This is a genomic window from Allorhizobium ampelinum S4 (assembly GCF_000016285.1).
GTDB classification, from domain to species: Bacteria; Pseudomonadota; Alphaproteobacteria; order Rhizobiales; family Rhizobiaceae; genus Allorhizobium; species Allorhizobium ampelinum.
Map to the genome: position 1 here is coordinate 2,237,145 of NC_011989.1, position 115,343 is coordinate 2,352,487.

The following is a 115,343-nucleotide window of genomic DNA, read 5'->3' on the forward strand; positions in this document are numbered from 1 at the left end:
CTGGTGCGGATAGGCCCGCAGCCGGCTTGCGGCGCGGTCGATGCCGACGCGTTCCAGAAGTCGCATGGCCTCCATCCGAGCATCCTTGCCCTTGAGACCCTGATGGCGGTGAAGCGCCGTCTCCAGATAATACCCGATCGTATGAACAGGATTCAGGCTGCTGGTCGGGTCTTGAAAGATCATCGCGATCTTCGGGATAGCCGGCCTGGAGATACCGGATCCGCGGGGCTCGAAGTCCACGCTGCCGCCGCTGAGCACGATGCCGCGCGGCAGCGCATTGGCGATCGCATAACAGGTGATGCTCTTGCCGCAGCCGGATTCGCCGACAAGGCCGAGCGTCTGACCTGCCTCCAGAGAGAAACTGATGCCGTCCAGGATCGTTATGTTGCGCGCGGGAATCCGGACGACGAGGTCGCGAACGGTCAATAGGTCGGACATGGCGGATCTCCGTGTGCGGCGCGCATGCATGCGCACCGCCGGTTCGACAGGTTGCTCAGCCGAAAGCAAGGTTGTTGCGGAATTCCATCATCTCAAAGCTGATTGGCCTCCAGTGAACGTCCTTGCGTGCGGCATAGACATCGAAGGGCTGGTAGAGGATCACGGCCGGCGCTTCCTCTTCGAAGATGTCACGGAGGCGGTTGAAGGCGTCGAAACGCTCCTTGCTGTCAGGTATTTGCGATACCTTCGTGCACAAATCGTTGAACTCCGCAGGCGCCTTCCAGCCCCAACGCTTCTGAACCTGGCCCTTGGGTCCGAATTCGCAGATCATCGTCGCCCAGGCATCCGTCATCCACTGGCCGTTGGACCAGTTGCGCATATAGCTGTCCTGATCCTTCGGTGCGCCGCCCGGTGCATAGACCTTCGGCACCACGGTCACGCCGATCTGCTTCCACATCTCGATCATCATCATCAAGGCGGGAACGGCGTTTGCATAATAGTTGCCCATCGTATGGTAGGTGATCGGCGTACCGTCGTAACCGCTTTCCTTCACCAGGCGCTTGGCCTCCTCGATATTGTATTCCATGGCGCGACGGTTCGGATCGAAGGTCTTGCCGTAGTTCGGGAAGTTGAAGCCATTCGGAATCGTCGCCTTGTTCATCCAGAGTGACTGAACGATCAGTGGACGATTGACCGCAAGCGCCAAGGCGCGGCGAAGCGGTTTCGACTGGAAGACGGGCTGGTTCATGTTGAAGGTGAACATGTGGAAGTTTTCGACGATATTCCCACGCGTCTCCAAGTCGGGATAGCTGTTGATCAACGCCATATCGTCCGGCGTCAACGTCGTGACGATATCGTATTCGCCGCTGATCAGGCCGGCGACGCGCGTTGCGGGTTCGGCAACAAGTTGGTACGTGATTTTAGATGCTGTCGGCTTCAGACCCCAATAGGCGTCGTTGGCTTCGATGACAACGCGGTCATTGGCAACGAACTCGACGAACTTGTAAGGACCCGTTCCAACCGGTTTGTTACCAAAAGCGGCCGTTCCAAGCGTCTTGTAATATGCCTTGGGAACGATGCGACCCATCCAGGATGCCATGTAGGACTCGGTCAGGGGCGTCGGGGTCTTTGTGCGGATGACCACAGTGTACTTGTCCTCGACAACCGGTTCGTCGAAATCAAGCGCGTAAGAACCGCCGAGCGGGATCACCTTGATCGCGTCTGGCCCCCAGAGACGTTCCGAAGAGAAGGTGTAGGCGACGTCGTCTGCGGTCATTTCGACGCCATCGTGAAACATCACCTTCTGGCGCAGCTTGAAGCGCACCGATTTGTCGTCGATCCGTTCCCAGCTCTCGGCCAGCGAGGGCATCAGATTGATGCCGTTGCCCGGCGCGCCATTGCTGAAGAAATCGCGCACGACAAGCGTATCGAAAATCTGGTTGACGATGCGGGGACCGACATTGCTGATGGCGTTGATCGGCTCCAACGTAACCGGAATGCCGTTGACGCCGATCTTCAACGCGCGGCGCTCGGCAGAGAAGGCGAATCTGGCACTTGCGGTCGAGGCAAGCGCCGCGACGCTTGCGCCGATCATGAATTTTCTACGGTTGGCCTTAAGCATCTGTTGTCTCCTGGTTGGAAGATGCTGTTGATGGAAATGTCGATTTGCCTAGTTCGCGATGACGAACTTCTTCCGCAGCCTCTCAGGCGCGGCATCGATGATGGATTTCGTGCCGGAGTCGGTCACTATGACGCCGACGTCCTCGATCTTCGCGACGACCGAAAGGCTGAATTTTGTGAACTTTGAATGATCCGCCACAACGATCACCCGCCTCGACACCTCGATCATGGCGCGGGCCACGCTTGCGTTCAGTGGCGACCCCGTGCAGATCAGACCACGATCAATATCGATCGAGGCCGCATTGAGAATGAGTTTATCGGCATTGAACTGGCGGATGAATTGCTCCGCCAAGGGGCCACGGAAGGACCGATTTGTCTCCGTATACTCACCGCCGATGGAATAGATGTTCTGTCCATCGAAACGGGTCAGTTCAGCAATAATGTCGAGCCCGTTCGAGATGAACGTCAGGCTGCTTCGCCCGGTCAGCTTCTTGGCCACTTCCAGCGCGGTGGTACCCGCATCTAGCAACACGGTGTCGCCATCGGTCACCATGCGCGCGGCGACATCGGCGATGACGGCCTTTTCCGCCTGCTTCAAGACAAGCCGCGCAGCGTTCGTTGCATCCTGCGCGACCTGATTGACATTAACGGCACCGCCATGGGTGCGCCGAATGAGCCCCGCCTCCTCAAGCTCACCAAGGTCGCGGCGAACGGTCGCCACCGAAATATCAAAGCGGTCTGTCAGCGTACGGATGTCGACGAAATTCTGTTCGCGCAGCAACTCGACAATCTTCGCCTGACGATCTTCCGCTTGTGTCAACACCGGCCGCCCCTTGTCATCAATTTGATGCATATCGATCACTTATGAGCGATATCTATCGTGAATGGGTGACGCTCCTATGACAAATCTGGGTAAATAACCGTGTTTCTGCAGACCGATTTAATGCTAGGGAGAAAATGATCGAAAACGATCATTCATAAAGGCCTTTCGAGGAAAGCCGGTCGCTCAAAACCATGAAGATAAAGAGCTGTCCGCTGCAAGGTCCGAATTATTCAGCAAGGGAACAGCGTTCAATAACAGTAACCCTGGAGTGCGCCCCGTTTCGCCGGATATCTGCAATCTCGCGTAGCCCACTCAGCACTTCCTCAGACGTCTTGTAATAAGTCATTTGCCCTCAGCTTTTGTCGACGTGCCAGAGCGTCGCGCATGTTGCATGGATTTGACGGCAGTGGCCGAAAACCATTGAAAATCAAAGGGAGCGGGATGCAACAGGAGTGCAACATGAACGCATTGAAAGGCGACCTAAAAGGCGCCATAACTAGCTGATTCTATTGCTAGAAGAGAATGCAGGCATCGCCCGGAAGCGAACCTCGGCGCTAGGATTCATGTTCCGACACCATCCGAACGGCGCGGGCGTGGACTTCAGGAGAGAATTTGTTCGTCGTTTTGCTTGTCATAAACCCTATTTCTCAGGAGTTGGGATCTCCGGCAAACCCGGCGCGGTCCAAAACATTTGATGCGCTATGACCGAGCATTTCTTTGCCCCACCCCATAATTGCCCATGCCCCCTTAGCTATAACGCATGTCCGGACACATCAAATTTCATCAATGCATCTCGCGTAGCGTTAATAAATGAAGCTGTCAGCAACGATATTGGACGGTGGGCCGGAGACAGAACCCTATAGGTGTAAGTGATTTCAGGGAGAAACGGTCTCGCTTCAACTAAATTCAGACCCCGAAAACTACTTGCCGTTAGCGCTTCGATAATAGAAACGCCTGCTCCACTGGCCACCAGATTGGCAACAGCCATGGATAACTGGGTTTCAATCTGTATTTTCCGAGTAATATTGTTCGCCAAGAAAAGCGCATCGATCCTCTTGCGCATTGTGTAGTTTGAACCGAGTGCAATAAAATTTTCGTTGCTGAAGTCCTGCGGTGTAAGCGTCGCTTTGCGGCAAAGAGGGTGATGCTTTGGCAGGATGGCGACCATTGGTGATTCGAAGAAAGCCTGGGATTTTACGGCCGGGTGGAGGCTATCAATTTCGGCAAATCCGAGATCAAATTGCTGGGATGCCACACATTGTATAACCCGTTGGGAGCTATGAATTTGCATATCGACTGAGATGTCGGGCTTATCTTCGCAAAATTTTGAAATGACTTTCGGCAAGAAGCTAAGAGCCATAGCGGGTAGGCTGGCGATGCGCAATGCGCCGCGGCGGTTGGCACCAATATCGCGTGCAGCGTCGCCAATGAGGCCCAATCCAATATACGAACGATCAACCTCTTCGAAGAGAGCCATTGCCTCAGGGGTCGGCGTCAATCGCTTTTTTTCACGCAAAAACAATGCGTAACCTATCGCATATTCCAGATCGGAAATCAGGCGGCTTGCTGCCGGCTGGGTGACGCCAATCCGTTTCGATGCCTCCGTGACACTGCCGGTCTCAATCATGGCGCGAAAGGCTTCAAGCTGTCGATGGTTAAGCTTCATCAAAGTGGCCTCACGGAGAGATAGTTCATAACATTTCAGCATGAAAACCGCTGAAAAATGAATTTGATATATGATCAAACAAAGCGAATTCTGACACAACAAAAAAGGGGAAGTCATGAAAAACATACTTACAACCGCGATGATCGTTGCAATAACCGCGTCCTTTGCACACGCAGAGGAAAAAACACTCTATGTTGCAGGCTCCGGCGGCTCCACAGAGGCGTTGTTTAAAGAAAATATCATCCCGAAATGGGAACAGCAAAACAACACCAAGGTTGTTTACATATCAGGCAACTCAACGGATACATTGGCAAAATTACGTGCTCAGGCTGGTGCTCAGCAAATTGACGTTGCCATGATTGACGATGGGCCAATGACGCAAGCAATCCAGTTTGGCTATTGTGCTCCGGTCAAGTCTGAAACTTTCAAAGACCTATACGCATCAGCAAAATTGCCCGAAGACAAAGCTGTCGGGATCGGTTTCATTGCCACGGGCCTCGTTTACAATACAAAAATGTTTGCTGACAAAGGTTGGGCCGCGCCAACGTCATGGCGCGATCTTGCCGATCCGAAATACAAGGGTTTGATCTCGATACCACCGATTACCAATGGATACGGTTTGCATGCCCTGATCATGGAAGCCAAAATCAATGGCGGTGGTGAAAACAACATCGAGCCCGGCTTCAAAATGTTCGAAACCGAAATCAATCAAAACGTGTTGGCTTATGAGCCGTCACCGGGCAAAATGTCAGAACTGTTCCAGAATGGCGAAATCGCCCTGGCGGTTTGGGGCAGTGGTCGCGTCAAATCTCTGGCCGATACCGGTTTTCCCGTTAGTTTTGTGTACCCCAAGGAAGGTGCCGTTAGTTTGTTGACAGCAGCCTGTCCTGTGACCGGCTCAAAACTGCCAGATCTTGCTCAAAATTTTATTGGCTATATCACCTCACCGGATGTCCAAAACCTGCTCGTCAAGGCATTGGGATATGGTCCGGTCAATGAAAAGGTCGTGGTGCCTGACAATGAGATCGGTGCCTTGCCCGTTGGTGCACAGCGCGTGAACTCCATGGTCACAATCGATTACTCCGTCGTGAACAAAGCCCGTGGCGACTGGACGAAGGAATGGACCAGGCGCGTCGAGCGCTGAGCCATTTAAAACTGAGGCACGCGCGATCCGCCAGCGCCTCCCTGTTTTCAGCCTTCTGAGGTTCCAGCATGGCCTTTCTCTCTCTCAATAATCTTTCCAAAACGTTTGCCGGTCTCCCCGCTGTGCGCGACATAAGCCTGTCTGTCGAGCGCGGTGAGTTCATCTCCCTGCTTGGCCCCTCCGGCTGCGGCAAGACAACAACGCTGCAAATGATTGCGGGCCTTGTGGATCCATCTGCTGGAAGCATCATTCTTGACGGCAGCGACATCACAAAGACACCACCAAACCGCCGAGGGCTCGGCATCGTGTTTCAAACCTATGCCCTGTTTCCCCATATGACTGCGTTGGAAAATGTCGCATTCGGCCTGGAGATGCGTGGTGTTGCGAAGGTCGAGCGGATTGAACGCGCTCGTGCCGCCCTCAAGCAGGTCAAGTTGGAGCAGTTTGCCGCGCGATTTCCTAAAGACATGTCAGGCGGTCAGCGACAGCGCGTTGCCTTGGCACGGGCACTGGTGATTGAGCCTCCCCTGCTCTTGTTGGATGAACCTCTTTCCAACCTCGATGCGAAACTGCGCGAAGACATGCGGATCGAACTACGATTGCTGCAACAGGATCTCGGCGTCACAACCATTTTGGTAACCCATGATCAGGAAGAGGCCCTGTCGATGAGCGATAGGGTTGTGGTCATGCAGCAAGGTGATATCGCGCAGATTGCCACACCGTTGGAGCTTTATGAGCGCCCAACCAATGGCTTTGTGTCAGACTTCGTCGGAAAGACCAATCTGTTGAGTGCTATTGTTTCCGGTCCGCAGACCGTCGATGTGGGTGGTGAAACCGTGCTGGTAAGAAACCATGATCTGACGACTGGCACACCCGTGACGCTCTCCATTCGCCCTGAGAAATTCCGGATGACTGCGAATGCTCCGGGCCATCAGGTCCGCGTTGAGGCTGCAATTTTTCTGGGTGCAAGCTGGCTCTACCGTGTCTCCGGCAGCTTGGGCGATCTGTTTGTGACCCAGCCCAACACTGGCGAAGCGGGTTATGCCCAAGGTGACATCGCATGGCTTGATTGGCCCGCAACGGCCATGAGCATATTTGCGGAGACGGCGTGATGACAAACCAGTCCCGCACAAAAATGGCCTATCTGAAGGCAGCACCCGCTTTGATTTTCTATGCAGTCCTCTTGGGGGCACCAATGGTGTTGACCCTGCTACTCAGTTTTCATGCGTATGATTTTACCACCGGTATCCAACCTGGCTGGACCCTCACCAATTATGCCGATGTGCTTACAGATTCCTATTTTCATGAGATCTTTTCCCGCACCTTTGGTCTCGCACTGCTGGTCACGCTGATCTGTTTGCTGATTGGCGTACCGGAAGCCTATATCCTGTCGCGGCTCGGCAACCCTTGGCGGTCCATTTTTCTCCTTGTCGTTCTTGGCCCTTTGCTAATTTCTGTCGTGGTGCGCACTCTAGGCTGGGCATTGCTGTTTGGCGGTAATGGTATTCTCAGCATGGTGGCGCAAGGCCTCGGCTTCAGCGACCGACCGATGAGCCTGATGTTCACCTTTGCGGGCATGACAATTGCGCTCGTGCACGTGCTTGTCCCCTTCATGGTCATCTCGGTTTGGGCCTCCTTGCAAAAGATTGACCCGCAGAGCGAAAATGCAGGTTTGACGCTTGGCGCATCGAAACTCACCGTGTTTCGGCGCATTACCTTGCCGCAGGCAATGCCGGGTATTCTATCGGGCAGCATTATGGTCTTTGCCCTCACGGCCAGTGCATTTGCAACGCCTGCCATTATTGGCGGACGGCGTTTAAAAGTGGTCGCGACCGCTGCCTATGACCAATATCTCAACACATTGAATTGGCCGCTTGGTGCCACCATCGCCCTGCTTTTGCTCGTCGCAAACGTCGTCATCATCACCAGCTACAATAAGTTGGTTGAGCGGCGCTTTGCCAAAGTCTTTGAATAGGAGCCCGTGATGCAGCGTCTTGGTCCGATCGCTCTGATTTTTCATGCGATATTTGTGCTCTTCATTCTCGCGCCGCTTTTCATGGTCATAGCCGTCGCGTTTACGGACAAGGGGTATCTTTCCTTGCCAACAGATGGCCTGTCGCTCAGGTGGTTTCGCGCGATTTTTGATAATCCAGATTTCACCTCCGCTTTCTGGCTATCCATCTGGCTCGCGCTGATCTCAGCGTCTATTGCTGTCCTGCTTGCGGTGCCCGCAGCGCTGGCCATTGCCCGTCATCACTTCCTCGGGCGTGATACGATTGCCGCCTTCCTGATGTCGCCGCTGATGATCCCACACCTCGTTCTCGGCGTGGCTCTGTTGCAATTCTACGCCAAAATCGGTCTGGGAGGCACGTTTTCCGGTCTTGTTGCATCCCATGTCGTGCTGGTGACGCCTTACGCATTGCGGTTGACCCTAGCCTCGTTGACGGGACTTCCGAGTGATGCAGAACATGCGGCATCGACGCTTGGTGCCTCCAAATTCACCATCTTTCGCCGGATCACGCTTCCCCTCATTTTGCCGGGCGTCGCTGGCGGTTGGTTGCTGGCCTTCATCACCAGCTTCGACGAGCTGACAATGAGTATCTTTGTTGCGGCACCCGCCACGCAGACGCTTCCCGTTAAAATGTACAACCACATCACCAACACGATCGACCCTTTGGTCGCATCTGTCTCCACTGTGCTGATCGTGCTGACATTTGTCTTCATGCTCATCCTTGACCGGTTCTACGGGCTGGACAAAATTTTCGTTGGGAAGAACTGACTTATGAGCATTATCATTATTGGCGGCGGTGTCGTTGGCCTCTCCGTGGCCTACGGGTTGCTGGGCCAAGGCAAGCAAGTCATTGTGCTTGACGGCGACGATGGCGATTTCCGGGCATCACGCGGTAATTTTGGCTTGGTCTGGGTGCAAGGCAAAGGCAGCAAAGCCCCCGCCTATGCCCAATGGACGCGCCAATCCGCGAGCTTGTGGAAAGATTACGCGCAAGACCTGCTCCGCGACACTGGTTTGGATGTCGCGCTCAGTCAGATCGGTGGAATTGATTACTTCACCGATGAAGGCGCAATGGAACAGCAGCTTGTTGCTCTGGAAACGTTGCGCGGCGCGGTAGACGGTGACTATCCATTCGAGGCTTTGAACCATCAGCAGGTCAAGGAGCTTGTGCCCGAAATAGGGCCAAAGGTGGTCGGTGGTATCTACTCTCCAATGGACGGCCATGTGAACCCGCTTTTGTTGCTGCGCGCTTTATCAATGGCCGTGCGAACAGCGGGTGGGGTGATTAGAACCCGGGCAAAAGTGAAGGATATCACGGCGAAAGACCGCGATTTCACAGCCCACCTTGAAGACGGCAGCACGGTTGAAGGTGAAGGATTGGTTCTCGCAGCTGGATTGGGAGCCTTGTCGCTTGGTCACAAGCTCGGCTTTAAAGTCCCCATTCGCCCTCTACAGGGACAGGTGCTGATAACAGAGAAACTTCCCTTTTTCATGCGCTATCCTTCAGGGACTTTGCGGCAGGTCAACGAAGGCGGAGTCCAAATCGGCGCCACCAAAGCAGAGGTAGGTCTGGACGACGGGGAGGATCTGGAGACAACAGCGGGGCTTGCACAGCACGCCATTGATGTCTTTCCGCACCTCGCGAAGGTCAAACTTGTTCGCAGTTGGGCGGCTCTTCGCATCATGTCGCCAGATGGTCTTCCGATCTATCAGCGCTCGGCTCAATATTCCGGAGCGACATTCGTCACGTGCCATAGCGGGATAACCCTCTCGGCAGCCCATGCCCGGTTGCTGCCTGATTGGGTTTTGGGTCGCAACACCGCACCTGACCTGTCTCATTTCAGTGAAAGCAGATTTCATGTTTAGATCGTTCGAAGACGCGCCTGGCGAAACAGTCGTCACCTTTTTCTTCAATGGGTCGAACATGACTGCCCGGCCCGGCATGACCGTGGCAGCAGCGCTCCTCAGCGCAGGTCATACGGCTCTTCGCGAAACGCCCGTCAGCGGCGCGCCGCGCGGTCCATTTTGCATGATGGGTGCTTGTTACGATTGTCTCGTGTCCATTGATGGTGAAACCGTACAAGCCTGCATGACCGTCGTAGAGCCGGGCTTAAAGGTTGAGCGCGTGCCAGTCCACGCGGAAAGTGAATAATCATGCAACCTGACTTTGACATCATCATCATTGGAGCCGGTCCTGCGGGCATGGCTGCCGCTATCGAAGCCAAGGCACACGGGGCTTCGGTTTGTATTCTGGATGAGCAGCCTACGCCGGGTGGCCAGATATACCGCAATGTCATGAAGGCTAGCCCCCGACAAGATAAGATTTTAGGGACGGACTATCGCGCAGGCAGGTCTTTGGCCAAGGACTTTATGGCATCGGGTGCGATCATACACGCGCGCGTTACCGTTTGGAGTGTCACTGTCGCTGGCACTGTGACCTTCAGCGAAAATGGGCACACCCGACAGCTTCATGCTCGGCATATCATTTTGGCAACGGGTGCCATGGAGCGCCCAGTGCCGCTGCCAGGATGGACGCTTCCCGGAACAATGACGGCAGGTGCAGCCCAGATCCTGATGAAAAGCGGTGCTATGGTTGCGCAAGGTGCCGTTCTTGTTGGCTGCGGGCCGCTGCTCTATTTGGTCGCGGCACAAATGCTGAAGGCGGGCGCGCGCCCAAAAGCACTGGTCGAAACCCAGACACGCCACGACATGGTCGCGGCCTTGCGCCACATCAATGGTGCGGTGAGAGGCTGGCGGCAGCTTTTGAAGGGGCTGAGTTTGATCGCAAGGCTCAAAGTGGCGGGCGTGCGCCGGTTTAAGGCTGCGAGTACCATTGAGATTATCGGAAGCCACACGACACAAGCGGTCAGGTTTCGGGCTGGGGGTGAGACTCATCAGATCGAAACGGAAACCGTGTTGTTGCATCAAGGGGTCGTGCCGAATACGCAGATCACGCGATCCTTGCGGCTTGAGCACAGTTACGACCAAGCCCAGCATTGCTTCCATCCCGTGACGGATACTTACGGTCAATCGTCGCATCCTATGGTCTCGATTGCAGGAGATGGTGCGGGAATTGGTGGAGCGAAAGTGGCGGCCTTATCCGGTCGGATCACGGCGCTCAATGCTCTTCTGCGCCTCGATATATTGACTGAAGACCAGCGCAATATCCATGCTGCGCCATTCTTGATATCCCGACAGCGTGAGCTTGCAATCCGTCCGTTTCTCGACACGCTTTATCCACCATCAGAGACAGTTTTGCGGCCTGACAATGACACGATTATCTGCCGTTGCGAGGAAGTGACCGCAGGCGATATTCGCCGCTATGCGTCGCTTGGATGCACAGGACCAAACCAGACAAAGTCATTCGGCCGCTCAGGCATGGGGCCATGTCAGGGGCGATTTTGCGGCTTGACTGTAACGGAACTGCTGGCTGCCGAGACAGGTCAGACACAAGATCAGGTTGGTGCCTACCGCATTCGATCTCCCCTCAAGCCCGTGACATTGCAGGAACTGGCCGAACTGGCCAACATAAAGGACGAGAAAAGCTGATGACCATCGAAAGACAACACACATCCGCCCGCATGAGCAAAATCGTCAAGTGCAATAACACCGTCTACTTGTGCGGTCAGGTTGGCAATGCTGGCGACAGCGTGGCAGAGCAAACCCAGGAATGCTTACGCCGCATAGATGCACTCCTCATCGAAGCTGGCTCATCCAGATCACAGATGTTGCAAGCCATCATCTGGCTGGCAGATATGAGCGATTTTGCTGAGATGAATTCTGTGTGGGACACGTGGGTGCCTGAAAATCAAGCGCCAGCGCGCGCTTGCGCTCAAGCAAAACTGGCTAGACCCGATCTGAGGGTCGAAATTATTGTAACGGCTGAATGTAATTGATCGATTCTGTCGCCCAGGCTGCAAAGATCTTGTCACCTTCCATCAGATCCTCGCAACAAGGGCTATAAAGGGGTACGCGACATCGATCCTGCCATGGCCGAGATCGTCCGGCGGATCTTCAAGATGTACGCCGATCGCATTTCGCCACTTGATATCGCGAAAATCCTACAGAACGTGTCAAAAGTCTGCCTGCGACGGAAAATGGTACTGGATTTGAATCGCGGCGGGGATTTTTCAGTTTCGCGCTGATCCACGCTATGAGCCTGTTGTAGGCATTTCACCTCGTTTTTCAGGTTATTGTCTATGGTTTCGACATATAGACAGCACCTTTATGCCCTGACGGCACCGATTAGGCCAGCAACGCCGACGAGGGTGATGGCTCTTCGAATGTTATAGGCAAGCGCCGTCAAACTGAATTCGCCCTGGACGTTTTCCAGTCGCCGCATGAGAAACGAGCCCTGATACATCCACTGTTTGATTGTCCCGAACGGATGTTCAACGGTTTCGCGCCGCTGGTCGAGCACTTCGGGTCTGGCTGCAAGGCGTGCGGCCATCCGATCAAGAACCGCCTCGTTCTCGACACGGCCGACCCGTCGATACCCATGGGTGCAATGCGCCTTAAGATCGCATGATCGACAAGCTTCACGATTGCAGTATTCGACAAGCTTCAGGTCGCGCGTTTTCTTCTCATATCGCGGTGAGAGGTGCTCTCCCGCCGGGCAGACGTAGACATCCTTCTCGGCGTTATAGCGGAACTCGTCCTTGGAAAAGAACCCCTCGCGGACGGCGGCTCCTCGCAATGGCTTGGGGACATAGGCGGTGATGCCCGCCTTCTCGCATGCCTCGATATCCTCGACCTTGAAGTAGCCGCGATCGGCAACCACCTCGATCTGCTCAACGCCAAGATTGTCCATCGCCGCCTGCGTCGCCTGCGTCAGCAGTCCCATGTCGACCACCTGGTTGCTAACCTCTTGTTCAGCGATCAGCTTGTGCTTCACATCGACGGCAAGCTGGATGTTGTAGCCGACGCCGACCTTTGTCATGCGCGCCATGGCGCGGCTGTCCATATCAGTAAGTGATATTTGGTCCTCGCCGGTGCGATCAAGCTCGTCGAGTAACGCCTTGTGGCGGTCGCGCTTTCCTTTGATCGCCGTGATCTTCTCAGCGAGGTTTTTTGCTCGCGGTCCGCCGCCGCCGGTATTCTCTTCCTGTGCATCGCCGTTGTCGAGCCGCTTCATGTACTCGGTCAGCCGTTCGTCCGCCTCGCGGATAAACTTTGTCAGAGCTGCCCGCGTGAAGTTGCGCTCCTTGTTGTTGACGGCCTTGATGCGCGTGCCATCCACCGCCAGCAGCTCCCGGCCGAACAAATCGAGCTGCCGGCACAGGATGACGAATTCCCGGAACACCTGTCGAAAGGCGGCATGGTTCACCCGGCGAAAGTTGGCGATGGTCTTGTGATCCGGCGTCAACCGCCGCAGCAGCCAGATCACTTCAATGTTGCGATGCGTCTCGGCTTCAAGCCGACGGCTCGACCTAACCCGGTTCAAATAGCCATACAGGTAGAGCTTCAGCAAATCGGCCGGGTCATAACCGGGACGACTCGTCAGCTTGGGCTCGACACGTATAAAACCGGATGCCTGCAAATCCAGCCCATCGATGAAGGCTTCGATGAACCGGACCGGGTTGTCCGGGCCGACGTAATCGTCCACCACTTCAGGAAGAAGCAGCATTTGCGAGCGGTCTGTTCCTGATAAATGTGCCATATCAAAATATACCATGGCATCATGGAATCGGGAATCCTCGGGTAGGGTTCCGATGGATAAGAACATATGGAAGGTCACTATTAGTGCTCATTATTTTTGGCGGTTTGCCAGGCACTGGAAAAACGACGCTCGCTCGTGCCTTGGCGAAGGAGTTGGGGGCGGTTCATGTTCGCGTTGATACAGTCGAGCAAAACATACGAGCTTCTGCTATGTTAAAATCTGAGGTCGGCCCAGCGGGATATATGGTCGCCTATGGGATCGCGGAAGACAATCTGACGCTGGGCAACACAGTCATTGCCGATTCCGTCAATTGCTTGAAAGTGACGCGAGATGCTTGGCTATCGGTTGCAGCGCGCTCGGCAGTGCCATCAGTTGAAATAGAGGTTATCTGCTCCGATCAAAATGAACATCGTCGACGGGTTGAAACACGGGTGACCGATGTTCAGGGGTTGAAAAAGCCCAATTGGGAAGAAGTTGCCTCCCGGCATTACGACGATTGGGGACAAAGCCCCTTCGTTATCGACACTGCAACACAGGACGTGGGGCAATCAGTCGTCGAATTGGTGTCAAAGCTTGCGGTTATACGAAGTCAGCTGCCGCAGAACTTTTGACACGGTCTGCCTCAATAAGGAAAACGTGCCCAGACCTCGGGGCAAGAAGTGGCACGATACCTCAATCTGCGGCCATATGAGCCGCGGTACCTGCATTCTCAACAATGAGAGCTACATTGGCCGTATCGCCTGAAACCCACGCCGGTACAGCAAGAACCCAAACGGAAGTGAATTCATTTCTCGTGATCTCAATCTGTGGGCCTATCACAAGGGTGTAGTGCTCGAAGTCTCCCGGCCTGGCAAGCCGACGGACAACAGCTTCATCGAAAGCTTTATGTATAGACGGCCCCGCGGGCGCAAGAGGCTTCTTACAAGTTCAGGTCATCATTCGGGTGCGTTCATGTATACGGCCTTTGGATGCGACCGATATTATGGTCGCTGGCCCAGATGGAGTACGCGGATCGAGGCCTCATCAACGGGACGCGCTTGAATGGGCGCTTAAAGCTCTCCGGGCTTGCTCGATCCTCAGCTCCGCTGAGTGACCATCTGTTGCTTCTGCACCTTACGCCATCTGGATTTTGGGTTGCTGCGTTACACTATCTTTGCGTGTGCCTCTCTGAACATCTCTCCACTTGTCATCATCGCCCAGATGATCCGAGCGAGCTTGTTGGCCACGGCGACGGCCACGATCATGGGACGCCGTCGGTGCAGCAAAGCGTCGATCCAAGCTCCCCCGACTTTCGCTCGAGCCTTTGGATATCGAACGATGTTCCTGGCACCGATCACAAGCAGATGACGTAGGTACGCATCTCCCTGTTTGGTGATGGCACCTAGTCGAGTTGTGCCCCCGCTTGAGTTTTGACGTGGTGTTAGGCCCAGCCAAGCGGCAAACTCTCGGCCAGAGCGGAACATTCTCGCGTCCGGAACGGTTGCAGCGATGGCTGTAGATGTAATTGGACCAACACCTGGGATCGACGACAGAAGGCTTGAGACTGGATCTGAGCGACCGACTTCCGCCAGCTTCATCTCAATTCCCTCTATCTGTGTGTTCAACTCACCGACCATGCGGATCAGGCTGTTCAATGCGAACCGAGCTTGTTCTGGCAACGAGGCTGCGACGTCCTCTATCGACGGCATTATGGTCTCGATGCGTTGTCGACCTTGACCGAAGATGATTCCAAACTCAGCAAGGTGAGCGCGGATCGCGCAAACTGTCATGGTCCTTTGTCTTACAAGCAGACCTCGAGCTCGATGCAACATCAGGAAGCCCTGATTGGATTCAGACTTGATAGAGACGAAGCGCATATGAGGCCGTCGGACGGCCTCGCAAATGGCTGCAGCGTCTGCGGCATCATTCTTTGCGCCGCGCCGCACAAATGGCTTAACGTACGAAGGCGGGATCAATTTAACCTCGTGGCCGAGCTTCATCAGCTCGCGAGCCCAATAGTGCGCGGTGGCGCAAGCTTCCATACCAACGAGGCATGGCTTTGCATTCTGGAAGAACTTGATCATCTCGCCTCTCCGAAGCGCGGCGGTTCTAACCACCGAACCCGCGGCATCGACTGCGTGGACGTGAAAGTTATGCTTGGCCAGATCGAGGCCTATTGTGCTGATAGTCATGTCAATGGCTCCTGGTTGAATTGGCTCTTCACTATACGACGAACCGGTTCGGAGCGGGGCCGTCTTCCCCATCAACGGCAAGTTCAGGAGCGAGTGTCTGAACGCCCATTGGTTTATGAGCCTTGACGACGCACGGGTAAAAATGGAGGATTGTCGCAGAGATTATAACGAGTTCCGGCCACACAGCGCCATCGGCAACAAGGTGCCGATTTCGCTTATGAACGGCTCACCGGCACCACCGCCGACCTGAGCCATAACCCCGGGAAATTCCAGCTCCCGGTGGCTCAAAACCGGGGTGCACATCAGATGGGCCAGAGCTTACTTCAAAATGAATTATTTCAACGGGGCACGTCAATGCCCCTTTCCTTTTGAAATCACAGCATTAGGTTCCACCGCACGGCGCAATCAAGCGTCTTTAGGAGTGGGGCTTTGGGTACTTCAATTCTCATCAGCATCCTGATCACCTTCCTGGTGATTGTACTGATTCTCTATCTCATTGGCATGTTGCCGATTGATGGCCGGGCAAAACAGATAGCCCGTCTCGTCGTAATCATCATCGGTATCCTTTCGCTGCTGAAGTACATTGCGGTGTTCTAAATCACAAAAAACCCCGTCAGGATGCTGCCGGGGTTTTTGGCTGATCATCGCTCATAGGGTGGCAGAGGCGGAACGCCACGTTGCCCCGCCTCGATCCGCTGCAAGATTTCACGCATAACCCGCAGATCGCCGCTTTGCCCGCTGGCCGTGATCTGCAGCTCCTTGATCGCGGCCGAGATCGACGTTGCGGATCGCTCCGCGACATCGATGCGATAGGCAAGATTGTCAAGCTTGCGCAGTTCTACCTCGTTGACCTTGAAGCTTTCCTCGATCTTGCCGTCTGTATTGCCAAGCCGACCTTCTACGGCAACCCGCCAGCGCTTCAGTTCGTCAATGTCGCCATTGGTCTGCGCCCAGGCATATCGGCATCGGTGAAGGTCATGACGGGTTCGTCCGACACGCCGATAAACGGCTTATAGGTGCCGCCGATCTCGGCAAGCCGCCCATTGCAGGCGGTTAGCATCGCCTGTGCCGCATCTTGGATGACCACGTCCGAGAACCCCGACTGGCAGTATCGTAGAACTCTTGAGCTGTCTGTTGCGACTGCTGTTGAGCCTCTTGGATACGAAGAGGCTGGCCTGACGCACTGTTCAGCTCATGGGCTGAGAAAGGCAGGAGCAACGATCGCAGCGGAGAACGGCGCGACTGAGGAACAGTTGAAAGCGATATTCGGATGGGAGAACGCGAAGGAGGCAAATCTCTATACGCGGAAGGCTCGACAAAAGCTGATTGCCAGCGGGACTATGTCGCTCTTAAACTTCGGCGAGAGCGTGAATATCCACATAGGGAAAAGTACACCAAATTCCGGGTGTAATGATAAGAACCAAAATACCAAGTAAAATCAAAGGGAATGGAGGCCTCGCCCGGAATCGAACCGGGGTGCAAGGATTTGCAGTCCTCTGCGTAACCACTCCGCCACGAGGCCATTCCATAACTTAAAAGCGTGTGGTGACGGGCATTTAGAACGGATCGAAAAGAAGCGCAAGAGGAATTTCCGAAAAACCTCGTTCTAAAATTTCTGAAACTATATTCGAGCCGGGTTCCGCAGGAATAATGAGACAGAAAGTCTAAAATTGCCTCCAGTTCGGCATACCCTGTGCAGAAACGATGGAGCCACACATCATCCTTGACTCTTCATTGACAAGAACATAACAAGAACAATATAGCGTATCGATACGCTGACAGCCTGCTTTCACAGGAGATCTTCGATATGTGCTCAAAGTCTGGTTCCCCGGAAGCCGACCGGATTGCTCATCTTATTGAATGGCACGACGGCGATGCAAGAGCCGCCATCGCCACGCTCTTGGACGATGTGCATCATTTGCGTCAGCAATTGGCAATTGCGTCAAATGCAATCAGTCTTGGTTATACGAGAGGATGGGTACCAATCGATGAGGTGAACTGTATGAGGGATATCATCGGCGGCACCATACCACCCATCGCCATGGCAGATCATGACGCGACTGCATAATCCCTCAAACCGGTGACGGTTAAAAATTACGCAACAAATACAGAGCGTTACGGCGTATTTTGTGCGTTTGTCCTTTCGGGAAAGCAGGGACTCCACTTTCCCCAAGACAAATTCTAGGCCTTCAGCTTGTAGCCGGTGCGGAACATCCAGGTCAGCACAGCAAGGCAGAGGGTCAGGAACAGGCCGATCATCGCCAGACTGATCAGTGGATTGATATCCGCCTCCCCGAAGAAGCTCCAACGGAAACCACTCACCAGGTAGAAGACCGGGTTTAAGTGACTGATCATCTGCCAGACAGGTGGCAAAGCGTTGATCGAGTAGAATGTCCCACCCAGAAAGGTAAGCGGCGGGATGACCAGCATCGGCACCATGCTCAATTGTTCGAAATTCTTCGCCCATATGCCGATGATGAAACCCGCCATGCTGAAGGACATCGCCGTTAAAGCCATAAAGACCAGCATCAGCACCGGATGATCCACCCGGATATCGACGAACAGCGTCGATGTGGCCAGAATGATCAGGCCGACGATCATCCCCTTGGTGGTCGCCGCCCCGACATAGCCCAGCAGAACCTCACCCAACGAAATCGGCGCCGAGAGAATTTCATAGATGGTACCGGTGAATTTGGGAAAATAGATGCCATTGGCGCCATTGGATATGCATTGCGAAATCAGCGTCAGCATGATCAGTCCCGGCGTAATGAACCCGCCATATCCCACCGCAGTTCCGGTCTGCATTTTCGTGCCAATCGCCGCACCGAACACGATGAAATAAAGTGCGGTCGACACGACAGGAGAAATCAGGCTCTGCATCAGGGTGCGGCGCATCCGTTGCATTTCGGCCCGGTAGATGGCCCAGACTGCGGTATAATTCATGATTTCCCCCCGGTCAGCGAAACGAAAATATCCTCGAGCGAGGTTTGCCTGGTGGAGATGTCGACCACAGCGATGCTGGAGGTTTCCAACGCCGTCAAAAGCGCCATCAAGGCGCCGGGCGTTGCCTGCGGCTCATAATCGTAAACGATCTGGCGACCTTCGCCCGCGAGGCTGAGGCGCCATTCGTCCAGCCGCCCCGGCAGGCTTTTCAGCGGCTCGGCCAGGTCCAGGATCATCTGCTTGCGGCCAAGCTTGCGCATCAGCGCCACCTTGTCCTCCACCAGCAGCACCTCGCCCTGGTTGATGATGCCGATCCGGTCTGCAATCTCCTCGGCCTCCTCGATATAATGGGTGGTGAGAATGATGGTGACGCCCCGGCTGCGCAGATCACGCACCAGGTTCCACATATCGCGGCGGAGCGCGACATCGACCCCTGCCGTTGGTTCATCCAGAAACAGCACGCGCGGCTCATGGGACAGCGCCTTGGCGATCAGCACCCGGCGCTTCATGCCGCCGGAAAGCTCCCGAAGCACCGCATCGCGCTTTCCCCAGAGCGACAGGGATTTCAATATTCCCTCAAGATAGGCTGGATCGGCCTTGCGCCCATGCAACCCGCGCGAAAACGCCACGGTATTCCACACGGTCTCAAACTGATCCGTGGTCAGTTCCTGCGGCACGAGGCCAATCAGCGCCCGGGTCTGGCGAAAATCCTGAACGACATCGTAACCATCGACAACAACCGTTCCGGAAGTGGGATTGACGATGCCGCATATGATGGAAATCAGCGTGGTCTTACCCGCGCCATTGGGGCCGAGCAGAGCGAGGATCTCGCCCTCCTCGATCTCCAGCGACACATCCTTCAATGCCGAAAAACCGGTGGAATAGGTCTTGGTGAGGGACTTGATCGATACGATAGACGCCATGCTTGCAGACAATCCTGAACGTCCGCCTCCTGGACTGTCGAGACAATGCGACAACACGGACCTTGCCATGCGCCCCACCGGTCTCCACTCCCGGAAACGGACTATGTGCAACAGAGGCGCCTATATAGCACGGCTCCTTGAACCGGCCACCGCTATAGGAGAAATCTTTTGTAAAAGAACACATCCACACATATGCAAATGGTCGCAATAGACACGGTTTCGTCGGCCTGGCTTGGCCAGGTAGAGATATTGATCGGCCGCATGCAGGTCATAGTCGAAGACCACACGCCCACCCACTTCCGTCACCCCGATGGAAACCGTGACCGTCACATGACCACTGTTCAGCATCACCTGTCTGTATGAGAGATCGAGATGGAATCTGTCACAAGCTGTTTAGCGCTTAAATCCGTCATTCCTTAAATCCGAATAGATCTAAGGAATGACGCAGAATATAGAAAGCGTTGTAGCGCCGCCTATAAAAAACGCACTGGTCTGTAATATCAAGACGACGTTTCTGATGCACCTTCATCTTGATATTGGGCAGGAAGATCAGGCTGCGGCTTGGTTTCTCTTGCGCCCGGCGCGGATCTGCACCAGCGTATCGAGGTTCTGATTGACCCGGCAGTAGAATTCTTCGTCGATGAACGGGCGCAGCATGAAATCATTGCCGCCAACCTTTAGGAAACGCGCAGACAGCAAACGGTCAGACGAGGACGACACGCCGATGATCCGCAGTTCATGCGAACCGCGCACAGCCCGGATACGCCGCGTCAGTTCAAATCCATCGATATCAGGCATGTTATAGTCGGTCACGACCAGACCGATATCGGCATTGCTCTTCAGCAGTTGCAGGGCCGTGGCACCGTTATCCGCCGTGCTGACCCGGAAATTGTAGCGCTTCAAGCGGCTCGACAGCAAAGCGCGCGCCGTCGGGCTGTCATCAACGATCAGCACGTGGTGATTGTGATTGGTGAGAAAGCGGCAGACGGACTCAATCAGCATTTCAACCGCGAAAATATTGTCCTTGAGGATATAGTCGACAATATCCTTGGCCAAAAGCTTTTCACGGGTTTTCTCGTGGAACGTGCTGGTAAAGACAACAGTTGGAATGTTCAGATCGGTCAGATATTCCAAAGCCTCGCCATTTTCGGCGCCCGGCAGGTTGATATTGGAGATTGCCAATGTAACAGGCTCGTCGGAAAGCTCGTTTGCGGCCATCAAATCTTCATAGGTACGGCAGATTTCCGCATCAATATTGAAAATCTCTTTCAAACGTTGCGTGATCATGGATGTAAAGACATTGGAGTCTTCTGCGACGATAATACGTGCGTCCGGAAATTTTTCGCCGGAATATTGCATTCCTGAAACGCCAAGATAGGTCATGACACGCCTTTGAACAAGAGATCTTGCCGCAATATAGACATGACCGATTGCTGAAATATTAATCGAAACGGGGCGTTATACCTTCTATGCTTAATAAGAACAAAAAGGCGGCCCAGAGGTGGCCGCCTTTTTGGATAGATTCAGCGCGTCGTCTATCGACGGCAGGTTTCAAACATTGCCATCCGTCCTGTGTTCGGAAAACAGCAACTATTTCCAAACGCCACTTCAAGCAATATCTGGTTCCATTTTACCACTCTCAAGCCCTGAGAGCGGCATTATCAGGATCGAACGGGCTTTCGCCCACAACCACCGCGTCATAGAGATCGCCGAGGATCTTGATCTTCAGCTTGGTGCCTTCAGTTGCATAGCCGGGTTGCAGCATGGCGAGCGCGATGGATTTGCCGATGCGCCATCCATAGGTGCCATTGGTTGCACGCCCGACCAGATCGCCCGTTTCATTGTAGATCGCTTCCGAGCCGCGAGCATCGACATCCGCCACACCTTCGACAACCAGGGTGGCGAAATTCCATTTCAGACCCTTTTCCTTATAGGCAACCAGAGCCTCCTTGCCGATAAAGTCCTTATCGAGCTTGATGAAACGGTCGAGCGCCGATTCATAGGCGTTGTATTCGATCGACATTTCCCTCGGGATCAGGCGATAGGATTTCTCGACCGACATCGACAGCATGGCGCGGATTCCGAAAGGCTTGATGTCGAATTCGGCACCGGCCTCCATCAGCTTGTCAAAAATGTAGGCCTGCATCTCGATGGGGTGATGCAATTCCCAACCCAGTTCCCCGACAAAATTGACGCGCAATGCATGGGCACTCGCCACGCCAACCGAGATTTCCTTGCCGGTCAGCCAGGGGAAATCCTTGTTATCAAGGCTGGTACGGGTCAGTTTCTGCAAGACCTGCCGCGACTTTGGCCCGGCCAGAACCAGCACGCCGAGCTTCTGGGTGATCTGCTGAAGCTTGACCGACCCATCAGTTGGAGCCAGCTTGCGCAGATAATCATGGTCATGGGCCTCGTAAGCGCCAGCCGACACCAGATAGAACCGGTTCGGAGCCCATTCATAAACCGTGAATTCAGCACGGACACCGCCATGCTGGGTCAGCATGTGGCACAGCGCGATACGGCCACGCTTCTTCGGGATGGCATTGGCAAACAGGCTGTCCAGCCAGGCCCGTGCGCCGGGACCGGACACTTCCATCTTTGCGAAGGCCGACATGTCGAGCACGCCGACATGCTCGTTGACATGCTTCACCTCATTGCCAACATGCTCGAAATAGTTTGAGCGGCGGAACGACCATTTTTCCACCACCCGGCCATCTTCGGTCGGGGCTGCATAATTGTGATTGGTGATGACATCGACGCCAACACCAAGCTCGTTCTTTGGCACTTCATAGCCTTCGGGCGCAAACCAGTTGGCACGCTCCCAACCATAGACGGAGCCGAAGACGGCACCCATCTTCTTCAACCGGTCATAGACCGGCGTGGTTTTTAACGGACGGGCGGCAGCGCGCTCCTCATCCGGGTAATGCATGGTGAAGACATTGGCATAGGCTTCTTCGTTCTTGGCGATCAGATAGCCTTCTGTCGCATAAGGACCAAAGCGGCGCGGATCGGCACCCATCATGTCGAGGGTGGATTCGCCATCGACGATCCATTCCGCCAATTGCCAGCCTGCACCGCCAGCAGCGGTAATGCCAAAGGAATGGCCCTCGTTCAGCCAGAAATTCTTCAATCCCGGCGCCGGACCGACAATTGGATTTCCGTCCGGCGTATAGGCGATGGCGCCGTTATAGACTTTCTTGATGCCGACTTCGCCAAAGGCCGGCACCCGCACCATGGCCGTCTCGATATGCGGCATCAGCCGGTCGAGTTCTTCCTGGAACAGCTCGTATTCACTCTCATCGGACGGGCCATCGACATAACAGACCGGCGCGCCCACTTCGTAAGGCCCAAGCAACAGGCCACCATTTTCCTCGCGCATGTACCAGGCGCTGTCGGCCTCGCGCAGCACGCCCATTTCCGGCAGGCCCTTGGCCTTGCGTTCAACAATGGCCGGATGCGGCTCGGTGACGATATACTGGTGCTCAACCGGAATGACCGGAATATTGATGCCCACCATTTCGCCGGTCTTGCGGGCAAAATTGCCGGTGCAGGAGATTACGTGTTCGGCTGTGATCTCCCCCTTGTCGGTGGTGATCTTCCACAAGCCGTCCGGCTGTTGCTCGATCGCGGTTACGGTGGTGTTGCGGTAAATTGTGGCACCACGGTCGCGGGCACCCTTGGCCAGCGCCTGGGTCAGGTCGGCGGGCTGGATGTAACCGTCGTCGGGATGTTGGATGGCGCCGAGCAAGCCTTCCGTTTCACACAGCGGCCAGATCTCCTTGACCTGTTCAGGCGTCAGGATGTTGACCTTGACGCCGATGGTTTCGGCAATCCCGGCGTAATACATAAACTCGTCCCAGCGATCCTTGCTGCGGGCGAGACGAATATTGGAGACCTTGCTGAAACCGACATTCATGCCGGTTTCTTCCTGAAGCTCCTGATAGAACTTCACCGAGTATTTGTGGATCTGGCCGACCGAATAGCTCATGTTGAACAGCGGCAGCAGACCGGCGGCATGCCATGTCGAGCCTGAGGTCAGCTCCTTGCGCTCGATCAGCACGCTATCGCTCCAGCCCTTCCTGGCCAAGTGATAGAGCGTGGAAACGCCGACGACGCCACCACCGATCACCACGGCCCGTGCATGAGATTTGATCGACATGGAATTTCCCCTGTTCTGCTGCGAGCGCAAGGCGCAAACGACCGGATGACGCCGCAAGATTGATCCCGCGACTATGATAAAGACCCGCTTCCCTGTGCCGCCCGTTTGCGACATGGGCATGGGCTCGCGCGACCTGCGGATAAAAACTGCTGATGTAACGATCCTTGATCAATCGCAAATCACCAAACGCAGAGCAAGCCCTCGTCATAAGCCCTATCATAGGCATGCTTTATTGCGGTATCAGGAAGACCAGCTTGCAATCCGGACGGTCGCAGGGCCGGTAGTTGAACTGGCGAAATCGCAACCTGCCTCGATCCGGGGAAACCAGTTCACGTTCTCCGCCTTCGCGGTCCAGCACCGTCTGCTCCCGCCATCCTTGAGCAAAGAGCGGACTGTCGCGCTGTAGCTGTTCAATCAGCGCACGGACCGTCGCATCGCGCAATGCATGACTGTAATCGGCTCGAAATTCGGCCAGTACCCGTAATGCGCGCATTTCCCAATCGACAATGATCTCGCGGGCGCCAGGATTGAGAAATACATAACGCAGCAGGTTTTTATCCTTGCTGTGCTCCCCAAGCCAATCAGGAAACAGGGATGCGGCTGCGGAATTGAAACAGCAGGCATTCCAGTTGCGGTCAAGCGCATAGGCTGGATGCTGCACCATGCTGACAGCCGTCACCAGGGACGCTGGCACATCGTCAATGGCGTCTCCCTCTTCCTCGTCGGGATCGCGTCGGGATGCCAGTTCAAACAGATAGGCGCGTTCGGCCCGGGTCAATTCCAGGGCCCGCGCCAGCCTCGCCAAGGCCTGCGGCGAGGCCTGAACCTGGCGCCCCTGCTCTATCCAGGCACACCATGTGGCGCTGATGCCCGCTCGTTCGGCCAGTTCCTCGCGCCTCAGGCCCGGCGTGCGGCGGCGTCCGATCCGGTCCGGCACCAATTTTTCACGATGGGTGCGCACGAACTCACCCAGCAAACGTCTCTGTTCTACATCCAGCATGGCAGCATTTATAACAGGATAACTGCTCCTCTTGTAACAGCATATTGTTGGCGTCATGCTGTTTACACCAGGCGACATCACCATGCCCCTTGGCCTTCTTATTGTGACGATCTCAAGCCTTTGGCCTCTTCGAGACAGTCACAATTCCACTCACCGAGGATGCCTCCCCATCTTCGATGCCTTGATACGATACGGACAGTTCATGCAGCGGGACCTGAGCGGATTGCCAGGAACAAAAGAAGGATGCGCTACACTCCAGACATGGAGTTGCAACGCTGAATTTCAAGCGTTTCATGATCTGAACCGGGATAAACCAAGCTTAACAGGAACAGTTAGATGCCAACAGCAACCAGCGAGAAAAATACAGTGAACGAAAATCACGACCACCACGTGCAGCAGAATTTCGGCCCAAGGGCGAACGCCTATGTGGAAAGCGCCGTCCACGCTTCCGGCGCCGATCTTGTTCGCCTGGGCGACATCGCCCGCACTGCCAAGGCCAACCATGGCGTTGACCTGGGATGTGGCGGCGGCCATGTCGCCTATGCGATTGCACCGCATATGACAACCGTGACCGCCATCGATCTTTCCGCCGATATGCTGGCCGCAGTCTCGCAAACCGCAACCGAGCGCGGTTTAACGAATATTGCGACGATCAGGGCTTCAGCCGAACAATTGCCCTGTGAAAATGGTCAGTTCGATTTTCTCGCCTGCCGTTTCTCCGCCCACCACTGGCACGATGTCCATGCCGGCTTGCGACAGGCCCAGCGCGTGCTGAAACCGGGCGCCCCAGCAATCTTCATCGATGTGGTCTCGCCGCAATCGCCATTGCTGAACACACATCTGCAAGCAGTCGAACTGCTGCGCGACACCTCGCATGTCAGGAACTATATGCTGAGCGAATGGACGCAGATGCTGGGACAGGCTGGGTTTGCGATAAAAACCTGTCAGACCAGCCGGCTGCGGATGGATTTCAAGGTTTGGACGGACCGCATGAACACATCGGATGCCATGCGCACCGCCATCCGCCTGTTGCAACAGGATGCCGCTGCCGAGACAAAAGCGCATTTCGAAATCGAGCCTGATGGCTCCTTCATGCTCGATGTCGCGCTGTTTGAAACCCACAGGATATGAGGAGCCGCCTCGTCGCACGGTGGTTTGCCTGCGACGAGCAGTTGCCGATCAAGAAGCAGGCGATGGTGGCAGCGGTGCCGCTGCCGCCACGACATCTTCCGCATCAGCGGCTTCTTCCTTCATAATCACGCCTTCGGATTTGAACCTTTCGAAAATCCCAAGTCGCAACTCGTTGCGAACCGCAAGCCCGTTCAAGACATCGCCGACAAAAACCCGGACTTCAAATTCAAGATCCGCTCCATCGAATTTCTTGAAGACGACGACCGGCTCCGGGGTGCGCAACACACCGGGCACATCGCTTGCCACCTCTCTCAGCATGCCCATCACATGGCGTGGATCATTGACCGCCTTGGCGGCAATCTCCATGTCGATACGCCCCAGCTTGTTGCGATGGGTCCAGTTGCCGACCGAGGCGTTGATCAGCTGCGAATTCGGCACAATGATCGACTGACGCTGAAAGGTTTCGATTTCCGTGGCGCGCACCGAAATACGCCGCACAAAACCTTCGCTCGTACCCGTTGCCACCCAGTCGCCAACCTTGAAGGGCCGCTCGAAGAGCAGGATCAGGCCTGAGACGAAGTTGGAAATGATATTCTGCAAACCAAAACCGATACCGACTGACAAGGCACCGGCAACCAGCGCCAGGCTGGACAGGTTGATACCCGCCGCCGACAGGCCCATGAAACCGGCGACAATTGCGCCGAAATAGCCGACGGAGGTTTTGACAGAATTGCGCACGCCCGGATCGACCTGCGACCGCGCCATGACATTTCCGTCCAGCCATTTCTCGAACCAGCGGGTCAGCACGACACCAATCAGGAAAATGGCGATGCCGCTGAAGATGCCGACGATGGAAATGCTGATGCCGCCGACATTGATCTGGATGAACAGATTATAGAACCAGGTCTGGATATCCGGCGGCTGGAACCCCCAGGACATCATGATCAGGGGAACGCCGATCACGAAAACGAAGCCGTAGATCAACAATCCAGCGGCAATACCAAACTGGTCGAGCGCGACGGGCCCGAAATTGAAGCGGCGCTGCAGGAAGCGGCCAACGATCGTCTCGGCAAACCGGTCACGCTCGGACACAGCCCGGCCTGAACGAATGCCGATATACATGGTGGCCGCCACGCCCCCCGTCAGGATAAGCTGGCTGGCAACGAACCGGGCCAGGCCAATATAGCCGATCAGGCTGGTGAAGATCAGCCAGACGCCGCAGACCCGAAGAGCGATGGCAGTCCGCTTCGACCATGGACGGCCACCCGTGGCGGCTTCATCCTCGGATTTCGGCAGAAGCGGACGAATGAAGGAAACCCAGAGCAGGATGATACCGACCAGGCTTGACGACACCACCCCCTTCAACACCGAGAGTTCGACTGGCGATCCCAATGTCTGCGCAATACTGGACAGGCCATAATCGAGACCGTTGATCACCGTCATAGCCACGAAGGCCGCGACCAATTGGCGGCTGCCCCGGTCGGACACATGCACGAGCCGCCATTTCGGCGCCCATGGATTAAACACGGCGATTGCAAGCCGCGACGAGAAAAACACCAGCCAAAACACGCCGAAAAACGACGCGATGATCGGCTCGATGTCCGGCCGCATGACGCTGAAGGTGTCTAGAAAGAAGTAACTGGAAATCAGGAAGAAGCTGAAGGCAAAGGACGGAATGATCGTCGCCCAGAAGGCCACTGAAAACCGGCTCATATAGGAGGGGTTTTCCTCCAGCTTGCCCCGCTCGATGATTGGCCCGAGAATCCGCTGAAGAACGAGCCGTAATCCCAACGCCATGGCGAGCGACAGAACCATGGCCGAGACCAGCGAAATTTTCTTGAAGCGCCAGGCGAAACCCGCCCACCCCTCGAGCATATCGGTAAATCGGCTCGCTTCCGTGCCATAGGACAAGGCCGCATCCGTCATACTGTCAACGGAAATGTCCGTATGAGCCAGCAATTGCCGTGTGAACAATTCCCGCCGCACAGCAGTGACCTTGATGGACAAATCGCTCGCAGACTTGCTGACTTCGTCGATCCGGTTCAGGACCGAAGCAATCTGTGCTTTCTGGGCATTGAGTTTGTTGCGCTGCTGGGTCACGTCAGCCGCTTCAGCAGGCTGGCCGTCCTTCGGCGGATCGCCGAGTTCTTTCAAGCGAGCGGCAATATCATCCTGACGCGGCGAAATCAGCAGCTTCATGCCCTGCAATTGTCCGACAATGTCGTCCAGGCTGGATTTGGCTTCCATCAACTCGCGGTCGTTGTTTCCAGCCTTTTGCGGAATGCCGGCAAGCGAATCGATTTTCTTTTGTAACTGGTCAAGCGTCGCGGGTGCCTTGGCAACCGGATCGTCATCGGCAAAATTACTATCCTGCGCCAGTGCCGTCCCGACAAAACCATGAAGCCCGAAAGAACTCACCCCAACAGCAATCAGCAGGATGATCGGAAATAGCGCTAGAAACTTCTTCAGGCTGTGCAAATCACTGTCCCTTTGTCCGCATCGATTACAGCGCCGCGCATATGACATGCTGCACGAAACCTGCTGTAGCACCCTAAAACTGCTGCATAATCACTTAAACCGCATCCGGTATCAGAAATAATGCAGGACAGTCTGTCAGCTTTATATTGACCTAAACAGACCATCGTTTTTTTGTTTTTGTTTGTCTTTTCAGGAAAACCGGCTTCCGCTTATTTCCCTGACATACTCCAGACGACGTCATGCTGGCCTGCAGCATATTTCAGGCCAATCGATGACCAAACCGCCTTATGCACAAAACAGCACCACATCCAAGCAGGACGGCAGCCCTCAATTGGCGCCATGCATGCGTTCAATACTCGATTCCCCGCACTTTCAAAACAAACAGCAAAAGCAAAAAGCCGCCGGGAACGTTTCCGGCGGCTAAGCAAAGCTCTAGGAGTTTTAAGGTCACCAGATTGGCAATAGCCAGCCCTATCCCGACACCGAACCCCGGTACTGGGAGCGCAACTGCTCGAACAGAGCGACTTGCTCGGCCATCAAAGTCTTTTGTGCATCCCTGCGCACGAAGACCTTCAACATTGCAGCGCCCTCGCCATTCATGAACCACACCGACAGGGACCGTCGGCCATGAAACATCCGGTCAACAAAGGCGACGGAGCGGCAATGGTCGATACGGATATGGCCGCCGACCGGACTGTCGCCGTGAATGTTGAACCAGCCATGGCCAATGGACCCCGGCGGAAGAGCGCCGACCACTTCCAGAACGACATCTTTGGTGTGGACGATGGTCAGCACATCGCCCCAACCTGACAAATGCGTCCAGATCGGTTCGAAAGCCTCTGACGGCGCGATGGTCACGCAATCTGGCGGTAAAATGGCCAGAATCTCGGCGGGCGTTACCCCTGCCTCCGTTGCAATGGTTTCCACCACGCCGTCAGGTTTTTCGGCGAGAGCCGCTTTGGCAACCTCAAGCGGTGAAAGGCGGGCAGTATCGACAGCGGCCATGATCGTCTCAGGCCGCCTTGGAATTGCGCGTACCCGTGCTGTCTTCATGAAGGATCACTTCAAATCCTTCGAAATGCGGACCGCCAAGATATTGAACCTTGCTCTGCCCGGCATTGGCATGGGCCGCACGGAACTGCTCGGACTTCGTCCAGGCAACGAAGGTTTCATGGCTTTCCCAGACCGTATGAGACACATAAAGCGAATGGTCCTCGCCCTTGGGGCCTTTCAACATATGAAATTCGACATAGCCCGGCACTTCCGCCAACCGGCCCTGACGATCACGCCACTGAGCTTCAAACACGTCCTCGAAACCCGGAACGACGCGAAAACGGTTCATTGCAATATACATAGTCTGCTCCACACGTTGGCTGGAAATGCGATGCTGCATAATTCCTCAAACCGGAATTGGCTTGAGGAATTATGCAGCAGATAGAAAGCGTTACAGCGTCTTTTGTGTATTTGACAAAACACACGGCGCTGTCATGCACCTGTCCTGTTGCGTCATTATGAAAACTTGTGCATTATAGTCAAGTTAAAATCCAGCCCGCTGTTGTTCGTCGTCATTCGTCACGTGAAAACCGGACCCGACGCCCGCGAAGGGGCTCGATTACTATACACAATCCAGCTCTGAAAACGCATGAAATGGCGTTGCCTGGGCAACCTTCAGGACGATACCTTGATGAGACCTTCTTCTCTTCTGACCTCGCTTGCACTTTTCGGTCTTGTTACCCTTCCGCCTCCGCTCCCTTGGACCATGACGCCAGCCTTCGCGGCGGACAGCTTTCCCCAGGCCAGCCGCATCGTCTCGATTGGCGGGACGGTCACCGAAATTCTCTATGACCTGGGTGCCGGGGAGCGCATCGTTGCGGTTGATTCCACCAGCCTCTATCCTGCTGAAGTATCATCAAAGCCCAATGTCGGCTATATGCGCCGCCTGTCCGCCGAGGGCATACTGGCCCAGAAGCCCGATCTCATCCTGACCGAGGCGGGCTCCGGGCCACCCGATGCCCTGGCTGTGCTGGCGCAAAGCGGTGTCGCGCTGGTGAACATCCCTCAACAGCCTTCGGCGGAGACCGTCGCTTCCCGTATCCGTGCCGTCGGCGCGGCAATCGGCAAGGGGCCGCAGGCAGAGGCATTGGCAAGCCAGTTCGAGACACAATTGGATAAGTTAAAGACTGATCTCGCCCACCTTCCAGCCCAGAAAAAGCGGGTCCTGTTCGTTCTGTCCATCGCCAATGGTCGTATCATGGCCGCCGGCAAAGAGACGGCAGCCGATGCGATGATCCGGCTTGCCGGCGCCACCAATGCGGTGGGCGACAGCACAGGCTACAAACCACTCAGCGATGAAGCCGTGATTGCCGCAGCCCCCGACATTATTCTCACCATGGATCATGGTGCAGCCCCGCTATCCGCCAAGGAAATCTTCGCTTTACCAGCCCTTGCCACCAGTCCGGCAGCCCAGGCCCAGGCCTTTCTCAGCATGGATGGGCTTTACTTGCTCGGCTTTGGACCGCGCACCGCCGACGCAGCCCGAGAACTGGCGTCCAAGCTGTACCCAGAGGCGACCATTCAGTGACGATTGCTGTGACCTCATCATCAAGGCTACCGGCATCGACGGGTGACCGCTCGCGCCGTGGCATGACAGCCGTGCTTCTACTGGCGGCATTGCTTGTGGCAGCCTGCTTCGTCTCGCTGATCAGCGGGCCGACCGGGGTTGGCTTGAGCGATCTGATTACATATCTCTCCGGGCATGGGGCGCTGGCGCAGCAGGACCGTATTGTGCTGGAGGCCGTCCGCCTGCCCCGCACCTTGATGGGTGTCCTGGTGGGCGCGGGTCTCGGACTTTCCGGGGCGATGATGCAGGGACTGTTTCGCAACCCGTTGGCCGACCCTGGCATTGTCGGCATCACCTCCGGGGCCAGCCTTGCCGCAGTGGCGGCCATCGTGCTTGGACCCGGCCTGTTTTTACCGCTGCAAACGGCCCTTGGAGATGAATTCCTACCGATCATGGCGTTTTGCGGCGCGCTACTCAACACCGCCCTGCTCTATGCCATTGCCACCCGTGGCGGCCAAACCTCGACCATCGCACTAGTACTATCAGGCATTGCCATCGGCGCCCTCAGCATGGCCGCAACGGGCCTGCTAATCTTCATGGCCGACGACCGGGCCTTGCGCGACATCACCTTCTGGAACCTGGGATCTTTGGGCGGGGCGACTTATGCCAAGGCCGCGTCAATCGCCCCCTTCATTCTAGGTGCGCTTGCCAGCGTACCCTTCATTGCGCGTGGACTGGATGCTCTCGTGCTGGGCGATGCAGCGGCTTTTCACATGGGAATTCCAGTGGAGCGGCTGAAGCGTGCCAGCGTGCTGATTGTGGCCGCCGCCTGTGGAGCCGCTGTGGCCGTGGCTGGTTCGATTGCCTTTATCGGCATCGTCGTCCCGCATCTGCTGCGCATGGCCATTGGACCATCGCACCGCTTCCTCCTGCCAGCCTCCGCACTGGGTGGCGCAAGCCTGCTTCTGATAGCAGACAGCCTTGCCCGCACCATTGTTGCACCGGCGGAACTGCCGATCGGCATCGTCACAGCACTGATCGGCGCGCCGGTTTTTCTGCTCTTGCTGCTCGGTAAAAGTGGACGCGGCATGATGGAAAATTAGAGCATCCAAAAAGGCAAAGCGAGCACACCATGATAACCGCAGAAAATCTGACATTGCACCGGCACGGGCGTTTGTTGCTGGACAGGATCAGCCTGCGCCTTGCACCGGGTCGCTTCACCGTCATTATCGGTCCAAACGGCGCGGGCAAGTCAACCTTGCTGAAACTGCTCTGCGGCGACCTGAGGGCCGACAGCGGCAAAATTGCCTATGACGGTCAGGATATCACCCGCCTGAAACCTCAATATCTAGCACGCAGGCGTGGCGTCCTGCCGCAAAGCACCAGCCTTTCGTTCCCGTTTACTGCCCTGGAAGTGGTGCGGATGGGTGCCATGGCTTCAGGTGCCGCCCGACCGATGCAGGCTGCAAGACAGGCATTGGCGCGGGTGGGCCTCTCAACATTTGAAGCGCGCCCCTATCAGGCCTTGTCTGGCGGCGAACAACAAAGGGTGCAATTTGCCCGCGTCCTGGCGCAACTGCCAACAGCGGTCGATGAAACTGGCCCACGCGCGCTGTTTCTCGATGAGCCAACCTCAAGCCTGGACCTAACCCACCAAATTTCCGTCCTGGAAATCGCCCGCACCTTTGCCGCTGATGGAGGAATGGTGCTTGCGGTTCTGCACGACCTCAACCTCGCAGCAGAATTCGCCGACAGTCTGATTGTGCTTGATGGTGGTCAGTTGATTGCCGAGGGTCCGCCGCAAACAGTCATCCGCGACGACATCATCGCCTCCGTCTATGGACTGAGTGGAACGGTCAGCCGCGCGCCGACCCATCTTCCTTTCGTCCTGCCGCAATCCAGGCTGAACATCCCGGCTTAACCAGCCGGAATCAGACATTCCCGATAAAAGTTATCCACAGGAATCCACAGCCATTTTTGGATGAAACTTTGGAATAATCAAGAACGAACCATGAATATTACGACGATGGTAGAGAACAAAACAAGTTCAATGGTGAAGAAGCATTAGGCGCCGCCCAGCCACAAAAATGGCCAGGGTGCAGGCTTTGTCCGAAGCCATAGCACGACCGGCGCGCGATCATTGACGACGCATGATCTCACGTTTGAGAAACGGTGCATGGCAAAGCAACGCACTGATCGTGCTACGCATTGACGAAGGCCAGCCTTGCAGTCCCCCGGATGGTTGCTTTTCCAGAATGAACAAAAATTCGAAGCCATCCTTGGACAAAAGACCGTCCACATACCGCAATCCGACTGAAGACGCTTTCGCTGCAAGAGCCGCGACATCCTTTACCGTCTCTTCGTCATAGACGTGATAGTGCTGCCTGAGGTCTGCATCGATCCACTCTTGCGCCTGACGTCTTTGTTCGACGGGATCAGACAGCTGAAAGAGCGTTTGCATTATCTCCACATAGTGCTGGAAGTTACGGGCAACCCGACCTTCCGAATCCCTGTAGTCGAGGTCCAGGTGATCACGCCGCGCCGGCACGCGGTCGACATCGTAGCAGTTACAGCGAAAATTGGGCAAGGTAATGAAGAGCTTGCCTCCGTTTTTGACGGTCCTTATCCATTCGCAAAGCCCCCCGACCGGATCGTCGAAATGTTCAAGCACGTGATTGGCGATGATGAAATCCAGTTCCCCATCGGCGTAAACCGAAAGATCGTTTCCGTCGATGACATGCGTCAGCGGAACCAGGTCCTCCGCAGGCAGATGATGGAGCTCGACCAACGTCTTATTGGAAACGACATCGACATATTCGACGTGACAGTTTTCCGCAGTTTTTGTCGGAACCTGCTGCGCACCGAGTTCAATGCCCCGGCCAACGAGATACTTTCTTGCAAAGCGATTTCGAATATCCAGACGATTTTCCATCGAAGAAAACAAAATCATCCTGCTGAATAATGGGCGGGACAAAACATCATCGAGAAACCGACGCACCCAAGGCTTCATAGTATCGTCATCTACTGGCCATACCAGAGCACGTATATCAAACATCTTTCCTCACTACAGCATTAAACGGAAACGTGAGACCAGCTTTCAGGTCAACTCCGACGCGGAAACAAATCATTCCCGTTGAAACGATAGCAGAGAAAAGTTGGAAAATTCCAGCAGATCGAATGGCTTCGCACTGATAATCACAAGCGAACAAACGCAAGTGCAGACACCGCAAAACAGTCTCAATAAAGAAACCATCCAATTCAACGCGATGTTCGTAACATCAGATCTAAGGAAACTAAATCAGAAACATTGAAGTTACTGAAAAAATGGTGGGTGATGTAGGGTTCGAACCTACGACCCGCTGATTAAGAGTCCGGTCGCATCTTCATTGAAAACAACTCGGTATCTGACAATGCTCTGTAAAATTCAGCATGCAATTGCCTAATGTTTCCAATGATGTCAAGTCTGAATTGTAAAATGATTTCCACAGAAATGCCCCTCTGTGGAAACACTGATATCTCCTCTCGAGACTTCATCGCCCGAATAATAGAGCCAGACATAAAGAGCCAGTCCCACCTCTTTCAACAAACTCATTCAAGCATGTTTAGGAGTGGGGCTTTGGGTACTTCAATTCTAATCAGCATCCCGATCACCTTCCTAGTGAGGTAGTGCTGGTTTCTCTATCTTATTGGCATGCTGCCTCTTGATGCCCGGGCAAAATAGATCGCCCGCATGATCGTGATCATCATCGCGTCGTTTCGCTGCTGAAGTACATCGCGGTATTACAAATACAAAAAGCTCCCGACAGGATTCGTCATCAAAATTCAAAATATTCTAATTAATTGATTACAATTAATAAAATTCGATTTCTGCAAAACTAAAACTCTGATTTTGTATCGCAGTTTGTATCTCATTTTGTATCCCCTAAAATGAACTTCTTCAGGCTGAAAATCATCGAGTAATTGTAGCAAATATGACCCGCGAGCCGCCGAATAGCCTAATTAGCGATAGCGGACTGGATCAGATCAAGTGGAACCCCACGGATCATTTCGAAGCGGAACTAAACAGCGCCGCTAAGCGGGAAATTTGCGATAGGCCCTTCTCAAGTCATGAAGGCAATAGGCCTCTATAGGCCTCTAGATTCGTGTTTTTGGCTGAAATTCACTAATTTATTTCAATCCAAGGTATATTATTTATTATAATTCTCGTGTAGGTAAGTAGTGTGGTAATTTTGCTGTAAATGGGAGAGCCTATGACAAGCAAGGGTGTCGAATATTACCTCGTGAACTCCTCTACCTCGAGCCTTCATGCGGAGGCCAAGAACACCAACGGAAGTTGGGCGCTTGCGCCAATCGCTGTCGGCAGCTCGCCGATGATAACCAAAGGCAATTGCCAGATCACCTTGAACTTTGGTCTCAGCCCCTACGGTTCGTTCTCATTCTCAACGACAACGGACCCGGCCCAATCATTCGAGGAAAGCATTAATGCGGTGACGGGTAATACCAGTGGCCCGCTCGACAACATGATGAACACGCCCTCGATTATTGGCCCGGACTTCGCCTTCTCATACGGCATGTTCGATGCTGGAACAGGCAGTGGGACCGGCCTGACCAACCAGGACCAAATTTACGCCTACCTCACCGGATCGCAGCAAAGTTGGATGGGAACACTAGCTTCCACCAATCCCGCCGTAAAAAACGCTCCGTTTGCAAGCTTCGTTCTTCCTGGAGCACATGATGCAGGCATGTTCGACCTGACCCAGGTGAACACACTATGCAATTCGGCGACCGGCGTTGCAGCTCTGGTTGCGGCCTTTCTAGGATGGATTCCAGGTGCCACCATTCTATCAGGTCTTGCAGCAGTCCAATTAAAAGGAGTCATTATTGGCGAAGCGGTCACCCAGAAAGACAACATCCAGACCATGCTCAACCTGGGATGCCGTTATTTCGATTTCAGACCGGGTTACGCGCCTTCGCAAATCAGACCGATCCTGGGCGACATTTATCACATCCATAACGTGATACCTGGTCAACAGTTGGATTCGTTCTTCAAGGACGTGCTGACCTGGCTCGTCGCAAATCCCTCGGAGATCGTTGTAATCAGCCTTGGAACAGCGGGATTTAACGACCACACGACCATGGATCCGAGTGCAGCAACGCTTCAGACCAGATTTGCCGCTGCGCAACAAAGCTCCAATGCGGAATCCATTCAAGTCGGTTCGGCTGGAGATCTCGCAACCAGTTACGCAGATCTGATTCAGGCCAACAAACGATTGTTCTTCCTCAATCAACCGTCATTGAATTGGAACCCGGCGACAAAATACGATTCCTATAGCGACGCGTATGAGACCACAGATCCGCAGGTAATTATGGACGCCTTGAAGGCGATGACAAAGTCCGGGCAAACAAGTGATTACACCGTACTGCAACTTCAGGCTACCGCGACGGGCCAAAACGTCGTCAAAAACGTCATCGCTTTGGCAGATTCGATGAGCAATGCTTACAACCCACTCATGTCCACCAAGCCGATGATGGATTCGAACACTTATCCTTGGCTACTCGAGAATGTCACTGCCTTGTCCGATGCCAACCTCCTCGTGTTGCTCAACGATTTTGTCGACAATGCACTATCGGGTTGCGTCGCCAGTGTACTGACGGCTCAACGCTGTGCAGCCAGTCAATCCTCGAATTGAAACACGGTTCAATTGCTCGGTGCGATGATCATCGCCGACGAGCATATAGGGAGTAATAGACATGACCACACAGCAATATGCGAACATCAGTATCACGAATAATACCGGGCAAGACGCCGATATCGTGCTATTCCATCAGAACAGTAGCAACGGGATCCAACGTGGGAGCTGGGCGGTCGGCGTTGGAGCAACGGCCGGCCCGCTCAAGGTCCTTTTCGAAACCGGCCTCGGTACCCAAGGAATATTGGATTACTGGTCAGTTATGTTATTCGTACGGTCAGGTCCCCAAGCCGGACTCTATGTCAGCAGCGGCTCCGTGACCGATCCATACTGGAAGGAATGCCAACTCCAGCATGCCGACGCGAGCCAGTCGATCACCCTTTCAGTCGACACATCGACGTTCAACGTGGCGCTCAAGTCCAGCGGCTGCACAAACGGCATGACGCGCCTCACTCCCGCTGTGGCCAAGCCCATCAGCCATGTGTTCGTAGTAATGCTGGAAAACCATTCCTTCGATAATATGCTCGCGATGTCGGGCATTCCGGGTATTACCGCCGCAACCGCGGCTAATTACAATGAATATAACGGGACGACTTATCACGTTCAGTCGGGCGCACCGCTGAGCATGCCGACCGATCCGGGGCATGAATTCGATGATGTCGTCACGCAACTGGCGGGTCCCGGTGCGACCTTCGAGAGCGGCCAGGCCTATCCTGCGATCGATAATTCCGGTTTCGCCGCAAGCTATGCCACGTCAACTACCGAAGATCCCCATATACCTCCGGCAGCGAACCAGATTCAATATATCATGAACGCTTTCGACACGCCGACGCAGCTCCCAGTTTTGGGGTGGCTGGCGTCACAGTTTGGCGTTTGCGATCACTGGTATTCGTCGCTACCCGGACCCACGTGGCCGAACCGTTTCTTTCTCCACGGCGCTTCGTCCTCCGGCTTCGACGATAGCCCCGGTTCCGCTCAAATGGCGGGTTGGGAACTCCCTGGTCTCGGGTTTAAGTACCCCAACGGATCCATCTACCAACGCTTGGCATCGCAAGGAATCCCCTATCGTTTCTACAGAGACGCCAATTCGTCACATCTTAGCCTCTACAGCGACGATCCCGCAGCCGGCTCCATTCTAGGCTCAGTCCCGCAAGTATCATCGCTATCCGGCGTGACGTTGGGGGATTTTAACTCCTTGCAGAATTTTGCAGCTGATCTGCAGGGGCCTTATCCTTATCCCTATACGTTCATCGAACCCCACTATGGAGATATCACAGGCGGGACCTATCAAGGCGGCTCCTCGCAACATCCGATGGATGATCCATACGGCGGCGAGCATCTACTCGCCGCCGTATATTCGGCAATCCGAAACTCGCCCTATTGGGACACCAGCTTGTTGGTCGTCATCTACGACGAACATGGCGGATACTACGACTCCGTCAGCCCTGAGAATGGAACAGCGACTGCGCCCGGTGATAATCCAAACTACGGCTACAACACCCATGGATTCGATTTTACGACACTGGGAGTACGTGTGCCCGCGGTACTAGTCTCACCGCTCATCCCGCAGGGCACGGTCGACCATAACACCTACGATCATTCTTCCGTGCCTAAGCTATTGGAAGATCTTTGGGGCCTTGCGCCGCTTACAAATCGTGATGCAGCAGCAAACTCCCCGCTCGGAAACATCAGTTTGACTTCTGCGCGAACTTTGCAGGCGCCTCCAGCCCCGATCCCCTCAGCCAATTCCATCGGGCAGGTGCGGACCGTCGCAGAAAGAGCGATTACATTGGGGCAAAACCTTCCCGAACGTGGCAACCTCGCGGGTACAGTTGCCACTTTGCGAAAAGCCGACGCCGAACTTTCCGACCAGTCACCCACTGCTATAGCAGCTATTCAGGCGAAGGCAGCCACCATCCGGACACGTGGTGACGCGGAAGCTTATGCGGCCGAGGTTCTGGCAAAACTTGACGCCGCCCAAGCGCAGCGACGCATAATCAGGCGCGGGCGGCATTAGTCGACAGACATGGCCATTTTCCTTAATTAGAGAAGCTTCGGTCGCAGCGCCTACTTATGAACACCAAGCTGCGGCCGCATCCTATAAGCCACCGCATTTCGGAAGCGCTTCTCCACCAACCGCGATGCGGGCGCTTCGCATCCTAGTCGCGCGACTAAACCCTTTTGTTGGAAGTGTTTTCCGTGGCGCATCTGGACATAAAGTGCCTTGAACCAATTCGAACCTACGGCCTGTATGCCACCGATCGTAAGCCATAGAGATTATTGCTCTTTACGTTCAGCGTGTCGATATACTGGTCCGACCCAAAAATGTCGCGTGGGGTGACAACCGGTTCGGCTTTTCCCTGCAGGTACTTATCGCGTTGGCCAGCCAGCAGGCGAAATCCTCGTCGCAATCGGCTAGTTGACAACAACGCCTGACAGGTCGAACAACGCTGGGCGGCCAGCCATAAGTTCAGCTCTTCCACACCACTTGTTGACATCACACCCGAAAATGCTTCCGATGCGGATGGGGCATGGGGGCGATATGCGCAAATTGATATGTGGACTGATCGTCGGTCTGGTTGTTATGGCCGTGCTTTGGTGGGTGTGGGCGAACAACAGCGCCACTTTCGCTAAATGGGCAATCGGAGGTGAAAAAGACATTGTAAAGGCTGGGTCTTGGGGCGACAGCTTCGGTGCTTTTAGCGCGTTTTTTGGTGCGGTAGGTTTCGCGGGCGTTATTGTGACACTGATCCAGCAGGGAGCTGTCATCAAACGGCAGCAGGATGAAGTCCACAAACAGCGCTTCGAGGGGACCTATTTTGAGCTGCTGGATATGCTGCGGGCAGCCCGTGCCGAAGTTCGGTTCAGGCAAAGTGACGAGTATCGGGTGTCACGCGGTTACAAGCGCAAGAAGGGCGAGTTACATGAAGGTTCTGCCGCTTTCCGCGCAGCAATGTTCGAGTTCAGATTTTGGCTACGCGAGAACGCGACATCTGAAGACCGCGAGCGCGCGAAAGTAGAGCTGGGCAAACTTTATCAGGAATGCATCCATCAGAGATATGAAAGTACGTTCGGCCCATACTTTCGGCTGCTCTACACAATCCTGTGGCGTCTGAAGCAGGACGATAAGTTGGAGCCCGAAGAGCGCCGTCGTTATAGCAACCTGCTTCGCGCTCATCTGACATCATTTGAGATCGGACTGGCAGGCTTCAACGGCCTGATGGAACAGGCAAAGAACCTAGACGAACTCCTGACCGAATTTCGGATGCTCAAATATTACCCCACTGGAGAAATTCGGGACCTTCTTGTCAAGGTTTACCGACCAAAGGCTTTCCAAGGAAGGAATACGAAAGAAAGTGGACAAGATATTCTTGAAATCGATCCGCTAGAACAGGACGAGCAGCCGAACTAATCCAAGACTGGTCCTGTTCAGCATATTTGCCATCCGAATAGTCGAGATATTTTCTTCGGACCTTCTGTCCGATGTCGTCGACGCGCCGCCGCGTCTTGCGATGGAGATGGCAGACCTGATCCGGTTCAAAACCTCGATGCGGACGGAGATAGGCTTGCGGAATGGGGTGCGGGTGAAGAGACGAACTCACAGACAATCGAACACCTCAGCTTGACGTCCGGCGCGCTGGCCGTCTCCCCATCTGGCATTGTCAAAAGTCGCGGCGCCCTCTTAGTCAACTGAGATTTGGCCTTTCGAACGATTCCCGCGCGCGCTGACAATCTCGCCACAACTTGACCTGACTTGCGATATCGGTCTGGATTCTCTGAAAGAATATGGGGTAGTCGAGCACCCGGAACTGCTGAGGCACTTCATGACCCCACCGTGCTAGCACACCATAACCGCAATTAGTTCTCATCGAGCGCCGCTACCCGCAGAGGAACGGGAAGATGAAACTGGTGAAATGCTTATGGAAATTTGCATCTTACGCTAGTATCAGCCTTTCGATTCAGTTAGAAAGTGTCAGGCAGTCAGGAAACGCTGATGGATATTGTCACGAAGGAGCAGCGCTCCGAAATCATGTCCCGGATCAGAGGACGCGATACCAGGCCGGAAATGCTGGTGCGCCGCACTGCCCACGCGCTTGGTTACCGTTACCGTCTTCATGCGAAAGATCTGCCGGGGAGGCCGGACCTGGTTTTCCCGAAAAAGCGGATCGCGCTTTTCGTTCACGGGTGTTTCTGGCACCGGCATCCCGGTTGCAGGCTGGCCTACACGCCGAAATCGAATCAGCAGTTTTGGCAGAGCAAGTTTGATCGAAATGTAGAACGCGACGGTGAGGTCATTGCCGGTCTGCGGGCTCTTGGCTGGAAACCGCAGATAATATGGGAGTGCCAGACCAGGAAGCCTGGGTTGGATGACGATCTGCGCATGGTGGTGGAGAATTGCCCATGACCTCTGCGATCCGTCTCGCCAAGCTGCAGCGGCTGACGCGGAGCGAACCACTGCGCGTTCTCGAGCTCTGCTCGGGCTGTGGCGGCATGTCTCTGGGCCTTCATGCCGCAGGTCTTCAGCTTGTCGGTCACGTGGAGCAGGACCCCACTGCTTCTGCCACCTATGCGCGCAACTTCTTGCCGCCGGAAGATGTTGACGCAGGTCAGTGGCAGAAGCCTCGCGACATGGTGGAGTGCAGCCCCGAGGAGCTTGCGAAGGATCTTGGCCTTCCCGATGCTTCGGGTGCGTTCGACGTGCTCGCTGCTGGGCTGCCCTGTCAGGCTTTTGCGCGCATCGGCAGGTCCAAGCTCCGTTCTGTTGCCGGAGACGACGACGCTTATCGCAATGATCCCAGGGCACGCCTCTATCGCCGATTTCTGGAATACGTGACCGCGGTTCAACCAGTCGTAATCGTAATTGAAAACGTGCCGGACATTCTTAATTTCGGTGGACACAACGTTCCTGAAGAGATCTGCGAAACACTCGACGGCCTTGGCTACGAAACAAGCTACACGCTGCTCAATTCCGCCTTCTATGGCGTTCCGCAGATGCGGGAACGTCTGTTTCTGATCGCCTATGACCGGTCGCTGGGCGTAACGCCGACGTTCCCGCATCCATCTCACGCGGCGGAGCTGCCTTCCGGCTACGATGGTGCGCGGGCGGTTGCCTTGAAGTTCATTCCCGAAACGGGGTCGCATTTCCATCCGATCCCAGTGCCTGCTGAGGACCTTCCGGGCGCCGTATCAACACGAGCAGCACTGTCAGATCTGCCGTTCATTTCGGAGCATTTCCGGGATCCGGGTAGCATGCGACGACGCAAGCTGGGCGAACAGCTCTCCTATCGGTCAGCAGAAATTTCCGGTTATGCGCGCCGCATGCGGGAGTGGCCAGGATTTGAATCACCGGAAACCACGGATGGCCACCTTGTTCGTCTGACCCCGCGCGATTTTCCAATCTTCCGTCGCATGCCATCGGGAGCGGACTATCCGCGTGCACTCGGCATTGCGGAACAGATCTTCGAAGAAGCACTTCTGAAAATCGCTGTCCGACCACCTAACGGCAGCGAGGAATGGAATGATCTGCGCGCAAGGCATGTCCCTCCATATGATCCTGGCAAGTTCCCCAACAAATGGTGGAAGCTGGAGCCAACCTCACCTTCCCGCACATTGACAGCACACCTCGGCAAGGACAGCTATTCTCACATTCACTGGGACAGCCGGCAGCAGCGCACGATTTCGGTGCGGGAAGCGGCGCGTCTTCAGTCATTCCCCGATGGCTTCCGTTTCGCCGGCGCGATGAATGCGGGCTTCAGACAGATCGGAAACGCAGTTCCGCCGATGCTCGCACTCGCCATCGGGCAGCACATGCGCCATGAAATCGAGGATGCTCTCCGGCTTCGTGAGTCCGGTGAAGGGAACCAGGGGAAGGCTGCCTAACAGGAGCTCTGACGGGGCTCCTGGATAGAAAGCAGATGACGCGCAGAACCGGGGGGGCAGATGACGTCTATCGAGATACCGCCGCATGCAGGCGCGCTGCTGAAATCACTGCGCGGTCTCGGCTATTCACCTGAGACCGCCCTCGCCGATCTGATCGACAACTCGATTTCCGCCGGAGCGGATCATGTTGAGCTCAGCATAGACTGGAACGAGGGAAATCCTCGCATCGGGTTGCTCGACGACGGCCTGGGGATGACCCGTGGTGAGCTCGAAGATGCCATGCGTTTCGGGGGCGACATGGACATTGAACGAGGGCCGGACGATCTTGGCCGTTTTGGTCTCGGCATGAAGACAGCCTCCCTGTCGCAATGCCAGCGACTGACCGTAGTGAGCCGGAAGGCTGGGCACGAGTGCAGCATGTGCTGGGATGTCGCCAAGGTGGTCGCTTCCAGGACCTGGAGCGTCGACATGGACACGCGCCCAGATCCCTTCGATCATCTGAGCATCCCTTCACATGGAGATGGCACTCTTATCGCACTCGAACGAATGGATGAGCTCGGAGGCCTGTTTGGCCTGGACAAGGAAGGGTTCTTCGCCAAGGTCCGCGACGTCCGTGATCATTTTGCAATGGTGTTCCATCGCTTTCTCGACGGTGATGCACGCCGCGTCCGCATCACCATCAATGGAAGGGCGGTTGTCGGATGGGACCCGATGCTGCGCACACATCCCGCCACGCGCTCGCTTGGAGCAGGTCAGATGGGGTCTGGAGCACTGGCGGTACGGGTATCGCCTTTTGTGATGCCGCATCGCGACAGGTTTGCCAATGAAGCCGAATTCGCGGCTGGTGGTGGTCCTGGCGGCTGGGCAGAACGTCAGGGCTTCTATGTTTATCGTGCCAGTCGGCTTGTCGTCGCCGGCAGCTGGCTTGGTCTCGGCGGTCATCGTGAGTGGACGAAGGATGAGAGCAGTCGCCTGGCGCGGATCACCATAGACCTGCCGCAGAGCGCAGATTCCCAGTGGCGCATCGACGTCCGCAAGGCCCGCGCACGGCCGCCAGCGGCGTTGCGCGCTCGTCTGTCTGCGCTGGGCGGACAGTGCCGGGAACGAGCCCGTGAGGTCTTTGCCTGGCGCGGTGGGCAGGTCTGGGCTCCGGCGCAGAGAAAGGATGCGGAGACAGCAATCTGGAACGAGGAGCACCGCTCGGGGAAGCGGCGATACCGGATCAATCGCGAACATCCGGTGATCGCTCAGCTGCTCAGTTCTGATGCGGCTACAAAGCGGCTGATGCGCACCGCCATCACCCTGATTGAACGTTCGGTTCCGGTCGAGCGAATCTGGCTGGACATCTCGGAGAATGTCGAGGCTGCCAGCAGTCCGGAAGCCATTGACGCTCTTCTGATCGATGATCTTGTCACCGCCATTCGCAATACGCGCGGAAGTCGCAGCACCGAGGAAGTTCTCGACACTCTGCTCCGCTCGCTGCGCCTCGATGGCCCTGACCTGAGGAAGGCCATTCTGGCAAGGCTGGAATCGACCGATGAGTGACGGCGCGCTGCAGACGTTGACCAACATGGCCCGCCAGCTGCTGACGTCAACGGACGAGCGGCCCGAGGATCGTGCGGCGATCCGCGAGACTGTTATTTCGGTGATGCCGGTGGTCGCCCGCCGGACCAGTCACGAATTCAACGATGAGGAGATCGAAAGCGTCGTAAGGCTGCTTGAAGGCGCTTATGTCGTTCAGCAGGGCCATGCCGTCGCCGTCGTGGATCGCGACGTTCCCCGCGAGTGGTACATGGGCGAGAGACGGCGGCCCGGTCCCTTCATGAGCCGATATCTTCAGAAGCTGCAGGAAGATCAGTGGCCTGTCCGCACGGTTGAAGAACTGCGGGACAGCACTGCGCGGGTCGTTGAACTGCTTGACGACCCGCAGCGTGACGGCCCGTGGAGCTGGCGAGGTCTGGTGGTCGGTGACGTACAGTCAGGCAAGACCGCGCATTATGCCGGACTCATAAATCGTTGCGTCGACGCAGGGTATCGGGTCATCATCGTTCTTGCAGGCATGCACAATCTGCTGCGACTCCAGACGCAGATGAGGCTGGAGCTCGATTTTCTCGGCTATGACACGAGGCCTGACGAGAGCGATGCCGGCCGCATGAAGGCGATCGGCGTCGGGCTCATCCCTCCCGCGATGACCGCCGGCAGCCTGACGCTTGCGTCCGCCAACGGAGATTTCAACATTGCCTTCGCGAGGCAGGCGAACTTCGCGCCCCTTGACCAGCCTTGTCTGTTTGTCGTGAAGAAGAACGCGACGATTCTGCGCAATCTGAACAGCTGGATCGCAAAGCTGCCCGAAGAGTTTCGGCGCGCACCGCTTCTACTTGTCGATGACGAGGCCGATCAGGCGTCGATCGATACGAAGGATCAGCCGACTCTGCCGGACGGGACGTTTGACGAGGACTACGATCCTACCCGGATCAATGGCGAGATACGCAGACTTCTCGGCGCGTTCAAACGCTCGGCCTATGTCGCCTATACAGCGACGCCGTTCGCAAACATCCTGATTCACGATGCTCGCGCCGCCGACAGGTACGGCCTTGATCTGTTTCCGTCCACTTTCATCTTTGCGCTTACGCCGCCGGACGACTATTTCGGACCGTCAGCCGTCTTTGGCACCAATAGCGACATAGGAAATACTGGCCTCCCGCTGGTGCGGCATGTCGACCAGGTGCGGGAACGCTGGATACCCGATCCGCACGATCGATTTCTGCGCCCGCGATACGAAGGCGAACGGCAGCCACCCCCATCGCTGAAGGAAGCCGTCAGTGCATTTGTCCTCGCCTGCGCTGTCCGAGCTGCCCGCGGCCGGCCGGACGCCCATTGCTCGATGCTCATTCACGTCTCGCGCTTTGTTGACGTCCATGGTGAGGTTCATGCTCAGGTCGAGCGCTATCTCGACGATCTCAGGGCCCGGATTTCCGGCAGTGATGCCGAAACCCTCTTCGAACTGGAGACCCTCTGGCGCGAGGATTTCGTTCCGACCTCTGCAGCAATTTCGGGCACCGTCTTTGATCGCGGAACGAGAACGGTCACCTGGGATGAAATCAGGGCCGTGCTGTCGGATTCGAGTGACAAGATACAGGTGATCGTAGCAAACGGCCGGTCGAAAAGCGTTCTCGACTACGGGCGATACAAGGAGACCGGCCTTTCGGTGATCGCCATCGGCGGCGACAAGCTCTCGCGCGGCCTGACGCTCGAAGGTCTTGTCGTCAGCTACTTCCTGCGCATCAGCAAGCAGTACGACAGTCTGCTCCAGATGGGCCGGTGGTTCGGCTACCGTCGAGGCTTCGCTGACATCTGCAGGCTTTATACCACTCCCGACATGGAGGACTGGTTCCGTCATATCGCGACGGCTAGTCAGGAACTCCGCACCGAGCTCGTGCACATGCGTCTCATGCTCCAGACGCCCAGGGACTACGGCCTGCGTGTGCAATCGCACAGCGTCATGAATGTCACGGCCGCCAACAAGCAGCGGCACGCGGTCGAAAGACACACTGGATTCGCAGGCGAGGGCAAGATCCAGACGGTGATGTATACCGAACGACGGCTTCTTGAACAGAATGCGGCGGCGACCGACGCCTTTCTCGATCAGCTGGATGCACCGGATGTGGATGTGAGGCGGCCTGGAACGGGAGGAACAGCATCCGGTCTCCTCTGGCGGAATGTCCCGGGAGAGCGGGTGGCGGCCTATCTTCGAAATCTCAGCTTCCCGCCGGGGAACCGCGAGATCGAATCCCACCAGCTTGCAGGGTACGTCGAAGAACAGCTTCGTCAGTCGCCCTCCGAACTCTCCAGCTGGACAGTCCATGTTCCGTCAGGTGACGGCCGTGATGTGACCATTGCCGGTCATGCGATTAGAAGCACGATCCGTCGCCCGCTAGCCAGCCGGCAGACCGCTGGACGCTATATCGTGCGATCAATCCTGAATCCGCCTGACGAAGCCATCGATCTGTCAGACGACGAGTACGCGGCAGCGCTGGGAGAAACCAACCGCATCCGTGAGGCGTCCGGGCTGGCCCGTGCGACGCGACCGGCGGGTCCGGAAATCCGGCGGGTTCGCGGGCGGCATCCGCAGAAGGGTCTGCTCCTTCTTTATCCGCTGGACCCCGACACGCCCGGAATGATCGAGGGCGATCAGGCCGTCATCGGCGTGATGATCAGCTTTCCGACCAGCGCCAGCGCTAGCCGAAAGCTTTATCTCGAAAATACCGTCATGCAGAAGGAGCGGGATCGTTGATTGCCACTCCTGCCGATATCGAAGCACTCTGGACCAGGCTTTCGCTCGCTGGAAGAGGATCCAGACAGTTCGTCACGCTGCGTATCGACAGCAGCGGATCACTCGACGTCCATGCCGCATTACGGATGCTTGACGGCGCGCCATGCCTGCTCTTCGAGCTGTCAGCGGATGATCCAGTCCGGAGCCTTGAGTTCGAAGCTGGAGGAATGCGCTGCTCCCGGACCATGCTTGAGGTCGGGCCAGCGCTCACCCTGTCTCTTGAAGACGAAGCCAAGCGGGACCTTTTTGCCAGCTTGTGCGCCGATGTCATCGCCTATGCCGCCTCAGAAACTGCGGAGCACTCGATCAGAGCGGTCGTCGCGAGACTGGAGGCCTGGCAGGCATTTCTCAGGTCCACCACCGGCAGCCTGTCGCGCAGCGAGACGGTTGGACTGATGGGTGAGCTCCACATCCTCAAGTCAATCCTCGAAAAGGACGCTGCGCTGCTGGAGACATGGCGCGCCCCTGATGACGGACTTCATGATTTCGAACATCTTGGAATGGCGCTTGAAGTGAAGACGACACTGGGCGCAGGCTCCCGGATCGCTATCGCCAACCTCGACCAGCTGGATGATGTCGGCCTTGAGCGTCTTGCTCTCGTTCATCTGCGCCTGCACCAAACTCCGGACGGCCAGTGCCTTGAGGAACTGACCGCAGCCATTTCATCGATCCTCAGGTATCCGGAAGCCAAGCGGCAGTTTTCGAGTGCTCTTCTGCGACGAGGCCTCAGCCCGGAAGACTGGCGGGCACTTTCGAGCATCCGGGCCGCGATAAGTCAGACGCATGTGCATTTCGTCGATGACGGTTTTCCGCGGCTGGTGCGGCGGTCGGTATCGCCCTCGATTACCGAGGCCAGCTATGTCCTCGAGCTCTCCCATTTCGCCTCGACGTCAGAGCCGCTTGCCGTGGTTCTGGACGACTTCACTACGAGACACCAATGACTGAAGACCCATTGAATACGTTCGCCACTGAACTTGCGTCCGAGATTGAGGAGATCGTCATTGGTGCTGATGCGCCGACGCTGTTTTCCGGTGAGATGTTCACGAAACTCATCCTGGAACGGCTTGAGGAGGCGGAACGGCTCGAGGAAGCGTTCGATCTCTACCAGGAAGGGCACACCGGCCGAGCAAGCTACCGTATCGACGGGTATGCAATCGACGAGGACCGCGAGGTTCTCGAGCTTTTCACGACGATCCACACCGGCGAAATTCCGCCAGTGAGGCTGCCGATGGCGGACGTGCGAAACGCGTTCGAGCGCGCATTGAGGTTTGCTCGTGCATCGATGGACGGGCTGGCTGACAAGCTTGAACCTTCGAACACTGATGCGAGCGATCTTGCGAGGAGGATTGAGCGCGAGGCATCCCGGATCTCGACGATCAGGCTTACGCTGCTCACGGATCAGCTGACAGGTCCAGCACTGCCAGAGAACGAAGAGTGGTCTGGGCGGGTGATCGAACATGATGCCTTCGATATCGCCCGCCTGCACCGGATCCTTGGTGAGGGCGAGACCCGATCAGATATTGCCGTCGATCTCAGGCACCTTGCGGGTCGCTGCCTGCCATGCCTTCCGGTCAGGCCCGAAGCGGGGGGCTACGAAGCCTATCTTACGGTGCTTCCGGGGGAAGTTCTTTCAAGCATCTATCAGTCCTATGGGGTCAGGCTGCTTGAACTCAATGTTCGCGCCTTTCTGGGCATACAGGGTCGCAAGAGCGTCAACGCGGAACTTCGAAAGACGATATCCGATCAGCCATCGATGTTCATGGCCTTCAATAATGGTCTTGTCGCGACCGTCGACGAAATCGTGTTCGAGAATGATCAGCAGGGACAGACACTCATTTCCGGTCTAAAGGGCCTCCAGATCGTCAACGGCGGCCAGACCACGGCTTCGCTCCATCGGGCAAGATTCAAGGATCGACTGTCGCTCCAGGGCGTTGAAGTCCCGGTGAAGATCATCAAGGTTACCGATGGTGATCTGGCAGAGATGGTTAGCTCCGTTTCACGCGCAGCGAATCGGCAGAATACCGTCCAGCAGGCCGACTTCTCGTCAAATGACCCCTTTCATCAGCGCGTTGAAGAACTTGCGAACAATACGTGGCTTGAAAGTGGCAAGGGCCGCTGGTTCTACGAGCGCGCCCGCGGCTCCTATCTGGCGGCCGAGCAGAAGGCGTCCTATCGTGCGCGCGACGACAAGATCTTTCGGATCCACACCCCGCGCACGCGGCGCCTCAGTAAACTTGATCTGGCGCGCTATCTGAATGCCTGGGGCGACCTTCCCTTCCGGGTCTGCCTTGGCGGACAGAAGAACTTTCAACATTTCATGCAGCGCCTCAAGGACAGGTCGGCTCCGCTGCCCGACGAAGCCTGGTTCCGGCGCCTTGTAGCAATCGGCGTCATCTACAGGGCGTCTGAACGGGTCGTGCGGCAGATGGGGTTTCCGGCGTTCCGTTCGCAGATCGTTGCCTATCTTGTCGCTTCGCTCTCGTTGCGGACAGGTGGAAGGGTCGATTTCGAAACTATCTGGCGTCGGCAGGCGATCTCTGTTGAACTGGAAGATCTTCTCCGTTCCTGGGCACCGCACGTCAACGACGTCCTTCGCTCCACTGCTGGTGAACGAAACCCGGGCGAGTGGTTCAAGCGGGAGGAATGCTGGCACGCTTTCAGAGACAACCCTCCCCAGCTGTCGGACCCGATGCCGCCCGAGCTCGCCCATTCTTCTGCCGAACTTGGCCAATCTCTGGGCCGCGCCTTGTCACAGGCGCAGACGTTCACGTCCGAAGATCTTGAGCGGATACAGGACTGCATGGTGATCGACAGTGCGACCTTGCTGCAGGCCGCGGAGCTTGGCCAGCGACACCGGGTTCTCCACTGGAAGACCGCTGGCATCCTGAGAACAATTGCCGGCTATGCGGCTGGCGGCTGGGAGAAGAAGCCGTCGGCAAAGCAGGCGAAGTTTGCACTGGAGGCTCTCAGATCGGTACAGGATGCCGGGCTTCTTGGAGCTGGCAGTTCTGAGAGAGGGGAGGCCAGAGGGCAATGAAAAGACCGAAAGGAAAGCCGCGATTCAGAGGTGGCATGCCTCGGAGGGACAATGTGAGATACGATCGGCAGCTGATCGAGCGCTCATCCCCGGGCGCGCTTCCAGCCGTGCTCCCTCTTGCCCACGTGACGGCCGCCTGGTTGGCGAAGGAGATTGTCCGGGACCGAACCTTTGCTACGAAGTGGTGTGACGTGTTCGAAAAGGAGCTGCTGTACTTCTTCGTGCTTCGGCCAGCCTACAGATCAAGATATGGCGACCAGGAATCCCATCAGTTGACCCGTTTTCCTGTCGTCTTCATCGTCAAGCCGTCTGCCATCCCCTCGCCCGCTCACGTCTACCCCTTCGATACCGGTGCTGCCGCCAAGGGTGCGTTCACAAAGCAGGCGGATCCTCTGGTCTTTCTCGAAGACTATGCGGTGGCCGCGAGCCACGCGGGAGCTGCTGGTCATGTAGGCTGGGCGTTTGCCTCCCTCAGTTCCTACTACCAGGGTGATCTGAGGCAGAACATTCTCGAAGATGTACCGCTGAGCGAAAGCGTGACCCGGGGATATGTCGATGTCGCGCGCATGGGCATCGAAGGCAGCAACCAGCACGACAAGCGAGCATCGACGGTTGAGATCGCCTCCAGCCACAATGTGCCTCTCCAGGACAATATCGAGCTTGTGATCTTTCCCAAGCAATATCTGGAGGGCAGTACGCTCTACGACGAAGTCGTCGCTCTGGGTGCGGAGGTGGAACTGTATGACTGGCAGCCCAACAAGGCGCCGGATGAGTTTCAGGAGGAGGTCATGAACATTGCGAAGGCGTGGTACGCCCGGAAAGGGATACTTTGACGTCTTCCGATCTCCCAGACAGGCTCTACCTCTCCGGCTATGTCCGGCTTTCGAACACCGGGTTCGCGCTTCCAGCCTATCAGGTTAAGCCAGGAACCAACGCCTGGTATGCGGCTCTTCCGTCGGTAAGCGGCGACCATGTCTCCGAGATCACCGGATTCGAACTGCTCAAAGAGGGAAAAGTCGAACCGTTTGACACTGGTATTCTTGCTGGGCCGGGCGATGCCTGGCGTGACATCTTCCTCTGGGCTGAGCGTGCCTACGCTGGCAGGCCTGCCGAAATTCATGCTGCACTTGAAGAGTTTCGGGAGGATCTTCTCGAGGTAGCGCCCTTGTCATGGCTTGATCTCGCGCTTCCCGCCGAAGCACGCGATACTGACAGGATCGCGACGGTTGTTCAGGCATTCCTTGAGGAAAAGCTGGGCAAGGACCGAGGCATGGCACACTATGTCAGTCTTGTGGTTCGACCGGGAATCCTGATCGAGCTTCGCAAGGCCATCCTCCTCGATCCAACAAGCGAAGGAACGCTCTCTCTCGATGGATTGAGCGTCAAGCCACATGGCCGGTCATCATTCGAGATCGCGATCGCGTCCGGCCTGTCGAGATCGTTCGATCCCGCCAGTGCTGAGGACTTCAGGCAGGCTGTTGAAACATTTGCCGGTCGGCTTGGCACTACCGTCGACGTCAAGGGCCTCGAGGCTGTGCTCGGCGCCAGGATCGCCGGCCCGGAAACCATGCTCGCGCCCCCCGCCAGCCGCATTTCAAGCCGGCTCACACGTAGGGATGCACCGAATGTCCTCATCATAGCGGCGGATCCTCGCGCTCAGGCAATAAGCCGTCACCTGGAGCCACCGCCGAGCATTCAATTCAATTCCGGTACAGTGTGGGAAGGGGACTATCGTGTAAAGCGCAGCCGCGATCTCACAAGTCTTTCTGCTCCGGGAGACGGCGTCATCCTCATCGTTGACACTGTCGCGGCCGGCAATTGGCCGAAGTCGCTGTCAGGATTTGGTGTCATCATCTGGCTGGCGGGTAACGAAGCGCTGTCTGACGACCGTGTCAGCCGCATCTCCGAGCTTGTGCGCCGCCGGGAAGAGTCTCTTTTCCTTATCGCCCCGGCCCCACCGTCCGATGCCCCCTCCATCATCATGGAGCAGAGAAGCCGCCTTGAGCAGATCCTGGGTCAGGCCAGCGCCGTGATCGATACCACACTCGCGCGTTCTCCGTTCTGGACGGGACAGACGAGACGGTCGATCGATCGCCGGATGGCCGACATGGTTGCAACAGTCGGTGTCCTGGCTGCTTCTGCCGATGACGTCAGAGAGGATATGGTCAAACGGGGCCATTCCAGACAGGTTCATGCCGTGTCCCTGTCGATTGGCGAGCGCCGCTCTGGCTATGAAATGGCGTCGGAACTCAACGCGACAGGCCTCAGAGGCATGCAGGCAGATCGCAGGATGAGCAGCCGGTACCGGTTCGAAATCGCTGAGAAGGGAATCGGCGCCGTCCGCAATGCGATTGTTGACATCACACCGCTAGTGACGGATTTCGAGCGTTTCGGGGAGGCAACGTTTCTGGAGATTGTCGGGAGGAGAGAAAGCTGGTTCGACAAGTCGCTGATCACAGGCGTTTCCGACAGACTGATGGAAAGCCTGGACGCGCGCGCCTTGTCGGTTGGTCTGAAGGATCGCGATGGTACACCGTTAATGGTGCTCACTGCGGAAGCGCCACGTCTCGCTGCAATCCGTGAAGCGCACAGGTCGGGTCTTTCGATTGCTCGCTACACCGACATTGGTGCAATACGCTCAGCGGCCATTGATGGAAAACGATTGGAGCTCCCGGGAGAAATGCGCCTCGGCAAGCTTTTTCGCCTACCACAGAACCAGGGGCTGGTGACACGTGGACTGGATACGCGAGACGTGGTGCGTGTGGACGAGCGCGACTGGCTGGATATTCGATCTTCCGGGACTTCCGGTCTCGATTCTCAGGCCCGTCTATATCGGCCCAACGCAAGAAGTCGAGACGACGGCCGCGAAATCGCAATCCCGGTGGCCGCTGTCTGGGATGGCATCCGAGGCCGTGATCCCGTTGCGCTGCAGCTGTTCGAGCGGTTTCCTGAACTGCGGGAACGAGCTGAACTAGGTGGAAAGCGACCATCTGACTTGGTGGCTGCCTGGACCACGCCATCCCGTGCTGCGGAGCGATGGGTTATTGAAGATGGCCGGATTCCCGCTGAAGCAGGATTGCTTCGAGAGGGAGAAGTTCCGGCACAACGACTGTTTTTTATCGACGGCGATGAGGCGGTTCCCTGTTTCGTCTTTTCGCGGTTGTTCGCAGTCTGGGCAAAATCACTGCTTCCAGCATCCACCAGCTGGGCTTCCAGGTTTCAGGTCAGCAGAACGTTTGATGCTTTTCCTTTTCCGCTGTGCTTTCGGATTGAGCGCCCGTCTGAGGGGCAGCCGCAGTTACGATTTTCCAAAGGACATCGACGGCTTGCGGAGCTGGGTCATCGACTGCGGTACGAGTTCATGGATGACGGTCGGCGGCCAGCTACACGAGGGGTCGAGGATGAAAGAGTCGGTCAGCAGATGGAGTTGCTTGAAGAGTTGGACGAAATTCTTCTCGGCGAAATGGGTATGCCGCTGCGGGCAAGCAACCTTGACATCCTCGAAGCGCTCTTGGAGCGGAATCGAGCGCGCCTGTAGCACAGAACCGCGCTGACGCGCTGCTCTTATCCTCGCGAGAACCCTAACCGACGAGATGGTCGGGACGTGAACTAATTTGCCCGATTGTGGCGCTCTCAAAGGCAATGCTGAAAGCATAGTGCAATGCGGGGGCTGATCGCTCGGCGTGACCTATTATTCAATGACGCCGAGTGACGTCGACACCGTTTGGACCAGTCTGGGAGCAAATTGCGAGGCAAATATACTGACGTATGGTAAACAGGGCTACGGCGTATACCTTCCTATTGCGGCATACAAAGCGGACACGGTAAACATCAAAACCACGACTGATGGCGGGTACGATGCGTACTGCGACGTTGAAACTCGGTAAGTCAAGCCCGGCTTTACAATTTCAGACACCAACACCTCTTCGACAGAGGTCTCCGGCAAGAACTTCTTCTACAAGGTTGTTCCATTGAACTGATCGCCGCCATCGACCGGTTGCGGACTGATATATCAATGACGCGCCTATTGCCCGATCCTTCGTCGTCGGGGCACACTCCAGTTCGACAAAATGGGAGAGTATTGAGTGATGGAATTATGGCTTGCGCGAATATGTTCTTCGTTGTTGGCGGGAATAGCAATCGGACTGGCATACGCGGTCCTGAACAAAAAAAATGCGTATTCAACCTCGTTCGTTCACTCCTGGAGCGATCACGACGCTTGGTTCGTTGGATGAAGTCGAGGAGGTTGCGATATCTCGACAAAATCGCTTCCGAGGAAGCTTTGACAAAGATGACGACTAGGGACTAGCCGATGCGGCATTGGCTATTTTACTTTTTGCCCCAACCAACAACGGCTTCAGCGTGAGATCTTTAGCAGCTTTTTCGCCTAGCGCCTTTTCCAACTCCGCCAGCAATCCATCCTTGTCTTGAAGGACCAATCGGTTTGGTTGCTTACCCAACGCCTGCGACACGCCCACCTGAAATCTATAGCTTTTCGCACTAAAGTGGGTAAGCAAAATATGCACGGTCGTGTCCTGTTTCTCACCAGGCATCTGTGCGATAAACTTTTCCAAATCGATGCGAGATTGATGTCGATCGGGCGTGTTATCCGATGAGAGACGATTATTAGCCCCCTCAACTGACTCTCATCATCCGGGGACAACCGAGCATTTTCCGGGGGAATTACAGTAGCTACAACTCCATTGATTTTATCGGCCAACGCGTTCGCATCTGAAAGAATTTTTATTTGCTGTGCCCTTGCCGACGAGGCGTCTTTTGACGCTTGCTCTGCGGCAAGCTTAGCATCATCCGCTTCGGCTCTCTTAGAGGCGGCCCGCAGGGAAAAATCGCTGTAGGTATCAGGCGATACATCTGCTTTCGCCTGCAGCTCATCCGCTTTTTTGGAAAACACTTCAGCTTTCTCAAAATACTCCGCAGTAATGGCTTTAGCCGCCTGCTCCTTTTGGACCGACTCGTTCGTCAAAATTGGATTTACATCAATATTCCGTGCAATTGCTTTGTTCCAAAGAATTTCATCCGCCGGATTTTTAACCGCTGGCCCGCCCGGCAGATCCAGCCTTGAGAAAAGGATGTCACCTCGCGTGTAGAGCGAGTCAAAGGGCAACCGGCCAAACACCGGGCTGGGCGGCGAATCTACGTTTAGGAGAGCACCTATCAAACTCTTTACGTTGTGCTGCATCCAGATGCCAATTTCGTCTCCACTTGTCCAATAATCCGCATTGAGTTGAACTTTTGGGATTTGGTCGTCCAAAATCTTTGTGAGCAATTGGGCAACTAAGCTCGTGCCGGGGACCGTTTCATTGCTATCGCCAGCGGAAAGAAACTGCCTTCCTCGCGTGAGTGGTTCACCTTCTAGAGCATAGTTCGAGGACTCTATTCCGCTACGCTCCGGAGGGGGTGTCACCAGTTGTCCGTCCTGCCCGATCGTGATTCCTCCAGTATTTTTCTCTGACGGTACCCCGCTAATCGCAGGAGGTGAAACGGACAATCCGCGGTATCCGAAAAACGCGCCGGAAAAACACGAATCGAACACAAACATCATATGTTTCGGATCTGGGAATTGCGCCCAAGCTGAGAACATTTGCATAGACAAAGCCTTGGACGACATCTCGTTCTTGGCCGCTTTATCATTTGGCGCATCAACCGGAAGGATATAGCCTAGTGGTTGCCCTTCATCGCGGCTCTCGCCGTGGGAAGAAATATAAACAAAAAGCCGGCTGTCGGTAACCGTACCTCTGTGGCGCATGAAATCGTCAACGGCTTGCTCCAGGTCTTCCGATTTCAGATCAAAATAAAGCTCCACCTTAAAGTGTTGACGCTCCAAAGCCTTGGTAAGGTTTACTAATTCCCTTGGCACTGAGGTCAGAGGCGGTCGGTTAATGTAATTGACCTCACCGATTAAGAGGGCATGACTTTCGGTATAAAGATTCTGCTCTGATCCGCGGATATTTATGTTTAGCGACGTTTTGTCGTCACCGATATCTGTTGTGTACCAAGGCTTCGGATCAGCAGCTAGCGTAGCCTGCGCTGCTACAAATAAAACAGTAACAGCGCAGAATATCGAAGAACAGCGACGTCTTGCCTTATGCGACATGGTGGTAGGAATCGACCCGCAAATCCCCCTTCGCGACAGTGAAGGGCTTCCGGGATATGCGGTTACCCTGGTTGCCGCCCAAACACCAAACTTTCGTTTTGGCATCATCTGCAAAACCATCGAAGAATGCGACGTGACCTTGGCTCGGGTGGCTTAGGTGTTTGAATACAACCAGATCCCCGACAACGGGCGTTGTTGTCGCGGGAAGCGGCGCGAAGCTCCGAAAGGACCTAGAACCGGCATCGTTGGAATAGGCTTTCCCACAATGCTTGAGCACCCAGCATACGAAAGCAGCGCACCAAGCAGTTTCGTCGCCCTGATAAGGAGCCGTTTTGGTTGCCGCGAAAAACGCGATGATTGGCCTGCTGCCGGTTTCATGGACACCGAGTTAAGGTGTTTCCAATGAAACTGGAGCGAAGGAATGCAACGAAGAAAGTTCAGCCGCGAATATAAGCTTGAAGCGGTGAGATTGGTGCGGGAGCGCAGCGTCAGTGTTGCGCAGGCGGCCCGCGACATGGATGTCCACGAGAACGTTTTGCGCAAATGGGTCAAGGAATATGGTTCTGATCCAGTGCAGGCCTTCCCAGGCCATGGCCAAATGAAGCCCGAGCAGCTTGAGATCGAGAGGCTGCGCAAGGAAGTCGCCAAGCTGAAAGCGGAGCGTGATATCTTAAAAAAGGCCGCCGCCTACTTTGCGAAGGACGTGATATGAAGTTCGCGTTCATTGCAAAGCACCGTTCGATCTGGCCGGTGGCATGGCTATGCGAAGCGCTGGGTGTCTCTCGTTCCGGCTTCCATGCCTGGCTCAATCGTTCTCCGAGCCACCATGCCCGGTATGACGAGGTTCTCCTGGACAAGATCAAAGGCAGCTTCAAAGATAGTGACCGCACCTATGGTGCCCGGCGTGTCTGGCACGATCTTCTTGCTGAAGGCTTTTCCTGTGGCCTGCATCATGTCGAACGGCTCATGCGCACGAACGCGCTGAGAGCAAGGCCGAGAAGACGTGGCTTGCCGAAGGATGCCGGCGAACGCTCGGTCATCATGCCGAATGTTCTGGACCGCCAGTTTGCGGCGGACAGGCCGAACCAGAAATGGGTCGCTGATTTTACCTATCTATGGACCGCAGAGGGCTGGCTTTATGTCGCCGCCGTCATCGACCTGTTCTCACGTCGTGTTGTCGGCTGGTCGATGAACTCCAGCATGACCTCCCAGCTCGTGACCGATGCTCTGATCATGGCGATCTGGCGCAGAGGAAAACTGGACGCGTTGCTGCATCACTCGGATCAGGGCAGCCAATATACCAGCGAACAGTTCCAGCGCCTCATGGCCGACCACGGCATCACCTGTTCGATGAGCCGGTCGGGCAATGTCTGGGACAATGCCGCCATGGAAAGCTTCTTCTCATCACTCAAAACGGAAAGGACGGCCCGCAAGGTCTACAGAACCAGGTACGACGCCAAGGCAGATGTGTTCGACTACATCGAGCGCTTCTATAATCCTAAGCGTCGGCATTCGACACTGGGTTATCTCAGCCCGATGGAATTTGAAAACAAGGTGGGATTAGCTTAACTCGGTGTCCGAAAAACCGGAAGCAGGCCACTAAACGCATTTCAATGAAATTATCCGATTATTCAAACGTGCCAACCATGGTCTTCCAATTCTTGCTTGGCTACGCGACGCCCCACGCCTGAAACCTCCCTCTTCCCGTCATCTCGCGCAGACCGAGCTCCAAAACAATCCGCCGCGCCGCCTGCGGCGTGACGTCCAGCGTCTTCGCCACCATCCCGGCCGACACTAATGGCTTAGCCATCACCAGCTCGACCAGCTCCGGCAGCTTTGAAGACGCCCGGCGTCCGTCCAGCTTTCGCTCGAACATCGTGCGCGCCAACGCCAGCCGGTCATGCTCTTTCAGACCCAACTCGGCGGCTGCTAGAAGCCCATGCGCGATCGCGAGCAGTCTGGTCTCCCGGTCGCGATGACGGCGCCGATCGACGGGAATGGTTTTCAGGCCGACATTGATGGCGGCCAAATGGGCGCCGGTGGTGATGCTAGCTTCTCGCAGGATTGAGGCGGCAAACAAGCGGCCGAGCCAAGGGGCGTGCTGAAGGACCGAAAGCTCGTTCCAGGCATCGAGGGCGACGTTCGCCTGCAGCACCCCCGGCAGGTTTTCGGCCTGGTGCACCACGCTCCGCCATTCATCGAGCCTGGAATCCTCGTCCCAGTCGAGATCATAGACGAGCGGATCTTTTTCCGCCGCGCCGCCGCGGCCGGGCCGGGCCGGGTCGCGTTCTCGATCCCTGCTTCGGAGCGGGCCAGCACTGCATCGATTGCGGCGTAGTCAACGCCGGGTAGATTTTCGATGTCGTCGGCGACGTCCCCATCCCCTTCCGGATCGGCCGCGACCGCGCGCCGGGTAACACCGGCGGCTTCCGCCTCGTCGGCGTCAACCGACGTGATCTCCGAGGTATTTCTTCTTAGCGTGCGGATCCCATCAGGCGACAGCGCCCACCCGGGGAGTTGGGCGGCAATGCGCCGGCGGGTTCGCAGCACGTCGCGGGCGATTGTCAGCTCATGGGTGGGTGTGCGAATATCCTTCGTGGCGTCGTGGAGGACGAGGTCTTCGAGGTGGACGAGTTCGCCGTCGATCCACAAGGAGGCGCAGGCATCGGCGAAATAGGACCGTTCGATCCATCCCTGGCCGACCGGCGAACGGGCGATGCGCTCGTGCAAACGCGTCAGAGCGATACCGGCGCGGAATGCCGGCTCCAAAAGCGCTGTAATGCTGATTTTTGCGAGATCGTAAACCATTGAAAACATAGTAAATGATTTACTAAAGGAACTCTATATAAATATTACAGTTCGCCACATGGTAGGGTTGCGCGTTAGTGTTCTAACCATCGATAAGTATCCCTTATCGACCCACATGAGTGAGACAACCTAGTCCAGATAGGCACACTCTTAGCATGCAAAGGAAAACAAATGCTTTTTCATCACCTATTCGAAATTGAAACCGACCTCTTCAAAGGCACCGCGCCACGGCCTGATGCCCTCAACGACCTCATCGGCGGAGATGAATTGGCAGCATGGCTTCATGAACGGCTGAGCGCTAACGAAATCGCTTGCGGCTCCGTCCATGCGGAAGATCATGGATGGGATTTTGAGATTCACTCTGAAGACCGGCGCTACCGCATCGTTTGCTCCTGTGAGTATGAAGAAGAAGGACGTCCCGCCCGAGAGCATTTCATACAGGTCGCCCAAGTCAAGGGCGCAGCAGTCGTACCAGATCCCGTTCTGGCTGCTGTGCGGGGTGTTCTTATGGCGGCGACGGATATTGAGGTCACCGGAGATCAGCCAAAACGCTGACTGTGTCGCAGGCTTCCAAGTCGCGAGTGTCTGCCCGATTTCTGCTGGCGTGACCTTGCCTCGCTTCATATCCGCAGCCGACACAGCGCCTGCAAGGCGATATCATCGAAATTGGGCTGGCCTCGTGATAATCTCGCAATCTGAACTGCGGTTCAATCCTTGGTCTTAGCCCAATCAGAAGCATATATCTTCGACGCTCTGATGCAAACCAGCTACATCTTCCGATAGAAAGATGTTCTGCGAATGCCGACCGCCCTCCAAACATTGACTCTTCCCTCCTGAATGATCAGCGTCGCCTTATGTCTATAACGACGGATTTCATTGCAGAACTCATTTGCGGCGCCAATCGGTTGGACCACCTCGATGCGTTCCAGAAACGAAGATTGCTGGAGCGGGCCGTCATCACCATTCGCGAGATGCGTGAAGCGATCGGCATGATGAGCGGACCTGGGCGGGATGTTGCTTTGGACATTCACACGACGGCTCTGTCCATCCCAAAAGGCTGGCGTACCGATGATCAGGTTCGCGATGCGCTCCTGACCGCCGCCGCCATGATCCGTGATCTTCATATCATTTTGGACAGCAAGACATCCATCAGGATTTCCCCTCTCGCAAGGTAGGATCGGAGAAAGGCTATTAGGCAGCGTGGCTGGACATCCAATTTCGGTCAGTTCCCTCCCCCTCAGTTTCCGGCAACCGCCCGAAGACCTTAGCGCAGGTATTGATGCAGTACCGAGTAAAGTAAGACCGACGCCAACGATAACGCCATGACGAGGATTATCCGCCTGTTTTGTCCGCGCACCTCATGCGGTTCCGGCTGCTTTGCGCCGCAACGCGGACATACCAAACCGACAGGAACCGGTGCTTCACATTTGACACAGGCCACATAAACCAAGCTGCCTCCTCGGACGCCAAAGACGGCGCCGCTCGCCATTGCGAGTAACGCCTTAATAGCACGTCTGGGGCCGATAGATCGAGTCAAGCGGATTGATCCCTAGGACGTTGTCTGCAATCCGATTTCCTGCCTCGCTCTCTGTCGATCAGTTCAGAGCCTAAGCACCACACCAACAAAAAACAGCTCCATACCTTGACCTTTTAGGAAGCTAGCCTATTCTCGCCATCAATGGCGCGATTGAAACAGTATTGTCGCGCCATGGGGCTGTTTTGACGATTTTCGATGACGTTATATGGGGGCATCCATGGACGACGTTCTGTCGCCGACCGATTTCATCCAGGCAAGCCGTGTTCTGAGACTGTCGTCACCTCTGGGTGATGACCAGTTGCTGCCGGAGCGGATGACGGTGGAGGAAGGCGTCAACCGTCTGTTCGAGATTACCCTGTCAGTGCGTGCCAAGCGCGAGGCGGTCAAGCCGGAAGAGCTGATCGGCAAGCTGGTGGATGTGTCGCTGGAGATCCGTCAGGGCGAGTTCGATGAGGGTGGCGTGCGCCGGCCGTTCAATGGCCTGGTCACCAATCTGTCCGAGGGGCCGCCGGTGACACGAGGCCTGCGGTCTTATACGCTGACCATCCGGCCGCAGTTCTGGCTGCTGTCGCGTCGCTCAGACTGCCGCATCTGGCAGAACATGACCTCCATGCAGGTGCTGGAGACGCTGCTGTCGGAACATGGTCTTCCAGCGGCTGCCTATGCACCACTGCACAAAGCACCGCCCGCGCGTGAGTACAGCGTGCAATGGAACGAGACGGATCTCGATTACCTGCTGCGCCGGTTCGAAGAAGACGGGTTGTTCTACTGGTTTGAACATGAGGTGGGCGTCCACCGCATCAAGGTCAGCGACAGCAAGGTCGCCTGGAGCCAGCCTTCGGCCTCTGCGGAAGGTGTCGAGAAGGTAAGATTAGCGCAAGGCTCGTCGGATCGCAACCATATCAACGAGTGGATGCGGCAGTTTGCCTTCATCCCCGGCCAGCGCGCCGGCGCCGACTGGAATTTCGAGACGCCGAGCACCGTGCCACTCAATGTCACGCCATCGCTGATCCAGATGCCGGGGGCGGCCAAGCGCGAGCTTTACGAATATCCCGCCCGCATCAGCGATGTGAAGGAAGCCGAGCAGGCCGAGACCTTCCGCATGCAGGCGGTGGAGGCCGATCATGAGCGGGTGACGGGCAAGTCCAATGTCCGCTTTCTCGAAGCCGGCCGGCGCTTCACGCCCTATGAGGAGCCCCATCCCGAACATCAATACGAAGAGCATGTGATCACCAGCATCACCCACTGGGTGGTCGACCGCTCCTATGAGACGACCGAGAACGATCCGGAATACCGCAACGAATTCGAAGCGATCCCCTCGCGCGTGCCGCTGACCCCGCATCGCGACACCAAGCGCCCGCACATCGAGGGCGCGCAGGTGGCAATCGTCGCCGGTCCCTCCGGTGAAGAGATCCACACGGATCAATATGGCCGCATCAAGGTCTGGTATCCCTGGGACAGGCGGGCGAAGAAGGATGGTTCCGACACCTGCTGGATACGCGTCAACCAAGCCTGGGGCGGTGGCACCTGGGGCGCACAGGTTATTCCCCGCATCGGCATGGAAGTCATGGTCTCGTTCGTGGACGGCGATCCGGACCGGCCGCTGGTCATTGGTGTCGTGCCCAATCCGAAGAACCCCGTGCCCTATGATCTTCCTGCCAACAAGACCCGCATGGTGCTGCGCTCCAACACTCACAAGGGCAGCGGCTTCAACGAGATGACCTTCGAGGACGAGAACGGCAAGGAGAATATGTTCTTCCATGCCCAGAAGGATCAAACGACGCGGGTGCGCAATGACCGCACCAAACGCATCGACCGGCATGAAGTGGCCTCCATCGGTGGCAACCGCGCCGTGGAAGTTTCTGGCAACCAGAAGCACGAAATCGGCGGCTCGGTAAACACCGTCGTTGGCGGCACGGGGCCGATGGCCATGCTCACCATGGCCGGCGTGCAGGCTCTATCGGGCCAGACGGCCGGGCTGCTGGCCCAGGCAGCCCAGATCGCCGGCGGTGGCGGCCCCGGCATTGCCAGTTTTGCCACGTCACTCGCCTCCTCTGCTCTGGGCTTTCTCGGTGCCGGAGGTCTTTCCGCCCGCGAAGGCGTCGTCTCCGGCCCGAGCCCACGCGCGGACGCCGGTACGGCGCTGGCCGGATCTGGCACCGGCGTTGGTTCAGATGCCTCCAGCCTGTTCCCGCTGCCCGGCATCATGAACACCATCGTCAGCAGCTTTAAGTCCGACAGCATCGGCATTGCCCGTGCCGAGCAGATCGGCGTCAGCAAGGTGACGAATGTCGGGCAGACCTCGCTGGAAACCGTCGGCAAGTTCAAGAAAGTCATCGTCGGTGAAGAATTCGTCATCGAATGCGGTGCGTCGAAGTTCATCATGCGCAAGGATGGCACGGTGATCATTCTCGGCACGCAATTCAACTTCACAGCGTCGGGTCCAACCCAGATCAATGGAACTGTCGTGGATCTGAACAAGCCGGGCGGCGGTTTTGAAGAAGCCGACCCCTCAGAGTCCGATTCCACAGCAAAAGGCTGAAGCCGATGACTGTTGATAATCGTACCCCATTTCCCTCGCTTGCCTTCCGTCAGTACAATCTGGCTGGGGAACTGTTGGGCGTCGTGGTTGCACGCGGGACTTTTAAACTCTCCAACGGCGGCCCTTTACAGATTGCGGAACGTCAATATCCGCTTGTGATGTCAGATACCTATGACGGCGATCCACACGAGACGCCAATGGTGGCCTGCACCGACTTAGCCCCGTTCAAACCAACAACGGACGTTACATTTGTCGGGGCTGCATTCGCGCCAGGTGGGAAGCCGGCATCTTCCTGGACCTGCAGTTTGCGTGTTGGACCCGTTGAGAAACGTTTGCGCGTTTATGGCCCCCGCCAATGGCGTGCGAAGACGAGGAAGACGTGGATTGGCCTGCTAGACCGTTCCAAAGAAAATGTTCTTGATGGTTGGGAGTTAACGCCGGGGGAACCCGTTGCCTATGTACCACTCGATTGGCGGCTTGCCTTCGGTGGTAAAAATGACCGCGAGACGATTGAAGCCAATCCGATCGGCATTGGGCTAGTCGATGAGGCCCGCTTCAGAGAGCAGCCCGTATGGCCGGCACCTCAGATTGAAGAGGAAAGCCATCCGATATCCTCCGTAACAGATCGTCCGAGGCCGGCTGGCTTGGCGCCAGTATCACCATTCTGGAAGGATCGGGTATCGCTTGCAGGTACCTACGATGATCTTTGGCTTCAACAAAGACATCCGCTTTTACCGCATGATTTCAATTTCCGGTTTTGGCAAGCGGCCCATCCTGATCTCATTGCGGAAAGCTGGTTAGATGGCAGCGAAAAATTCGCGCTTGAAATGTTATTGCCCAGCCACAGTCGCCTTGAAGGACGACTTCCAAAACTGAAGCTTTCGATCGAAATCGACCAAGGCAACGGGCCAGCCCGTGCGCCGATGGTCTTGGATGGTGTCCATTTCGACATGCGGCCTGGTATCGGGCGTGTGTTTTTAACGTGGCGAGTTGGCTTCCCTTGGGCGCATAGACGGGGGACGCCGAAGCTATTTATCCAGTCTGAAGGCGTGTCGGGGCAGGTCGTTTCCAATGTCTGACGATAATCCTCTTGTTATTAATATCGTCGGCGGAGGTCGTTATGTCGACACACAAGCTATGTCGCCAGCTGAGCTCAGCGCATATAACGCAGCACTGGATAAGGGAAATTCTCTTTATTCATCGGACTTGGAGGGGGCAAAACAAGCTTGGGCCGAGGCGGATAGAATAGCCGCACCTTATATAAAAGAACGCAAGCGCCCACCTCGCCCTGCGGCACCCAGCCCTGCCCCTCCGGAAATAATTCCCGACAATCGTAAAGCAATTGCGGTCTGCCTTTCTCCCGATGTTTGTAAATCGCCTGATGATGCGGTTCCTTATATGTCGTGGGGTACCGCAGATAACGATTACAAGTACTCTCCGAACGTAAGGGCGAATGGTGAGGTTATTAAGCGGTTCGATTCTAAATTTACGACCACGTACGGAGACGAACCCGGCACCGGTCTAGGAGTTAAGTCGGGCACTGTTGGTGATGTTGTCGAGCCGGTTACCTCTTCTCCAATCGTTAACGTCAATGGTATTCCAATTCAGCGTCACGGCGATCGATGCACTTTGAATAAAGGAAATACTGAAGGAGAATATTGTTACGTAAACTCGACAGAAACCCAAAAGGCACCGGACGCCACAGACAACCAGAACAAATCGGTAGTTGCTCAGGGTAAAGCGGAACTTGGTCACTTTTGGGCAGGAATGAAGGCGACCTCCGATGAAGCATCACTAATAGATGGGGCCGCTGGCAAGATCAGCGACTACTACAATGGCAAGGCGTCGGTTTGGGGGGATGTTAAGGGGGCTTACGAAAGCCTGCCCACGGGTGCACAAATCTGGCAAAGTACACAGGACGTTGGAAGCGGCCTGTACAATGTCGGGGAACATGTCGTCAACGATCCAGTCGGCAGCGCGAAGGCGGCTGGAGAGTTCGTTGTTGATGGCGTCAAAGGCGCGGTCAACAGCGTTGAAGAGGGTTACGACAAGCATGGCATGTCAGGTGCGCTTGGCGCTGGAACGGGTGTTTTAGCGAGCATCGTAAGCCCAGGCAAAAAAATCAAGTTGCTAAAAGAAGTAGAAGAAGGACTCGAAGAAGCGGGCAAAATCGGAAAAATTGCCCGCGAACGCCAGCATGTTGAGAAAGCCGAGCATGCTGCGGAAGCGGTAGAGGGCAGCGGCGGGGGACGCGTAACAAATAAGAGGAAACCGACCCGTAATCCGTGCCTGCATTTGGCTAAAGGGGATAAGGACGGACCAGGAGAGTTTCGTGGTGGATCTTACGGCGGGACTAAGGGTGTCGGCGATAAAGAGATGGAATCTAATCATATGCCGCCCAAGTCGGTATCGCCTTTGGGTGAATTACCAAGTCCGTCAATGCAGATGGATAAAGCCGACCACCGCGACGCACTCTCGACTGGGTCTAGTGCGGAAGCGAAAGAGTGGCGGAAAGCTCAGCAAGAGTTGATCGACGCCGGGCAATATCGGGACGCTCTCGCAATGGACATTCGAGATGTTCGCAGGATCGCCCAAAAGGGCGGCGACATCAGGAAATACAATCAGGCAACCCGTGAGTTGCTCGCCTATTATAAATGTCTGCAAGAGCACGGCTGGCTGCCGGGTAAGAAATAGGAGTTGTATATGGACTGGGAAATATTTCCGTTTGAAAGAATGGGGCCGATCCGTTTCGGTATGACAGCCGAGGAAGTCTCAGCAATAGTAGGCGCGCCCGACCGATCGAGTCGAGGCCTAAGACCTGGAAGTTTCAATGAGCAACGAGGCACCAAGGCTCCGATTGTTCGCTATCGCGAAAACCGCGTGAGAGAAATTGAAGCCTTTTACGATCTCGAAAATGTCACGCTCAGGGGCGTTCAGATTTTCCAAGGGAACGGGATTGATGTCCTTCGACAACTAGAGGAAATGAATGGGGGAGCCAGCCTATCAGTTGGGATAGTGTTGTTCGAAAATATCGGGGTCACTACAGGGCGATTAGATGAAGAACCACGCACCGGACATTCAATCACTGCTTTTGCGACTGGTACGTGGAACGGTCTGACAGACGACTTCACGGCCATCACATTCAGGTAATGCTGAATACAATGACTTTTCTGCATAAGGCCGCTGTTTCCGATGGCGCAACTCTAATCCACTGTCGCAGCGTCAACCGTAGTCGAAAGACCTCCGGTCGATGATCTGCCCGCTTCGAATTTAGTTGGCGGAATATCCGAGAATAGAGGATGACCAGAGTAGGACCAAAATCACCTCCAGAAACCCGCTTCCACGAAGAGGCAATGTACGCGATCCATCGGGTTGATACGGATCGACATCGCCAAAACGCTTGGCTGGTTCACCTGACGCGCGGCGGAAAAACGATCCAGATGACGTTCAGCGATGGAACCTACGGCGGCAAGGAACAGGCGCTGGAGGTGGCAAAAGCTTATCGCGATGCAGTGCTGAGGGTTGTGCCGCCCTTGACTAACAAGGATATGCGCATGCTGGTGCGCAAGAACAGGTCCGAAGGCAGCAGTGTACCGGGTGTCTATTACATCGAACGCGCCGGGGCGCATAAATCCGACATCTGGATGGCCCGTATCGAGATCGCCGTTGATGACGACACGCCGGTCCCTGCGGGAAAGCGCCGCCGCCGGCAGTTCACGCGATCGTTCAATGTCGCCAAATACGGATACGAAGAAGCGCGGCGCATGGCCGAGGAGGAGCGTATCCGCATGGTGCTGGCCGTCGAAAACGGCGAAGATCCGGCCCTGCGCAGTCCGCAGGCCGTGACGCTGCATCAAAAGCTTACCTTTGACGAGAGCGCTGATTAGAGACTGCTATGCTCCAGCATCACTGAGGACCGACATTGGCACTGTTTGCAGCAATTTCTCATCGCCTCCCGCTCTGGCTGACTGTCGCCGTCATGATCAATCTGATTGCAGCGATCGAAGCCCGAGCGAATGAGATAACCATCGCGCAGGCCCTCGATGTCTGCCGATCAGCCACTGTCCAAGAGGCAACGCAAAAGGGAGATCTGCTTGGCTGGCCGCGGATGCCGGAAGACAAGAATTGGAAATCGTCTTATGAGACCTATAACAAGGTCACCGTCGAGGTCGTCGGATGGCGCGACGAGACCGCAGGAAGCAGCTTAAGTTTCTGGATCGCCAAAGGCGTCAATCCGGGCAAGGCGTGCAATTATAGCCCCACCAACAAAGATACCCTGCTCGCAGACATGAAAGCCGTCATTGGCGCACCCCAGGACGAGGATCATAACGAGATAGTCAATACCGCCTATTGGCGGTTACCCAGTGCCGAAATCTATTTCACGAAGGTCGGCTCAACGGCGAGTTTTACGATGAGCGACAGAAAATGAAACGAAGCCTATGGATAGCCTTCCTTGTCGCCCCGCTTTGGGCGCCATTATGCTTCACAGGCTACTCATTCATCAGGGCACCTGCAGACCCAATTTTGGCGGGAATGTCGACGGCAGAGATCGTCACAACCTCCTTGGCGGTCACAGTGCCGATGGCGTACATCGTCATGCTCGTGGTTGGTCTTCCCGTGCATCTGATCCTGAGCAGGCGAAGGTACAGACGGGCAGTGCATTATGCTGTTAGCGGATTTTGTGCAGGCGTCATTCTCAGATGTATTGGCATAGCCATGACTTGGTTCTCGTTCGTCATACAAAACCATCTTGGGGCGGGCATTGTCAGGAAGGAAGTCAGTGATGCTTTCTTCCACGAGCCGATCCGGTTGCTGGCGCCCGGTTTCGTCGGCCTGTTCGTCGCAGTAACGTTCTGGGGCATCGCCCGCCCAAATCGTGCCGAGAACGCCAGTGTCGCGGAGACATAGAGGTCTCAAATGTTTCGCTGGTTGACACTGCACGTCCTGGCACTGAGACATTCACCTCCTGCCTTGTGTTTCCCTGCTCTCTCAGAGTGGCTTTTTGTCTCCAATTTCCGCTCGCTACACACGAATGACTGACGCCGGTGCAGGAGGCGGATCGGTTTCAAGGCAAACCCACCCCCTCCCCCTATTCGTCCTACTCTTGGAGCCCACCGGACCTTCGGAGCCATCGGGCAATCGGGCACCGACACGTCTCAATCTCTGAAGCCACCGCCTCACTCCGAGATGGCCTCCACACCCACGGTGACCTCACTCATGCCACCGAACATCGGAACATCCACAACCACCTGCCCCCGCTTCGACAGCACCTTGCGCACTGTCACCACAAAGTCGGCAAACGGGCCGGAGCGGATCGTCACCTGCTTGCCCAACATGTCAGGCATCGGCGGGACATCGCCCGCATCCATGTGGCGTCTCTCCGCAGCCTTGGCGGATAATTGCAGCTGCCGCATCAGGGTTTCCGGCATAAGATAGGGTTTGCCATCCTGCCCCATCAGGCTCTGCAGCCTGGAGGCCAGCAGCAGCCCGGCATAGGCCTCATTGTCCGGGATCACCCGCACGAACAGATAGCCTCGGAACAGCGGCCGCTCGACTACGAGGGCCGGCTTGCGGCGCCGGGGCGGCAGTCTTCGCCGCTCGCAGGGGCACCAGCAGTCGATCCCTTGCTCCGCGAGCGCATCGCGGATGACCTGCTCCAGGCCGCTCTTGCAGCGCGCCACCACCCAGCGAGCCTGCGTGTCGAAGTCAGGGCGGTCGCGCCGTGCCATGGCGATCTGGCGCTTCCGCCTCGCCTCGACGGCTGTGACATGCGCCAGCCTCAAGAGCCTTTCGTTCGAGATTACGGTCTGTTGGTTACGGTCACGGTTATGCTGCATCATGGGTGCGTCCCTTGCTCAGGCTGGTGGTGAAGTGATCAAGGGCGGCCTCGACCGCCACATCGAGATCGGGCTGTTGTTGGTCAATCGCCGGAAAACAGATCCAGTCGCTCAGGCCATCGACGAACATCCAGCCGCGGCGCTCGTGTAGCCGTCGCCAGGCCGCAAACAGCGGGCTGCTGCGCTCGACCGTCTCGAAGCTGGACACGAGCGGCAGGATGTCGGTCGTCGTCTTGAACGGCTCGTTGCGGCCGGCGAGATCGTGCATCTTGCTGACCAGTGGCCAGCCATGGTCCCTGCGCTTCTCCCAGGCCAGCGCCTCCCGGCTGACTGCTCCGGATGTAATCCGCCGTTCATCGAAAGCCGTTATCACGAGCTGGCCTGTGGGCTCACAGAGCAGTGCCTGGAAATGCCGACCCATCCAGAGCTTTCCGCAGACCTTGGCGATGACGTGGGTGGAGGAACGGGTTTGGGGATCAGCTTGTGCGCAGGCATCGACATGGGGATGTGTCCGAGCATAGGCATGGCTTTGACCCTGGCGTCCCGCCAGACCCTCAGGCATCTCCCTCCATGCCCGGGCCTTGAGGTAGACGGCAGGTGCCGACAGGTCCTCGCGTGCTGTCCAGGCCAGATAGGCTGGCGTCCGCTCGATGCAGGTCTCCCGCTCCCCAGCCGACAGCGCAAACCAGGCATTGCGGGCAAAATCGGGATTACCGGGCCTCGGCCACATCTTGAACCAGATGTCGAACTGCTCCCCGATCCGGGCGCGCGCCAGCCGCCTCGCTGCCCTATCGTCGACATCAGCGACACCACGACCGTCCCCAGCCGGTTCGCGCGCGCCCTCCCCTTGGTAGGAGTCAGTCTTTGCTAGATTTAAGTTATTACTAAGGGCCGATTTTCCCGGCGCCGGTAAAACCGGCGACGGTTCTGCCGGCGACGGCAATTCAGTCTGCGGTAGAAATGCAACACTTTTGGATGCCGCATCGGCCGCATCAGATCCGCCGGAACTGCAGGATGTGTCGGCGGCCTCAGGCGCATCTGCCGTCTCCGAAGCATCAAACGCATCTGTTGGCCCGGAGGTATCGGAGACATCATAGGCGTCGGTATTGACGGAGCCTGGTTGGCGCGGCTCGTCAAAGATCACCAGCACTGTTGGCCCGAATTTGCCGCCGGCGCGGGTCTGCTCCCGTTCCGCATAGCCGGTCTCCACCAGCTCGGCGATCATCTTGCGGGCCTTGTCGCGCCCGCAATTGCCCTTCTTGACGATGTCGCCGATCACCACGGTCCAGTTGTCGGGCTTGGACAGCAGATAAGACAGCAGCCAGCGCGCCTCCATCGACAGCCTGGCATCTTCAAACACATGATTGGGAATGGCGGCATAGTGTGCATTGCGCACCCCGCGCCGGATCGTCGCTTCGCCGCTCACAGCGCACCGCCTGTGCGCAAAGGAGCGCACTGATCGGACAGGTCAAGGAGATGAATGAGGAGGATGAAGATCATCTGCGCATATTATGCGCAAACAGATATCATGAAAAGGCGATTTTATCCATAAACGGATTTTTTAGTTTCACCGATCTATAGTATCCACATGCCCATGGATATCGCGACCTACATAGCCCAACTGCTCAGCATGAAAAAATGGAACCAGGTCAAGCTGGCGGCCCATTTTGGCGTGTCCCAATCCACCGTCAATCGATGGAAGTCCGGCTCCGAGCCGGAAGGCCACCATCGCGATGCCATTCGCGAGCTCTACAACATGGAATTCGGCACGCCCGACAGCAAACCGTTCAAGCGCGTCAAGCTGATGGGCAAGGTCGGCGCCGGCCAGGAAATCTACGCCATCGACGATGGCGGCCAAAACTATGTCGATGCGCCGGCAGATGCCCATCAGAACACCGTTGCCGTCGAGGTGTCCGGGGAATCGATGTATCCCGCCTATGAAGAGGGAACCATCCTCTTCTACTCCAAGACCCTGCCACCCTCCGAGATGGTCAACAGGCGCGCCGTCGTGCAGCTGGCCGACGGGCGGATCTTCGTCAAAACCGTTCGCCCGGGGACGACCCCGAACACCTGGACACTGACCAGCATCAATGCGCTCTACCCAGACATGATCGACCAGATCGTCGAGTGGGCCGCCCCGATCGACTGGATCAAGCCGCGGTAAAATATCCAGATTATCCGTTCATCCAAAAATAATTATGTGTTCGCGCATTTTTATCTTGCTCATATGATTCCGTTTGCGCATATTATCCGTCATCCACGCCACTCGACGTAGAACCCTGCGGATAATCAGCAACGTCGCACCGCGCCCCACTCTAAAAGACCAAGCCAGGGATGAAATCCATGCAGCAGACTGCCATCATCACCCCCGAAGACGAGCGTGATCGCGATCAGATGTTTGCGCTCTATCAGGAGCGCGGCCCGCAGACGGAGAGTGACCTTATAAGCGCCGGTATCGGCAAGGACAGCCAACGGCGAAACGTGGCAACGGTCGCAGAGCGTAACAGCGCATGTCGCTCAATGGGAAAACGGTTGTGGTCCATCTCGTCATGTGGACCAACGAATTCGGCTTCATCCCTTGCAATAAAGAAATCGACCACTTTCGCCGCAATCGTCTTTACGCGCGGCCTCATCCTGATCACCTGGAGCTTGTCAGTCGTAAGACAAACACCCGCCGTCGTTAGTAGGCAAAGCGGTAGGTCCAGACATGAGCTCCCGCCACACGAAGACGCATGGCGTCAAAGAGGTCATGGCCTGCGGCAACAGATTTACACATGGTGCAGCAATAACGATTTCCGCTGCGACGGCTGGGCAGCAGAATATGACGACGCGGTTTGCAGGCGCTTCTTTGCGGAAGCAGAGCCGAGCCGCGTCGATCGCAGAAAGTGCTTAAGGATTATGAAGGCCGCAACCGACCGCACCTGTGGAAACAATGTGGATAGTCTGCCATGAGCCGAGCCCGCACTTACACAAAATCGGAAATTGCAGATGCTGCGGCCATGGCGGGCCTGCACCACGTCAGGGTGGTGATGCATCCAACGGGCGAAATCGAATTTGCCCCGAAGAGCTTTCCGTCAATCGTTAGAGACACAGAAGATGCAGATAACGCATGGGAGAAATGGCAGAATGGAAGGAAAACTCGTGGGGGTACATAAGGTCAACACTAAGCTGGCAGACGGCACCTTGGAAACATACTATTACGCCTGGCGCGGCAAAGGCGCCCCACGGATGCAGTCGAAACCAGGGACAAAGGCATTCACTCAGGAATTCCTTCGTCTGACCCGTGACCGTCAAAAACCTGCCATAGCCAGCACCATCGGTTCGCTGATTGATGAATATCGTCAAACGGCCCGCTATAAGGCGCTCTCGCCATCAACTAGGCGCGATTATGAGAGGATCTTCGGAGCCATTCGCTTGGAGTACGGAGATTGTCCGCTTGCAGCCGTCGAAGCTCGTGGCAGCCGCCGTGGCTTTCTGTCGTGGCGCGACAAGATGAAAGATTCGCCTCGCTCTGCCGATATGCACATCGCCCTGCTCAGCCGCCTGTTCGTCTGGGCTAAGGACAGCGAATACATCATGCGTAACCCGCTCGAGCGCGTGGAGCGACTGCACGAAGGTAGCCGGAAAGACATCATCTGGAGTTCCAACCAGATCGACAAACTTCTCGCCGAGGCATCGCCGCACATCCGCGACGTGGCCAAGGTGGCGCTTTGGACGATGCAGAGGCAGGCAGACATCCTCACGATGCCGACGCTCGCCTTCGACGGCGAGCGGCTATCAATCAAGCAGGGGAAGACTGGCGCGCGCGTCCGGGTGATAGCAGCGCCGGATCTGATGCCTATGCTGCGTAAAGCTAAAGAGGCACAGCGCCAAAGAGTTTTGGTCAACTCGTTCGGGCAAAACTGGACTTCAAGCGGCTTTCGGGCGTCCTGGCGCAAGGAAATGGCGAGGCTCGGTATAAAGGGCGTCACGTTCCACGATCTGCGCGGAACCGCGATCACCTTCGCCTATGCGCACCTCGACCGGCCGCATGACGAAAAGATAAAACTCATTTCCGAAATATCCGGCCACTCGCGCGAAGACGCCGAATCGATCATCCGCAAGCATTATCTCGCCGGCCAGGAGGTTATCGACGCTATTGGGCGAGGAACGTCCCGTGAATGAAACTGTAAAACTCTAGATGACTTGTAAAACGACGCCAGAAAATCCCGACTAAGTTATTGAAATGGTGGGTGATGTAGGGTTCGAACCTACGACCCGCTGATTAAGAGTCAGCTGCTCTACCAACTGAGCTAATCACCCGCCTGCAGCGCTTCGTTTGTGCTTCATCGCTGCCGTGAGCGGGGATATAAAGGGGTTGCCTCCCCTTGTCCAGCGCCGTTTCGAAAAAAATGACATGAAACAGCAAAAAAAATCAAAACTCGAAAAAACCAAGGAAAATCAAATGTCGAGCATGCCGGAAGCGATGCGGACGGCGGTGCCGCCGATGCGAGCGCGGAAAACTTTGCCTTCCTTGGTATCGATATGCAGATGGATAAAGGAGGGGCGCCCCATTTCCACGCCCTGCTCGATCAGCAGCGGATGGTGGCCGTCTGGCAGCGCGTCGAAATGCTGGATAGCGCCGGAAAGCGCCGCCACCGCCGAGCCTGTGGCCGGGTCCTCGGCTATGCCCATATCGGGGGAAAACATCCGGGCGTGAAAGTCCGCCGCGTGGTGAACACCACCACGGCAATAGACATAGGCCGAGGTCAGCGCGCCGTCACAGAAAGGAGCGGCCCGCTCCCAGAGTTGCGGATCGAACTCGATGCTTTCGACATCTCCCAGACTGCTGACCGGAATGAGCAGGAAAGGCACGCCAGCCGACCAGATCGACGGCAAATGGTTTTCGAAAAGCAATTGGTTCGGCTTCAGGCCAAGCGCATCGGCGATGCCCTGGCGGTCGAGCGGCAGTTGAATCTGGGTGGAGGTTTTCGGCAGATCGAATTCGGCAAAACTCGCCTCACCCGGCCTCAGGCTGACGGCACAGCGCACCGGACCAATCTTTTCATCGATCACCGACACCAGATCGAGCGGCCCCTCACGATCCTGATGCGCCTTTTCCGCTAGGCCGATCGCCGTGCCAACCGTGGGATGCCCGGCAAAGGGAAGCTCGCGCCCGGGGGTGAAAATCCGGATACGCGCCACATGCGCGACATTGACGGACGGAAAGACAAAAACGGTTTCCGAGAGATTGAATTCCCGCGCTATCGCCTGCAACGCATCGTCATCGAGATCCTCGCAATCGAACACGATTGCCAAAGGGTTGCCGCACAGCTTTTTGTCGGTGAAGACGTCGTAAATGCAATAGTGTCGAGCCAAACAAGCCTCCAGTCGCCGTTACAATGCCAGCAAACTGCACGAGCAGCGCCAGCCATGCAAGGCGAACCAGCCACTTAGCCGGGAAAAATCCAATCCAGCAGGGGATACATGTCTGGCGTGTAATCATGCGCGTTGCGATCCGCCGAGCGAATGGCTACGGCGCGGGCAATTTCCTGTTCCTCATCCACCGCCATATGAGCGGCGATTCGCTCGAAAATCGCCTCAGTGGTCAAGGCCAGACGAAACACCCGAAACAGCGTGACCCGGCGGCCTCGACGATAGCCCCGCAATTGCGGATCGATCACCGCATCATCCACCGACAGTCCGGTTTCTTCCTGCACTTCGCGGCGCATATTGGCATCGACATCGACCATCGCATCGATAATATCCGATGCATCGAGCGAGCCCGCCGGACAATAGACCCTGCCTGCATTGGCGGTGTGGGCGGCCATTTCCACCGCGATCAAGGCACCATCGGACGAAATCAGCACAGGAAACCCAAACAGGTGATAGCCACTCTGTGGCTCAGCCTGACGACGCCAAAACAAAAAGGTCGAATAAGGGATAAGGTGTCCCGCGCCAGTCACCGCTCCCTGCCCGATCTGCAATTCGTCGAACAACACCATGGCACCATCGAAAAGGGCGGGATTGGCCGCCGACTCGGCCTGCCAATTTCGGTGAATGGCATCGCGATGCGCGCTATGAAACGGATGATCTCCAGGCTTGACCCGCAATTCCAGCCGGTTCACATCGAATATTTCTCCATCCGCAGGCCAGGACACATGATCGTCAGCGGCTTGCGGCAGAATGGCTTTTGCGTGGGACAGCATGGATGAAACTTTCTTTTCCAGTCTCTGGCAGTTCACGGACCTCGCAGATCTGAAAATACACCAGATCATTCTTTATTCGCTGCGATCGAGTGACTTTGTAAAGGTATCGCAGCGCAAAAAGATGACGGTCTCGTCACGTCCTCACGTTTTGCCCATGTTTCATACCGCCCATACATCCATGGATAGCAAAAAAACAAAACGCCGCGCGCATGGAGCGCACGGCGCCTTATTGAACACCAATAGACGGATTGTGGGATCAGGCGGCGCGAGAATAGGATGACGAAGAGCCAGACGGAGACGTCTTGAACTGAGCAACCATCTGGAACAAATCATCGGCATCCTTGGAAAGCGAGAATGCCGCCGCCGTCGTTTCCTCAACCATCGCTGCATTCTTTTGCGTGGACTGGTCGATGACATTGACGGAACTGTTGATTTCCCGCAGCGCGGTGGTCTGTTCCTTGGTGCCGTGAACGATCGCCGTGACATTGGTATCGATGGCACGGATCTGATTGAGGATATTCTCCAGAGCCGAGCCGGTCTGGGCAACAAGGTCCACGCCACGGTCAACCTGCTTGCCGGACGTGCTGATCAACTGCCGGATTTCCTTGGCGGATGAAGCCGAGCGCTGCGCCAGTTCGCGGACCTCCTGGGCGACGACCGCAAAACCCTTGCCTGCTTCACCGGCGCGGGCCGCTTCGACACCGGCATTCAACGCCAAGAGGTTGGTCTGAAAGGCAATTTCATCAATGACGCCCAGAATGCTCGAAATCCGCCCGGACGACTGCTCGATCTCATTCATGGCAACCACGGCATCCCTGACGATAACGCTGGATTGCTCCGTATTCAGCCGGGTCTGCTCCATCAACCGGCCAACCTCCTCGGCACGCTTGGCGGAGTCGGCAACCGTCGTGGTGACTTCTTCCAGAGACGCAGCTGATTCCTCCACGGAGGCTGCCTGTGCTTCGGTACGGCGCGACAGGTCGTTGGCGGCCTCCTTGATTTCATTGGTGCTCGACGCGATGGACCGGGCGCTGAGGGCGACACCGTCCATTGTCTTGCGCAAATGGCTGAGGGCTTCGTTGAAATCGATCCGCAGTTTTTCCATGGTCGGCACGAACATGTTGTTCAGCGTGCCGGTCAGATCGCCGCCCGCCAGCGCCTTCAGTGCGGCACCCAGATGGGAAATAGCATCCATCCGGCTCGACACATCGGTTGCAAATTTCACCACCTTATAGACTTTTCCACGCGAATCGAAGATCGGATTGTAGGATGCCTGTATCCAGACATCGCGGCCGTCCTTTGCGATGCGCCGGAACTCATTGGCCAAGGTCCGTCCAGCCGCCAGATCCCGCCAGAAAGATGTGTAGTCTGTGGAAGACGTATAGGCCTTGTCACAAAACAGACTGTGATGGCGCCCGACAAGTTCCGTCAGACTATAGCCCATCGCCTTGCAGAAATTTTCATTGGCGGTGATGATCTTGCCATCAGGGGTAAACTCGATGACCGCCATCGAGGTCGAAATCGCCTTCAGCTTGGCATCATCCTCCAACGCCTGCAATTTTACGGCGGTGATATCCGTGGCGTATTTGACGACCTTATAGGGCCTATCACCCTTCATTATCGGATTGTATGAGGCTTCGATCCACACATCTCGACCGTCCTTGGCAACACGACGATATTGAGCGCGCTGGAATTTACCCTGCCGTAAGCCTTCCCAAAAATTCCGGTAATCGCTGGTCTCAACCTCGCTGGCATCGACGAACATGCGGTGGTGCTTGCCTTTGATTTCAGCCAGACTGTAGCCGAGCGCCCGACAAAAATTGTCATTGGCATCCAAAATGGTGCCATCCAAGCTGAATTCTATGACGGCCTGCGACTTGCGAAGAGCCGAAACTTCCGATCTGGCATCAGCACCCAGTCCAAAAATAGTCATGCCTGAATCCTTCGACCTTTGATCTGCAAGCGCGTCGTACTGCGCCTTTGATGACATCAGTGTCACACAGAAATATATACAATCAACTTCTAAATTAGAAGTAATCTCTAAAAATTGTATATTATGCAAACTAAGTAAATATCGGGTTATCCTGGACACTTAAATACCCTTAATTTTTAATGGTAAAATCGCTAAGTGATTTAAAAAAAACAGAAATAGTCAACGCACAGAAGAAAAACGGCCCGTCCGGCACAGGGCATTCAGCCCCTCTGGCATCGACAAAATTGTCGTCTCCGCGCTAAGGACGGCGCTCTGCCGATTATCCAAACATAGACAGAAAGTCGATTTGCAATCTCATCGACCATTCCGTATATTATTTGCAACTACAATAAAAATTAAGGCGACGAGCTATGAAGGAGACGTATTCGCTTCGTGAAGTCGTGAACGAGACCGGCCTGACGAAGCTGGTCCTGCATGCCTGGGAGCGCCGCTATGCAGCAATCGTACCCAAACGCACGGAGACTGGCCGCCGCATCTACCGGCATGAGGATCTTGTCCGATTGCAGCTGCTGAAGGCCTGCGTCGATAATGGGCAAAGGATCGGCTCCATTATCCATTTATCGAACGAAGAGCTGAAACGATACGTGATGAACCAGGAGCGTTTGGACGACCTGGAGCCTGTTTTTAAAGCCGTGGAAACCCTTGATGGAGAGAGATTAGACCGGCTGCTGAGCACCCGCTTCATTGCGCTGGGGCCTATTGATTTTTCAAAATACGTCGTCCTGCCATTCATGGCGGAAATCGGCCGGCGCTGGGCGGAAGGCCACCTGTCCATCGCGTCAGAACATCTCGCCTCGTCTTCGGTCAGGGTGCTGTTGAACGGCGCGTTCAAACTCCTGGCATCGCCGCGCGGTTCACACAGAATAGTCTTCACCACGCTTGAAGGCGAATTGCATGATATTGGCGGGCTAGTGGCGGCGCTGATCGCCCGCAGCCATGGCATCCACATCACGTATCTCGGCGCCCAGCTTCCGGCCAAGGATTTCGTCGCAATGGCAAGGCAATCCGGCTCGACCGTCGTGTGCATCAGCGGCGCCTTCAAACGCATCCGCAATTTTGAGCTAGAGATCAAGGAGATCCGAAAGGGCTTACCGTTGGATATCCCGCTCTGGCTGGGCGGAGCGGCCTTCATGCACCTCCCTCCCATCGAGGGCGTGTGCTATTTTCAACAGATGGAACAGTTCGAAGAGGCCGTCATCGCCTTGCAAGGCGAAAGCTTCTGACGCGATAAAGCGCCGCATGTCGGCTGACAGCGGCGCTTTATCTTCGTTGCGGACCTTATAGCCAGCTGGTTCTTAGCGCCCCCCCACAATACCCAAGGCATGCAGACAAGAAAACTTGGAGCGCCAGGAACCCTTCAAGGCTGATTAGTTGCTAGCCTTGTCAACCAGCTGGTTCTTGGCGATCCCCCGCGATGCCGAAGGCACGCAGACAAAAAAACTTGGATCGTCAAGAACCGTTCACGCTGATTAGTTGCGAGCCTTGTCAACCAGTTGGTTCTTGGCGATCCCCCGCAATGCCCAAGGCATGCAGACAAAAAAAGCTTGGAGCGCCAAGAACATTCAAGGTTAATTAGTTGCGAGCCTTGTCAACCAGCTGGTTCTTGGCGATCCAAGGCATCATGCCGCGCAGCTTGGCACCGACTTCTTCGATCTGGTGCTTGTCGTTCATGCGGCGAATGCCCTTGAAGCGAGCAGCACCAGCGCGGTATTCCTGCATCCAATCCGATGTGAACTTGCCGGTCTGAATGTCGTGCAACACGCGCTTCATTTCAGCCTTGGTTTCAGCGGTGATGATGCGCGGACCGGTGACGTATTCGCCCCACTCAGCGGTGTTGGAGATCGAGTAGTTCATGTTGGCGATACCGCCTTCATAGATCAGGTCCACGATCAGCTTCACTTCGTGCAGGCACTCGAAATAGGCCATTTCAGGCGCATAGCCGCCTTCAACCAGCGTTTCAAAGCCAGCGCGGATCAGCTCAACCAGACCGCCGCACAGAACGACCTGCTCGCCGAACAGGTCGGTTTCGCATTCTTCCTGGAAGGTGGTTTCGATAATGCCCGAACGGCCACCGCCAACGCCACAAGCGTAGGACAGAGCCACTTCAAGAGCGTTGCCGGAGGCATTCTGATGAATGGCAACGAGGCAAGGCACGCCGCCGCCCTTCTGGTATTCGCCACGAACCGTGTGGCCAGGGCCCTTCGGTGCGATCATCACAACGTCAACGGTGTTCTTTGGCTCAATCAGGCCGAAGTGAACGTTCAGGCCGTGGGCGAAAGCGATCGCAGCGCCATCACGGATGTTGCCGGCGATGTCAGCCTTGTAGATGTCAGCCTGCAATTCGTCAGGGGTTGCCATCATCATCAGGTCAGCCCAGGCAGCCGCTTCGGCAACGGTCATGACCTTGAAGCCATCGGCTTCAGCCTTGGCAATGGTGGCCGAGCCAGCCTTGAGAGCGATCACGACGTTCTGTGCGCCCGAATCCTTGAGGTTCAGCGCGTGAGCGCGGCCCTGGGAGCCGTAGCCAATGATGGCGACTTTCTTCGCCTTGATGAGGTTCAAATCGGCATCACGATCATAATAGACGCGCATTGTGTTATCCTTCCCTATGCTATGTCTGATGTTGAGTATTTTATCCTTCGCCAGGATTTACGCTGACGATGTCTTGTCCGTGCCGTGCAACACAAGAAAGGCGGACACCGCCTTGTGTGCGCGGGCGTCGAATTTTCGTGGCTCGGGTTTTTCACCCAGCAGCAGGCGAACATGAAGATCGGAAACGATCAGGCCGTAAAGCGTGCGATAGGCATCCTCGCCGTCCTCGAACCGCAACAGGCCATCGCGTCGTCCGGCATCCAGCAGCGCCCTCGCCCGGCGGTCGATCTGGCGGCGGCCACGCTCCAGCAGCATTTGCCCCAGTTTCGAGCCGTCGCGACTGGTCTGGCCAATGGCAAGACGGTTCAGCGCCAGCGAGATTTCGCCGGACAGGACATCCAGCAAATCGCGGGCGAAAACCTGCAAATGATCCGCCAGCATCTGCGGCGTCAGGCGCTCGCCGGCGCGCTCGAAGGTGCGCACCTTGCTGGCCTGATAGGAAATCATCGCAGACAGCAGACCGTCGCGGTCGCCGAACCATTTATAAAGGCTTTCCTTGGAGCAATTGGCCGCCCGCGCTAAACCGGCCGTGGTCAATGCCTTGTCGCCGCCTTCGACCAAAAGGCGCAAGGCCTCCGCCAGAACCGCGCTCTGGCGTGCAGAAAATTCTGCTGTTGGCATGGCATTGGTCGACACAGTGAAAGCCCTTCAATCTAAGTACCGTACGGTACGGTTCTTGTTAACGCGCTTCGCAATGCTCGTCAAGCGCCTGAGTGACCGATAAGGCTGAAGAATGCAGTGATGACATGAAGAAGGGGAAATTTCAGGCGAAAGCGCCAAGTGGTTTTGACAGCCGGAATACTTTGAAAACGCAGAAAAGAAGCATTTCCGCGCTTCACTGAAAAGCGGAAATGCTCAATGATCTCAGGCGAGAGACTGAGAAGGAAAATCGAAAATTGCCGCCGTCAAAAGGCGGAACGTCTTTGGAAGACGGTTATGCCACAGCCTGACGTTTCGGCAGTTTCCAATGCGGTCGCGGAAAATGGCAGGTATAGCCGTTTGGAATGCGCTCAAGATAGTCCTGATGCTCCGGCTCGGCCTGCCAGAAATCACCCACAGGCGCCAGTTCGGTCACGACCTTGCCAGGCCAGATGCCGGAAGCGTCCACGTCAGCAATGGTGTCCTCGGCAACCTTCTTTTGCTCTTCACTCGTGTAGAAGATCGCAGACCGATAGCTGACGCCGACATCGTTTCCCTGCCGATTAGGCGTGCTTGGATCATGAATCTGGAAGAAAAACTCCAGGAGATCGCGAAAGCTTGTCTTTGATGGATCGAAGATAATTTCAATCGCCTCGGCATGCGTACCATGATTGCGATAGGTCGCGTTCGCGACATCGCCGCCGGAATATCCCACTCGGGTAGCGATGACCCCGGGAAGCTTGCGGATCAGGTCCTGCATGCCCCAGAAGCAACCGCCTGCCAACACTGCGCGTTCACTCGTCATGGACGTAACTCCTATGGTTGGAATGCACCCTATGTAGGAACTATAGCACCCTGTTTCCAGCGGCCAATCGGCATAGTAACGGCCCTGATGCCCATGGCGGCGGAATAATCCACCCGCCCCTGCCCGACAAAAAATGGAAAGTCATCTCCTCAAGTAGCTTTTTGTACCGCTGTCGGTAAGGCAGAACCGTCCACCCCGGGGACCAACGCAAAAGCTGCCGGAACGGCATGAGCAAGATCCTTCCGAAGATGGGGCCAAAGATGGAGCCATGGGCGGTGTCAGGTTGAACGCGGGACCATCCGGCCGACCTCCCGTTCCCCCCATCAATCTCGAGCATGACTTCTTGCTGGCGCTGATTGAGCCATCATTGCAGACAAAAAGATCGCCGCGACACATTGCGATGCCCGCTTTACGACCACTACAGGGGAAATTTTCAGCGTGTAAAAGGGTTGGCATCAAACAAGCGGCTGTCGATAAAACCGCCAGTGCCATAGTCGTCATCCAGAAATTTTCTTGCAGTAGGGAACATGCCTTCAAGACTTTACCAACGAAAGAGTCGATAATTACGAGCCTCATGAAAAGGCTCGTCCGGTCGTTGGATCGAGAAAGGCTTTGTAAGCGGGGCAGCGAAACAAAATATCCGCAGACAGCATTCGGGTCGCGCCGCAGACGACGCCCCTTCCCCAACCCAAACCAACTCTATATCGCATGAAAATGGCCACCCTGATCCCCAGGATGGCCATAATATCGTATTTAAGCGAATTTTCACATAACATAAGTCGTGGAAAATTTGCGCCTCAAATGCCTGGGACAATTAGTCCTTATGCGCAGGCATGTCCTTCAGCTGATCCTTTGTCCATGTGGTTACGGCATGGACGTCGCCATCTTCATCCCGCATGAATTGTAGATCGGAAAGCGGAACGCCGACCGGCTTTGCACCGATGCCTAAGAAGCCGCCAACATCGATGATCGCTGTGCCGCTGGCACCCAGACCATGAACATGATCCAGCTTGCCGACCTTGTGGTCGTCAGCACCATAAATGGTTGCACCTTCGAGCACGGCAGGGGTGAGTTCAGCGGTGGTGAGACGAACGTGATTGGTATGATTCATTGGGTTATCCTCCTTGTTTGTACTGTAAAGGTAACCAACGGGGCAGAGGTTTGTTCCCTACCTGCCAAACCAAAGCGTGTGCAGTGAGGCGAGATTGAAATCCCCGGCGCTTATTTGAACCATACAGGCAGAACCATCCCGTAACGTCACAATTGCACAATTTTCCATCACATCCATGTCCTTTGAACGCCGTCATCTATCAAAAGGAAGTGAGACTGCCGAGAGCAGACCATCCAAGGCGGAAATCCCTGGAGGCAGAACAAGTAACAGGTTGATTTTAATAGATTTTTATATCCACAATTCGACAAGAGACGCCAACGCATGCCTGCAATGCTTTTTCTGACAGGCGCGCGCCGTTGCAAAGCACAGCAAAAACGCCCAGATTCCAGGCATCGAACCAAATAGTTCGACTTAATTTTATCCACTTGCAAAGTTGGAGATATCCATGAAAACCTTTATCGCAACAGCCGTGCTCGCAAGCCTGATCGGTGCATCCGCATCGTTTGCGGCAACCACGGCAAAGACCACCACCCAGCCTGCCCAGTCCACTGCTTCCACGCAAACGGCGGCGCAACTGAACACGAACGACAGCACGCAGCAGTCGTCCAGCAGCGAATGGCAGTTCAAGGCCCCCACGAAGAAGCCGCATCATCGCAACGAATATAACGGCTGATTGCCGCGACCATCTCGATAGGGATGCGTCATTGATACGAAACGCCGGTCTGCGGCGTTTCGCCTGCTCTCACACAGCATAATCCACCGGCACCGCGGACCCGCTTTTCATCGTCTCCATCGAGATCGAGGCGGACACATCGAAAAGCTCGATACGCCGCACCAGCCGCCGATAAACCACGTCGTAATGCTCGACCCGTGGCAGGACGATCTTCAAGATATAATCATGGTGGCCGGTCAGGCGATGTGCCTCGACGATTTCGGCGATATCGGTAATCGCCCGGCGAAATTCCTCCGTCCATTCATCGGTATGATGCGCGGTTTTGACCAGCGCGTAGACAGTGGTCGGCACACCCACCTTGTTGCGATTGAGCACGGCGATCCGTCGCTCGATATAGCCCTCCTCTTCCAGTTTCAGGATACGGCGCGAACAGGCCGAAACCGATAGGGCAACCTTGTCGGCCAGATCGCTCACCGCAATGGCTGCATCTCGCTGCAGCAGATCCAGAATCTTCCTGTCTCTTTCGTCAATCACGCCCTAATCCTCCGCCTTCCAGGATGAACACGCAAATCATACGCGCATTGTACATTTTTCTCGCAATTTTTGTGCGGAACTTATGGTGATTTTCGAGAAGTTTGCAAATCAACCGCTTCAATCCACTGGCATAGTTTTGTTCATCACCACCAAAGACCCTAGGGGAACACGACAATGCGGATGATCGGCTTGATTGGCGGAATGAGCTTTGAAAGCTCGGCGGTTTACTATCGGCTCATCAATGAGGCAGTTCGCCATCAGTTGGGCGGTTTGGCATCGGCTGAAATCGTCATGCGCTCGGTCGATTTTTCGCAGATTGTTGGCTACCAAAAGGCAGGCCGTTGGGATCTGGCGGAAAAGGTGCTGGGCGATGCCGCTGCCGCCCTGGAACGCGCCGGTGCCGAATGCGTGTTGATCTGCACCAACACCATGCATCTGATTGCCGATGCCGTGGCGGCCCGTGTTTCCGTGCCGCTTATCCATATTGTCGATGCAACGGCCCAGGCCATCAAAGACGCTGGCTTCAAACGGCCCCTGCTGCTGGCCACCCGCTACACGATGGAGCATGGCTTTTATACCGATCGCATGCGCGCCCTCGGCCTGCTGCCCATGGTGCCAGGCGCAGAGGATCGCGGCATCGTCCATGATGTGATTTTCGATGAACTCTGCGCTGGCCGGGTCGAAGCACAGTCGCGGGCTGCCTATCTGGCGATCATTGAAAAGGCCAAGGCAGACGGTGCCGATTGCGTCATTCTCGGCTGCACCGAGATTTGCCTTCTGCTCGATCCCAAAAATCTTTGCCTGCCGGGCTTTGATTCCACTGCCATTCACTGTGCGTCTGCGGTGGAATTTTCGCTCACTCCGCAACAGGTTAAGAAGATCGCCTGAACGCATTGACTGCGGTTTGTTGATCGCAGTCAATTTTTTGCTTGATTTGGAAACGATCATTTCCTATTATATGACCATGATGGACCAGCCAACAAAATCCGGCAGACCAGCGGGCCGCCCTCGGGAATTCGACACGGACGTGGCGCTGGACGCCGCCTTGGTGGTGTTTTCCGAGCGGGGCTACCAAGCCGCCTCGATCAGTGAACTTGCCGAAGCCATGGGGTTGACGGCAGGCAGTATCTACAAGGCGTTCGGCGACAAGCGCGGTGTGTTTCTCGCCGCCTTTGATCGCTACTGGTCGGTGCGCCATGCGATGATCCTGAAGCGCATGGCACCGCTTAAGACCGGGCGGGAAAAGCTGTTTGCCCTTTTGCAGCATTACGCCGAACACGCCCATGGTGCGGCAGGCCGGCGCGGCTGCCTCGTAGTCGGCGGCGCCAACGATCTGTCACTGCTGGATGCGGAAGCCTCCGCCCGCGTGGGTCTTGCTTTTACCGCCAACCAGCAGCGCCTGAAGGACCAGATTGTCACCGGACAGGCCGATGGCTCGATCCGAGCCGATCTCAATGCCGATGTCATCTCCAGCGCCCTGCTGTGCCTGACGATGGGCATGCGCGTGGTCGGCAAGACAGGCCGGACAGAAGACGAGATGCAGGCCGTGGCGCAAGCGGCGCTGCGGCTTTTGGACTGAGCCGTATCTCATCCCTTACAGCGGCGTGCAGCAGCATGGTGCAGTGAGGTTCGCCATAACACTGCCTATTCGCTGAACCATTCAACAGTCGCCACTCACAACAGTACCATGGCATCCTCCCAAGACCATGGCGCCCCAAGCCGAGAAGCAACCACAATGACCCTTTCCAGCCCGCTCTTACGGCACGACGCCGAACACGCCCTGTCGCCAGCCCTGACATTTATCTTCGCCCTGGCCTGCGGGCTTATCGCCGCCAATCTCTATTACGGCCAGCCGCTGGCTGGACCGATCAGTGCGGATTTGGGGTTCTCACCCCAGGCGACCGGCCTGATCGTCACCCTCACCCAGCTCGGCTACTGTCTCGGCCTTTTGCTGCTGGTGCCGCTGGGTGACCTGATCGAAAACCGCAAGCTGGTGATCATCCTGATTGGTCTTGCCGCGCTGGCCCTGCTCGGCGGCGCACTTTCCACCACACCCGGCCTTTTCCTGCTGGCCTGCCTTGGTATTGGCCTTGCCTCCGCAGCCGCCCAGGTTCTGGTACCCTTTGCCGCCAGCATGGCACCGGATGCCTCACGCGGGCGGGTTGTCGGCAATGTTATGAGCGGCCTGCTTTGTGGCATCATGCTGGCCCGGCCCATTGCCAGCTTTATCGCTGAGGCATCGTCCTGGCATGTCATCTACGTCCTTTCGGCGCTTGCGATGATCGGATTGATGGTGGTGCTCGGCGTGACCCTGCCCCGCCGCCAACCCCATGCGCAGATCGGCTACGGCGTCCTTTTGTCCTCCATGGCCCATATGGCGCTGACCAACCGCGTGCTCCAGCGCCGGGCGCTGTATCAGGCCGGTATGTTTGGTGCCTTCAGCCTGTTCTGGACCACGACGCCGCTGCTGCTGTCAGGCCCGCATTTTGGCCTGAGCCAGAATGGTATCGCGCTGTTTGCACTCGCCGGGGCATCTGGCGCCATTGCCTCCCCCATTGCCGGACGAATGGCTGATCGCGGCCTGACCCGGGAGATTTCCATCGGCGCCATGGTGCTGGGCATCGGCGCGTTCCTGCTCGGCCGCTATGCGATTGAAACCTCCCCAATCACAGGCGTAATTTGCCTGACACTTGCGGCAATCACCCTGGATTTTGGCGTACAGGCCAATCTGATCAGCGGCCAGCGTATCATCTATTCAATGACTGCCGCCCATCGCAGCCGACTGAATGGTCTCTATATGGCGACATTCTTTCTTGGCGGTGCGCTTGGTTCAGCTATAGGCGGCTGGGCCTACGCCACAGGCGGATGGTCACTGACCGCCTGGATCGGCCTCTGCTTTCCCGCCGCCTCGCTTGTGCTGCTACTGACGGAACGGCGGCAAACGGCAAAAGTATAAAGAGTCTAACGGGAAGCGCCGTGCGGTTTATAAACGCACAGCGCTGTAACGCTTTAAATCGACTGAATGTCTTTAAAACTCGCTCCAGCCGCCGCCGGATTGGGATGCGACCGAACCCGCTACCTTCGACATCAACTCCCGTGCGGGCGATGTCGTGGGACGATGTGCTGAAGTCGCCGCGCCAAGCTGGCGTGACGAAGGCCGCATACCGGCACCGCCCAGTTGGAATTTCTCAATCAACTCGCGCAGACGCGCCGTTTCCTGGGCAAGCGTTGCGCTGGCGGCATTTGTCTCTTCCACCATCGCCGCATTTTGCTGCGTTACCTGGTCCATCTGGTTTACGGCTGCATTGACTTCGGAAAGGCCGGTGGCCTGCTCGCGAGCCGAGCTGGTAATGGCCTCCATATGTTCATTGACCGCAACGATATTCTGCTGGATCGTCCGAAGCGCCTCGCCTGTTTCGCTCACCAGTCTTACCCCGGTGCTGACCTCGTTTGAAGAATTACGGATCAGTTCCTTGATTTCCTTGGCAGCCTGAGCGGATCTTTGCGCCAGTTCGCGAACCTCTTGCGCGACCACGGCAAAGCCCTTGCCTGCTTCACCGGCACGAGCGGCCTCGACACCGGCATTCAGCGCCAGCAGATTGGTCTGGAAGGCGATTTCGTCGATCACCCCAATGATATTGGAAATCTGATTGGACGAATTTTCAATGCGCGACATCGCGCCAACCGCATCCTCAACCACCTTTGAAGAGCGCACCGCATTGTCGCTGGCTGTCGATGCCGAATGACGGGCTTCTTCTGCCCGTTTTGATGCATTCGAGACATTCACGGTAATTTCGTCAAGCGCCGCAGCGGTCTCTTCCAGGGAGGCGGCCTGCTGCTCGGTCCGCTTGGACAGATCTTCGGCGCTCTGGCTGATTTCGCGCGTGCCATTGTCGATCTGGCTGGTTGAATGCGCCACCGCGCCAAGCGTGTTGCGCATCTGCGTCAATGCTTCATTCATCGTGCGGCGCAGTTCTTCAAAATCCGGCGCAAACGGGTTGTCCAGAGTGAAGGTCAGATCACCCTGCGCCAGCCGCGTCAGGGCGCTGCCAATCGCATTGACCGCATTCACTCTTTCGGTCACGTCCGTGGCAAACTTGACGACTTTTGTAACCTTGCCCTTGGCATCAAGGATCGGGTTATAGGCAGCGTTGATAACCACCTTCTTTCCGTTCCTGCCGTAGCGAACAAACTCTGCCGATTGAACTTCTCCGCGGCGCAAGCCAGCCCAAAAGTCTTTGTAGTCGGCTGATTTTGCGTATTCGGGGTCAACCAGCATGCTGTGGTGACGACCCTTTATGTCGTCCAGTTTATAATCAATGGCTTTGAGGAAGTTTTCGTTGGCGCTAACGATCTCACCTTCCGTGGTAAACTCGATAATGCCTTGAGAACGGCTAATCGCCATCATCTGCCCCTGGTAATCCAGGTTCTGCAAGCGCTCCTTGGCATTGGCCCATTCAACAACGAAGCCAGTTGTTTTTCCACTTTCCCGCAAAGGTGTGACGATGAGATCGAACGCGCGGTGACCAACCCAGATCGTCGCCCGGTGCTGCGTTTTGAGAGCAGCCAGCATATTGCGCTGATGGGATGGGTTTTTGTGGAAAATATCGATATTGCTGCCAATGAGTTTGTTAAAATCGAAGCGGGGAAGTTCTTTTTTAAGATCAGATTCAGCCTCTTTAAGTAGTTCCATGACGGAATCGTTCATATAACGAATGTTCAGATCAACATCCGAGATCATAATATTCGCTGTGATCAGTTTCAAAGATTGGGTCTGCATCCGAGCGACACTAGAAATTCCAAACATTACGTATAGTCCCTTTCCGACGAACTGAGGAAGGCGCGAGAACAGGCTCTGTTCTGTCGAGAGCGTCACGGATACCAACCAAAATGACATTGCCAGCATGAAGTGTAGTGGCAATCTCCCTATAATTTATTAATAAATTAGATAACGCGAAATATATGGATTTTGAAAATTCCGTAGAGATTACACAATAAAAGCAGAGACTTACAGAATATTTTTCTTGAGAAGACGCAGGATATTGTGACATTCGACCAAGGACGATGGGTGGTTTTTTTAGTCCAACATCAGTCTGGCAGGCGCCAGAAACTAGCTTTACCGAGAAGCCAATTCGGCGGGGTCTTGGCACCCATAGCGCCGTGCTCAATATATGGCGCACGGCGCTATAGTTCTTTATATCTGCGGTATAATCGTCTGTTTAAATCCACGCCGATTTAGGAAATTATGCAGGCGTGCAGCCTCAAACATTCTGCCTATCGAACCGAGCGCGGGCCTCGACCACGCGGGCATGATTGTCGATGGCAAATTCCACGAGATATTTGAGTGAAAATACCAGCTGCTCGCCCATCTCCGTCAGGCCATATTCAACGCTGGGCGGTTTGGTGGGGAAAACCTGCCGGTGCACATAACCATCGCGTTGCAGGTCCCTCAGGGTCTGGGTCAGCATACGCTGAGAAATGTCCGGTACCAGGCGTCGAAGCTCACCGAAGCGATAGGGTTTCTCGGCAAGCGAACCTAGAATGAGCGTCGACCATTTGTCGCCGACATGGGAAATCACCGAGCGCACCGGGCAATTGTCTTCCGCCCGCTTGCTTTTGCTTACCCCCCTCGTCATTGCCTCCGAGGGAGCCCGCTGCGTGGCATCGTTCATGATGGTACCCTTTCTGTAACCAAAGGTGCTAAAACTGCCTTCTTTACAGCAGTTCCAAAAGGCTGATTATAGTGCTGGTCTCAAATTGAGAGCAACAAGATAATAGGGTATCGAGTTTTACAGGCCGTGCGTTTTATAAAACGCGGAGACAACTCTGTAACACTCTATATCCGCTGGATAATTTTCCCTTCAACCAATTCCGGTTCAGGGAATTATGCAGGAGCTGGGATAGAGAAATATGACCAAAATACTGATTACCGGAGCATCCGGAAAGCTTGGAAGACTTGTCATCAACCATTTGCTGGAAAGCCAGCATGTTGCCGCTGCTGATATCGTCGCTGCCAGCCGCAACCCGTCTGGTCTGGCGGATCTTGCCGCAAAAGGCATCGAAACACGTCAGGCCGACTTTACCGATCCGGCATCGCTTGACCAGGCCTTTTCCGGCATTGACCGGCTGCTGATCATTTCCACCGATGCCATCGGTTCGCGCGTCGAGCAGCACAAGGCAGCGGTTGCCGCCGCCGCCAATGCCAAGGTCGGCCGGATTTTCTACACATCCATGCCAAATCCGGAGACATCCAAGATCCTGTTTGCTCCCGAACATGCGCAGACCGAACAGGCCATCAAGGCTTCCGGCCTTGCCTATACGATTTTGCGCAACAACTGGTACATGGAAAATCTATTCATGACGCTGCCATCGGCGCTGGCCAGCGGCCAGTGGCATACATCCGCCGGAGAGGGCAAGACCGCCTATATCGCCCGAGAAGACATTGCCCGCGCCATTGCCAGCGCCCTGGCCAAGCCAGTGGCCGAAAACATCGTCTATACGCTCAGCGGCAGCCGCGCCTATAGCAACAGAGAGATTGCCGCCCTGGCCGAAAAAGCCACGGGCAAGCCGCTTGCCGTGGTCGACATCACCGACCAGCAGTTGGAAGACGGCATGGTCGCTGCCGGCATTCCCAAACCCGTAGCGCCGGTGTTCGCTTCAATCGATACGGCCATCCGCGCCGGTGACCTGGATGTGATAACTGATGATGCGCAAAGCTTGTCGGGCCATCCATTGCTGTCGCTAGAGGCCTTCATCGAAGCAAACAAGGCCTCCCTCATCGGCTGATCGATATCGATCAACTGAGACAGGCTCTCGTCACCTCAGAATGACGCCAAGCAATCTCTGCTCAGCATGGCGTCATTCTGGATGGCACATCTTGAAATATGTAGATCTGGCTAAGTGGCGCGTGGACTTCAGGCCAACTCGCCACAGGCTCGGCGAAAACGCCGAACGGTTTCGGCCATGCCGAATTCCAGCGCGTCCGCCGTCAGCGCGTGACCGATAGAGACCTCGGCCAGGAAGGGAATCCGCTCCGCCAGCGCCGGAAGATTGGCGATTGTCAGGTCATGACCGCCATTGACGCCCATGCCCAGAGCATGCGCCGCATCAGCGGTTGCCCCCAGAAGCGCTAGTTCACGGGCCGCTTTTTCCGGCGCGTCGTAGCAGCTGCCATATGGTCCCGTGTAAAGCTCGATCCGGTCGGCGCCGGTCGCCTTGGCCGTGGCAACCGCCTGCGCATTCCCATCGCCATCGGCAAACAGGGAAACCCGCATACCTGCCGCCTTCAATCGCGCAACGACATCTGTCAAAAACACTTGATGCGCGGCGAAATCCCAGCCATGATCAGAGGTAGCCTGAGACGGGTCATCCGGGACCAACGTCACCTGCTCCGGCTGTGCCTCTTCGCAAAGCTGTAGAAAATCTTCGCTGGGATAACCTTCGATATTAAACTCGGCCTTTGGAAACTCGTCATCGATCAACGCACGCAGCAGCGGCAGGTCGCTGAACCGGACATGCCGCTGGTCGGGCCGGGGATGAACAGTCAGGCCTTGAGCGCCCGCCTGAAGCGCCAGGCGACCGAAATGCCGGACATCCGGCCAGGGAAGATCGCGCCGGTTACGCAGCATGGCGATGGCATTCAGATTGACGGATAATTTTGCTGGCATTGGCGAAACCCGTTTTCTTGCTGCGGCGCTCAAAGTCCGCACCCAGACGGTCATCGCCGTCCATCCACTTCTGTAAAACCTTGACGCTGAAAAGACCAACGAGATTATGCAATAAATCGATGGAAATTGATGATCGGTCGCCAGAAATTGTCGGACAGAATGGGGACTTGCTTTGCTGACGCCTCTTTTGGGCCAACCGAACCGTAAATCCATCCAGGGTGACCAGCACTGGCAAGCGTGAAAGCGTGTTCGAATCTTTATGTCCGAAAAATTACCTCGAAGAAACCATCCGAAGCCCTAAAAACCATGGGTTTGAATTTTAGTAAAACTGATGATATATTTACAAACAAGAGTTTAGATCGAGCATCTTTAGATCGGACATCATCACGTTTTGGAAATTCTTCGGCGGGGACTTCAAGTATTTCCATGTTTCGAGCATCAGGCAACCACCTCTCTAGGGTAGCAGCATGGAACACTGCAACCATTGGATAGATCAACCGCGAACGATATTGGAACGAATTGAAAATATTTCCCGATATTATCGGGACAAGGGGGACTTATCGCATGGCAGGCCAACCCGAATTTCTTGACGTTACAGAATCCATCACTCCCATCCTGAAAGCAGGTCTTGCCATGATGCCGGATCTGCCTTTGCCCGAAGATCTACCACCGGAGCCGGTGGCAATTTCCGAAATGGCCAATCTGTTTGGCGTCACCCACAGAACCCTGCATTTCTATGAGGAAAAGAACCTTCTCTCCTCAAGCCGCATGGGGCTGATGCGGGTCTATTACCATCGTGACATTATCCGCATGGCGCTGATCAACACCTGCCGGGAGATCGGCATGCCGATTGCCGCCATTCAGGATCTGTTTGCCGAACTGAGCGGCACCATCACTCAGGCACAAGCCAATGAGCTTCTCAACACGGCGCTGGAGGCACGAAAACGGGAATTGATTGCATCGCAATCGATGATGTTTCGCCAGATCGAGCAGATCAACAGCCTTCTCACCCGCGAAGATGACCAGAACGAAACAGAGACGCCGACTTTGCGCCATGGTATTGATCTGACCGAACTGGAGCATCACTGCCTGTCGCTAATGGCGGAAGGCTATACCCAGGTGCGGGTGGCACGAACCATGCAAATGACCTTCGAAGCGGTGATTGCGCTGGAAGCCAGCATCATGCGCAAGGTCCAGGCGACAAATCGATTCCAGGCGGTAGCAAAAGCGGTGCTGCTGGGCATCGTTGCCAATTAGAAAGCCGACCAGTCCCCTTACCGCCCCCCCATTACCGGACTATGGTCAGCGTCTCTGCCGCACGGGTCACGGCGGTGTAGAGCCAGCGCTCGCGCGTATCACGAAACGCCCAGCTTTCATCAAACAGCACGACATTGTTCCACTGCGAGCCCTGGGCCTTATGCACCGTCAGCGCATAGCCATAATCAAACTCGTCATAGCGCTTGCGCGTCGTCCAAGGAATTTCAGTCTCGACGTCTTCGAAGGCCGCTTTCAGCAGCTTGATCTTGGCAGCACCTCGATCCATGTCGTCATCTTCCGGCTTGATCAGCAGGTTCATGCCAGGTTTCACCGTCTCTCGTGAAGAAGTCATCACCTGCCAAAGCGAGCCGTTCAGCAGACCCTTGACCTGATCATTGCGCAGGCAGACCAGTTTGTCGCCAGATTGCGGGTAATCGGCGGTAAAGCCCTTCAATTCGCGCAGCCGCTTGTTGTAGCGTCGCCGGGTCTTGTTGGTGCCGACCAGAACCTGATCGCAATTCAGCACCAGATCCTGCGTTACCTCATTCTTGGAAATCACCCGCGCCGTGCTGCCGTAATCACCATGCGTGATTTCCTTGCCTTCGCGGATCTGCATGGCAAGCTGGATGATCGGATTGTCACGGGCCTGGCGATGAATATCCGTCAGCAGATAGTCCGGCTCCTGCTCGGTAAAGAACCCGCCGCCCGTCACCGGCGGCAACTGGCCGGGATCGCCCAACACCAGAATGGGTGTGCCAAAGCTCATCAGGTCACGGCCAAGCTGCTCATCGACCATTGAGCACTCGTCGATGACGATCAGGGCGGCCTTGGCCACCGGGCTTTGCCGGTTGACGGAAAACATCGGCGTCATCGAGGTCTTGCCGGTCTCCTCGTCCGACACTTCCTCTTCGCCACGCGGACGGTAAATCAGCGAATGAATGGTGCGCGCCGTGGTCGCGCCACGCGAGCGCAACACCTGCGCCGCCTTACCGGTAAAGGCTGCAAACAACACATCGCCATCGACATTCTCGGCAAAATGCCGGGCAAGCGTGGTCTTGCCGGTTCCGGCATAGCCGAACAGACGGAAAACCGGGGTCTTCCCCTCCTTCAGCCATTTGGCAACGGCCTTGAGAGCTTCATCTTGTTGAGGTGCAAATTCCATAGCGAGGAAATGCGCGGATTCGCGGGGCAAAAGCAAGGACAAAGCGCTTTATGCCAGCATAGGCCACAGGCTTACGACCAGCAGCAAGGCCATGGTGATATTGAACCACTTCAACCGCACCGGATTGGACAGCCATTCCCGCAGCACTGAGCCGAATCCAGCCCAGGCCGAGACGACAGGCACATTCACCAGCGCAAACACCAGCCCGACCAGAAACACCGTGAACCAATAGACTTGCGGATTGGTATAGGTCGCCATGGCCGTGACAGCCATGACCCACGCCTTGGGATTGATCCATTGAAATCCCGCTGCGGCCAGAAAGGACATCGGCACCGCCTGCGCCTTGCCTTCACCAAGGCTGCGTGAGGAACCGATCTTCCAGGCAATCCACAGTAGATAGAGACCACCGGCAATTTTCAGCCCGTGATAAAGCATGGGCACTGCCGCAAGCAAGGCACCCAATCCCAGTCCAACACCAATCAATAGCGTGAAAAAGCCCGCACCAATGCCAAGCATATGCGGCAGAGTGCGCAGAAAGCCAAAATTTACTCCTGACGCAAACAGCATCATGTTGTTTGGACCTGGCGTAATCGACGTAGTGAAGGCAAAGAGAATCAAGGCGACAAGCGTTTCGGGTGTCATGAAAACGGTTCCGGTTCAATAGTACGTCAATATAGCTGACCTATCATCCCCGTCCACTAGCAGATTGTATCGGTGACATCATTTACGGTTCCCAACTTGCCCGTTCCAGCGACCCTGCTATCCTGGCCGAACCATTCGGGAGCAAGATCATGAACGACACCCTTCCCACGATTACCCTGCCTTCCGGCCAGATCGTGCCAGCTCTTGGCCTCGGCACATGGATGATGGGTGAGAATGCGGCCGCGGAAAAAGACGAAATCGCCGCCGTGAATCATGCCCTCGATCTCGGCATGACAGTGATTGACACCGCTGAAAAATATGGAGATGGCAGTACTGAACAGATTATCGGGCGAGCCTTGAAAACACGGCGCAACGAAACCTACCTTGTCTCGAAAGTCGCGCCATGGAACGCCAGCCGAGAGGGCACGATGAGCGCTTGCGAAGGGAGCCTCAAACGGCTCGGCACCGACTGCCTCGATCTCTACCTGCTGCACTGGCGCGGCGAACACCCGTTGACAGACACGGTCGAGGCGTTTGAGACGCTGAAAAACCAAGGCAAGATCAAAGCTTGGGGCGTCTCGAATTTCGATGTCGCCGACATGGAGGAACTGTTTGCCGTGGAGAACGGCGCGAACTGCCAAGCCAACCAGATCCTCTACAATCTGAGCCGCCGTGGCGTGGAATACGATCTTCTTCCCTGGTGTCAGGAACGCGGCCTTGCCATTATGGCGTATTCGCCGATTGAGCAGGGGCGGCTCCTCAAGCACCCAGAACTGATCCATGTGGCAAAGGCCAATCAGGCAACGCCTGCGCAAGTGGCGCTTGCTTTCCTGCTTGAGCGCGACAACGTGTTGCCGATCCCGAAGACTACAGCCACAACCCGCATCGAAGAAAACCGTGGATCGGTCGATATAGAACTAACGGAAGACGATCTGGCGCGGCTCGATGCTGCATTTCCACCACCGCAACGAAAGCAGCCGATGGAAATGCTGTGATCGAAACAATTATACGCATCAGCCCTTCAAACAGGCCTGCAGGCTGGCCTGGCTAGCCGCCTCACCATCCGCACCATAGGCATCGTAGCAATCCAGCGCCCATTCACTCGACCCGTCATCGCCAAGGGCGCTTTGCTCATCATGCGACGGCTCGTGCTCAAGAGGAAGACGCGAGGTTTTTGGAAGCTTGACCTCGGAAAATGGAGAATCAATCACTGGTGACGCGCTGGCAAAAGACGCCGAAGGTATTTGGCGTTCAACAAGTCCCTTTGCCGCAAGACCAGCCGGAAGAGACAAGGATGCGATAAGTATTACGACTGTTGCTGCTTTCATGGCAGGCTCCCGTGTTTGGTAAGCCGTTAACGCGCCATTAGCACTTTTGTTCAAACCAGGGCGTAAAGCGAAAATCACAAGCCCGTGTATTTCAGCCTACTTGTCAAGAGGCGTGAACGAACAGCTCTGGGGAAAACAAAGGGCGCATCCGGATTGAAGCCGGATGCGCCCCCAAATAGTTCAGCAGCAACAGGGTAGCAATCACATGCCCTGCGAGCCACGGTTCATGGCGGCGATGCCGGTGCGGCAGACTTCGTTCAGCCCCAGCGGCTTCATGATCGACACAAACTGGTCGATCTTCGAGGACTTGCCGGTCAGCTCAAAGATGAAGTGATCGACCGTGGCATCGACCACCTTGGCGTGGAAGGCATCGGCCAGCCGCAGCGTTTCGGCCCGCATCTCGCCTGTCGAGACCACCTTGACCAGCGCAACTTCCCGCTCAATTGGCCGCTCCTGGCCAAGCTGGCGGGCGCGCACGGTCAAATCCAGCACCCGGTGGACCGGCACGATCCGCTCCAGCTGCGCCTTGATCTGTTCCAGCACCAGTGGCGTGCCACGGGTGACGATGGTGATCCGCGATAGATGCGCCTCATGCTCGGTTTCCGAGACGGTCAGGCTTTCAATATTGTAGCCACGCCCGGAAAACAGACCGATAACGCGGGCGAGAACGCCCGGCTCGTTATCGACCAGCACGGACAGGGTATGACTTTCGACGGCCGCCGTTTCCGGGGAGATAAAATAGGCCGAACCGGTCGGTTGTAGATGTGCGTTCATAACTCTTGGCTCCTCCTGGTGTTAAACGAGCTGACGGCCCTTGGCATCGATGGCCGTTGCCACCGCATCGTCCGTCGCCTCGTCCGGCAACAGCATTTCGTTATGCGCCTTGCCCGATGGGATCATCGGGAAACAATTGGCGAGATTGGCCACCCGGCAGTCGAAGATCACAGGTTTCTTCACGTTGATCATCTCCAGGATCGCATCATCCAGTTGATCTGGCTTTTCACAGCGAATGCCGACCGCGCCATAGGCTTCCGCCAGTTTGACGAAATCAGGCATGGCTTCGGTGTACGAGTTGGACAGCCGGTTGCCATGCAACAACTGCTGCCATTGCCGCACCATGCCCATATACTGGTTGTTGAGAATGAAGATCTTCACCGGCGCGTTATATTGCACGGCGCAGGACATTTCCTGGATGCACATCTGGATGGAGGCATCACCGGCGATGTCGATGACCAGGCTTTCCGGATGGGCGATCTGCACGCCAATCGCCGCCGGGAAACCATAGCCCATCGTGCCGAGGCCGCCCGAGGTCATCCAGTGGTTCGGCTGTTCGAAGCCGAAAAACTGGGCGGCCCACATCTGGTGCTGGCCGACTTCTGTGGTGATGTAGGTATCATGGCCGAGGCTCAGTGCCGACAGGCGCTCGATGGCATATTGCGGCATGATCACGTCCCTGGAGGGCGTATAGGAGAAAGACTTGCGCGCCTTCCAACCGGCAACACTGGCCTTCCATTCCGCAGTCTGCGCTGCATCCGGCTTTTTCGCCAGCGCACGCCACTGACGCACCATGTCTTCCAGAACATGGGCGATATCGCCAGTGATCGGAATATCGACGCGCACCGTCTTGTTGATCGAGGACGGATCGATATCGATATGGATCTTCTTGGAATTGGGCGAAAACGCATTGAGACGGCCCGTGATGCGGTCATCGAACCGTGCGCCGATACAGACCATCACGTCGCAATCATGCATGGCCATGTTGGCCTCGTAGGAGCCGTGCATGCCCAGCATGCCCAGCCAGTTCTTGCCCGATGCCGGATAGCTGCCCAAGCCCATCAGGGTCGAGGTGATCGGAAAATCGGTGAGGCTGACCAGTTCGCGCAGCAGCTTGGAGGCTTCCGGCCCGGAATTGACAACACCACCACCCGAATAGATCACCGGACGCCGGGCGCTGGCCATCAGCTCGACAGCCGCCTGGATCGCCCTGGAGTCACCCTGCATTTTCGGCTGATAGCTGCGCTGGATCGTGTGGTTTTCCGGCGGTGTATAGGTGCCGGTGGCAAATTGCACATCCTTCGGAATATCGACGACGACAGGGCCGGGACGTCCGGTTTTGGCAATACGGAAGGCTTCGTGGATAATGCGGGCCAGATCGTTGACATCCTTGACCAGCCAATTGTGCTTGGTGCAGGGGCGGGTAATGCCAACCGTATCGCATTCCTGGAACGCATCCGAGCCGATCAGCGTGGTCGGCACCTGGCCGGACAGGCAAACCAGCGGAATGCTGTCCATCAAGGCATCCTGCAGCGGCGTAATCGCGTTGGTGACGCCAGGACCTGAGGTGACGAGCATGACCCCGACCTTGCCGGTCGAGCGGGCATACCCTTCAGCAGCATGGCCAGCGCCCTGTTCATGACGCACGAGGATATGCTGGATCTCGTCCTGCTGGAAGATTTCATCATAGATTGGCAGGACTGAGCCGCCCGGATAGCCGAATATATGTTCGACCCCATTATCCTTCAGCGCCCTCAAAACAATTTCTGCGCCGGTCATCCTGTTGTCTGTGCCAGTCATGTCTGCTCCCGCTATTTCCCGAATGCTGCTGTTATCGTGATTTTGGCCATAAAAAAAGGCCCCTGGAAGGAGCCTGTCTGTCGCGCATGGGAGGCTATTGCCTGACGGTCACACCGTCATGCCCATGCGCGTACCCACCACGAGAAGAATGTTAAAATTGATCATGGGCAAAGTGATAGCCAGTCTGACCGCAAGCGTCAACGGCAAAAAGCCTGCAAATGCGGCAGGAGGCGCACATTTTCGAAGCATCTGCGCAGGTGTTGCCGTCAAGATGATATACCGGATCTTAACAGCAGGCGGCTACCATCGCCTGCCGGTTCCTCGCCGGACCCCGGTCCATCACAGATGAGCGCCTTTTGCAAAACCCTGATCTTCCACCTTCAGGCTCCTCCCTTTCCAGCGCATCCGCCGGACAGGATCGCCGTGACCAGATGACACCTGGCAATCGTTTTCTGGGCCGTGTGGTTGCCTGCAATGGCGCACGCGCCACAATCGCCGCCACCGCCCAGGAAGGCGGCACCGATCTGACGTCGCTCTGGTCTGTCGGGCGGCTGATTTCCATTACCGTCGGGGAAAATCGTGTCGTCGCACTGGTCTATGCCATGCGGACCGAAACCGGCCTGTGGAGCGAAGATAAAGATAACGGCTTCATCGTCGATGTCGAATTGATGGGCGAGGTCAGCCGGGGGCCGGATGGCAGCGAAGTCTTTACCTCAGGCATCACCCAATATCCCTATCTCGGCGCCGTTGCCCATCGCATCCGCGTGGCCGATCTGAAGCGGATCTACGATTCGAAAGAAGGCGGCAGTTGCAAGATCGGACGTTTGAGCCAGGACGATTCCATCGACGCCACGATCCACATTCCTTCCATGCTCTCCAAGCATTTCGCCGTGGTCGGCTCCACCGGCGTCGGAAAATCCACCGCCGTTTCACTATTGCTGCATAAGGCAATAGCCGCCGACCCCAAGCTGCGGGTGCTGATCCTCGATCCCCATAATGAATTTGCCGCAGCCTTTGGCAGCCAGGCCGTGGTGATCGACACCGACACGCTGGACCTGCCCTTCTGGCTGATGCGTCTCGATGAACTGACCGAAGTGCTCTATCGGGGCAGGCCCGCCGTCGTCGAAGAACTGGATGTTTTGCGCGACCTGATCCCGGAGGCCAAACGTGCCTTCAAAGGCTCTGAAGCTGGCCTGACGCGCCGCAGCGAGCGGGCTGGTTTTACCGCCGATACACCAGTGCCCTACCGATTGTCGGACCTGCTGGCCGCCATTGACGAGCGGATCGGCAGGCTGGAAGGCCGCGACGAAAAGCCCGCCCTGCGGTCGCTGAAAATGCGGATCATGTCGGCGGTCAACGATCCGCGCTATCGCTTCATGTTCTCCAGCAACACGATCAGCGATACGATCATGGAAACCGTCGCGCATATCTTTCGCGTGCCGGGCCATGGCAAGCCAATTTCCACGTTTCAACTGGCTGGCATTCCCTCCGAAATTGTCAATTCGGTGGCCTCCGTGCTGTGCCGCATGGCCTTCGAGCTGGCGCTCTGGTCAAACGGCGCAATCCACATGCTGGTGGTCTGCGAGGAAGCGCATCGCTATGTGCCGGCAGACCCCAGCCTTGGTTTTTTCCCAACCCGGCAGGCCATTGCGCGGATTGCCAAGGAGGGCCGCAAATACGGCGTTTCGCTCGGCATCATCACCCAAAGACCGGGGGAGCTGGACCAGACGATCCTGTCGCAATGCTCCACCGTTTTTGCCATGCGGCTTTCCAACGACAGCGATCAGGCCATCATCCGCAAGGCCCTACCCGATAGCTCAATCTCCGCCACCAGTTTCATTTCCTCAATTGGCAACGGCGAAGCGATTGCCTTTGGCGAAGCGATTGCCGTGCCGATGCGTATGCGGTTTGATCGGGTGGAGCAACGCCACCTCCCCAAAGCCAGCGGCAGCACGCTGGCCCCCTCCGAAGACATGCCAGATAATATAGACCTCAGCGAAGTCATCTCGCGGATGCGCGCCAGCGCAGAACCGGACATTTCGGGCTTCCAACAGAGCTATCGTGCGCCGGAGCCGGAAGTGTATAGACCGCCCGCTCCCAATCCTGAGCCGACCATCACCACCCCTCTTGCCGAGCCGTTCCGCGCCCCGACCGTCGAGCCGCCAGAAGCGCCGCGCCCGATCCTGCCCAGCCCGCCCATCGAGCCCTACCGGCCCGACATGTTGCCCGGCACCGAGCTTGGCACCTCACCCGCTGCACCCCGCCCCGAACCGGCCTCCGGCTTTCGCCCCGCCAGCGCCTATGCGGGCCTGCGTAAGCCGGATGCTCAAACCCTTTTTGCCGCCGCGCCCTCACCCGCCGTGCCGCCCAGGCGTGACACGGGCATGAGTTTGCGCGAGAGTATCTTGAAGAAGCCGCTGGGTGGGTTGAAGGATTGAGAGATGGACGAGATCGTGCCTGTTTCGAAAGACAAGCAGAACTCAACGGCCTATAAAATTCCCGGGGCTACATTCATTCTATGCGCAGCGTTTCTAATCGTGTTCAGGCTGCAAACGGAATGGGCATTCAGCCCGCAAAACAAGACTGGTTTCGACCTTCAGACCTTGGTCGCATTCGGGGCAGCATCCAGAAACCTTGTCTTTTCCGGCGATTGGTTCCGCTTGTTTGCCGCGAACTTCATCACTGACGAAGCCATTCAACTGCTTCTCAATCTACCCTTCCTCATTTTTGCCGGGATGTCACTCGAAAGGCATTTCGGCTCCGTATGCTTTCTGGCGATTTTCTTCGGGGGCTGCATTGTCGGCACATCCTTTTCCGTGCTCTTCAGCAACCCTGAAATTATTCACTTCGGCCCGATTGGCGGACTGACGGCAATCCTAATAGCAAGAACCATTTCAGTGCCGCAAACACCCGGCTCCCCGTCCCCCAGCTCCCCGTCCAGAGGGAAGCTATATCGGCAAGCTGCCGCACATGGACGGATGTTTTTCACAATCGGCCTTCCTCTTATTTATTTAAAGACAAACCCGGCGTCGTATTTCGGCAATATCATGGGTGGGGTCTGTATCGGACTAGCCTGCGGCATCCTTCTGCGGTGCAAATGGCACATCAAATACGCGGCGCGCGTCAGGAAAGCAGCATCGACGCTGGTCTTTGCAAATGCGGCGATGGCGACTTATGCCATATACGCGGTTAACGCCGGATTTGGAGATTACGGATATCTACACAGTGTAGCCCCTGCCCAGGAAACCAGGCGGTTAATTGCAGACGCGCAAAGAGGCGGCACCCTTTATATAAAATCCTATCCTCTCGATCCGATCGGCTATGCCCTTATCGCCGATCATGCTCTTGGCGAACACGATTATCCGGCGGCTGAAAAATACGCCAGGAAGGGCTTATCTATCGTTCAGCAGATCAACAGACCCGAATTGCAGTCAACAAAGATGATGATACTCGCCGAACTCGCCCTGAGTTTGCGCGGAGAGAACGAAATGGATGCGGCCAAGGAACAGGCGAAGACGCCATGTTCTGGATGGACGAAGATTGCAAGGACGCTGCGAAAAGATGGCTTGTGTGGCTAGCAATCGCCTGATTTTGAACATGCCAGGCAGGCTATTGCAGCATCTATTTCATATGTTTTCACCCCGCTTCACGGCATCGGCCAGCACGCTCAAATGCCGCTCGATCAGCGTCAGGAAGGCAATCGTGCCGCAGACCAGGGCCGCAACCAGAATGCCGCCCAAGCCACCGATGACAGCACCGGGAATGGACAATTCGCCGGTATAATAAATTCCGCGCGTGGCGCCGGATGCAGCGGCGATGGTGATGATCAGCAGAGCAAACAGGATGTTGAGGGCGGACAGGGTTCTGGCGAGAAAGTGGTTCATGGGAACTCCGTGATCGATTGTTTCGCAACAATGAAATCACGGTTCAACACACCGAACAAGATTCGGATGTGACCGCAGATCACCTCAGCCTGAACGGTTGGCAGCAGGATCGACCCTCTCCCAAGTCTCATTCATCTGGTTGCGAAACCAGGTCATCTGGCGCTTGGCATATTGCCGGGTAGCTGCACTGGATTTTTCGATAACATCCTCCCGGCTGATCTCACCCTTCAACATCGCAGCAATCTGGGAGACGCCGATGGCTTTCATGGCGGGCATGTCCAAGGAAAGGTTCTGCGCCAGCAGCGCCTCAACCTCTTCCACCGCGCCCTCATCCATCATCATTGCAAAACGCCGGTTGATGCGGTCGTGCAGCAGCTTGCGATCCGGCAGCACGACCAGTTTTCTGGCCCGTTGCGGATCAATGATCATTGGCCCGGAGCGGGTTTGAAAGACGGAAATCGACTGGCCGGTGACCTCAAGCACCTCCAGCGCCCGGATGATCCGCTGGCCGTCGCGGGGGTCGAGCCTTGCCGCAACGGTGGGGTCACGTAGAGTCAGGTCGCGATGCAGGCTTTCCGCCCCTTCAACTCTTTCACGCTGGCGCAGCATCACGCGCACCGCTTCGGGTATGGCGGGCATGTCGGACAAGCCGCCGGTCAGCGCCTTGAAATACAGCCCCGTGCCGCCAACGATCACCGGCAACCGGTTTTGCGCCTGTAGATCTTGCAACAACACAGCAACGTCGCGCAGCCAGTCGCCGGTCGAATAGGCAGCACCCGCCACCACATGGCCATAGAGGTGATGCGGCACGGCCTGCATATCCTCTTCGCTCGGGCGTGCAGTCACCACACGCAGCGTGTCATAGACCTGCATGCTGTCGGCATTGATCACCACGCCACCCACCTCAGCCGCAAGCCTCAGCGCCAACGCGGACTTGCCGCTGGCGGTCGGTCCGGTTATCAGGATGGCATCAAAATTGTCATCAAGGTTGTTCATCATGGCTTTCGTTGCCACGCTTATTGCCAATCCGTCAAATCCTGTTCTGACCCCGGCCCTTGCCGAGCAAGCCGCAGCCGCGGTTTCTGCCTCCGGCCTCTATTGGCTGGCGGATGGGATTGCCTGCGACATTGCGCTGAAAGATGGCAGCGATCTTGACGTTACGGAACAGACTTTACGCAAGGTGATAGAAGGTCAACCCATTGATCTCGCCATCCAACAGGCCGATACGCGCCGCAAGGCCTTCCTGATCGCCGATATGGATTCGACCATGATCGGCCAGGAATGCATTGATGAACTGGCCGCCGAAGTCGGTTTGAAAGACCAGGTCTCGCAGATCACCGCCCGCGCCATGAATGGCGAAATCGCCTTCGAACCGGCGCTGCGCGAGCGTGTTGCTCTCCTGAAAGGCCTGCCCATCACCGTCGTGGACGAAGTGATCGCCAAGCGGATCACGCTCACCCCCGGCGGGCTGGAACTGATCGCCACCATGAAGGCCAAGGGCTATTATACCGCGCTGGTCTCCGGCGGATTTACCGTCTTCACCTCGAAAATCGCCGCGACCCTGGGCTTTGACGAAAACCGCGCCAATATCCTGCTGGAACAAGACGGCCTGCTGACCGGCAAAGTGGCTGAACCAATCCTCGGCAAGCAAGCTAAGGTGGATGCGTTGCAGGACATTGTCACCCGTCTCGGCCTGTCGCCGGAGGATGCGATTGCTGTCGGCGACGGCGCCAATGATCTCGGCATGCTCGGTGTCGCCGGCTCGGGCGTAGCGCTGCATGCCAAGCCCACAGTCGCGGCTCAGGCGAAAATTCGCATTGACCATGGTGATTTGACGGCATTGCTTTATCTTCAGGGCTACCGCAAGACCGATTTCATGACTCCATGAGTTGAGCCGATGATTATTCTCGAAACCGACCGGCTGATATTGCGCCGATGGAAGGATAGCGACCGCAATCTGTTTCGGGAAATCAATGCCGACCCGAAGGTCATGCAGTTCTTCCCTTTTCGCCGCACCTATGAAGAAGCGGACCTGATGATGGACCGCGTCAACAGGCTGATCGATGAGACCGGCCTGTGCTTCTATGCGGTCGAACTGAAGGAAACCGAAGAGCCCATCGGCTTTTGCGGATTGTCGGACGCGATGATGCCGGACATCCTGGCGGAAGGCACGATAGAAATCGGCTGGCGGCTCGCCACAAGGTTCTGGGGCCATGGCTATGCCACGGAAGCGGCACGCGGTCTTCTCGGTTACGGTTTCGAGGCCAAAGGCTTGAACGAAATCGTCTCTTTTGCGGTCGCCACCAATCACCGCTCCACCGCCGTCATGCAGCGGCTCGGCATGATCCGTGACCTGAACGGCGATTTCGACCACCCGCGTGTCCCCGACACCCATCCGCACCTGAAACCACATGTGCTTTACCGGATGACAAAACAGCTTTGGGCGTCCCAACACATCACTTGAAGTAGCGGATTCAAGCTCTGAACCCGCTGCCATAAACCGCTGAATCGACTCTCAAAAATACCCTATTCCAGCGGCACGGCCACGAAACGCAGATCGCCCTGCGGGGTTGCCACCATCAGGTGAATGGCACGACGACCATCTGATTTCAGCTTGTCGATTTTCTCCGCCAAGGCTTCTGGCGTGGCGACGAATTCCTGCGCCACTTCCACGATCACTTCACCGGTTTTCAAGCCCTTCTGGTCAGCGGCGGAGCCCTGCTGCACATCTGTTATCAGCAAGCCCTCGACGCTCTTGGCAATCGAATTGGCGGCCCGCTTCTCATCATCAAGCGCCTCGACACTCATGCCAAGCACCATGCCGCTGGCCGCTTCATCCGTGTCCTCGCTGTCGCTGGCTTTTGGATCGGCCTGTTCGCTGTCCTTGGCTTCCGTCGCCTTGTCGTCAGGCAATTGCGCCAGCTTCACTTTCAGTGTTTCCCGCTTGCCGTCACGAAACACCACGACATCGATATCCTGATTGATCGGGCTTTCGGCCACCGTGCGAACCAGATCGCGGCTTTCGGCAATATCCTTGCCGCCGAAGGAAATAATCACGTCTCCGGTTTTAAGCGGCCCCTTGGCCACCGGACCGTCTTCAATAATGCTGCTGACCAGCGCACCCCGGCCCAATTTGATTCCTGCCGACTTGGCCAGATCATCCGGCACCGGCTGAATGCGCACGCCCAGCCAGCCGCGCCGCGTCTCGCCAAAGTCGCGGAGCTGCTTGATGACATTTTCGGCCAGTTCCGACGGCACGGCAAAGCCAATACCAATGGAGCCGCCACTCGGCGAAATGATCGCGGTATTGATACCAATCACCTCGCCTCGCATGTTGAACAACGGGCCACCGGAATTGCCTTTGTTGATCGCCGCATCGGTCTGAATGAAATTGTCATAAGGTCCGGCATTGATATTTCGGCCCCGGGCCGAAACGATGCCGAGCGTCACCGAACCGCCAAGCCCGAAGGGATTGCCGATCGCCATCACCCAATCGCCGATCCGCATCACCTTCGAATCGCCGAATTTTACCGCCGTCAGCGGTTCCGTTGGTTCAACCTTCAACAGCGAAAGATCGGTCTTGGTGTCGGTGCCAATCAACTTGGCCTGCAATTTCGAACCGTCGGAGAAAATCACTTCGATATCATCGGCATTCTCGATGACATGGTTGTTGGTGACGATGTAACCAGCGGGATCGATAACAAAGCCGGAGCCGAGCGAATTGACCTTATGGTTGCTGCCTTTGCCCTCGCGATTCTTGTAGAAATCTTCAAACAGATCCTCAAAGGGCGACCCTTTCGGCACCTGTGGCAGCGGCGCTGCATCGTCATCATCGACATTCTGCGACGTCGCGATGTTGACCACCGCACCGAGAAGTCCCTCGGCGAGATCAGCGACGGGCGCGGGGCCACCCTGCGCGGGTCCAGGCGTTGCGGACGCGCCAGAGGCTGGCGGCGGCGGGGGAACCGGGGCTGCGGTCTTGACCTGGCCGAAGGCAGCCGTGCTCGTGGCCGCAGGCCCAAAGCTGACCATGCCCCCGACAACAAGAGAGGTCAGAAGGCGGGTGGCCGGTCCGCAACACTTGATCATAAGCTTCCCCATCGTGAGTTTCATTCCTACTCGCATCCGACCGATCATAGGACGCATGGCTACAAACCGAAACCGCCTTGCCGGGTTTGTTCACGCTATCTTGAGTATAGGGCGGCGTCATGGCGCGGAGTGCCGTTTATACCCGTCCCCCAAAATGCGCAGGCATCGTCGTTTCGAAGGATTTCGGCAATCTCAAATGCATCAGGCGGTTGAAATATTTGCAAATGGCATACCCATAGAAAAAGGGGCCGGAATGACCCGGCCCCTTTGACTTTAAAGATGTGTCTATCAGTTGGCAGCAGGTGCTGCGGGCGCTGCCGCCCCAGTGCCAGCCTGCGAACGGAAAAACTTGAAGAATTCCGAATTCGGCGACAGCACCATAGACGTGCCATTGGTACCCAGCGATGCCTCATAGGCTGCCATCGAACGGTAGAACTCGAAGAAGGACGGATCGCGCTGATAGGCATCCGCAAACACGCGGTTGCGTTCCGCATCACCCTGACCGCGCAGGATTTCCGAATCGCGCTGCGCATCGGCCTGCAACTCGACAACCTGACGGTCGGCGATGGCCCGGCGACGCTGGCCCTCTTCGTTACCACGCGCCCGGATCAGTTCGGCTTCGGCCAGACGCTCGGAGCGCATCCGGGCATAGGTCTGTTGCGAAATCTCCTGGGTCAAGTCGGTGCGGCGAATGCGCACGTCCTCAATGGTAATACCAAGGTTTTCCGCATCCGATTTCAGATCGTCGGCAACCTCCTGCATCATCTGCGAACGGGCATCCGACAGGGCAGCCTCGAAGCCGCGCAGACCGTAGACCCGACGCAAGGATGCATTGAGACGGGTGCGAAGCCGCGCTTCCGCCAGGTCACGATCACCACCCGAAACGATCCCGATAAAGCGGCGGGCATCGGTGATCTTGTAGATCAGGAAGGCATCGACCTCATAGAACTTGCCGCCGGAAACCTGGACACGGATATTGTCGAGATCAAACCGCAGGGACTGATCGGAAATGATCTGCACCTTGTCTGCGCCGGCAAAGGCGAAGGGCATTTTGAAGTAAAGGCCAGGCTCGCTATAGACCGCCTTGATCTGGCCGAAGCGCACGACAACGGCCTGCTGGCGCTGGTTGATGACGAAAACCGACGAATAGACCAGCAGAAGAACGATGGCTAAGCCGATCAGCACGGCAGGAAGACGATTGGTCATCTTACTTGCCTCCCTGTGCTGGCTGGCTGCCCATGCGGCCGATTTCGTTCAACGGCAGATAGGGAACGACACCCTGGCCCTGCTCATCGACGATCACCTTGTTGGATTTCTTCAGGACCTGCTCCATGGTTTCAATGTAAAGCCGCGTGCGTGTCACGTCCGGCGCCTTGGTATACTGGTCGTAGATCGAGATGAAGCGCTGTGCCTCACCCTCGGCTTCCTTCACGACGCGATCCTTGTAGGCAGCAGCCTCTTCCCGCATCTGCGCGGACTGGCCACGGGCCTGACCAAGCTTCTGGTTGGAATATTGGTTGGCTTCCTCGACGAACCGGTCTTCGTCCTGCTCGGCACGCTGCACTTCATCGAATGCATCAGCGACTTCGCGCGGCGGCGCCGCATCCTCGATAGCCACCGAATTGATGGAAATGCCGGAACCGTAGTTGTCCATCGTGCCCTGGATGATGTTGCGCACGTCGACAGAGATAGACTGACGGGCATCACGGAAAATTTCCTGGGCCGGGCGACGTCCGACGACTTCGCGCATGGCGCTCTCCGCCACCTGCTGCAAGGTCTGCGGCGGGCTTTCGAGATTGAACAGATAGGCCTTCGGATCGCTGACCGTGTACAACACGGAAAACTGCACGTTGACGATATTCTGGTCGCCGGTCAGCATCAGGCCAGCCGTGGAATTGGATGCCACCTTCGCACCGATATTCTGTTGCTGCTCGGTCACCTTGACCTTCTCCACCGTTTCAAACGGCCAGAGATGGAAATGCAGACCGGGTGCGGAAATTTCGTCCTTCGGCTTGCCGAAGCGCATTTCCACACCGCGCTCATCCGGCTGCACGGTATAGACCGCCTGGGTCAACCAGAGACCGGCCACAGCCAGCACGACGATCAGGCCCATGCCTCCGCCCAGACCACCGGGAACCAGGTTCTTGAACTGATCCTGCCCGCGCTTGATAATGTCTTCCAGATCCGGCGGCTGCTTGCCACCGCCGCCACCGCCATTGCCGCGAGGCCGATTCGGTCCCTGCCCCCACGGTCCTCCATTGTTGTTATTACCACCGCCGCCGCCCCAGGGGCCGCCGCCGTTCTGATTACTCCAAGGCATCAAAACCTCTTTTTCTGAGAATGCTCCCAACAGCGCCATGGAGCTCGTAAACCCGGCACGACGCTGCAAAACCTCTAGTCTCCTGCACAATCCACGATAAAGACTATTTCAGTCCATAACTGTTGTGCAAAGGCCCGCAACGGCGCCGTCAAAAAGGCATCCACCCGGATTAATCCCGTTATAGGGATCGCGGCGACGCCTTTCAACGAAAAGGCCCTAACTTCTTCGATTTCTATGGAAATAAACGGTTATAAAGCCGCTTTTCGCCGATAGATCGCGTAGCGCGTGGCGAAACTGTCGCGTTCGCCCGCCGGCACAGCCTCTTCATGCAGTTTTTCAAACTGTGACGGATCGATTGCCGGAAAAACTGTATCGCCATCGGCAATCTGCGTTTCCACATGGGTGACATGCAGGACATCAGCCAGCGGCAATGCCTGCCGGTAGATTTCACCGCCGCCGATCACGCAGATCTCCTCGCCCCCCAAATCTTCGGCAATCTGCCCTGCCCGCTCAAGCCCCGCCTCAAGGCTACGCACGGTTTCTACCGAGGGCATGGCGATATCGGCGTGGCGGCTGACAATCACATGCGGGCGGCCGGGAAGCGGCCGGGACCCGAAACTCTCAAAAGTCTTGCGGCCCATTACCAGTGGCTTGCCAAGCGTCAGCGCCTTGAACCGCTTGAGATCGGTGCTCAGCTTCCAGGGCATGTCGCCATTGCGACCGATCACGCCGTTGTTTGAGACGGCAACGACAATGGAGATTTTCGGCATGATCTGCTCTCTTCATTTACCGAGCGGAGTGGTGTCACAAGCCACCGTAAACGTCCATGAAAAAGGCCGCCGTCAACAGGACGGCGGCCCGAAATACATCCCTTGCAGGCAAACTATTCCTTACGCATCGCCGCATCGACGCTAAGCGGGCCGGGACCGGCAAAGACGATGTAGAAAAACACGAAGCAGAACAGGATAGCTGGCTCGCCGTGATTGTTCATTGGGTAGAAGCCCATCTGAGCATGCACGAGGAAATAGGCAAAGGCACACATGCCCGAAGCGATGAAGGCGGCTGGGCGGGTAAACAGGCCGATGGTGATCAGTGCGCCGCCAACCAGTTCGATGCAGCCGGCAATCCAGGGCAGTGACATCACAGCCGGGTTCATATCCGACGGTGGGAAGCCCAGAAGCTTGCTCATGCCATGTTCAAGAAACAGCAGGCCCGCAATAATACGCAGGATGCTGAGGACGGTCGGAGCCCAAGGGCTCAGTCGAGTGAAGATCATGAAACCTAAACCTTTTTAGGAAGAAACGATGTGAGACCGAAACCACAGCTGCGGCATTCTGTCACTGAAATTCTTCATAACGTTGTCGTGACCACCACCGAAAAATTGTATCGTACCAAATGCCGGTGAAAATGGCTTTGGTATTCCCTTTGCAAACATCTCAAGCGGTGCAAGCATTTGAGATATTTGCAATGCCTTCAAGGCGAGGATGCGTGAGCATGTCAGAGACTGTGTATCACACGGCAATCGGCGCCTTGATGACGGGATCGGCACTATAATTTTCCAGGCTGAAGTCCTCGAAGGCAAAGCCGAAAACATCCTTCACGTCTGGATTGATCCGCATCACCGGCAGGGGTTTCGGCTGCCGGGTCAATTGCAGCCGGGCCTGCTCGAAGTGATTGGCGTAGAGATGCGCATCCCCCAGCGTATGAATGAAATCGCCAGCTTTCAGCCCCGTCACCTGCGCCACCATCATGGTCAGCAGCGCATAGGAGGCGATATTGAAGGGGACGCCAAGGAAAATATCGGCGGAGCGCTGGTAGAGTTGGCACGAGAGCTTGCCATCGGCCACATAGAACTGGAACAGGCAATGGCAGGGTGGCAGCGCCATCTCGTCCACCTCGGCCGGATTCCAGGCCGAGACGATATGGCGACGGGAATTGGGGTTGGTCTTGATGCTCTCGACGAGATTGGCGATCTGGTCGATATGGCCACCGCCGGGCTTTGGCCAGGAGCGCCACTGGGCACCATAGACCGGTCCGAGATCACCGTTTTCATCGGCCCACTCGTCCCAGATGGAAACGCCATTTTCCTTCAGATAGGCAATATTGGTATCGCCCTTCAAAAACCACAGGAGTTCATGGATGATCGAGCGCAGATGCAGCTTCTTGGTGGTCAGGACCGGAAAGCCCTGCGCGAGGTCAAACCGCATCTGATAACCAAACACCGAGCGCGTGCCGGTGCCGGTGCGATCGCCACGGTCGGAGCCGTTTTCCATCACATGTTGCAGGAGATCGAGATATTGCTTCATGGTCGGTGCCTGCCGTTTGTCATTTGAAACAAGCTTTACCTCCGAAACCCGTGCCAACGGAAGTCGAAACAGCATCAAACACCGTCATATCCCAGCATTTCCAAGGGTATTATCCGCATTTGTCACGAACCCGTTAAATTCAGGTGATGCCGGTCTTTTCATCCGTGCGGAAAACACCTATATCCACCTTGCCGGTGCTTGCATCGGCTATGGCAATAAACGGTCGGTGAAATAAACCTATTGGACCCGGGGGCGGTACCCGGCGCCTCCACCAAAAACCGGTCGGTCTTTGTGACCGGCTTTTGATGGGGGCGAAATAGGATCGACAAGGGCGTAAAGATCGAACTTTTGCTCGGCATGATACCACCGTCATCGGGTCACAAGTGTAGTTGCAAATGACAACAACGCTCAGGGTTACGCTGTCGCTGCTTAATCGCGGTGCCAGAAACCCAAACTAAGTCCTTACGGGTAGCACCGTAAGGCGGGGTTCGGAGGTACCTGGCAACAGAAACCTCCACTTTCCCTTCCTTTCATATCCCTTGCCCTTCAATATTTCTTTGTTTGGCCACAACCAGATGCCGTGCCTGTATGCTGGATGGCTTGCCATCTGATGGCTCCTTGCGCATCCAGCCACCGCTGTGTCCTCTCGTGGCCCTACCCTCGCCCTTGAGTTTGATTTATAGTGATATAGATAGAAGCGGAATCGGGCTTTGCGCCAACGCCTTGCATGGCTTATAAACAACAGACACGCGCATCATCCGTGATGCACATGACCGGACGCAGAAGAAAGACAGGACCATATGGGGCAGGACCACATCCGTTACGATATTCTGGCTCAGGACGCACTGCGCGGCGTTATCCGCAAGGTGCTGACCGAAGTCGCCGCAACGGGCCGGCTGCCGGGCGAACATCATTTTTTCATCACCTTCCTGACGGGCGCTCCGGGTGTGCGCATCTCCCAGCACCTCAAGGCCAAATATGCTGAGCAGATGACCATCGTCATCCAGCACCAGTTCTGGGACCTGAAGGTCACCGATAGCCTGTTCGAAGTGGGCCTATCCTTCTCCGACACGCCGGAAAAACTGGTCATTCCTTTCAACGCCATTCGCGGCTTCTACGATCCTTCGGTGAATTTCGAGCTGGAATTCGATGTGCCGCAGGTGGAAGAAGACGAAAACTCTGCCGAAATCACCGCCTATCCGCTGGCCGCCGAATCGGAAAAATCCGAGGATGGCGCTGCCGACAAGCCGGAAGGCGAAAAGAAGGAAGGCTCTGTCGTCTCCCTGGACGCGTTTCGAAAGAAGCAGTAAGGCGGGGCAGCCAAGGAAAGCAGCGCATGTCGGGCGAAGTCGTTAATCTGCGTCAGGTCAGGAAAGCCAAAGCGCGCACCGAAAAGGAAAAGATCGCGGATCAGAACCGCGTGAGTTTCGGGCGAAGCAAGGCTGAGAAAAACCTGACCAGCGCACTGAACGACAAGGCCCGCGCTGCTCTCGACAATTCAAAGCTGGAACCGACACCGACCAGTCCCGTGCCCGACGAACAGGGCTGAAAGCGACGTTTGTTTCTATTGCTCCTGCCAGCACTGTCCAAGCCAACATTGCCCAAGCCAGGATGCGGACGTGCCAAACCAGTTGCTTGCCTTTTTATGTCCCCTGAATGGCGCAGTCTATGCCGCTGATCCGCAAGCATTCTATTTCCCTGCATGGCCATCGCACCAGCTTTTCTCTGGAAGATGCCTTCTGGCAGGAAATTCGGGCGATTGCAGAAAACCGCAATGTTGCGATTGCTGCATTGATTGCCGATATTGACAGCAAACGCCCGGCTGATTGCAATCTCTCCTCAGCGCTGCGGCTCTATGTGCTGGAATGGCTCAAACAATCGGGTTCCGATTCGCATTGAAATGCGCTTGCCCGTAAATGGGCCAGTGATTCGGCAATCGATTCGCCAACACGACAATTTGGGCATTTTATATGCCCACCAAGAGGCCTGTCGTATTCCAGTTTACTGCCTGCTTAGCCAAGCAGATCCGTTTCAGGGGCGCATGAAGTAAAGTTATGTTAATCCGACCGACATCTCCGGGCAAAGGTTATGTTGAATAACGTTTCATTAGGAAACGACTATTATGGTCGGGCTGCGCTGAAAGCTGCAGGACGCCCGGGAATGATGCATAATTTCTCCACCCGATACGCCCCCTCCAACAGCGCCAACTTCATTTGAAAAGGATTTCAAATATGACAAGCGCAGTTTCTTCCCAGATGTCCATGCCGATGATGCCGCCTATGGGCCGCATGCAGAAGCCAAGCGAAGAGCAGACCACCACCGACGCGACAGCATCGACCAGCACCACCACCACAGCGTCTGCCAGCACCTCTTCCGAGACATCGTCGTCCGCCGAAGGTTCCGCACCCGAGGGTTTCGAAGGCTTTGAAGGCAAGTTCCCGAATTTCGGTGGCGGCAATATGGGTGGCGGCGCCATGCCTCCGTTTGGCCAGCGCGAAGCCTTTCTCTGAAATTTTCTGATCGATCTCTATCGAGACGCAGCACCGCTCTGCCATGATGGCATAGCGGTACTTTTTTGTCTTTTCGCCAGGCGCCAAGTTGATCAAGCAGTAAGCCACCGACCGTTATTGCACTCCCGTCATTGCACGCCGGGCAAATCCTCCAACTCCAGTTTAAAACCATTATTCGACCCATCGCGTGGTGTTGATGGCGCAGTGTTACCCGCACCGCGATCCGCCGCTCTCGCCGCCGCCTCCGCAGCCCGTGCTGCGGCATCAGCCGCCGCAGCAGCCTTGGCCTGCGCCGCCGCACGCTCCGTGGCCAATGCCGTATAATAGGCGACTTCTCGCCGCAGCCTTTGCTTTTCCAACACAGCCGCTTGCAATGTTTCCACCCGTCGGCGCTCACGCTCGAAAGCCTGGAGCGACAGGTAGCTTGCCATTTCACGAACATCCAGCTGCCGCTTGGGCGCAGCAAGACGGCCGCTCAACAGCAGGTGGACGGTCGGCGCGGCATCTCCTGTCGTTGCCTGCCCAGAACCCGTCTGGGCTGCGATAGCCTCCCCAGGCGCAGAGACCGCCGTAGCCGGATCGAAGGCGATCTGGACATTGGCATCGACGTCACCAGAGGCAACCGTCACCACGGCCTGCGCCTCGATAGCCGCATCCTTGGCTGGCACTTTAACGGCCTGCATCCGGGCTTTACCGTCACTCAGCGTAAACGGCATGGTCACGTCGCCCAGTCGGGCTGGCGCGCGGGCCAAAAGCGGTGTGAGGGCTGCGGAGACCTGCCCCGCCGTCACCTCACTGGTTGCGGCACCAAAAGCCACCGAGAGCGCCGGAAAGCTGGACAGGTCCAGTTCCGGGATAGCCAAGGCGGAGAGATCGACCTGGCCGGAACCGTTGACCGATCCCAGCAGGCCTTGGGCGCTGCTACCACTGCCTTCCGCCATCACTTGTAGCCTGGCTTGGCCAGACAGGCCGCTGTCAGGCCAGATCTTGCCCAAGTCCGCATTGGCAAGGGACACTCTGCTGCGCAGAAAAGCCGTACCCTGATTATTGGCGAGCGACATGCGCCCGGACAGAGCGCCGCCGAACAGAGTGCCTGACATATCCTCCAGCGCCATGCCGCCATCCACCAGCGTCAGGCGCGCTGCAACATCACGGGCAGCGGGCAGCGGGCCAAGACCGAGTGTGCCAGCTTTGAGGGCGATGTCCATCTGCATGTCGCCCCAAACGGGCGTCTGCACCTTTACCGCCGACAATGCATCGGATGCGGGGTCCTGGACCGGGCCGATCACAGTCGATGCCAGCCACTCGAGATCAATGGTATCCAGCGCAACAGCACCGCCGATTTTAACTGCGGAAGCGGTCGGCTCCAGCACCAGCGTGCCGGACAAACCGTCGCCCGCAACCGCGCCTTTGATATCGTGCAATTGCGTTTTGTTGTCGCCCTGCCGCTCGATGTCGCCGGTCAGGGTGATCGGCAGACCGGTGTCGATGCCGGGGAGACTGACTGCATTCATGATCAGCAATGGGGCAATATCGTCGCTGGCCAGTTCCATCTTGCCCTTGCCCTGCAAGAACAGGTCCGCACCAAGATTGACCGTGCCGCTTACCCCAAGCCGGGTCGCCCCAGATGTCAGCGACATCTGGCCATCCGCTGGCGCGGTGCCCTGCTGTTTCAATTGCAGGCTCAGTTTCGCACCGCCATCCATCGGCACCGGCAGCGGATCGAAGCCAAGCTGACCCAACAGCGCCGAAGGTTCTTCATTGGCAGCGGTCAGCGAAAAGCTCTTTTCAGAATCGTCGAACACATCGAACAGGCTGTCCTGCCGATAGGCGGCATCGACCGTCGTGCCATTGGCCTTGCCCTGTAGATCGACCTGCAAGCCGCCATATTGAGCATCCCCGAAACGGGTGTTTACCACGACGTCGGCATCGGAATACCATTGCCCGCTGGAAGCCAGCCGGGCCAGCAGCGGGTGCTGTGGCAATTGCTGATGCAGCATGGCCAGGAATCCGCTGATGTCGCCGGCATGCAGCATGACCTGCGCCTTGCCACTATAATCGGCAAGCGAGCCGGTGGCTTCGCCCGTCGCCTTGATACTGGCCCCGGCAAGATTGCCGATATCCAGCTTGCGCACTGAAAACCCGCCATCCTTGTAGGTAAACAGCCCGTCCACATCACGAGCCGTGATGCCGAATGCCGAAAAGGCATCGACCTTGATGTTCCCGGCGATCTGGTGGCTCAGCAGCGCATCATCGCTGGCATCGCCGGACACCAGCGACGCCAGTGCCTTCGTTGCATCAAAGTCGAAGGCATTGCCCGAGAGATCAAAGGACAGGCTGGGCATGACGCCATCGGCAGATTGCCGCTCGAGACGCCCATGCAGGCTGGCAGGCCCGATGGCCAATTCCAGCTTGTCGAACCGTTGCAGGTCGGAGGTCAGGTTGACATTGGCGGAAAAGCCCGCCGTGCGCAATTGCCGGATGGCCGGATCGACATCGCCCGA

Annotated in this window: 102 protein-coding genes, 2 tRNA genes, 1 other RNA gene and 5 pseudogenes (2 of these 110 cut by a window edge); 62 read left to right on the top strand and 48 right to left on the bottom strand. The window is 56.3% G+C overall.

Annotation, left to right across the window (positions count from 1 at the left end; genetic code table 11):
* The 4 genes from AVI_RS10620 to AVI_RS10635 all read right to left on the bottom strand — a co-directional run.
* Positions 1–438 carry the start of an ABC transporter ATP-binding protein gene (locus AVI_RS10620; RefSeq protein ID WP_041696726.1) on the bottom strand. It extends 510 nt beyond the left edge of the window, so 438 of the gene's 948 nt are visible here — the first part of the coding sequence; its start codon is at positions 436–438; its stop codon lies beyond the left edge, outside the window.
* Between the two features lie 55 nt (positions 439–493).
* The gene (locus AVI_RS10625) at positions 494–2,059 is read right to left on the bottom strand and encodes an ABC transporter substrate-binding protein (RefSeq protein WP_015916363.1); all 1,566 of its coding nucleotides are present in this window, start codon (positions 2,057–2,059) and stop codon (positions 494–496) included.
* 48 nt (positions 2,060–2,107) lie between these two features.
* Positions 2,108–2,911: a DeoR/GlpR family DNA-binding transcription regulator gene (locus AVI_RS10630; RefSeq protein ID WP_049777184.1), complete on the bottom strand. Its 804-nt coding sequence runs from the start codon at positions 2,909–2,911 to the stop codon at positions 2,108–2,110.
* A gap of 721 nt (positions 2,912–3,632) precedes the next feature.
* A complete protein-coding gene (locus tag AVI_RS10635) occupies positions 3,633–4,547 on the bottom strand; it encodes a LysR family transcriptional regulator (protein ID WP_015916365.1) in 915 nt (304 codons plus the stop codon).
* 115 nt (positions 4,548–4,662) lie between these two features.
* On the opposite strand from AVI_RS10635, the gene AVI_RS10640 reads away from it, so the two are divergent.
* The 9 genes from AVI_RS10640 (at position 4,663) to AVI_RS31065 (ending at position 11,847) form a co-directional block, all read left to right on the top strand.
* Positions 4,663–5,691: an ABC transporter substrate-binding protein gene (locus tag AVI_RS10640; protein ID WP_015916366.1), complete on the top strand. Its 1,029-nt coding sequence runs from the start codon at positions 4,663–4,665 to the stop codon at positions 5,689–5,691.
* Positions 5,692–5,759: 68 nt separating this feature from the next.
* Positions 5,760–6,803 carry an ABC transporter ATP-binding protein gene (locus tag AVI_RS10645; RefSeq protein WP_015916367.1) on the top strand — a complete coding sequence of 348 codons (1,044 nt, stop codon included), beginning with the start codon at positions 5,760–5,762 and terminating at the stop codon, positions 6,801–6,803.
* Positions 6,803–7,666, top strand: coding sequence for an ABC transporter permease (locus AVI_RS10650; protein WP_041696728.1), 864 nt, complete (start codon positions 6,803–6,805; stop codon positions 7,664–7,666). The genes AVI_RS10645 and AVI_RS10650 overlap by 1 nt, the downstream gene beginning before the upstream one ends.
* 9 nt (positions 7,667–7,675) lie before the next feature.
* Positions 7,676–8,470 (top strand): ABC transporter permease, encoded by a 795-nt coding sequence (locus AVI_RS10655; RefSeq protein ID WP_015916369.1) that lies wholly within the window; start codon positions 7,676–7,678, stop codon positions 8,468–8,470.
* A 3-nt stretch (positions 8,471–8,473) separates the two neighbouring features.
* Positions 8,474–9,568, top strand: a complete 1,095-nt coding sequence (locus AVI_RS10660; protein WP_015916370.1) for an NAD(P)/FAD-dependent oxidoreductase — start codon at positions 8,474–8,476, stop codon at positions 9,566–9,568.
* The gene (locus AVI_RS10665) at positions 9,561–9,854 is read left to right on the top strand and encodes a (2Fe-2S)-binding protein (RefSeq protein WP_015916371.1); all 294 of its coding nucleotides are present in this window, start codon (positions 9,561–9,563) and stop codon (positions 9,852–9,854) included. The genes AVI_RS10660 and AVI_RS10665 overlap by 8 nt, the downstream gene beginning before the upstream one ends.
* Positions 9,855–9,856: 2 nt before the next feature.
* Positions 9,857–11,251 carry an FAD/NAD(P)-dependent oxidoreductase gene (locus tag AVI_RS10670; protein ID WP_015916372.1) on the top strand — a complete coding sequence of 465 codons (1,395 nt, stop codon included), beginning with the start codon at positions 9,857–9,859 and terminating at the stop codon, positions 11,249–11,251.
* Positions 11,251–11,598, top strand: coding sequence for a RidA family protein (locus AVI_RS10675; protein ID WP_041696730.1), 348 nt, complete (start codon positions 11,251–11,253; stop codon positions 11,596–11,598). The genes AVI_RS10670 and AVI_RS10675 overlap by 1 nt, the downstream gene beginning before the upstream one ends.
* Positions 11,599–11,691: 93 nt before the next feature.
* Entirely contained in the window at positions 11,692–11,847 is a 156-nt protein-coding gene (locus AVI_RS31065; RefSeq protein ID WP_187152352.1) for a hypothetical protein, read from the top strand.
* A gap of 80 nt (positions 11,848–11,927) precedes the next feature.
* Here the strand turns inward: AVI_RS31065 and AVI_RS10680 are convergent, their stop codons facing one another.
* Entirely contained in the window at positions 11,928–13,376 is a 1,449-nt protein-coding gene (locus tag AVI_RS10680) for an IS1182 family transposase (protein ID WP_272481454.1), read from the bottom strand.
* Between the two features lie 68 nt (positions 13,377–13,444).
* On the opposite strand from AVI_RS10680, the gene AVI_RS10685 reads away from it, so the two are divergent.
* Positions 13,445–13,972, top strand: coding sequence for a P-loop nucleotide/nucleoside kinase family protein (locus tag AVI_RS10685; protein ID WP_015917609.1), 528 nt, complete (start codon positions 13,445–13,447; stop codon positions 13,970–13,972).
* A 160-nt stretch (positions 13,973–14,132) separates the two neighbouring features.
* Positions 14,133–14,246: pseudogene (locus tag AVI_RS30530) on the top strand (IS3 family transposase); the annotation flags it as partial.
* A 257-nt stretch (positions 14,247–14,503) separates the two neighbouring features.
* Here the strand turns inward: AVI_RS30530 and AVI_RS10690 are convergent.
* Positions 14,504–15,532, bottom strand: coding sequence for an IS110 family RNA-guided transposase (locus AVI_RS10690; RefSeq protein WP_015916374.1), 1,029 nt, complete (start codon positions 15,530–15,532; stop codon positions 14,504–14,506).
* A gap of 70 nt (positions 15,533–15,602) precedes the next feature.
* On the opposite strand from AVI_RS10690, the pseudogene AVI_RS29585 reads away from it, so the two are divergent.
* The 4 genes and pseudogenes from AVI_RS29585 to AVI_RS10700 all read left to right on the top strand — a co-directional run.
* A pseudogene (locus AVI_RS29585) lies at positions 15,603–15,782 on the top strand (integrase core domain-containing protein); the annotation flags it as partial.
* Between the two features lie 179 nt (positions 15,783–15,961).
* Entirely contained in the window at positions 15,962–16,129 is a 168-nt protein-coding gene (locus AVI_RS31070) for a Thivi_2564 family membrane protein (RefSeq protein WP_015916376.1), read from the top strand.
* 80 nt (positions 16,130–16,209) lie between these two features.
* On the top strand, positions 16,210–16,548 hold the full coding sequence (locus AVI_RS10695) for a hypothetical protein (RefSeq protein ID WP_041696732.1): 339 nt from the start codon (positions 16,210–16,212) through the stop codon (positions 16,546–16,548).
* A gap of 63 nt (positions 16,549–16,611) precedes the next feature.
* On the top strand, positions 16,612–16,968 hold the full coding sequence (locus AVI_RS10700) for a tyrosine-type recombinase/integrase (RefSeq protein ID WP_080516984.1): 357 nt from the start codon (positions 16,612–16,614) through the stop codon (positions 16,966–16,968).
* A 12-nt stretch (positions 16,969–16,980) separates the two neighbouring features.
* Here AVI_RS10700 and AVI_RS10705 read toward each other — a convergent pair.
* A tRNA-Cys gene (locus tag AVI_RS10705) sits at positions 16,981–17,054 on the bottom strand.
* 285 nt (positions 17,055–17,339) lie between these two features.
* On the opposite strand from AVI_RS10705, the gene AVI_RS10710 reads away from it, so the two are divergent.
* A complete protein-coding gene (locus tag AVI_RS10710) occupies positions 17,340–17,600 on the top strand; it encodes a hypothetical protein (protein ID WP_015916378.1) in 261 nt (86 codons plus the stop codon).
* Between the two features lie 113 nt (positions 17,601–17,713).
* On the opposite strand, the gene AVI_RS10715 is transcribed toward AVI_RS10710, so the two are convergent.
* From AVI_RS10715 to AVI_RS10735, 5 genes are all read right to left on the bottom strand, one after another.
* Complete coding sequence (locus AVI_RS10715; protein ID WP_015916379.1) at positions 17,714–18,475, bottom strand: ABC transporter permease; 762 nt, start codon at positions 18,473–18,475, stop codon at positions 17,714–17,716.
* A complete protein-coding gene (locus AVI_RS10720) occupies positions 18,472–19,398 on the bottom strand; it encodes an ABC transporter ATP-binding protein (RefSeq protein WP_015916380.1) in 927 nt (308 codons plus the stop codon). Before AVI_RS10720 ends, AVI_RS10715 begins: the two co-directional genes overlap by 4 nt.
* 549 nt (positions 19,399–19,947) lie before the next feature.
* Positions 19,948–20,781 carry a response regulator gene (locus AVI_RS10725; RefSeq protein WP_015916382.1) on the bottom strand — a complete coding sequence of 278 codons (834 nt, stop codon included), beginning with the start codon at positions 20,779–20,781 and terminating at the stop codon, positions 19,948–19,950.
* Between the two features lie 256 nt (positions 20,782–21,037).
* Positions 21,038–23,551 carry a GcvT family protein gene (locus AVI_RS10730; RefSeq protein WP_041698070.1) on the bottom strand — a complete coding sequence of 838 codons (2,514 nt, stop codon included), beginning with the start codon at positions 23,549–23,551 and terminating at the stop codon, positions 21,038–21,040.
* A gap of 235 nt (positions 23,552–23,786) precedes the next feature.
* Entirely contained in the window at positions 23,787–24,557 is a 771-nt protein-coding gene (locus AVI_RS10735; RefSeq protein WP_041696734.1) for a helix-turn-helix transcriptional regulator, read from the bottom strand.
* A 336-nt stretch (positions 24,558–24,893) separates the two neighbouring features.
* Here AVI_RS10735 and AVI_RS10740 point away from each other — a divergent pair, with 336 nt between their 5' ends.
* Positions 24,894–25,688, top strand: a complete 795-nt coding sequence (locus AVI_RS10740; protein WP_015916385.1) for a class I SAM-dependent methyltransferase — start codon at positions 24,894–24,896, stop codon at positions 25,686–25,688.
* A 48-nt stretch (positions 25,689–25,736) separates the two neighbouring features.
* Here AVI_RS10740 and AVI_RS10745 read toward each other — a convergent pair whose 3' ends face one another.
* A complete protein-coding gene (locus AVI_RS10745; RefSeq protein WP_187152353.1) occupies positions 25,737–28,166 on the bottom strand; it encodes a mechanosensitive ion channel domain-containing protein in 2,430 nt (809 codons plus the stop codon).
* 271 nt (positions 28,167–28,437) lie between these two features.
* On the opposite strand from AVI_RS10745, the gene AVI_RS31075 reads away from it, so the two are divergent.
* Complete coding sequence (locus AVI_RS31075) at positions 28,438–28,590, top strand: hypothetical protein (protein ID WP_156533346.1); 153 nt, start codon at positions 28,438–28,440, stop codon at positions 28,588–28,590.
* A gap of 47 nt (positions 28,591–28,637) precedes the next feature.
* On the opposite strand, the gene hutX is transcribed toward AVI_RS31075, so the two are convergent.
* Positions 28,638–29,171: a heme utilization cystosolic carrier protein HutX gene (gene hutX / locus AVI_RS10750; RefSeq protein ID WP_015916387.1), complete on the bottom strand. Its 534-nt coding sequence runs from the start codon at positions 29,169–29,171 to the stop codon at positions 28,638–28,640.
* Between the two features lie 7 nt (positions 29,172–29,178).
* The gene (gene hmuQ, locus AVI_RS10755) at positions 29,179–29,520 is read right to left on the bottom strand and encodes a heme-degrading protein HmuQ (protein WP_015916388.1); all 342 of its coding nucleotides are present in this window, start codon (positions 29,518–29,520) and stop codon (positions 29,179–29,181) included.
* Positions 29,521–29,850: 330 nt separating this feature from the next.
* Between hmuQ and AVI_RS10760 the strand changes: the two genes are divergently transcribed.
* The 3 genes from AVI_RS10760 to AVI_RS10770 are packed head-to-tail and all read left to right on the top strand — an operon-like array spanning position 29,851 to position 32,647.
* Positions 29,851–30,747 (top strand): heme/hemin ABC transporter substrate-binding protein, encoded by an 897-nt coding sequence (locus tag AVI_RS10760; RefSeq protein ID WP_234618147.1) that lies wholly within the window; start codon positions 29,851–29,853, stop codon positions 30,745–30,747.
* Complete coding sequence (locus AVI_RS10765) at positions 30,744–31,829, top strand: FecCD family ABC transporter permease (RefSeq protein ID WP_015916390.1); 1,086 nt, start codon at positions 30,744–30,746, stop codon at positions 31,827–31,829. Before AVI_RS10760 ends, AVI_RS10765 begins: the two co-directional genes overlap by 4 nt.
* 29 nt (positions 31,830–31,858) lie before the next feature.
* A complete protein-coding gene (locus AVI_RS10770) occupies positions 31,859–32,647 on the top strand; it encodes a heme ABC transporter ATP-binding protein (RefSeq protein ID WP_015916391.1) in 789 nt (262 codons plus the stop codon).
* Between the two features lie 216 nt (positions 32,648–32,863).
* Here AVI_RS10770 and AVI_RS10775 read toward each other — a convergent pair whose 3' ends face one another.
* The gene (locus AVI_RS10775; RefSeq protein WP_015916392.1) at positions 32,864–33,781 is read right to left on the bottom strand and encodes a methyltransferase domain-containing protein; all 918 of its coding nucleotides are present in this window, start codon (positions 33,779–33,781) and stop codon (positions 32,864–32,866) included.
* 1,195 nt (positions 33,782–34,976) lie between these two features.
* Here AVI_RS10775 and AVI_RS10785 point away from each other — a divergent pair.
* From AVI_RS10785 to AVI_RS10835, 12 genes and pseudogenes are all read left to right on the top strand, one after another.
* Positions 34,977–36,416 (top strand): phosphatidylinositol-specific phospholipase C domain-containing protein, encoded by a 1,440-nt coding sequence (locus tag AVI_RS10785; protein ID WP_015916393.1) that lies wholly within the window; start codon positions 34,977–34,979, stop codon positions 36,414–36,416.
* A 61-nt stretch (positions 36,417–36,477) separates the two neighbouring features.
* Positions 36,478–38,433 carry an alkaline phosphatase family protein gene (locus AVI_RS10790; RefSeq protein WP_015916394.1) on the top strand — a complete coding sequence of 652 codons (1,956 nt, stop codon included), beginning with the start codon at positions 36,478–36,480 and terminating at the stop codon, positions 38,431–38,433.
* Positions 38,434–38,958: 525 nt separating this feature from the next.
* Positions 38,959–39,828 (top strand): putative phage abortive infection protein, encoded by an 870-nt coding sequence (locus tag AVI_RS10795; RefSeq protein WP_015916395.1) that lies wholly within the window; start codon positions 38,959–38,961, stop codon positions 39,826–39,828.
* 58 nt (positions 39,829–39,886) lie between these two features.
* Positions 39,887–40,121, top strand: a pseudogene (locus AVI_RS31420) (hypothetical protein); the annotation flags it as partial.
* Between the two features lie 289 nt (positions 40,122–40,410).
* A complete protein-coding gene (locus tag AVI_RS10800; protein ID WP_041696740.1) occupies positions 40,411–40,821 on the top strand; it encodes a very short patch repair endonuclease in 411 nt (136 codons plus the stop codon).
* A complete protein-coding gene (locus tag AVI_RS10805) occupies positions 40,818–42,296 on the top strand; it encodes a DNA cytosine methyltransferase (protein ID WP_015916397.1) in 1,479 nt (492 codons plus the stop codon). Before AVI_RS10800 ends, AVI_RS10805 begins: the two co-directional genes overlap by 4 nt.
* Positions 42,297–42,356: 60 nt before the next feature.
* Entirely contained in the window at positions 42,357–43,841 is a 1,485-nt protein-coding gene (locus tag AVI_RS10810; RefSeq protein WP_015916398.1) for an ATP-binding protein, read from the top strand.
* Entirely contained in the window at positions 43,834–46,590 is a 2,757-nt protein-coding gene (locus AVI_RS10815) for a Z1 domain-containing protein (RefSeq protein WP_015916399.1), read from the top strand. The genes AVI_RS10810 and AVI_RS10815 overlap by 8 nt, the downstream gene beginning before the upstream one ends.
* Complete coding sequence (locus AVI_RS10820) at positions 46,587–47,570, top strand: PD-(D/E)XK motif protein (RefSeq protein ID WP_015916400.1); 984 nt, start codon at positions 46,587–46,589, stop codon at positions 47,568–47,570. The genes AVI_RS10815 and AVI_RS10820 overlap by 4 nt, the downstream gene beginning before the upstream one ends.
* Complete coding sequence (locus tag AVI_RS10825) at positions 47,567–49,666, top strand: AIPR family protein (protein ID WP_015916401.1); 2,100 nt, start codon at positions 47,567–47,569, stop codon at positions 49,664–49,666. The genes AVI_RS10820 and AVI_RS10825 overlap by 4 nt, the downstream gene beginning before the upstream one ends.
* A gap of 272 nt (positions 49,667–49,938) precedes the next feature.
* Complete coding sequence (locus AVI_RS10830) at positions 49,939–50,499, top strand: hypothetical protein (protein WP_139192553.1); 561 nt, start codon at positions 49,939–49,941, stop codon at positions 50,497–50,499.
* The gene (locus tag AVI_RS10835; RefSeq protein WP_041696744.1) at positions 50,496–53,204 is read left to right on the top strand and encodes a hypothetical protein; all 2,709 of its coding nucleotides are present in this window, start codon (positions 50,496–50,498) and stop codon (positions 53,202–53,204) included. The genes AVI_RS10830 and AVI_RS10835 overlap by 4 nt, the downstream gene beginning before the upstream one ends.
* An 849-nt stretch (positions 53,205–54,053) precedes the next feature.
* Here the strand turns inward: AVI_RS10835 and AVI_RS10840 are convergent.
* Together AVI_RS10840 and AVI_RS31810 are read right to left on the bottom strand one after the other, a co-directional pair.
* Positions 54,054–55,781 carry a caspase family protein gene (locus AVI_RS10840; protein WP_041696747.1) on the bottom strand — a complete coding sequence of 576 codons (1,728 nt, stop codon included), beginning with the start codon at positions 55,779–55,781 and terminating at the stop codon, positions 54,054–54,056.
* Positions 55,771–56,139, bottom strand: coding sequence for a CHAP domain-containing protein (locus AVI_RS31810; RefSeq protein ID WP_080516986.1), 369 nt, complete (start codon positions 56,137–56,139; stop codon positions 55,771–55,773). Before AVI_RS31810 ends, AVI_RS10840 begins: the two co-directional genes overlap by 11 nt.
* A 63-nt stretch (positions 56,140–56,202) precedes the next feature.
* Here AVI_RS31810 and AVI_RS10850 point away from each other — a divergent pair.
* Positions 56,203–57,350 (top strand): IS3 family transposase gene (locus AVI_RS10850; protein ID WP_085946590.1). Its coding sequence is split into 2 segments (ribosomal slippage): positions 56,203–56,449 and positions 56,449–57,350, totalling 1,149 coding nucleotides; the frame shifts between segments, so codons are not numbered across the junction.
* 100 nt (positions 57,351–57,450) lie between these two features.
* On the opposite strand, the pseudogene AVI_RS10855 reads toward AVI_RS10850, so the two are convergent.
* Positions 57,451–58,598 (bottom strand): annotated as a pseudogene (locus tag AVI_RS10855) (RHE_PE00001 family protein).
* Positions 58,599–58,760: 162 nt separating this feature from the next.
* On the opposite strand from AVI_RS10855, the gene AVI_RS30535 reads away from it, so the two are divergent.
* Positions 58,761–59,144 carry a hypothetical protein gene (locus AVI_RS30535; RefSeq protein WP_139192552.1) on the top strand — a complete coding sequence of 128 codons (384 nt, stop codon included), beginning with the start codon at positions 58,761–58,763 and terminating at the stop codon, positions 59,142–59,144.
* A gap of 212 nt (positions 59,145–59,356) precedes the next feature.
* On the opposite strand, the gene AVI_RS31080 is transcribed toward AVI_RS30535, so the two are convergent.
* Complete coding sequence (locus tag AVI_RS31080) at positions 59,357–59,713, bottom strand: hypothetical protein (protein ID WP_041696749.1); 357 nt, start codon at positions 59,711–59,713, stop codon at positions 59,357–59,359.
* Between the two features lie 630 nt (positions 59,714–60,343).
* On the opposite strand from AVI_RS31080, the gene AVI_RS10870 reads away from it, so the two are divergent.
* The 7 genes from AVI_RS10870 (at position 60,344) to AVI_RS10900 (ending at position 67,576) form a co-directional block, all read left to right on the top strand.
* Positions 60,344–62,668 carry a type VI secretion system Vgr family protein gene (locus AVI_RS10870; protein WP_015916409.1) on the top strand — a complete coding sequence of 775 codons (2,325 nt, stop codon included), beginning with the start codon at positions 60,344–60,346 and terminating at the stop codon, positions 62,666–62,668.
* A gap of 5 nt (positions 62,669–62,673) precedes the next feature.
* A complete protein-coding gene (locus AVI_RS10875) occupies positions 62,674–63,747 on the top strand; it encodes a DUF2169 family type VI secretion system accessory protein (RefSeq protein WP_015916410.1) in 1,074 nt (357 codons plus the stop codon).
* Positions 63,740–65,362, top strand: coding sequence for a DUF4150 domain-containing protein (locus AVI_RS10880; RefSeq protein ID WP_015916411.1), 1,623 nt, complete (start codon positions 63,740–63,742; stop codon positions 65,360–65,362). The genes AVI_RS10875 and AVI_RS10880 overlap by 8 nt, the downstream gene beginning before the upstream one ends.
* A gap of 9 nt (positions 65,363–65,371) precedes the next feature.
* Entirely contained in the window at positions 65,372–65,818 is a 447-nt protein-coding gene (locus tag AVI_RS10885) for a hypothetical protein (RefSeq protein ID WP_071203583.1), read from the top strand.
* Positions 65,819–66,108: 290 nt separating this feature from the next.
* Positions 66,109–66,555: an AP2 domain-containing protein gene (locus AVI_RS10890; protein ID WP_234895236.1), complete on the top strand. Its 447-nt coding sequence runs from the start codon at positions 66,109–66,111 to the stop codon at positions 66,553–66,555.
* A 92-nt stretch (positions 66,556–66,647) separates the two neighbouring features.
* Entirely contained in the window at positions 66,648–67,097 is a 450-nt protein-coding gene (locus AVI_RS10895; protein WP_187152355.1) for a hypothetical protein, read from the top strand.
* A gap of 287 nt (positions 67,098–67,384) precedes the next feature.
* On the top strand, positions 67,385–67,576 hold the full coding sequence (locus AVI_RS10900; protein WP_041696755.1) for a hypothetical protein: 192 nt from the start codon (positions 67,385–67,387) through the stop codon (positions 67,574–67,576).
* Positions 67,577–67,845: 269 nt separating this feature from the next.
* Here AVI_RS10900 and AVI_RS29085 read toward each other — a convergent pair whose 3' ends face one another.
* Together AVI_RS29085 and AVI_RS29090 are read right to left on the bottom strand one after the other, a co-directional pair.
* Positions 67,846–68,508, bottom strand: coding sequence for a transcription termination/antitermination NusG family protein (locus AVI_RS29085; RefSeq protein WP_015916415.1), 663 nt, complete (start codon positions 68,506–68,508; stop codon positions 67,846–67,848).
* On the bottom strand, positions 68,495–69,931 hold the full coding sequence (locus AVI_RS29090) for a helix-turn-helix domain-containing protein (RefSeq protein WP_049777188.1): 1,437 nt from the start codon (positions 69,929–69,931) through the stop codon (positions 68,495–68,497). The genes AVI_RS29085 and AVI_RS29090 overlap by 14 nt, the downstream gene beginning before the upstream one ends.
* 162 nt (positions 69,932–70,093) lie before the next feature.
* Between AVI_RS29090 and AVI_RS10920 the strand changes: the two genes are divergently transcribed.
* From AVI_RS10920 to AVI_RS10935, 3 genes and pseudogenes are all read left to right on the top strand, one after another.
* Positions 70,094–70,669 (top strand): XRE family transcriptional regulator, encoded by a 576-nt coding sequence (locus AVI_RS10920; RefSeq protein ID WP_015916417.1) that lies wholly within the window; start codon positions 70,094–70,096, stop codon positions 70,667–70,669.
* A gap of 343 nt (positions 70,670–71,012) precedes the next feature.
* Positions 71,013–71,189: pseudogene (locus tag AVI_RS29605) on the top strand (HNH endonuclease); the annotation flags it as partial.
* A 442-nt stretch (positions 71,190–71,631) separates the two neighbouring features.
* On the top strand, positions 71,632–72,669 hold the full coding sequence (locus tag AVI_RS10935; RefSeq protein WP_041696761.1) for a tyrosine-type recombinase/integrase: 1,038 nt from the start codon (positions 71,632–71,634) through the stop codon (positions 72,667–72,669).
* Positions 72,670–72,731: 62 nt separating this feature from the next.
* Here the strand turns inward: AVI_RS10935 and AVI_RS10940 are convergent.
* The 4 genes from AVI_RS10940 to AVI_RS10960 form a co-directional block, all read right to left on the bottom strand.
* Positions 72,732–72,807, bottom strand: a tRNA-Lys gene (locus AVI_RS10940).
* Between the two features lie 138 nt (positions 72,808–72,945).
* Positions 72,946–73,863 (bottom strand): PhzF family phenazine biosynthesis protein, encoded by a 918-nt coding sequence (locus tag AVI_RS10945; RefSeq protein WP_015916420.1) that lies wholly within the window; start codon positions 73,861–73,863, stop codon positions 72,946–72,948.
* 74 nt (positions 73,864–73,937) lie between these two features.
* Positions 73,938–74,693, bottom strand: a complete 756-nt coding sequence (locus AVI_RS10950) for an NUDIX hydrolase (protein WP_015916421.1) — start codon at positions 74,691–74,693, stop codon at positions 73,938–73,940.
* Positions 74,694–74,949: 256 nt separating this feature from the next.
* Positions 74,950–76,626 (bottom strand): methyl-accepting chemotaxis protein, encoded by a 1,677-nt coding sequence (locus AVI_RS10960; protein WP_015916422.1) that lies wholly within the window; start codon positions 76,624–76,626, stop codon positions 74,950–74,952.
* A gap of 410 nt (positions 76,627–77,036) precedes the next feature.
* Here AVI_RS10960 and AVI_RS10965 point away from each other — a divergent pair, with 410 nt between their 5' ends.
* Positions 77,037–77,909: a MerR family transcriptional regulator gene (locus AVI_RS10965; protein ID WP_015916423.1), complete on the top strand. Its 873-nt coding sequence runs from the start codon at positions 77,037–77,039 to the stop codon at positions 77,907–77,909.
* A 349-nt stretch (positions 77,910–78,258) separates the two neighbouring features.
* Here AVI_RS10965 and ilvC read toward each other — a convergent pair whose 3' ends face one another.
* The 4 genes from ilvC to AVI_RS10990 form a co-directional block, all read right to left on the bottom strand.
* On the bottom strand, positions 78,259–79,278 hold the full coding sequence (gene ilvC / locus AVI_RS10970; protein ID WP_015916424.1) for a ketol-acid reductoisomerase: 1,020 nt from the start codon (positions 79,276–79,278) through the stop codon (positions 78,259–78,261).
* A gap of 57 nt (positions 79,279–79,335) precedes the next feature.
* Positions 79,336–79,959 (bottom strand): TetR/AcrR family transcriptional regulator C-terminal domain-containing protein, encoded by a 624-nt coding sequence (locus tag AVI_RS10975; protein ID WP_041698078.1) that lies wholly within the window; start codon positions 79,957–79,959, stop codon positions 79,336–79,338.
* A 313-nt stretch (positions 79,960–80,272) separates the two neighbouring features.
* Positions 80,273–80,782 carry a peptide-methionine (S)-S-oxide reductase MsrA gene (msrA, locus tag AVI_RS10980; RefSeq protein ID WP_015916426.1) on the bottom strand — a complete coding sequence of 170 codons (510 nt, stop codon included), beginning with the start codon at positions 80,780–80,782 and terminating at the stop codon, positions 80,273–80,275.
* Positions 80,783–81,596: 814 nt separating this feature from the next.
* Positions 81,597–81,893 carry a PRC-barrel domain-containing protein gene (locus AVI_RS10990; RefSeq protein ID WP_015916427.1) on the bottom strand — a complete coding sequence of 99 codons (297 nt, stop codon included), beginning with the start codon at positions 81,891–81,893 and terminating at the stop codon, positions 81,597–81,599.
* 445 nt (positions 81,894–82,338) lie between these two features.
* Here AVI_RS10990 and AVI_RS10995 point away from each other — a divergent pair, with 445 nt between their 5' ends.
* Positions 82,339–82,566 (top strand): hypothetical protein, encoded by a 228-nt coding sequence (locus AVI_RS10995; protein ID WP_041696767.1) that lies wholly within the window; start codon positions 82,339–82,341, stop codon positions 82,564–82,566.
* Positions 82,567–82,635: 69 nt separating this feature from the next.
* On the opposite strand, the gene AVI_RS11000 is transcribed toward AVI_RS10995, so the two are convergent.
* A complete protein-coding gene (locus AVI_RS11000) occupies positions 82,636–83,100 on the bottom strand; it encodes an Lrp/AsnC family transcriptional regulator (protein ID WP_015916428.1) in 465 nt (154 codons plus the stop codon).
* Between the two features lie 174 nt (positions 83,101–83,274).
* Here AVI_RS11000 and AVI_RS11005 point away from each other — a divergent pair, with 174 nt between their 5' ends.
* The 3 genes from AVI_RS11005 to AVI_RS11015 all read left to right on the top strand — a co-directional run bounded on the left by AVI_RS11005 (position 83,275) and on the right by AVI_RS11015 (position 86,056).
* Positions 83,275–83,988, top strand: a complete 714-nt coding sequence (locus tag AVI_RS11005) for an aspartate/glutamate racemase family protein (RefSeq protein WP_015916429.1) — start codon at positions 83,275–83,277, stop codon at positions 83,986–83,988.
* A 70-nt stretch (positions 83,989–84,058) separates the two neighbouring features.
* On the top strand, positions 84,059–84,679 hold the full coding sequence (locus AVI_RS11010) for a TetR/AcrR family transcriptional regulator (RefSeq protein ID WP_015916430.1): 621 nt from the start codon (positions 84,059–84,061) through the stop codon (positions 84,677–84,679).
* Positions 84,680–84,835: 156 nt separating this feature from the next.
* A complete protein-coding gene (locus tag AVI_RS11015; RefSeq protein ID WP_015916431.1) occupies positions 84,836–86,056 on the top strand; it encodes an MFS transporter in 1,221 nt (406 codons plus the stop codon).
* 72 nt (positions 86,057–86,128) lie between these two features.
* Here the strand turns inward: AVI_RS11015 and AVI_RS11020 are convergent, their stop codons facing one another.
* Both AVI_RS11020 and AVI_RS11025 read right to left on the bottom strand, forming a co-directional pair.
* A complete protein-coding gene (locus AVI_RS11020) occupies positions 86,129–87,907 on the bottom strand; it encodes a methyl-accepting chemotaxis protein (protein ID WP_041696768.1) in 1,779 nt (592 codons plus the stop codon).
* A 454-nt stretch (positions 87,908–88,361) separates the two neighbouring features.
* Positions 88,362–88,736 carry a winged helix-turn-helix transcriptional regulator gene (locus AVI_RS11025; RefSeq protein ID WP_174082366.1) on the bottom strand — a complete coding sequence of 125 codons (375 nt, stop codon included), beginning with the start codon at positions 88,734–88,736 and terminating at the stop codon, positions 88,362–88,364.
* Between the two features lie 274 nt (positions 88,737–89,010).
* Between AVI_RS11025 and AVI_RS11030 the strand changes: the two genes are divergently transcribed.
* A complete protein-coding gene (locus AVI_RS11030; protein WP_015916434.1) occupies positions 89,011–89,886 on the top strand; it encodes an SDR family oxidoreductase in 876 nt (291 codons plus the stop codon).
* 128 nt (positions 89,887–90,014) lie between these two features.
* Here the strand turns inward: AVI_RS11030 and AVI_RS11035 are convergent, their stop codons facing one another.
* Positions 90,015–90,767 carry a pyridoxine 5'-phosphate synthase gene (locus AVI_RS11035; protein ID WP_015916435.1) on the bottom strand — a complete coding sequence of 251 codons (753 nt, stop codon included), beginning with the start codon at positions 90,765–90,767 and terminating at the stop codon, positions 90,015–90,017.
* 564 nt (positions 90,768–91,331) lie between these two features.
* On the opposite strand from AVI_RS11035, the gene AVI_RS11040 reads away from it, so the two are divergent.
* Positions 91,332–92,024: a MerR family transcriptional regulator gene (locus AVI_RS11040; RefSeq protein WP_015916436.1), complete on the top strand. Its 693-nt coding sequence runs from the start codon at positions 91,332–91,334 to the stop codon at positions 92,022–92,024.
* Positions 92,025–92,055: 31 nt separating this feature from the next.
* On the opposite strand, the gene AVI_RS11045 is transcribed toward AVI_RS11040, so the two are convergent.
* Together AVI_RS11045 and AVI_RS11050 are read right to left on the bottom strand one after the other, a co-directional pair.
* Positions 92,056–93,186, bottom strand: coding sequence for an ATP-dependent DNA helicase (locus tag AVI_RS11045; protein ID WP_015916437.1), 1,131 nt, complete (start codon positions 93,184–93,186; stop codon positions 92,056–92,058).
* A gap of 48 nt (positions 93,187–93,234) precedes the next feature.
* Positions 93,235–93,828 carry a LysE family translocator gene (locus AVI_RS11050; RefSeq protein ID WP_015916438.1) on the bottom strand — a complete coding sequence of 198 codons (594 nt, stop codon included), beginning with the start codon at positions 93,826–93,828 and terminating at the stop codon, positions 93,235–93,237.
* Between the two features lie 149 nt (positions 93,829–93,977).
* On the opposite strand from AVI_RS11050, the gene AVI_RS11055 reads away from it, so the two are divergent.
* Entirely contained in the window at positions 93,978–94,823 is an 846-nt protein-coding gene (locus tag AVI_RS11055) for an aldo/keto reductase (protein ID WP_015916439.1), read from the top strand.
* Positions 94,824–94,841: 18 nt separating this feature from the next.
* Here the strand turns inward: AVI_RS11055 and AVI_RS11060 are convergent, their stop codons facing one another.
* The 3 genes from AVI_RS11060 to AVI_RS11070 form a co-directional block, all read right to left on the bottom strand.
* Positions 94,842–95,156, bottom strand: coding sequence for a hypothetical protein (locus AVI_RS11060; protein WP_015916440.1), 315 nt, complete (start codon positions 95,154–95,156; stop codon positions 94,842–94,844).
* 201 nt (positions 95,157–95,357) lie between these two features.
* Positions 95,358–95,930 (bottom strand): acetolactate synthase small subunit, encoded by a 573-nt coding sequence (ilvN, locus tag AVI_RS11065; RefSeq protein ID WP_015916441.1) that lies wholly within the window; start codon positions 95,928–95,930, stop codon positions 95,358–95,360.
* A gap of 21 nt (positions 95,931–95,951) precedes the next feature.
* Positions 95,952–97,730, bottom strand: coding sequence for an acetolactate synthase 3 large subunit (locus AVI_RS11070; RefSeq protein WP_041696773.1), 1,779 nt, complete (start codon positions 97,728–97,730; stop codon positions 95,952–95,954).
* A 356-nt stretch (positions 97,731–98,086) separates the two neighbouring features.
* On the opposite strand from AVI_RS11070, the gene AVI_RS11075 reads away from it, so the two are divergent.
* Together AVI_RS11075 and AVI_RS11080 are read left to right on the top strand one after the other, a co-directional pair.
* A complete protein-coding gene (locus AVI_RS11075) occupies positions 98,087–100,168 on the top strand; it encodes an ATP-binding protein (protein ID WP_015916443.1) in 2,082 nt (693 codons plus the stop codon).
* 3 nt (positions 100,169–100,171) lie between these two features.
* Positions 100,172–101,308 carry a rhomboid family intramembrane serine protease gene (locus AVI_RS11080; protein WP_015916444.1) on the top strand — a complete coding sequence of 379 codons (1,137 nt, stop codon included), beginning with the start codon at positions 100,172–100,174 and terminating at the stop codon, positions 101,306–101,308.
* Positions 101,309–101,356: 48 nt separating this feature from the next.
* Here the strand turns inward: AVI_RS11080 and AVI_RS11085 are convergent, their stop codons facing one another.
* Complete coding sequence (locus AVI_RS11085) at positions 101,357–101,614, bottom strand: hypothetical protein (RefSeq protein WP_041696776.1); 258 nt, start codon at positions 101,612–101,614, stop codon at positions 101,357–101,359.
* Positions 101,615–101,698: 84 nt separating this feature from the next.
* Complete coding sequence (gene miaA / locus AVI_RS11090) at positions 101,699–102,613, bottom strand: tRNA (adenosine(37)-N6)-dimethylallyltransferase MiaA (RefSeq protein ID WP_015916445.1); 915 nt, start codon at positions 102,611–102,613, stop codon at positions 101,699–101,701.
* Between miaA and serB the strand changes: the two genes are divergently transcribed.
* The gene (gene serB, locus AVI_RS11095) at positions 102,612–103,502 is read left to right on the top strand and encodes a phosphoserine phosphatase SerB (protein WP_015916446.1); all 891 of its coding nucleotides are present in this window, start codon (positions 102,612–102,614) and stop codon (positions 103,500–103,502) included. The genes miaA and serB overlap by 2 nt on opposite strands.
* Positions 103,503–103,511: 9 nt before the next feature.
* Positions 103,512–104,078, top strand: a complete 567-nt coding sequence (locus AVI_RS11100; protein ID WP_015916447.1) for a GNAT family N-acetyltransferase — start codon at positions 103,512–103,514, stop codon at positions 104,076–104,078.
* Positions 104,079–104,140: 62 nt separating this feature from the next.
* Here the strand turns inward: AVI_RS11100 and AVI_RS11105 are convergent, their stop codons facing one another.
* The 6 genes from AVI_RS11105 to AVI_RS11130 form a co-directional block, all read right to left on the bottom strand.
* Positions 104,141–105,646: a Do family serine endopeptidase gene (locus tag AVI_RS11105; RefSeq protein ID WP_417883628.1), complete on the bottom strand. Its 1,506-nt coding sequence runs from the start codon at positions 105,644–105,646 to the stop codon at positions 104,141–104,143.
* A 345-nt stretch (positions 105,647–105,991) separates the two neighbouring features.
* Positions 105,992–106,909 carry a protease modulator HflC gene (hflC, locus tag AVI_RS11110; protein ID WP_015916449.1) on the bottom strand — a complete coding sequence of 306 codons (918 nt, stop codon included), beginning with the start codon at positions 106,907–106,909 and terminating at the stop codon, positions 105,992–105,994.
* A 1-nt stretch (position 106,910) separates the two neighbouring features.
* Entirely contained in the window at positions 106,911–108,023 is a 1,113-nt protein-coding gene (gene hflK, locus AVI_RS11115; RefSeq protein ID WP_041698081.1) for an FtsH protease activity modulator HflK, read from the bottom strand.
* A gap of 248 nt (positions 108,024–108,271) precedes the next feature.
* Complete coding sequence (locus AVI_RS11120) at positions 108,272–108,793, bottom strand: dihydrofolate reductase (RefSeq protein WP_015916451.1); 522 nt, start codon at positions 108,791–108,793, stop codon at positions 108,272–108,274.
* Between the two features lie 113 nt (positions 108,794–108,906).
* Complete coding sequence (locus AVI_RS11125; protein ID WP_015916452.1) at positions 108,907–109,299, bottom strand: DoxX family protein; 393 nt, start codon at positions 109,297–109,299, stop codon at positions 108,907–108,909.
* Positions 109,300–109,534: 235 nt separating this feature from the next.
* A complete protein-coding gene (locus tag AVI_RS11130; protein WP_015916453.1) occupies positions 109,535–110,329 on the bottom strand; it encodes a thymidylate synthase in 795 nt (264 codons plus the stop codon).
* A gap of 151 nt (positions 110,330–110,480) precedes the next feature.
* Between AVI_RS11130 and ssrA the strand changes: the two genes are divergently transcribed.
* The 5 genes from ssrA (at position 110,481) to AVI_RS11155 (ending at position 112,839) form a co-directional block, all read left to right on the top strand.
* Positions 110,481–110,848, top strand: a transfer-messenger RNA (tmRNA) gene (gene ssrA / locus AVI_RS29215).
* A gap of 281 nt (positions 110,849–111,129) precedes the next feature.
* Positions 111,130–111,639, top strand: a complete 510-nt coding sequence (locus AVI_RS11140) for an SspB family protein (RefSeq protein ID WP_015916454.1) — start codon at positions 111,130–111,132, stop codon at positions 111,637–111,639.
* 26 nt (positions 111,640–111,665) lie between these two features.
* Entirely contained in the window at positions 111,666–111,878 is a 213-nt protein-coding gene (locus AVI_RS11145) for a DUF4169 family protein (protein ID WP_015916455.1), read from the top strand.
* Positions 111,879–112,003: 125 nt separating this feature from the next.
* Positions 112,004–112,228 carry a ribbon-helix-helix domain-containing protein gene (locus tag AVI_RS11150; protein ID WP_041698082.1) on the top strand — a complete coding sequence of 75 codons (225 nt, stop codon included), beginning with the start codon at positions 112,004–112,006 and terminating at the stop codon, positions 112,226–112,228.
* A gap of 332 nt (positions 112,229–112,560) precedes the next feature.
* Entirely contained in the window at positions 112,561–112,839 is a 279-nt protein-coding gene (locus AVI_RS11155; RefSeq protein WP_015916457.1) for a hypothetical protein, read from the top strand.
* A gap of 128 nt (positions 112,840–112,967) precedes the next feature.
* On the opposite strand, the gene AVI_RS11160 is transcribed toward AVI_RS11155, so the two are convergent.
* A protein-coding gene (locus tag AVI_RS11160; RefSeq protein WP_015916458.1) for an AsmA family protein crosses the window boundary here: on the bottom strand, positions 112,968–115,343 show its 3' portion. It continues 1,317 nt past the right edge of the window; the window shows 2,376 of its 3,693 coding nt (coding positions 1,318–3,693); its start codon lies off the right edge, out of view; its stop codon occupies positions 112,968–112,970.

Coding starts and splice junctions, on each gene's coding strand:
- AVI_RS11010 (WP_015916430.1), top strand. CDS start 84,059: ATGACCATGATGGACCAGCCAACAAAATCCGGCAGACCAGCGGGCCGC.
- AVI_RS10840 (WP_041696747.1), bottom strand. CDS start 55,781: ATGTCGCATAAGGCAAGACGTCGCTGTTCTTCGATATTCTGCGCTGTT.
- AVI_RS11100 (WP_015916447.1), top strand. CDS start 103,512: ATGATTATTCTCGAAACCGACCGGCTGATATTGCGCCGATGGAAGGAT.
- AVI_RS10815 (WP_015916399.1), top strand. CDS start 43,834: ATGAGTGACGGCGCGCTGCAGACGTTGACCAACATGGCCCGCCAGCTG.
- AVI_RS10680 (WP_272481454.1), bottom strand. CDS start 13,376: ATGGTATATTTTGATATGGCACATTTATCAGGAACAGACCGCTCGCAA.
- AVI_RS10880 (WP_015916411.1), top strand. CDS start 63,740: ATGTCTGACGATAATCCTCTTGTTATTAATATCGTCGGCGGAGGTCGT.
- AVI_RS10690 (WP_015916374.1), bottom strand. CDS start 15,532: ATGACTATCAGCACAATAGGCCTCGATCTGGCCAAGCATAACTTTCAC.
- AVI_RS11040 (WP_015916436.1), top strand. CDS start 91,332: ATGGCAGGCCAACCCGAATTTCTTGACGTTACAGAATCCATCACTCCC.
- AVI_RS11130 (WP_015916453.1), bottom strand. CDS start 110,329: ATGAAGCAATATCTCGATCTCCTGCAACATGTGATGGAAAACGGCTCC.
- AVI_RS10825 (WP_015916401.1), top strand. CDS start 47,567: ATGACTGAAGACCCATTGAATACGTTCGCCACTGAACTTGCGTCCGAG.
- AVI_RS11080 (WP_015916444.1), top strand. CDS start 100,172: ATGGACGAGATCGTGCCTGTTTCGAAAGACAAGCAGAACTCAACGGCC.
- AVI_RS10790 (WP_015916394.1), top strand. CDS start 36,478: ATGACCACACAGCAATATGCGAACATCAGTATCACGAATAATACCGGG.
- hflK (WP_041698081.1), bottom strand. CDS start 108,023: ATGCCTTGGAGTAATCAGAACGGCGGCGGCCCCTGGGGCGGCGGCGGT.
- AVI_RS10950 (WP_015916421.1), bottom strand. CDS start 74,693: ATGCTGTCCCACGCAAAAGCCATTCTGCCGCAAGCCGCTGACGATCAT.
- ilvN (WP_015916441.1), bottom strand. CDS start 95,930: ATGAACGCACATCTACAACCGACCGGTTCGGCCTATTTTATCTCCCCG.
- miaA (WP_015916445.1), bottom strand. CDS start 102,613: ATGATGAACAACCTTGATGACAATTTTGATGCCATCCTGATAACCGGA.
- hmuQ (WP_015916388.1), bottom strand. CDS start 29,520: ATGTATATTGCAATGAACCGTTTTCGCGTCGTTCCGGGTTTCGAGGAC.
- AVI_RS10715 (WP_015916379.1), bottom strand. CDS start 18,475: ATGAATTATACCGCAGTCTGGGCCATCTACCGGGCCGAAATGCAACGG.
- AVI_RS11030 (WP_015916434.1), top strand. CDS start 89,011: ATGACCAAAATACTGATTACCGGAGCATCCGGAAAGCTTGGAAGACTT.
- AVI_RS11155 (WP_015916457.1), top strand. CDS start 112,561: ATGACAAGCGCAGTTTCTTCCCAGATGTCCATGCCGATGATGCCGCCT.
- AVI_RS11035 (WP_015916435.1), bottom strand. CDS start 90,767: ATGCCAGCAAAATTATCCGTCAATCTGAATGCCATCGCCATGCTGCGT.
- AVI_RS10635 (WP_015916365.1), bottom strand. CDS start 4,547: ATGAAGCTTAACCATCGACAGCTTGAAGCCTTTCGCGCCATGATTGAG.
- AVI_RS10875 (WP_015916410.1), top strand. CDS start 62,674: ATGACTGTTGATAATCGTACCCCATTTCCCTCGCTTGCCTTCCGTCAG.
- AVI_RS10785 (WP_015916393.1), top strand. CDS start 34,977: ATGACAAGCAAGGGTGTCGAATATTACCTCGTGAACTCCTCTACCTCG.
- AVI_RS11015 (WP_015916431.1), top strand. CDS start 84,836: ATGACCCTTTCCAGCCCGCTCTTACGGCACGACGCCGAACACGCCCTG.
- AVI_RS11140 (WP_015916454.1), top strand. CDS start 111,130: ATGGGGCAGGACCACATCCGTTACGATATTCTGGCTCAGGACGCACTG.
- AVI_RS11055 (WP_015916439.1), top strand. CDS start 93,978: ATGAACGACACCCTTCCCACGATTACCCTGCCTTCCGGCCAGATCGTG.
- AVI_RS11120 (WP_015916451.1), bottom strand. CDS start 108,793: ATGCCGAAAATCTCCATTGTCGTTGCCGTCTCAAACAACGGCGTGATC.
- AVI_RS10700 (WP_080516984.1), top strand. CDS start 16,612: ATGACCACGTCCGAGAACCCCGACTGGCAGTATCGTAGAACTCTTGAG.
- msrA (WP_015916426.1), bottom strand. CDS start 80,782: ATGACGAGTGAACGCGCAGTGTTGGCAGGCGGTTGCTTCTGGGGCATG.
- AVI_RS10900 (WP_041696755.1), top strand. CDS start 67,385: ATGACTTGGTTCTCGTTCGTCATACAAAACCATCTTGGGGCGGGCATT.
- hflC (WP_015916449.1), bottom strand. CDS start 106,909: ATGACCAATCGTCTTCCTGCCGTGCTGATCGGCTTAGCCATCGTTCTT.
- AVI_RS10630 (WP_049777184.1), bottom strand. CDS start 2,911: ATGCATCAAATTGATGACAAGGGGCGGCCGGTGTTGACACAAGCGGAA.
- AVI_RS10885 (WP_071203583.1), top strand. CDS start 65,372: ATGGACTGGGAAATATTTCCGTTTGAAAGAATGGGGCCGATCCGTTTC.
- hutX (WP_015916387.1), bottom strand. CDS start 29,171: ATGGCCGCTGTCGATACTGCCCGCCTTTCACCGCTTGAGGTTGCCAAA.
- AVI_RS10625 (WP_015916363.1), bottom strand. CDS start 2,059: ATGCTTAAGGCCAACCGTAGAAAATTCATGATCGGCGCAAGCGTCGCG.
- AVI_RS10975 (WP_041698078.1), bottom strand. CDS start 79,959: ATGCCAACAGCAGAATTTTCTGCACGCCAGAGCGCGGTTCTGGCGGAG.
- AVI_RS10775 (WP_015916392.1), bottom strand. CDS start 33,781: ATGTTTGATATACGTGCTCTGGTATGGCCAGTAGATGACGATACTATG.
- AVI_RS10965 (WP_015916423.1), top strand. CDS start 77,037: ATGAAGGAGACGTATTCGCTTCGTGAAGTCGTGAACGAGACCGGCCTG.
- AVI_RS10660 (WP_015916370.1), top strand. CDS start 8,474: ATGAGCATTATCATTATTGGCGGCGGTGTCGTTGGCCTCTCCGTGGCC.
- AVI_RS10895 (WP_187152355.1), top strand. CDS start 66,648: ATGATCAATCTGATTGCAGCGATCGAAGCCCGAGCGAATGAGATAACC.
- AVI_RS11125 (WP_015916452.1), bottom strand. CDS start 109,299: ATGATCTTCACTCGACTGAGCCCTTGGGCTCCGACCGTCCTCAGCATC.
- AVI_RS10650 (WP_041696728.1), top strand. CDS start 6,803: ATGACAAACCAGTCCCGCACAAAAATGGCCTATCTGAAGGCAGCACCC.
- AVI_RS10670 (WP_015916372.1), top strand. CDS start 9,857: ATGCAACCTGACTTTGACATCATCATCATTGGAGCCGGTCCTGCGGGC.
- AVI_RS10990 (WP_015916427.1), bottom strand. CDS start 81,893: ATGAATCATACCAATCACGTTCGTCTCACCACCGCTGAACTCACCCCT.
- AVI_RS11060 (WP_015916440.1), bottom strand. CDS start 95,156: ATGAAAGCAGCAACAGTCGTAATACTTATCGCATCCTTGTCTCTTCCG.
- AVI_RS10935 (WP_041696761.1), top strand. CDS start 71,632: ATGGAAGGAAAACTCGTGGGGGTACATAAGGTCAACACTAAGCTGGCA.
- AVI_RS10640 (WP_015916366.1), top strand. CDS start 4,663: ATGAAAAACATACTTACAACCGCGATGATCGTTGCAATAACCGCGTCC.
- AVI_RS10805 (WP_015916397.1), top strand. CDS start 40,818: ATGACCTCTGCGATCCGTCTCGCCAAGCTGCAGCGGCTGACGCGGAGC.
- AVI_RS11020 (WP_041696768.1), bottom strand. CDS start 87,907: ATGTTTGGAATTTCTAGTGTCGCTCGGATGCAGACCCAATCTTTGAAA.
- AVI_RS29085 (WP_015916415.1), bottom strand. CDS start 68,508: ATGATGCAGCATAACCGTGACCGTAACCAACAGACCGTAATCTCGAAC.
- serB (WP_015916446.1), top strand. CDS start 102,612: ATGGCTTTCGTTGCCACGCTTATTGCCAATCCGTCAAATCCTGTTCTG.
- AVI_RS11050 (WP_015916438.1), bottom strand. CDS start 93,828: ATGACACCCGAAACGCTTGTCGCCTTGATTCTCTTTGCCTTCACTACG.
- AVI_RS10920 (WP_015916417.1), top strand. CDS start 70,094: ATGCCCATGGATATCGCGACCTACATAGCCCAACTGCTCAGCATGAAA.
- AVI_RS11045 (WP_015916437.1), bottom strand. CDS start 93,186: ATGGAATTTGCACCTCAACAAGATGAAGCTCTCAAGGCCGTTGCCAAA.
- AVI_RS10810 (WP_015916398.1), top strand. CDS start 42,357: ATGACGTCTATCGAGATACCGCCGCATGCAGGCGCGCTGCTGAAATCA.
- AVI_RS31065 (WP_187152352.1), top strand. CDS start 11,692: ATGGCCGAGATCGTCCGGCGGATCTTCAAGATGTACGCCGATCGCATT.
- AVI_RS11070 (WP_041696773.1), bottom strand. CDS start 97,730: ATGACTGGCACAGACAACAGGATGACCGGCGCAGAAATTGTTTTGAGG.
- AVI_RS10725 (WP_015916382.1), bottom strand. CDS start 20,781: ATGACCTATCTTGGCGTTTCAGGAATGCAATATTCCGGCGAAAAATTT.
- AVI_RS10890 (WP_234895236.1), top strand. CDS start 66,109: ATGACGTTCAGCGATGGAACCTACGGCGGCAAGGAACAGGCGCTGGAG.
- AVI_RS10665 (WP_015916371.1), top strand. CDS start 9,561: ATGTTTAGATCGTTCGAAGACGCGCCTGGCGAAACAGTCGTCACCTTT.
- AVI_RS10760 (WP_234618147.1), top strand. CDS start 29,851: ATGAGACCTTCTTCTCTTCTGACCTCGCTTGCACTTTTCGGTCTTGTT.
- AVI_RS10735 (WP_041696734.1), bottom strand. CDS start 24,557: ATGCTGGATGTAGAACAGAGACGTTTGCTGGGTGAGTTCGTGCGCACC.
- AVI_RS10655 (WP_015916369.1), top strand. CDS start 7,676: ATGCAGCGTCTTGGTCCGATCGCTCTGATTTTTCATGCGATATTTGTG.
- AVI_RS10960 (WP_015916422.1), bottom strand. CDS start 76,626: ATGACTATTTTTGGACTGGGTGCTGATGCCAGATCGGAAGTTTCGGCT.
- AVI_RS10645 (WP_015916367.1), top strand. CDS start 5,760: ATGGCCTTTCTCTCTCTCAATAATCTTTCCAAAACGTTTGCCGGTCTC.
- AVI_RS10675 (WP_041696730.1), top strand. CDS start 11,251: ATGACCATCGAAAGACAACACACATCCGCCCGCATGAGCAAAATCGTC.
- AVI_RS10795 (WP_015916395.1), top strand. CDS start 38,959: ATGCGCAAATTGATATGTGGACTGATCGTCGGTCTGGTTGTTATGGCC.
- AVI_RS31075 (WP_156533346.1), top strand. CDS start 28,438: ATGACCAAACCGCCTTATGCACAAAACAGCACCACATCCAAGCAGGAC.
- ilvC (WP_015916424.1), bottom strand. CDS start 79,278: ATGCGCGTCTATTATGATCGTGATGCCGATTTGAACCTCATCAAGGCG.
- AVI_RS11105 (WP_417883628.1), bottom strand. CDS start 105,646: ATGGTCAGCTTTGGGCCTGCGGCCACGAGCACGGCTGCCTTCGGCCAG.
- AVI_RS10710 (WP_015916378.1), top strand. CDS start 17,340: ATGTGCTCAAAGTCTGGTTCCCCGGAAGCCGACCGGATTGCTCATCTT.
- AVI_RS11145 (WP_015916455.1), top strand. CDS start 111,666: ATGTCGGGCGAAGTCGTTAATCTGCGTCAGGTCAGGAAAGCCAAAGCG.
- AVI_RS11005 (WP_015916429.1), top strand. CDS start 83,275: ATGCGGATGATCGGCTTGATTGGCGGAATGAGCTTTGAAAGCTCGGCG.
- AVI_RS11025 (WP_174082366.1), bottom strand. CDS start 88,736: ATGACGAGGGGGGTAAGCAAAAGCAAGCGGGCGGAAGACAATTGCCCG.
- AVI_RS30535 (WP_139192552.1), top strand. CDS start 58,761: ATGCTTTTTCATCACCTATTCGAAATTGAAACCGACCTCTTCAAAGGC.
- AVI_RS10870 (WP_015916409.1), top strand. CDS start 60,344: ATGGACGACGTTCTGTCGCCGACCGATTTCATCCAGGCAAGCCGTGTT.
- AVI_RS10995 (WP_041696767.1), top strand. CDS start 82,339: ATGAAAACCTTTATCGCAACAGCCGTGCTCGCAAGCCTGATCGGTGCA.
- AVI_RS11085 (WP_041696776.1), bottom strand. CDS start 101,614: ATGAACCACTTTCTCGCCAGAACCCTGTCCGCCCTCAACATCCTGTTT.
- AVI_RS10800 (WP_041696740.1), top strand. CDS start 40,411: ATGGATATTGTCACGAAGGAGCAGCGCTCCGAAATCATGTCCCGGATC.
- AVI_RS10770 (WP_015916391.1), top strand. CDS start 31,859: ATGATAACCGCAGAAAATCTGACATTGCACCGGCACGGGCGTTTGTTG.
- AVI_RS10740 (WP_015916385.1), top strand. CDS start 24,894: ATGCCAACAGCAACCAGCGAGAAAAATACAGTGAACGAAAATCACGAC.
- AVI_RS10720 (WP_015916380.1), bottom strand. CDS start 19,398: ATGGCGTCTATCGTATCGATCAAGTCCCTCACCAAGACCTATTCCACC.
- AVI_RS31080 (WP_041696749.1), bottom strand. CDS start 59,713: ATGAAGATCACGGATCATGGCGGCGGCGGTCAGGAGCGCATCGCGAAC.